This window comes from Sphingomonas sp. LR60, from assembly GCF_036855935.1.
Classification (GTDB): domain Bacteria; phylum Pseudomonadota; class Alphaproteobacteria; order Sphingomonadales; family Sphingomonadaceae; genus Sphingomonas.
In genome coordinates, this window is sequence record NZ_JASPFK010000001.1 from 3,709,616 (window position 1) to 3,821,210 (window position 111,595).

General features: G+C 68.0%; 113 protein-coding genes, 7 pseudogenes and 1 riboswitch (2 of these 121 cut by a window edge). Of the genes and pseudogenes, 53 read left to right on the plus strand and 67 right to left on the minus strand.

Translation table 11 applies throughout. The features are described 5' to 3' along the window. The 3 genes in view from QP166_RS17775 to QP166_RS17785 are tightly spaced (at most 35 nt apart) and all read left to right on the plus strand, a layout consistent with a single transcriptional unit that may run on beyond the window. Positions 1-72, plus strand: the end of a protein-coding gene (locus QP166_RS17775) for a sulfite exporter TauE/SafE family protein (protein ID WP_333917110.1). It extends 843 nt beyond the left edge of the window; 72 of the gene's 915 nt are visible here — the last part of the coding sequence; its start codon lies off the left edge, out of view; the stop codon is at positions 70-72. A gap of 35 nt (positions 73-107) precedes the next feature. Next, positions 108-899, plus strand: coding sequence for a TIGR02186 family protein (locus QP166_RS17780; RefSeq protein WP_333917381.1), 792 nt, complete (start codon positions 108-110; stop codon positions 897-899). After that, positions 896-2,569 carry an ATP-binding protein gene (locus QP166_RS17785; protein WP_333917111.1) on the plus strand — a complete coding sequence of 558 codons (1,674 nt, stop codon included), beginning with the start codon at positions 896-898 and terminating at the stop codon, positions 2,567-2,569. Before QP166_RS17780 ends, QP166_RS17785 begins: the two co-directional genes overlap by 4 nt. On the opposite strand, the gene QP166_RS17790 is transcribed toward QP166_RS17785, so the two are convergent. After that, complete coding sequence (locus QP166_RS17790; RefSeq protein WP_333917112.1) at positions 2,566-2,973, minus strand: DUF1810 domain-containing protein; 408 nt, start codon at positions 2,971-2,973, stop codon at positions 2,566-2,568. The two genes, QP166_RS17785 and QP166_RS17790, sit on opposite strands and share 4 nt — an antisense overlap. A 438-nt stretch (positions 2,974-3,411) precedes the next feature. Then, positions 3,412-4,113 (minus strand): GGDEF domain-containing protein, encoded by a 702-nt coding sequence (locus tag QP166_RS17795; RefSeq protein ID WP_333917113.1) that lies wholly within the window; start codon positions 4,111-4,113, stop codon positions 3,412-3,414. Here QP166_RS17795 and QP166_RS17800 point away from each other — a divergent pair. After that, on the plus strand, positions 4,066-4,506 hold the full coding sequence (locus tag QP166_RS17800; protein WP_333917114.1) for a hypothetical protein: 441 nt from the start codon (positions 4,066-4,068) through the stop codon (positions 4,504-4,506). The two genes, QP166_RS17795 and QP166_RS17800, sit on opposite strands and share 48 nt — an antisense overlap. A gap of 34 nt (positions 4,507-4,540) precedes the next feature. Here QP166_RS17800 and QP166_RS17805 read toward each other — a convergent pair whose 3' ends face one another. Next, the gene (locus QP166_RS17805; protein ID WP_333917115.1) at positions 4,541-5,074 is read right to left on the minus strand and encodes a peroxiredoxin; all 534 of its coding nucleotides are present in this window, start codon (positions 5,072-5,074) and stop codon (positions 4,541-4,543) included. Positions 5,075-5,187: 113 nt separating this feature from the next. Between QP166_RS17805 and crtY the strand changes: the two genes are divergently transcribed. From crtY to QP166_RS17825, 4 genes and pseudogenes are all read left to right on the plus strand, one after another. Then, positions 5,188-6,345, plus strand: a complete 1,158-nt coding sequence (gene crtY / locus QP166_RS17810; RefSeq protein WP_333917116.1) for a lycopene beta-cyclase CrtY — start codon at positions 5,188-5,190, stop codon at positions 6,343-6,345. Continuing rightward, positions 6,342-7,816: pseudogene (locus QP166_RS17815) on the plus strand (phytoene desaturase). The gene crtY and the pseudogene QP166_RS17815 overlap by 4 nt, the downstream one beginning before the upstream one ends. A gap of 47 nt (positions 7,817-7,863) precedes the next feature. Beyond that, positions 7,864-8,118 carry a type II toxin-antitoxin system Phd/YefM family antitoxin gene (locus QP166_RS17820; protein WP_333917117.1) on the plus strand — a complete coding sequence of 85 codons (255 nt, stop codon included), beginning with the start codon at positions 7,864-7,866 and terminating at the stop codon, positions 8,116-8,118. Further along, positions 8,115-8,381, plus strand: coding sequence for a Txe/YoeB family addiction module toxin (locus QP166_RS17825; protein ID WP_333917118.1), 267 nt, complete (start codon positions 8,115-8,117; stop codon positions 8,379-8,381). The genes QP166_RS17820 and QP166_RS17825 overlap by 4 nt, the downstream gene beginning before the upstream one ends. Before the next feature lie 65 nt (positions 8,382-8,446). Here the strand turns inward: QP166_RS17825 and thiC are convergent, their stop codons facing one another. The 6 genes and pseudogenes from thiC to QP166_RS17855 all read right to left on the minus strand — a co-directional run bounded on the left by thiC (position 8,447) and on the right by QP166_RS17855 (position 15,257). After that, positions 8,447-10,294 carry a phosphomethylpyrimidine synthase ThiC gene (thiC, locus tag QP166_RS17830; RefSeq protein WP_333917119.1) on the minus strand — a complete coding sequence of 616 codons (1,848 nt, stop codon included), beginning with the start codon at positions 10,292-10,294 and terminating at the stop codon, positions 8,447-8,449. Positions 10,295-10,334: 40 nt separating this feature from the next. Then, a riboswitch (TPP riboswitch) is annotated at positions 10,335-10,445 on the minus strand. A gap of 89 nt (positions 10,446-10,534) precedes the next feature. Continuing rightward, a complete protein-coding gene (locus QP166_RS17835; RefSeq protein ID WP_333917120.1) occupies positions 10,535-11,599 on the minus strand; it encodes a ferritin-like domain-containing protein in 1,065 nt (354 codons plus the stop codon). 65 nt (positions 11,600-11,664) lie between these two features. Further along, a complete protein-coding gene (locus tag QP166_RS17840) occupies positions 11,665-12,699 on the minus strand; it encodes a ferritin-like domain-containing protein (protein WP_333917121.1) in 1,035 nt (344 codons plus the stop codon). Positions 12,700-13,153: 454 nt separating this feature from the next. Then, positions 13,154-14,035 carry a MipA/OmpV family protein gene (locus QP166_RS17845; protein WP_333917122.1) on the minus strand — a complete coding sequence of 294 codons (882 nt, stop codon included), beginning with the start codon at positions 14,033-14,035 and terminating at the stop codon, positions 13,154-13,156. A gap of 61 nt (positions 14,036-14,096) precedes the next feature. Next, entirely contained in the window at positions 14,097-14,417 is a 321-nt protein-coding gene (locus QP166_RS17850) for a DUF2141 domain-containing protein (protein ID WP_443027229.1), read from the minus strand. Beyond that, positions 14,386-15,257 (minus strand): annotated as a pseudogene (locus tag QP166_RS17855) (sterol desaturase family protein). The gene QP166_RS17850 and the pseudogene QP166_RS17855 overlap by 32 nt, the downstream one beginning before the upstream one ends. Before the next feature lie 44 nt (positions 15,258-15,301). Here QP166_RS17855 and QP166_RS17860 point away from each other — a divergent pair. Beyond that, on the plus strand, positions 15,302-16,120 hold the full coding sequence (locus QP166_RS17860; RefSeq protein WP_333917124.1) for an inositol monophosphatase family protein: 819 nt from the start codon (positions 15,302-15,304) through the stop codon (positions 16,118-16,120). Positions 16,121-16,128: 8 nt separating this feature from the next. Here the strand turns inward: QP166_RS17860 and QP166_RS17865 are convergent, their stop codons facing one another. Further along, a complete protein-coding gene (locus tag QP166_RS17865) occupies positions 16,129-17,691 on the minus strand; it encodes a glycoside hydrolase family 43 protein (RefSeq protein ID WP_333917125.1) in 1,563 nt (520 codons plus the stop codon). 252 nt (positions 17,692-17,943) lie between these two features. On the opposite strand from QP166_RS17865, the gene QP166_RS17870 reads away from it, so the two are divergent. The 4 genes from QP166_RS17870 (at position 17,944) to QP166_RS17885 (ending at position 24,390) form a co-directional block, all read left to right on the plus strand. Next, positions 17,944-21,135, plus strand: coding sequence for a TonB-dependent receptor (locus tag QP166_RS17870; RefSeq protein ID WP_333917126.1), 3,192 nt, complete (start codon positions 17,944-17,946; stop codon positions 21,133-21,135). Between the two features lie 71 nt (positions 21,136-21,206). Then, the gene (locus QP166_RS17875) at positions 21,207-21,908 is read left to right on the plus strand and encodes a SapC family protein (RefSeq protein WP_333917127.1); all 702 of its coding nucleotides are present in this window, start codon (positions 21,207-21,209) and stop codon (positions 21,906-21,908) included. After that, positions 21,905-22,930, plus strand: coding sequence for a cupin-like domain-containing protein (locus tag QP166_RS17880; RefSeq protein WP_333917128.1), 1,026 nt, complete (start codon positions 21,905-21,907; stop codon positions 22,928-22,930). The genes QP166_RS17875 and QP166_RS17880 overlap by 4 nt, the downstream gene beginning before the upstream one ends. Continuing rightward, a complete protein-coding gene (locus QP166_RS17885; protein ID WP_333917129.1) occupies positions 22,927-24,390 on the plus strand; it encodes a tryptophan halogenase family protein in 1,464 nt (487 codons plus the stop codon). Before QP166_RS17880 ends, QP166_RS17885 begins: the two co-directional genes overlap by 4 nt. 126 nt (positions 24,391-24,516) lie before the next feature. Here the strand turns inward: QP166_RS17885 and QP166_RS17890 are convergent, their stop codons facing one another. The 8 genes from QP166_RS17890 to sucC all read right to left on the minus strand — a co-directional run bounded on the left by QP166_RS17890 (position 24,517) and on the right by sucC (position 31,808). Then, positions 24,517-25,452 (minus strand): phytoene/squalene synthase family protein, encoded by a 936-nt coding sequence (locus QP166_RS17890; protein ID WP_333917130.1) that lies wholly within the window; start codon positions 25,450-25,452, stop codon positions 24,517-24,519. Beyond that, positions 25,449-26,030, minus strand: a complete 582-nt coding sequence (locus QP166_RS17895; protein ID WP_159753592.1) for a TIGR00730 family Rossman fold protein — start codon at positions 26,028-26,030, stop codon at positions 25,449-25,451. The genes QP166_RS17890 and QP166_RS17895 overlap by 4 nt, the downstream gene beginning before the upstream one ends. 235 nt (positions 26,031-26,265) lie before the next feature. After that, positions 26,266-26,958 (minus strand): uracil-DNA glycosylase, encoded by a 693-nt coding sequence (gene ung, locus QP166_RS17900; RefSeq protein ID WP_333917131.1) that lies wholly within the window; start codon positions 26,956-26,958, stop codon positions 26,266-26,268. A gap of 5 nt (positions 26,959-26,963) precedes the next feature. After that, positions 26,964-27,611 (minus strand): peptidylprolyl isomerase, encoded by a 648-nt coding sequence (locus QP166_RS17905; RefSeq protein ID WP_333917382.1) that lies wholly within the window; start codon positions 27,609-27,611, stop codon positions 26,964-26,966. A gap of 40 nt (positions 27,612-27,651) precedes the next feature. Next, positions 27,652-28,326 (minus strand): phytanoyl-CoA dioxygenase family protein, encoded by a 675-nt coding sequence (locus QP166_RS17910; RefSeq protein WP_333917132.1) that lies wholly within the window; start codon positions 28,324-28,326, stop codon positions 27,652-27,654. A 234-nt stretch (positions 28,327-28,560) separates the two neighbouring features. Next, the gene (locus tag QP166_RS17915) at positions 28,561-29,490 is read right to left on the minus strand and encodes an electron transfer flavoprotein subunit alpha/FixB family protein (protein WP_333917133.1); all 930 of its coding nucleotides are present in this window, start codon (positions 29,488-29,490) and stop codon (positions 28,561-28,563) included. A gap of 137 nt (positions 29,491-29,627) precedes the next feature. Continuing rightward, entirely contained in the window at positions 29,628-30,377 is a 750-nt protein-coding gene (locus tag QP166_RS17920) for an electron transfer flavoprotein subunit beta/FixA family protein (RefSeq protein WP_333917134.1), read from the minus strand. A 231-nt stretch (positions 30,378-30,608) separates the two neighbouring features. Continuing rightward, positions 30,609-31,808 carry an ADP-forming succinate--CoA ligase subunit beta gene (gene sucC, locus QP166_RS17925; RefSeq protein ID WP_333917135.1) on the minus strand — a complete coding sequence of 400 codons (1,200 nt, stop codon included), beginning with the start codon at positions 31,806-31,808 and terminating at the stop codon, positions 30,609-30,611. Positions 31,809-32,152: 344 nt separating this feature from the next. Between sucC and QP166_RS17930 the strand changes: the two genes are divergently transcribed. Both QP166_RS17930 and QP166_RS17935 read left to right on the plus strand, forming a co-directional pair. Then, positions 32,153-34,810 carry an ATP-dependent DNA helicase gene (locus QP166_RS17930; protein ID WP_333917383.1) on the plus strand — a complete coding sequence of 886 codons (2,658 nt, stop codon included), beginning with the start codon at positions 32,153-32,155 and terminating at the stop codon, positions 34,808-34,810. A gap of 16 nt (positions 34,811-34,826) precedes the next feature. Beyond that, positions 34,827-35,366 carry a SixA phosphatase family protein gene (locus QP166_RS17935; RefSeq protein ID WP_333917136.1) on the plus strand — a complete coding sequence of 180 codons (540 nt, stop codon included), beginning with the start codon at positions 34,827-34,829 and terminating at the stop codon, positions 35,364-35,366. A 13-nt stretch (positions 35,367-35,379) separates the two neighbouring features. Here QP166_RS17935 and QP166_RS17940 read toward each other — a convergent pair whose 3' ends face one another. From QP166_RS17940 to QP166_RS17970, 7 genes are all read right to left on the minus strand, one after another. After that, positions 35,380-36,039, minus strand: coding sequence for a GIN domain-containing protein (locus QP166_RS17940; protein ID WP_333917137.1), 660 nt, complete (start codon positions 36,037-36,039; stop codon positions 35,380-35,382). Further along, positions 36,027-36,743 carry a head GIN domain-containing protein gene (locus QP166_RS17945; RefSeq protein WP_333917138.1) on the minus strand — a complete coding sequence of 239 codons (717 nt, stop codon included), beginning with the start codon at positions 36,741-36,743 and terminating at the stop codon, positions 36,027-36,029. Before QP166_RS17945 ends, QP166_RS17940 begins: the two co-directional genes overlap by 13 nt. 114 nt (positions 36,744-36,857) lie before the next feature. Beyond that, on the minus strand, positions 36,858-37,391 hold the full coding sequence (locus QP166_RS17950) for a CarD family transcriptional regulator (RefSeq protein WP_022684772.1): 534 nt from the start codon (positions 37,389-37,391) through the stop codon (positions 36,858-36,860). A 195-nt stretch (positions 37,392-37,586) separates the two neighbouring features. Beyond that, positions 37,587-38,564, minus strand: a complete 978-nt coding sequence (locus tag QP166_RS17955) for a proline iminopeptidase-family hydrolase (RefSeq protein WP_333917139.1) — start codon at positions 38,562-38,564, stop codon at positions 37,587-37,589. Positions 38,565-38,569: 5 nt separating this feature from the next. Next, the gene (gene fdxA, locus QP166_RS17960; protein WP_333917140.1) at positions 38,570-38,911 is read right to left on the minus strand and encodes a ferredoxin FdxA; all 342 of its coding nucleotides are present in this window, start codon (positions 38,909-38,911) and stop codon (positions 38,570-38,572) included. 14 nt (positions 38,912-38,925) lie between these two features. Next, on the minus strand, positions 38,926-39,246 hold the full coding sequence (locus tag QP166_RS17965) for an RNA-binding S4 domain-containing protein (RefSeq protein WP_333917384.1): 321 nt from the start codon (positions 39,244-39,246) through the stop codon (positions 38,926-38,928). A 14-nt stretch (positions 39,247-39,260) separates the two neighbouring features. Beyond that, entirely contained in the window at positions 39,261-41,831 is a 2,571-nt protein-coding gene (locus tag QP166_RS17970) for a helicase-related protein (protein ID WP_333917141.1), read from the minus strand. Positions 41,832-42,009: 178 nt separating this feature from the next. Between QP166_RS17970 and QP166_RS17975 the strand changes: the two genes are divergently transcribed. Together QP166_RS17975 and QP166_RS17980 are read left to right on the plus strand one after the other, a co-directional pair. Beyond that, the gene (locus QP166_RS17975) at positions 42,010-43,497 is read left to right on the plus strand and encodes a M23 family metallopeptidase (RefSeq protein ID WP_333917142.1); all 1,488 of its coding nucleotides are present in this window, start codon (positions 42,010-42,012) and stop codon (positions 43,495-43,497) included. 40 nt (positions 43,498-43,537) lie between these two features. Continuing rightward, positions 43,538-43,945: a DUF1489 domain-containing protein gene (locus tag QP166_RS17980; RefSeq protein ID WP_333917143.1), complete on the plus strand. Its 408-nt coding sequence runs from the start codon at positions 43,538-43,540 to the stop codon at positions 43,943-43,945. Positions 43,946-44,040: 95 nt separating this feature from the next. On the opposite strand, the gene QP166_RS17985 is transcribed toward QP166_RS17980, so the two are convergent. Genes QP166_RS17985 through QP166_RS17995 form a run of 3 tightly spaced genes read right to left on the minus strand, consistent with a single transcriptional unit; the run spans position 44,041 to position 46,704 of the window. Beyond that, positions 44,041-44,949 carry a prephenate/arogenate dehydrogenase family protein gene (locus QP166_RS17985; RefSeq protein ID WP_333917144.1) on the minus strand — a complete coding sequence of 303 codons (909 nt, stop codon included), beginning with the start codon at positions 44,947-44,949 and terminating at the stop codon, positions 44,041-44,043. Beyond that, positions 44,949-46,097, minus strand: a complete 1,149-nt coding sequence (hisC, locus tag QP166_RS17990) for a histidinol-phosphate transaminase (protein WP_333917145.1) — start codon at positions 46,095-46,097, stop codon at positions 44,949-44,951. The genes QP166_RS17985 and hisC overlap by 1 nt, the downstream gene beginning before the upstream one ends. Positions 46,098-46,146: 49 nt before the next feature. Continuing rightward, a complete protein-coding gene (locus QP166_RS17995) occupies positions 46,147-46,704 on the minus strand; it encodes a hypothetical protein (protein WP_333917146.1) in 558 nt (185 codons plus the stop codon). 407 nt (positions 46,705-47,111) lie between these two features. Here QP166_RS17995 and QP166_RS18000 point away from each other — a divergent pair, with 407 nt between their 5' ends. The 4 genes from QP166_RS18000 to QP166_RS18015 all read left to right on the plus strand — a co-directional run bounded on the left by QP166_RS18000 (position 47,112) and on the right by QP166_RS18015 (position 50,137). Beyond that, positions 47,112-47,864, plus strand: coding sequence for a PEPxxWA-CTERM sorting domain-containing protein (locus QP166_RS18000; RefSeq protein ID WP_333917147.1), 753 nt, complete (start codon positions 47,112-47,114; stop codon positions 47,862-47,864). 112 nt (positions 47,865-47,976) lie between these two features. Further along, entirely contained in the window at positions 47,977-49,107 is a 1,131-nt protein-coding gene (gene metX, locus QP166_RS18005) for a homoserine O-acetyltransferase MetX (protein ID WP_333917148.1), read from the plus strand. Beyond that, on the plus strand, positions 49,104-49,715 hold the full coding sequence (gene metW, locus QP166_RS18010; protein WP_333917149.1) for a methionine biosynthesis protein MetW: 612 nt from the start codon (positions 49,104-49,106) through the stop codon (positions 49,713-49,715). Before metX ends, metW begins: the two co-directional genes overlap by 4 nt. Before the next feature lie 23 nt (positions 49,716-49,738). Further along, on the plus strand, positions 49,739-50,137 hold the full coding sequence (locus QP166_RS18015) for a response regulator (RefSeq protein WP_333917150.1): 399 nt from the start codon (positions 49,739-49,741) through the stop codon (positions 50,135-50,137). Between the two features lie 186 nt (positions 50,138-50,323). On the opposite strand, the gene QP166_RS18020 is transcribed toward QP166_RS18015, so the two are convergent. The 7 genes from QP166_RS18020 to QP166_RS18050 all read right to left on the minus strand — a co-directional run bounded on the left by QP166_RS18020 (position 50,324) and on the right by QP166_RS18050 (position 56,834). Next, the gene (locus tag QP166_RS18020; protein ID WP_443027230.1) at positions 50,324-51,760 is read right to left on the minus strand and encodes a PAS domain-containing protein; all 1,437 of its coding nucleotides are present in this window, start codon (positions 51,758-51,760) and stop codon (positions 50,324-50,326) included. Further along, entirely contained in the window at positions 51,761-52,339 is a 579-nt protein-coding gene (ssb, locus tag QP166_RS18025) for a single-stranded DNA-binding protein (protein ID WP_333917151.1), read from the minus strand. A gap of 9 nt (positions 52,340-52,348) precedes the next feature. Beyond that, positions 52,349-54,199: a ferrous iron transporter B gene (gene feoB, locus QP166_RS18030; RefSeq protein ID WP_333917152.1), complete on the minus strand. Its 1,851-nt coding sequence runs from the start codon at positions 54,197-54,199 to the stop codon at positions 52,349-52,351. Positions 54,200-54,221: 22 nt separating this feature from the next. Next, a complete protein-coding gene (locus QP166_RS18035) occupies positions 54,222-54,485 on the minus strand; it encodes a FeoA family protein (RefSeq protein ID WP_333917153.1) in 264 nt (87 codons plus the stop codon). Positions 54,486-54,544: 59 nt separating this feature from the next. After that, entirely contained in the window at positions 54,545-55,213 is a 669-nt protein-coding gene (locus QP166_RS18040; protein ID WP_333917154.1) for a COQ9 family protein, read from the minus strand. Further along, on the minus strand, positions 55,210-56,130 hold the full coding sequence (locus QP166_RS18045; RefSeq protein WP_333917155.1) for a DMT family transporter: 921 nt from the start codon (positions 56,128-56,130) through the stop codon (positions 55,210-55,212). Before QP166_RS18045 ends, QP166_RS18040 begins: the two co-directional genes overlap by 4 nt. Positions 56,131-56,309: 179 nt before the next feature. Then, the gene (locus QP166_RS18050; RefSeq protein ID WP_333917385.1) at positions 56,310-56,834 is read right to left on the minus strand and encodes a TlpA family protein disulfide reductase; all 525 of its coding nucleotides are present in this window, start codon (positions 56,832-56,834) and stop codon (positions 56,310-56,312) included. Between the two features lie 77 nt (positions 56,835-56,911). Between QP166_RS18050 and argH the strand changes: the two genes are divergently transcribed. The 5 genes from argH (at position 56,912) to QP166_RS18075 (ending at position 61,675) form a co-directional block, all read left to right on the plus strand. Further along, positions 56,912-58,270, plus strand: coding sequence for an argininosuccinate lyase (gene argH, locus QP166_RS18055; protein ID WP_333917386.1), 1,359 nt, complete (start codon positions 56,912-56,914; stop codon positions 58,268-58,270). Continuing rightward, positions 58,267-58,500 (plus strand): hypothetical protein, encoded by a 234-nt coding sequence (locus QP166_RS18060; RefSeq protein ID WP_333917156.1) that lies wholly within the window; start codon positions 58,267-58,269, stop codon positions 58,498-58,500. The genes argH and QP166_RS18060 overlap by 4 nt, the downstream gene beginning before the upstream one ends. Positions 58,501-58,519: 19 nt before the next feature. Further along, positions 58,520-59,776 carry a diaminopimelate decarboxylase gene (lysA, locus tag QP166_RS18065; protein ID WP_333917157.1) on the plus strand — a complete coding sequence of 419 codons (1,257 nt, stop codon included), beginning with the start codon at positions 58,520-58,522 and terminating at the stop codon, positions 59,774-59,776. A gap of 190 nt (positions 59,777-59,966) precedes the next feature. Continuing rightward, positions 59,967-60,722 (plus strand): precorrin-2 dehydrogenase/sirohydrochlorin ferrochelatase family protein, encoded by a 756-nt coding sequence (locus QP166_RS18070; RefSeq protein WP_333917387.1) that lies wholly within the window; start codon positions 59,967-59,969, stop codon positions 60,720-60,722. Continuing rightward, complete coding sequence (locus QP166_RS18075) at positions 60,719-61,675, plus strand: zinc transporter ZntB (protein WP_333917158.1); 957 nt, start codon at positions 60,719-60,721, stop codon at positions 61,673-61,675. The genes QP166_RS18070 and QP166_RS18075 overlap by 4 nt, the downstream gene beginning before the upstream one ends. Before the next feature lie 123 nt (positions 61,676-61,798). Here the strand turns inward: QP166_RS18075 and QP166_RS18080 are convergent, their stop codons facing one another. From QP166_RS18080 to QP166_RS18120, 9 genes are all read right to left on the minus strand, one after another. Continuing rightward, positions 61,799-62,197, minus strand: a complete 399-nt coding sequence (locus tag QP166_RS18080; protein WP_333917159.1) for a flagellar export chaperone FliS — start codon at positions 62,195-62,197, stop codon at positions 61,799-61,801. A gap of 19 nt (positions 62,198-62,216) precedes the next feature. After that, entirely contained in the window at positions 62,217-63,803 is a 1,587-nt protein-coding gene (fliD, locus tag QP166_RS18085; protein ID WP_333917160.1) for a flagellar filament capping protein FliD, read from the minus strand. A gap of 34 nt (positions 63,804-63,837) precedes the next feature. Beyond that, the gene (locus QP166_RS18090; protein ID WP_333917161.1) at positions 63,838-64,962 is read right to left on the minus strand and encodes an EscU/YscU/HrcU family type III secretion system export apparatus switch protein; all 1,125 of its coding nucleotides are present in this window, start codon (positions 64,960-64,962) and stop codon (positions 63,838-63,840) included. Next, positions 64,962-65,735, minus strand: a complete 774-nt coding sequence (gene fliR / locus QP166_RS18095; protein WP_333917162.1) for a flagellar biosynthetic protein FliR — start codon at positions 65,733-65,735, stop codon at positions 64,962-64,964. Before fliR ends, QP166_RS18090 begins: the two co-directional genes overlap by 1 nt. Positions 65,736-65,845: 110 nt before the next feature. After that, positions 65,846-66,127 carry a flagellar biosynthesis protein FliQ gene (fliQ, locus tag QP166_RS18100; RefSeq protein WP_028967499.1) on the minus strand — a complete coding sequence of 94 codons (282 nt, stop codon included), beginning with the start codon at positions 66,125-66,127 and terminating at the stop codon, positions 65,846-65,848. A gap of 124 nt (positions 66,128-66,251) precedes the next feature. After that, a complete protein-coding gene (gene fliP / locus QP166_RS18105; RefSeq protein WP_443027231.1) occupies positions 66,252-67,148 on the minus strand; it encodes a flagellar type III secretion system pore protein FliP in 897 nt (298 codons plus the stop codon). Continuing rightward, positions 67,145-67,423 (minus strand): flagellar biosynthetic protein FliO, encoded by a 279-nt coding sequence (locus QP166_RS18110; RefSeq protein WP_333917163.1) that lies wholly within the window; start codon positions 67,421-67,423, stop codon positions 67,145-67,147. Before QP166_RS18110 ends, fliP begins: the two co-directional genes overlap by 4 nt. 14 nt (positions 67,424-67,437) lie before the next feature. Next, on the minus strand, positions 67,438-67,728 hold the full coding sequence (gene fliN / locus QP166_RS18115; RefSeq protein WP_028967502.1) for a flagellar motor switch protein FliN: 291 nt from the start codon (positions 67,726-67,728) through the stop codon (positions 67,438-67,440). Next, positions 67,725-68,537, minus strand: a complete 813-nt coding sequence (locus QP166_RS18120; protein WP_333917164.1) for a flagellar motor switch protein FliM — start codon at positions 68,535-68,537, stop codon at positions 67,725-67,727. The genes fliN and QP166_RS18120 overlap by 4 nt, the downstream gene beginning before the upstream one ends. A 3-nt stretch (positions 68,538-68,540) precedes the next feature. Here QP166_RS18120 and QP166_RS18125 point away from each other — a divergent pair, with 3 nt between their 5' ends. After that, the gene (locus tag QP166_RS18125; RefSeq protein ID WP_333917400.1) at positions 68,541-68,675 is read left to right on the plus strand and encodes a hypothetical protein; all 135 of its coding nucleotides are present in this window, start codon (positions 68,541-68,543) and stop codon (positions 68,673-68,675) included. On the opposite strand, the gene QP166_RS18130 is transcribed toward QP166_RS18125, so the two are convergent. The 10 genes and pseudogenes from QP166_RS18130 to QP166_RS18180 form a co-directional block, all read right to left on the minus strand. Then, a complete protein-coding gene (locus tag QP166_RS18130) occupies positions 68,669-68,797 on the minus strand; it encodes a flagellar basal body-associated FliL family protein (protein ID WP_333917165.1) in 129 nt (42 codons plus the stop codon). The two genes, QP166_RS18125 and QP166_RS18130, sit on opposite strands and share 7 nt — an antisense overlap. Continuing rightward, positions 68,742-69,290 carry a flagellar basal body protein FliL gene (locus QP166_RS18135; RefSeq protein WP_333917166.1) on the minus strand — a complete coding sequence of 183 codons (549 nt, stop codon included), beginning with the start codon at positions 69,288-69,290 and terminating at the stop codon, positions 68,742-68,744. The genes QP166_RS18130 and QP166_RS18135 overlap by 56 nt, the downstream gene beginning before the upstream one ends. A gap of 64 nt (positions 69,291-69,354) precedes the next feature. Then, complete coding sequence (locus QP166_RS18140) at positions 69,355-71,748, minus strand: flagellar hook-length control protein FliK (protein WP_333917167.1); 2,394 nt, start codon at positions 71,746-71,748, stop codon at positions 69,355-69,357. 58 nt (positions 71,749-71,806) lie between these two features. After that, positions 71,807-72,214, minus strand: coding sequence for a hypothetical protein (locus QP166_RS18145; protein WP_333917168.1), 408 nt, complete (start codon positions 72,212-72,214; stop codon positions 71,807-71,809). Next, positions 72,207-73,538 carry a FliI/YscN family ATPase gene (locus QP166_RS18150; RefSeq protein WP_333917169.1) on the minus strand — a complete coding sequence of 444 codons (1,332 nt, stop codon included), beginning with the start codon at positions 73,536-73,538 and terminating at the stop codon, positions 72,207-72,209. The genes QP166_RS18145 and QP166_RS18150 overlap by 8 nt, the downstream gene beginning before the upstream one ends. Beyond that, entirely contained in the window at positions 73,532-74,302 is a 771-nt protein-coding gene (locus QP166_RS18155; protein WP_333917170.1) for a FliH/SctL family protein, read from the minus strand. Before QP166_RS18155 ends, QP166_RS18150 begins: the two co-directional genes overlap by 7 nt. Then, positions 74,295-75,332, minus strand: a complete 1,038-nt coding sequence (gene fliG, locus QP166_RS18160; protein WP_333917171.1) for a flagellar motor switch protein FliG — start codon at positions 75,330-75,332, stop codon at positions 74,295-74,297. The genes QP166_RS18155 and fliG overlap by 8 nt, the downstream gene beginning before the upstream one ends. Further along, positions 75,329-77,066: pseudogene (fliF, locus tag QP166_RS19070) on the minus strand (flagellar basal-body MS-ring/collar protein FliF). Before fliF ends, fliG begins: the two are co-directional and overlap by 4 nt. 1 nt (position 77,067) lies before the next feature. Continuing rightward, positions 77,068-77,430, minus strand: a complete 363-nt coding sequence (gene fliE / locus QP166_RS18175) for a flagellar hook-basal body complex protein FliE (RefSeq protein WP_333917172.1) — start codon at positions 77,428-77,430, stop codon at positions 77,068-77,070. Beyond that, the gene (locus tag QP166_RS18180; RefSeq protein WP_333917173.1) at positions 77,427-78,698 is read right to left on the minus strand and encodes a sigma-54 interaction domain-containing protein; all 1,272 of its coding nucleotides are present in this window, start codon (positions 78,696-78,698) and stop codon (positions 77,427-77,429) included. The genes fliE and QP166_RS18180 overlap by 4 nt, the downstream gene beginning before the upstream one ends. Positions 78,699-78,977: 279 nt before the next feature. Here QP166_RS18180 and QP166_RS19075 point away from each other — a divergent pair. After that, positions 78,978-79,388, plus strand: a pseudogene (locus QP166_RS19075) (flagellin N-terminal helical domain-containing protein); the annotation flags it as partial. Positions 79,389-80,093: 705 nt separating this feature from the next. Further along, positions 80,094-80,354, plus strand: a pseudogene (locus tag QP166_RS19080) (flagellin); the annotation flags it as partial. 603 nt (positions 80,355-80,957) lie between these two features. Here the strand turns inward: QP166_RS19080 and QP166_RS18190 are convergent. The 9 genes from QP166_RS18190 to QP166_RS18230 form a co-directional block, all read right to left on the minus strand. Then, positions 80,958-81,101, minus strand: coding sequence for a hypothetical protein (locus QP166_RS18190; protein WP_333917175.1), 144 nt, complete (start codon positions 81,099-81,101; stop codon positions 80,958-80,960). Positions 81,102-81,157: 56 nt separating this feature from the next. Further along, on the minus strand, positions 81,158-81,931 hold the full coding sequence (locus QP166_RS18195; RefSeq protein WP_333917176.1) for a sigma-70 family RNA polymerase sigma factor: 774 nt from the start codon (positions 81,929-81,931) through the stop codon (positions 81,158-81,160). Beyond that, positions 81,928-83,991 carry a flagellar biosynthesis protein FlhA gene (gene flhA / locus QP166_RS18200; protein WP_333917177.1) on the minus strand — a complete coding sequence of 688 codons (2,064 nt, stop codon included), beginning with the start codon at positions 83,989-83,991 and terminating at the stop codon, positions 81,928-81,930. Before flhA ends, QP166_RS18195 begins: the two co-directional genes overlap by 4 nt. Before the next feature lie 3 nt (positions 83,992-83,994). After that, positions 83,995-84,834 (minus strand): transglycosylase SLT domain-containing protein, encoded by an 840-nt coding sequence (locus tag QP166_RS18205; RefSeq protein WP_333917178.1) that lies wholly within the window; start codon positions 84,832-84,834, stop codon positions 83,995-83,997. 259 nt (positions 84,835-85,093) lie between these two features. After that, on the minus strand, positions 85,094-85,405 hold the full coding sequence (locus tag QP166_RS18210) for a flagellar protein FlgN (protein WP_333917179.1): 312 nt from the start codon (positions 85,403-85,405) through the stop codon (positions 85,094-85,096). Continuing rightward, on the minus strand, positions 85,392-85,727 hold the full coding sequence (gene flgM, locus QP166_RS18215) for a flagellar biosynthesis anti-sigma factor FlgM (RefSeq protein ID WP_333917180.1): 336 nt from the start codon (positions 85,725-85,727) through the stop codon (positions 85,392-85,394). Before flgM ends, QP166_RS18210 begins: the two co-directional genes overlap by 14 nt. 40 nt (positions 85,728-85,767) lie before the next feature. Continuing rightward, positions 85,768-86,277 (minus strand): flagella basal body P-ring formation protein FlgA, encoded by a 510-nt coding sequence (locus QP166_RS18220; protein ID WP_333917181.1) that lies wholly within the window; start codon positions 86,275-86,277, stop codon positions 85,768-85,770. After that, positions 86,274-86,807, minus strand: a complete 534-nt coding sequence (locus QP166_RS18225; protein WP_333917182.1) for an OmpA family protein — start codon at positions 86,805-86,807, stop codon at positions 86,274-86,276. The genes QP166_RS18220 and QP166_RS18225 overlap by 4 nt, the downstream gene beginning before the upstream one ends. Further along, complete coding sequence (locus QP166_RS18230) at positions 86,804-87,493, minus strand: motility protein A (protein WP_333917183.1); 690 nt, start codon at positions 87,491-87,493, stop codon at positions 86,804-86,806. Before QP166_RS18230 ends, QP166_RS18225 begins: the two co-directional genes overlap by 4 nt. A 222-nt stretch (positions 87,494-87,715) precedes the next feature. Between QP166_RS18230 and QP166_RS18235 the strand changes: the two genes are divergently transcribed. The 13 genes and pseudogenes from QP166_RS18235 to QP166_RS18295 all read left to right on the plus strand — a co-directional run bounded on the left by QP166_RS18235 (position 87,716) and on the right by QP166_RS18295 (position 98,901). Next, positions 87,716-88,066 carry a flagellar basal body rod protein FlgB gene (locus QP166_RS18235; protein ID WP_333917390.1) on the plus strand — a complete coding sequence of 117 codons (351 nt, stop codon included), beginning with the start codon at positions 87,716-87,718 and terminating at the stop codon, positions 88,064-88,066. Between the two features lie 3 nt (positions 88,067-88,069). Then, on the plus strand, positions 88,070-88,480 hold the full coding sequence (gene flgC / locus QP166_RS18240; RefSeq protein WP_333917184.1) for a flagellar basal body rod protein FlgC: 411 nt from the start codon (positions 88,070-88,072) through the stop codon (positions 88,478-88,480). Between the two features lie 2 nt (positions 88,481-88,482). Then, positions 88,483-89,193: a flagellar hook assembly protein FlgD gene (locus QP166_RS18245; protein ID WP_333917185.1), complete on the plus strand. Its 711-nt coding sequence runs from the start codon at positions 88,483-88,485 to the stop codon at positions 89,191-89,193. Between the two features lie 38 nt (positions 89,194-89,231). Beyond that, positions 89,232-90,530 (plus strand): flagellar hook protein FlgE, encoded by a 1,299-nt coding sequence (locus QP166_RS18250; protein ID WP_333917186.1) that lies wholly within the window; start codon positions 89,232-89,234, stop codon positions 90,528-90,530. A 32-nt stretch (positions 90,531-90,562) separates the two neighbouring features. After that, complete coding sequence (locus tag QP166_RS18255; protein ID WP_333917187.1) at positions 90,563-91,315, plus strand: flagellar basal body rod protein FlgF; 753 nt, start codon at positions 90,563-90,565, stop codon at positions 91,313-91,315. A 15-nt stretch (positions 91,316-91,330) separates the two neighbouring features. Next, a complete protein-coding gene (gene flgG, locus QP166_RS18260; protein ID WP_333917188.1) occupies positions 91,331-92,122 on the plus strand; it encodes a flagellar basal-body rod protein FlgG in 792 nt (263 codons plus the stop codon). Beyond that, complete coding sequence (locus QP166_RS18265) at positions 92,119-92,862, plus strand: flagellar basal body L-ring protein FlgH (protein ID WP_333917189.1); 744 nt, start codon at positions 92,119-92,121, stop codon at positions 92,860-92,862. The genes flgG and QP166_RS18265 overlap by 4 nt, the downstream gene beginning before the upstream one ends. Further along, positions 92,862-93,957 (plus strand): annotated as a pseudogene (locus QP166_RS18270) (flagellar basal body P-ring protein FlgI). The gene QP166_RS18265 and the pseudogene QP166_RS18270 overlap by 1 nt, the downstream one beginning before the upstream one ends. Then, positions 93,957-94,307, plus strand: a complete 351-nt coding sequence (locus QP166_RS18275; protein ID WP_333917190.1) for a rod-binding protein — start codon at positions 93,957-93,959, stop codon at positions 94,305-94,307. Before QP166_RS18270 ends, QP166_RS18275 begins: the two are co-directional and overlap by 1 nt. Positions 94,308-94,446: 139 nt before the next feature. Further along, positions 94,447-95,790, plus strand: a complete 1,344-nt coding sequence (flgK, locus tag QP166_RS18280) for a flagellar hook-associated protein FlgK (protein ID WP_333917191.1) — start codon at positions 94,447-94,449, stop codon at positions 95,788-95,790. 62 nt (positions 95,791-95,852) lie between these two features. Further along, the gene (locus QP166_RS18285) at positions 95,853-96,692 is read left to right on the plus strand and encodes a flagellin N-terminal helical domain-containing protein (RefSeq protein ID WP_333917192.1); all 840 of its coding nucleotides are present in this window, start codon (positions 95,853-95,855) and stop codon (positions 96,690-96,692) included. Positions 96,693-97,129: 437 nt separating this feature from the next. After that, positions 97,130-97,993, plus strand: a complete 864-nt coding sequence (gene motA / locus QP166_RS18290; RefSeq protein ID WP_333917193.1) for a flagellar motor stator protein MotA — start codon at positions 97,130-97,132, stop codon at positions 97,991-97,993. A gap of 5 nt (positions 97,994-97,998) precedes the next feature. Beyond that, positions 97,999-98,901: a flagellar motor protein MotB gene (locus QP166_RS18295; RefSeq protein ID WP_333917194.1), complete on the plus strand. Its 903-nt coding sequence runs from the start codon at positions 97,999-98,001 to the stop codon at positions 98,899-98,901. Positions 98,902-99,015: 114 nt separating this feature from the next. Here the strand turns inward: QP166_RS18295 and QP166_RS18300 are convergent, their stop codons facing one another. Next, on the minus strand, positions 99,016-100,182 hold the full coding sequence (locus QP166_RS18300; RefSeq protein WP_333917195.1) for an acyltransferase family protein: 1,167 nt from the start codon (positions 100,180-100,182) through the stop codon (positions 99,016-99,018). Between the two features lie 72 nt (positions 100,183-100,254). On the opposite strand from QP166_RS18300, the gene ispG reads away from it, so the two are divergent. The 8 genes and pseudogenes from ispG (at position 100,255) to QP166_RS18335 (ending at position 104,288) form a co-directional block, all read left to right on the plus strand. Continuing rightward, positions 100,255-101,379 carry a flavodoxin-dependent (E)-4-hydroxy-3-methylbut-2-enyl-diphosphate synthase gene (gene ispG / locus QP166_RS18305; RefSeq protein WP_333917196.1) on the plus strand — a complete coding sequence of 375 codons (1,125 nt, stop codon included), beginning with the start codon at positions 100,255-100,257 and terminating at the stop codon, positions 101,377-101,379. Between the two features lie 5 nt (positions 101,380-101,384). Continuing rightward, positions 101,385-101,921, plus strand: a complete 537-nt coding sequence (locus QP166_RS18310) for a hypothetical protein (RefSeq protein WP_333917197.1) — start codon at positions 101,385-101,387, stop codon at positions 101,919-101,921. Further along, positions 101,906-102,067, plus strand: coding sequence for a hypothetical protein (locus QP166_RS18315; RefSeq protein WP_333917198.1), 162 nt, complete (start codon positions 101,906-101,908; stop codon positions 102,065-102,067). Before QP166_RS18310 ends, QP166_RS18315 begins: the two co-directional genes overlap by 16 nt. Before the next feature lie 94 nt (positions 102,068-102,161). Continuing rightward, a pseudogene (locus tag QP166_RS19085) lies at positions 102,162-102,209 on the plus strand (hypothetical protein); the annotation flags it as partial. Positions 102,210-102,673: 464 nt separating this feature from the next. Then, positions 102,674-102,976 (plus strand): EamA family transporter, encoded by a 303-nt coding sequence (locus tag QP166_RS19090; protein ID WP_443027232.1) that lies wholly within the window; start codon positions 102,674-102,676, stop codon positions 102,974-102,976. Between the two features lie 148 nt (positions 102,977-103,124). Then, positions 103,125-103,607 (plus strand): GNAT family N-acetyltransferase, encoded by a 483-nt coding sequence (locus tag QP166_RS18325; RefSeq protein WP_333917200.1) that lies wholly within the window; start codon positions 103,125-103,127, stop codon positions 103,605-103,607. After that, positions 103,607-103,927 (plus strand): DMT family transporter, encoded by a 321-nt coding sequence (locus QP166_RS18330; protein ID WP_333917201.1) that lies wholly within the window; start codon positions 103,607-103,609, stop codon positions 103,925-103,927. The genes QP166_RS18325 and QP166_RS18330 overlap by 1 nt, the downstream gene beginning before the upstream one ends. Positions 103,928-103,931: 4 nt before the next feature. Further along, entirely contained in the window at positions 103,932-104,288 is a 357-nt protein-coding gene (locus tag QP166_RS18335; RefSeq protein ID WP_333917202.1) for a TfoX/Sxy family protein, read from the plus strand. 194 nt (positions 104,289-104,482) lie between these two features. Here QP166_RS18335 and ppa read toward each other — a convergent pair whose 3' ends face one another. The 3 genes from ppa to QP166_RS18350 form a co-directional block, all read right to left on the minus strand. Continuing rightward, entirely contained in the window at positions 104,483-105,061 is a 579-nt protein-coding gene (gene ppa, locus QP166_RS18340) for an inorganic diphosphatase (protein WP_333917203.1), read from the minus strand. Positions 105,062-105,094: 33 nt separating this feature from the next. Next, positions 105,095-107,017, minus strand: coding sequence for a M61 family metallopeptidase (locus QP166_RS18345; protein WP_333917204.1), 1,923 nt, complete (start codon positions 107,015-107,017; stop codon positions 105,095-105,097). An 84-nt stretch (positions 107,018-107,101) separates the two neighbouring features. Then, positions 107,102-107,752, minus strand: a complete 651-nt coding sequence (locus tag QP166_RS18350; protein WP_333917205.1) for a DUF1345 domain-containing protein — start codon at positions 107,750-107,752, stop codon at positions 107,102-107,104. A 52-nt stretch (positions 107,753-107,804) separates the two neighbouring features. Between QP166_RS18350 and hisS the strand changes: the two genes are divergently transcribed. The 3 genes from hisS to prmC all read left to right on the plus strand — a co-directional run. Further along, positions 107,805-109,028 carry a histidine--tRNA ligase gene (gene hisS, locus QP166_RS18355; RefSeq protein WP_333917206.1) on the plus strand — a complete coding sequence of 408 codons (1,224 nt, stop codon included), beginning with the start codon at positions 107,805-107,807 and terminating at the stop codon, positions 109,026-109,028. Positions 109,029-109,152: 124 nt separating this feature from the next. Continuing rightward, positions 109,153-110,229 (plus strand): peptide chain release factor 1, encoded by a 1,077-nt coding sequence (gene prfA, locus QP166_RS18360; protein WP_333917207.1) that lies wholly within the window; start codon positions 109,153-109,155, stop codon positions 110,227-110,229. Between the two features lie 559 nt (positions 110,230-110,788). Continuing rightward, positions 110,789-111,595 carry the 5' portion of a peptide chain release factor N(5)-glutamine methyltransferase gene (prmC, locus tag QP166_RS18365; protein WP_333917208.1) on the plus strand. Its footprint extends 15 nt past the window's final position, so 807 of the gene's 822 nt are visible here — the first part of the coding sequence; the start codon lies at positions 110,789-110,791; its stop codon lies off the right edge, out of view.

Consider the following 111,595-nt stretch of genomic DNA (forward strand, 5'->3'; position numbering starts at 1 on the left):
CTGGTCGCGGGACGGATCGCGCTGGGGCTGGGGTGGCGGCCCGACGAGATCTACACGGTCGAGCTGTCGTGAGGGCCGCGCTGCTGCTCGCCGCCGCGCCGCTGCTGATGGCGCAGGCCAAGCCGCTGCTGGTACCCGACGTCTCGCAGCGCGAGATCGACATCGCCTACAGCTTCGCAGGCGCCGAGCTGCTGCTGTTCGGCGCGATCATCTATCCCGGCGGACGGCCGCCGACCGACACCAAGGGCGCCGACGTCGTGGTGGTGGTGAAGGGCCCGACGCAGTCGATCGTGATCCGCGAGAAGGAGAAGGTCGCCGGCATCTGGGTCAATGCCGGGCGGTTGCGCTATCGCTCGGCGCCGTCTTTCTATGCGGTCGCCTCGTCGCGACCGCTGAGCGAGCTGGTCGATGCGCGGACACGTGCGATCTACGAGCTGGGGCTCGACAGCCTGCAATTGTCGCCCGCCTCCGCCGCCCCGTCCGACGTGCAGGATCGCTTCACGCGCGGGCTGGTCGAGCAACGTCAGCGCACCGGCTTGTTCTACGAGGCGCCGCGCGCGGTCGAGATCAGCGACGGGGTGCTGTACCGCGCGCGCGTGTCGATCCCGGCGCGGGTGCCGGTCGGGCGCTTCACCGCCGAAACCTTCCTCGTTCGAGACGGGCGGGTGCTGGCGGTGGCGGTGCGCGACATCGATATCCGCAAGAAAGGCTTCGAGCGGTTCGTCGCGCAAGCAGCCGATCGCCATGAATGGCTGTACGGCGGCGCGGCGGTGTTGCTGTCGGTCGCGCTCGGCTGGGGGCCGGACGGCTGGCGCGGCGCTGAGCGCGTCCACCCGATCTTTACGAACCGCAGCTTAAGGCGGGCCCTTCGGAAGCCTCGGAATAGCGCTTGCTTATGAACGACATCCCTGGCTCGCACGCCTTCGATAGCGCGATCGCTGCCGCCTTTTCCGGTTCGGGACCGGCGCCGGACTGCGCCAGCGCGATCGGTCATGTGTGCCAGATCGCGGGGGGACGCGGCGAGCTGCTGCTCGATCGCGCCGCGCTCGACGGGTTGCGCGCGCACCGCGACCCGGTGTTGGCGATGGCGGGGCAGGTCGGCGGACAGGTGAAGGTGCGCGTCGGGACGACCTGGCTGATCGCGACGACACGCGCGCTGCGGCTGGCGGACGAGCGCGGCGAGGCGGTAATGGCCGAGGTCGATTTCCTCGGCGAGGGCGACGAGGAGCGGCTGACCGGACGGATGCTCCGGTTCCGGCGCGGCGTAACAAGCTATCCGGTGCCCGGCGCGCAGGTGTTCGCGGTCGACGGACACGAATTGCGCGAGATCTACGCGGCGAGCGGACGCGCGGCGATCGAGATCGGCACGGTGCATCCCAGCCGCGACGTGCGCGCGTCGCTGTATGTCGACGCGATGCTCGGCAAGCATTTCGCGCTGCTCGGCTCGACCGGTACCGGCAAATCGACCGCCACCGCGTTGATCCTCCACCGCATCTGCACGCTCGCGCCGCAGGGGCATATCGTGATGATCGACCCGCATGGCGAATATGGCGCGGCGTTCGGAGAGGCGGGTGCGCTGTTCGACGTGTCGAACCTCCAGATGCCGTATTGGCTGATGAACTTCGAGGAGCATTGCGAGGTGTTCGTCACCTCGACCGGTGCGGCGCGGCAGGTGGATGCCGACATCCTCGCCAAGTGCCTGCTCGCCGCCAAGGCCAAGAGCCGGGCGGGGCAGGAGATTGCCAAGCTGACCGTCGACGCGCCGATCCCCTATCTGCTGAGCGACCTGATGCAGATCCTGCAGCAGGAGATGGGAAAAATGGACCGCGCCGGCGACACGTCGCCCTATCTGCGGCTGAAGAACAAGATCGACGAGGTGCGCGCCGACCCGCGCTATGGCTTCATGTTCTCCGGTATGCTGGTCGGCGACACGATGGCGGCGTTCGTGCAGCGCATCTTTCGGCTGCCGGGCGATGGGCGGCCGATCTCGATCATCGATGTGTCGGGCGTTCCCAATGAGATCACGTCGGTCGTGGTGTCGGTGCTGGCGCGGATGGTGTTCGATTTCGCGATCTGGTCGCGCGGTGAGCCGCAGCGGCCGATCCTGCTCGTCTGCGAGGAAGCACACCGCTACGTTCCCGCCGATCCGGCCGCGCGCGGTTCGGTGGCGCGAATCCTGGGGCGGGTCGCAAAGGAGGGGCGGAAATACGGGGTAGCGCTCGGGCTGGTGACGCAGCGGCCGTCCGATTTGTCGGAGGGGGTGCTGTCGCAGTGCGGAACGATCATCGCAATGCGGCTCAACAACGATCGCGATCAGGCATTCGTCCGCGCCGCGATGCCCGAAGGCGCGCGCGGCTTCCTCGACGCGTTGCCGGCGCTCCGCAATCGTGAGGCGATCGTGTGCGGAGAGGGCGTCGCGATCCCGATCCGCGTCGCGTTCGACACGCTGGAGGAGGCGCGCCGCCCGGCGTCCGACGATCCGGTCTTCTCCGCGCTGTGGCGCGAGGGCGGCGGCGAGGAAGCAATGGTCGCGCGCACCGTTCAGCGCTGGCGCGCGCAGGGGCGTTAATCACCGATCAGGCGCAGCGTCGCTTCGTCGGGTCCGGGAAAGAAGGCGTCCAGCGTTTCCCGCACCGCGGGCGGCGCACCCGCGCGATCGAACAGCGTCAGCGAGGAGCGCAACTTCACTGCGTCGATCCCGCCCATGATCGCGTTCGCCGATCGGCCGCGGTGGCTCTGAAGAGCGGTGACACAAGTCATGTAACGCGGCCCGAGCAAGGGATGCGCCAGATAGGCACGGGCCTCGGCGAGGTCGCGGATCGCATAATGGCGCGCGGTGGCGCTGTGGCCGAGGCCGGCGATCTGCGGGAAGACGAACCACATCCAGTGGCTCTGCTTGGCGCCGCGCGTCAGTTCGGCGAGCGCTGTTTCGTAACGGGTCGCCTGCGCAGCGACAAAGCGGTCGAGGTCCATGCCGCCTCAACGCCCCGACGGGCGGGGCGGTCCCCCGCCGCGGTCAGGCGACCACGGCGGTGACGGCGTCGACGTAAAGCAGCAGGGCGGTACTCGCGAAGCTGGCGGCGCTGAGCAGCAGCGAGCGGGTGAGCGTGGGATAGCTGTTCATTGCGGTGTGCTCCGCTCAGGCGATCGGCGTGACGGGAACGGCGGCGCTGATCATCACGGCGGCGACGGCGAAGGCAGCGGCAACCGACAGCAGCGACTGGCGGAGAGCGGTGAAACGGATCGTCATGGTAGGTACTCCCTGGTCAACGGCCGGACGATCCGGCCATGCCAAGGTCTTTGCAGGTCCCGTGCCAAATCCGTTTGCCGAGGACAGCGGCGGCATTCGCCAGCCTGGTTGGCGCGATCCGCCAGTTCAGTGCGGCAAGATCCGCCAGATTGCAGCCTGATTTACGAATTGGTGTCCGACGTGATCGTGCGGGCGCGGCCCTGATCCTTTGCGCGGTACAGCGCAGCGTCGGCGCGCGCCATCAACGCCGCCCGACCTTCGCCGACCCGTCCTTCGGCGACACCGGCCGAGAAGGAGATGGTGCCGATCGACTCACCGGTTTCGCGCACGCGCGGACGGCGTTCGGAAATGGTGTGGCGGACGCGCTCGATCGCGCGCGCGGCATCGTCGATCGCGACGTTTTCGAACAGCATCGCGAATTCCTCACCGCCATAGCGCGCGACCATCGCGCCCTTTTCGGTCGCGAGCGTCTGCGCGACCATGCGGATCACGCGGTCGCCAACCGCATGGCCGAAATTGTCGTTGACGCGCTTGAAGTGATCGATGTCGCAGATCGCGACCGTCACCGGCGTATCGCGGTGAAGCGCGGCGAACGTCTCGTCGAACGCGCGACGATTCGGCAGATCGGTGAGCGGATCGGTGCGCGCCGAGCCGCGCGCCTCGTCGAGCGCGGTGCGGAGTTCCTCGGTCTCCCGCAAGGCCGAGTCGAGTTTCGTCTCGGCCTGCTGCACGCGCCCGATCATGTCCGCGGTGAGCTGCGTGATCGCCTCGATCCCGGCCTCTGCGCCCATGTCGCGCATCGTGTCGGCGGAACGTTGCAGATCGCGACCGAAGTCGTTCGCTTCGGCGTGCACGACCCGCATCGCGTCGCCGAACCCGTCGAGCTGGAACATCATGCGTTCGAGCAGCGCCTGTTGCGCGTCGACGTCCCCGCTGAGCGCCGAATCATCCGTAACACCATTGCCGATCGGCGCTCCGGCGCTGGTGGAGCCGCCCAGACTTTCGATATCCTGGCTGGTCAGGCGTACCCCGCCATCGGTGAGCGCGGCGACGCGCTGCGCGACCAGGCCGCTCGCATTGGCGACGACCTCGTAAGCGAAGGCGTAATGCGCCGGATCGGGGCTGAGCCGGTGCGCGGCGAGGAACGCGCCGATCCGGGCGAACAGGCGATCCCCCCGTTCGCTTGCCCGATATCGACCGCCCTGCTCGCCATCATCTGCCCCATATCGCCCCCAATCCTGGGGTCGGAGATGTAGGCGGCAACTACTAAGATATGATAACCGCAGGCTTTTAGTGGCCCGTGAGCTTGTGCACCGCGTCCAGCGAGCGCGTGACGTGCTCGGCGGGGTTCATGTCAGACCAAACCGATGCGATCCGCCCGTCGCGCGCGATGACATAGCTGGTGCGGCTGGTGACCTGCCGCCCCTTGATCTCGCGACCGAGCGCGACGTCATAGCCCGCAACGACCTTCGGCCCGGCACTGGCGACCGCGAACTTGCCCGCGCACTCGCTCGACGAGAAGCGCTGCAGGTCGGGGACGTTGTCCGCAGACATGCCGATCACCGTCGCACCCGCCGCGCGGAACGCATCGACCTTCTCGGCGAAGGCGCGCGCCTCGGCATTGCAGCCACCGGTGAAGGCGGCGGGGAAGAAGTACAGCACGACCGGCCCGCGCTTGAGCTGCTCGGACAAGCGCACCGGCACCACCTTGCCGGCGATCGCGCCGCGGGTGGAGAAGTCGGGCGCCTTCGCCCCGGGCGCGAGCGTCGCGGCGGCGGGGGCGGCGAGGGTCAGGGCACTGACGGCAGCGATAAGACGGCGCATCGGGACGACTCCGAAAAGGAGGAAGGTGACCGACAAGCCATATCACCGCCCGCAAGTTCCGCCACCATGCACCGGGCTTCCGCAACGCATGGCAATAGGATAGCGCAAGCGTCATGCCCGCCACCCACAAATGCGACCTCGCGATCATCGGCGGCGGCCTGTCCGGCGCGCTGATCGCGCTGGCGGTGCAGGCGCGACACCCTTCGATGGACGTGCGGCTGGTCGAAGCCGGCGATGCGATCGGCGGGAATCATTTCTGGTCGTTCTTCGGCGCGGATCTGCACGGGGCCGAGCAGGCATTGGTCGCCCCGGTGATCGCGCATGGCTGGCCTGATTACGACGTGCGCTTTCCCGGCCATGCCCGCACGCTGGCGCAGCCTTATTATACCGTCCGCTCCGCTGCGCTCGACGCGCATGTTCGCCGCGTCCTGCCGCGGCGTGCGATCATGACGGGGCGTTCGGTGCTGGCGTGCAGCGCGACCGCGGTGGTGCTGGCGGATGGCGACCGGTTGAGTGCGACCGGGGTCATCGATGCACGCGGCGTCGGCGACGTGTCGCTGCTGAGCGGCGGGTGGCAGAAGTTCGTCGGGCATGAGCTGCGCGTCGCGGGTGGCCATGGTGTGACGCGCCCGGTGGTGATGGACGCGACGGTGCCGCAACTCGACGGCTATCGGTTCGTCTATCTGCTGCCATTCACCGCCGACACGTTGCTGGTCGAGGATACCTATTACAGCGACTCGCCGATGCTGGACGAGGCGACGATTGCGGCGCGGGTCGGCGATTATGCGCGCGAGCGGGGCTGGCAGGGCGAGGTGATCCACCGTGAGCGCGGCGTGTTGCCGGTGGTGAGCGGCGGCGACTTCGACGCCTATTGGTGTTCGAGCGGCGCGAAGGTCGCCAAGGCCGGGGTGCGTGCCGGGCTGTTCCATCCGACCACCGGCTATTCGCTGCCCGACGCCGCTCGTATCGCGGTGTTGATCGCCAACCAGCGCGATCTTTCGGGTAATGCGCTCCACGACCTGACTTTTCGCTACGCCGCGCGTTCGTGGCAGCAACGAGGTTTCTACCGGATGCTCGACCTGATGCTGTTCAAGGCCGCCGACCCCGACCAGCGCTATCGTGTGCTGGAGCGTTTCTATCGCTTGTCCCCCGATCTGGTCGCGCGCTTCTATGCCGCGCGGTCGACCGGGCTCGACAAATTGCGCGTGCTGAGCGGCAAGCCGCCGGTGCCGATCGGCCGCGCGATCGCCGCGCTGGGAGGTCGCGCATGACCCGCCGTGCAGTGGTGGTGGGTGCAGGATTCGGTGGGCTGGCGCTCGCGATCCGGCTGCAATCGGCAGGCGTGGCGACGACGATCGTCGAGTCGCGCGACAAGCCCGGCGGCCGTGCCTATTATTGGGAGCAGGAGGGGTTCACCTTCGACGCCGGGCCAACCGTCATTACCGATCCGGCGTGTCTGGAGGAATTGTGGGCGCTGTCGGGGCAGAAGCTGGCCGACGACGTCACGCTCGATCCGGTGCAGCCCTTCTATCGGCTTAACTGGCCCGACGGGACCAACTTCGACTACACCAACGACGATGTCGTGCTGCGCGCCGAGATCGCCAAGCTGAACCCTGCCGATGTCGCGGGATATGGCCAGTTCCTCGAATATGCCGCAGGCGTGTACCACGAGGGTTATGAGAAGCTGGGCACCGTCGCCTTCCTCGACTTCGCGTCGATGGTGAAGGCGGCGCCGGCGCTGGCCAAATATCAGGCGTGGCGCTCGGTCTATTCGATCGTGTCGAAATACGTGCAGGACGAGCGACTGCGGCAGGCGCTGTCGTTCCACACCTTGCTGGTCGGCGGCAATCCAATGACCACCAGCGCGATCTATGCGCTGATCCATAAGTTAGAGCGTGACGGCGGGGTGTGGTTCGCACGCGGCGGCACCAACCGGCTGGTCGCGGGGATGGTCGCGCTGTTCGAGCGACTGGGCGGGACGCTGCGGCTGTCCGATCCGGTGACGCGTATCGAAACGCTCGGCGACCGCGTCACCGCGGTGGAGACCGCCAGCGGCTGGCGCGAGCAGGTCGACATGGTCGCGGCCAATGCCGACATCATGCACGTCTATCGCGACCTGCTGCCCGAATCGGGCGCGGCGCGACGGACCGCGGCGCGGCTGGAGCGCAAGCGTTACTCGCCGTCGCTGTTCGTGGTGCACTTCGGGTTGAAGGGGACGTGGCCGGGCATCCCGCACCACATGATCCTGTTCGGGCCGCGCTATAAGGGGTTGCTCGACGACATCTACGAGCATGGGATGCTGAGCGAGGATTTCTCGCTGTACCTGCACCATCCGACCGTCACCGATCCATCGATGGCGCCCGAAGGCAATTCGACCTTCTACGCGCTGGCGCCGGTGCCGCATCTCGGCAAGTTCACCGGCGATTGGGAGACGGTGCGGCCGATCCTGGAGAAGCGCATCCTCGACGAGGTCGGGCGGCGGCTGATCCCCGACATCCACGACCGGATCGTGACGAAGTTCAGCTATGCGCCGACCGACTTCGCGCACGATTTGAACGCGCACATGGGCAGCGCGTTTTCGCTGGAGCCGATCCTGACGCAGAGCGCCTACTTCCGGGTGCATAATCGCGACGATGCGATCCCGAATTTGTATTTCGTGGGGGCGGGGACGCATCCGGGCGCGGGGATTCCGGGGTGGTCGGGAGTGCCAAGGCGACGGCGGCGTTGATGCTTGGGGGATGAGCTAGGGCCGCGTTGACATTGGACAGGTGGCTGCTCACTTTCGTGGCATGAATGCCGTTAGCTATTCCGAAGCCCGCGCAAACCTGAATGCGATGATCGACAAGGTCGTCGCCGATCGTGCGCCGCTGGCGATTACGCGGCAGCGTGGTGAGGGTGCGGTGCTGGTGTCGGCGAGTGAATGGGCGTCGATCGAAGAGACGCTGTACCTGCTGCGGTCGCCGGCCAACGCCAAGCGGCTGCTGGAGAGCATTGCCGAGCTGGAGGCCGGTGGCGGCGAGGAGCATGAGCTGGTTCGCCCGTGAACGTGCAGTTCTCGTCCCGCTCGTGGGCCGAATATGTCGATCTGCACGCTCACGACGCCAAGCTGCTCGCCAAGGTCAGTGCATTGATCGAGGAATGTCGGCGACACCCGTTTAAGGGGACGGGCAAGCCGGAACCACTCGGAGGCAACCTGTCGGGCTGGTGGTCGCGCCGGATCAGCCATGAGCATCGGCTGGCGTACCGGGTTGCGGGTAGTGGCGCCGAGCAGGTGTTGCAGGTGGCGCAGTGCCGGTATCATTACTGAAGCCGGCGCTCTGACCGCTGGCTTTTGTTGAATGCCTGATCTCGGGCACTTGGATAGAAGAAAACTTACTCCGCCGCGGGCAGGTAAACCTCGCCACCCTTCTCCTTGAACCGTTCGCTCATCGCCGCCATCCCCGCTTCGGCGTCTTCCGCAGCGACGAACGTCTCGACCGGGGCGTTCTGCTTTGCGGCGAAGTCGCGCACTTCCTGCGTGATCTTCATCGAGCAGAACTTTGGCCCGCACATCGAACAGAAATGCGCGGTCTTCGCGCCCTCGGCGGGCAGCGTCTGGTCGTGGTAGGATTCCGCCGTGTCGGGGTCGAGCGACAGGTTGAACTGGTCGCGCCAGCGGAACTCGAAGCGGGCGCGGCTCAGCGCGTCGTCGCGCAGCTTGGCGGCGGGGTGGCCCTTCGCCAGATCGGCGGCGTGGGCAGCCAGCTTGTAGGTGACCACGCCGACCTTCACGTCGTCGCGGTCGGGCAGGCCCAGATGCTCCTTGGGCGTGACGTAGCAGAGCATCGCGGTGCCGTACCAACCGATCATCGCCGCGCCGATGCCGCTGGTGATATGGTCGTAGCCCGGCGCGATATCGGTGGTGAGCGGCCCGAGCGTGTAGAAGGGCGCCTCGCCGCACGCCTCGAGCTGCTTTTCCATATTCTGCTTGATCTTGTGCATCGGCACATGGCCGGGGCCCTCGATCATCACCTGCACGTCCTGTTCCCAGGCGCGCTTGGTCAGCTCGCCCAAAGTGTAGAGCTCGGCGAACTGCGCCTCGTCATTAGCGTCGGCGATGCTGCCGGGGCGCAGGCCGTCGCCGAGCGAATAGGCGATGTCGTACGCCTTCATGATCTCGGTGATTTCGTCGAACCGTTCGTAGAGGAACGATTCCTTGTGATGGCTGAGGCACCATTTCGCCATGATCGAGCCGCCGCGGCTGACGATGCCGGTCACGCGCTTGGCGGTCAGCGGCACGTAGGGCAGCCGGACCCCGGCGTGGATCGTGAAGTAATCGACGCCCTGTTCGGCCTGTTCGATCAGCGTGTCGCGGAAGATCTCCCACGTCAGTTCCTCGGCGATGCCGCCGACCTTCTCCAGCGCCTGATAGATCGGCACCGTGCCGATCGGCACCGGCGAGTTGCGGATGATCCATTCGCGGGTGTCATGGATGTTGCGGCCCGTGGATAGGTCCATGACCGTGTCCGCGCCCCAGCGGATCGACCAGACCAGCTTGTCGACCTCCGCCGCGACGTTGCTGGCGACCGCGCTGTTGCCGATGTTGGCGTTGATCTTGACCAGGAAGTTGCGGCCGATCGCCATCGGCTCGGATTCGGGATGGTTGATGTTGTTGGGGATGATCGCGCGGCCGCGGGCGACCTCGTCGCGGACGAACTCGGGCGTCACGTAATCGGGGATGCTCGCGCCGAAATCCTCGCCGTCGCGGACGTATTCGCGCAACATCTCGCGGCCGAGATTCTCGCGGGTCGCGACATATTCCATCTCGGGCGTGATGATCCCGCGGCGGGCGTAATGCATCTGGCTGACGTTCGCGCCGGCCTTGGCGCGCAGCGGGCGGCGGTTGACGTTCGGGAAGGGCTGAACGCCGCCCGAGCGGTCCGGGCCGAGCTGGCCATTGTCCTCGGGACGCAGCTCGCGCGCGTCATAGGCCTCGACATCGCCGCGCGCCATGATCCACCCGCGCCGGAGCGGGGCGAGCCCGGCCATGATGTCGATCCGCGCGGTGGGGTCGGTGTACGGGCCGGAAGTGTCGTAGACGTTGAGCGGCGGCTCGCCCGACGAGGGATCGAGGTCGATCGCGCGCATCGCGACGTTCAGCGGGCCGACGTGCACCTTGCGGCTGCCACGGATCGGGCCGGTGGTGACACCGATTTCGGTACGGGCGGGAACGTCGGCCATAACTCTTCTCTCCAACTCGATGGGAGGAAGACGGTGGCCGGAGGACGCCGCATCCACTCCCTACGCCGGTGTCAGCCGGATCAGGTTCAGCGGGTCGAGGACTGCGGTCCTCCTCTCAACCGCAGCATCGGCGGTCCCCCGGGGAGCGATCGGTATAAGCGCGTCGGCGGCGCGACACCAACGAAAAAGACCGCACCCCGCCGGATGCGGAGTGCGGCCCTGTCCGCGATGCGCGTGGCTTCAGGCGAAATTGCCGCTGCTGCGCAAGGCGTCGATCGAGTTGTTGGTGCCCGCCGGGAAGAAGCCGCCCGCCGTCGCCGCCGCCTTGGTCAGATAGACGATGTTATGAACCTGGAACGTGGTGCGGCTGTAGGCGATCGCGTTGCTGTCAGCGGGGACGATATTGGCGACCTGCGCACCGTTGACGGTCTTGGTGATCCCCTCGTCAAGCTCGTTCAGATTGGGGAGCAGGGTGGTGCCGACGCCGTCGAGGCTGTCGCGATAATCGGAGATCGCATTCGCCTTGGTGATCGCGTCCGATGCGCCGGACACCAATGTGCCCATCCGATAGAGTTCGGCGCGGATCAGCCCGGCGTGATACGCCTCGGCGGCGAGGATACCGGCCGCGGCCTCCAGGTAGATCGCGCTGCTGATCAGCGGTGAAGCGCCCTTGTAGGCGGTGACGCCGACATCCTCGAACAGATAGGCGGCGAGCAGGAAGCTCTTGTCGTCGGCATAGGGATCGAACGTGTCATTGGCACCGATGATGCCGGCGTTCCGCGCCGCAAGCGTGAAGGCACCGCTCGTTCCGCCGTCGATGTTGATCGCCGGCTGGTTGATCACCTGCGCGGCGTTGACCGAGGTGATGACGGCGCGCAGCGCGTTGACGTGCGCCAGTTCGTCGGCTGCGATCTCGCGCGCATAGCTGGCGATGATCGGGTCGGAGAAGCCGACCTTGCGCCCGCCGGTCACGCCGCCGCGCTGGCCGACCGTGCCGGTCAGGCTCGCTTCCGGCAGCGAACGGCCGAAGGCGGCGAAGGAATAGAATTGCGCCTCCAGATATTCGAGGTTGAGCGCGAGCTGCAGGATCGCGACATCGGTCGTCACGCTGCCGGTCGCGGTGGGTGATGGCGTCGGGGTCGGGCTCGGGCTGGTGCTGTTGTTGTTGTCGCTGCCGCACGCGGACAGCAGCGCGAGGCCGCCGGCCGCGGCAGTGCCGGCGCCGGCCAGCTTGAGGAAGCGGCGGCGCTCGGCCCGGCGGACCTCTGCAAGCTCGAGCGCGGCGAAAACGGAATCCTTGATCATGGCGTCATTCCCTTATGCGGGGCGTATGGGGCAAAGGCGGGTGAGGCGGTGAACACCGTCTCGCGTCAGGCCGATGCCGCGCTCGTCTTGATGTTGCCGTTGACCCCGGCCGGGAAGAAGCCGCCGCTCGCCACCGCCGCCTGGTTGAGATAGACGATGTTGAGCACCTGCAACGGCGTGCGGCTGAATGCGATGCCGTTGCTGTTGAGCGGCGCGATGTTCGAGACATCGCCGTCGCTGGTGGTGGTGATCGCCAGGCCGCTGTCGTCGACCGGGCCGATGCCGCGCACCAGATCCTCGGTCGGATTGCCGTCCAGCGTGTCGCGTGCCTTGGAAATGGCGGTGGTCGCCTCGATCAGCTGGAGCGAGGGCGTCTGCAACCCCTTGCGATACAGGACCGAGCGGATGATCGCGGCGTGATACGCCTCGACCGCGAGGATACCGGCTGCGGCCTCCAGATAGATCTTGCTGTTGATCAGCGCGGGCGCCGCGCCCTTGTAGGCGGTGACGCCGACGTCCTCGAACAGATAGGCGCCGAGCAGGAAATTCTCGTCCGAGGCATAAGGGTCGAACGCGACACCGTTGCCGACCAGCCCGGCGGCGCGCGCCGCCGTGCTGAACGCGCCGGTCGCGCTGGTGCCGAGATCGATCGCGGGCTGCGCGACGAGCGACGACGTGGTGAATTGCGCGCGCAGGAAGCGGACGTGCGCCAGCTCGTCCTGATAGATTTCCTGCGCATATTGCTGAACGATCGGGTCCTTGAACGTCACCGCGCGCCCGCCGGTGGCGGCACCGGCAGTGCCGATCGCCCCGCTGATATCCGCGGCGGCCAGCCCGCTGCCGGTGACGGCGAAGGCGTAGTAGTTCGCCTCGAGATATTCGAGGTTCAGCGCGAAGTTGAGGACGTCGACTTCGGTGAAGGTCGGCGTCGGGGTAGGTGACGGCGACGGGGTGGGAGTCACGGTCTGCGCCTGCGCGGCACCCGACAGCGTCGCGGCAGCAGCGGCGGCACCCAGTGCGCCGGTGAAGAAGGCACGCCGCGAATCGCGGCGACGCACGCGCGCGTCGAGCGTCTCGATCAGCTGCTCGCTATCGGTCATGGCAGGCTCGTCCCTTCTATTACTCGCGCCGGTACGCGGCGTTGCCCGCGTGATAGGCCAGCATCGCGCGAGGGCAAAGACGGGTTTCGCTTTTTTGGGGAGGGCGGCGTCGTCCCGGACTTGATTCGGGACCCCGCTTCGTCCTGGCGGTCGTGAAAGGCGCCGTCCGCGTCGGCTTTGGGGGCGGCGTTAGAGTTTGAGCCAGCTGGCTTGAACCATTCTCATCGTACCCCGGCGAAGGCCGGGGCACAGTCGGGAAGGTCAGCGAGATGAAGCGCGACGTGAACCGGCGGCGTCCCCCAACTAGGTCCCGGCCTTCGCCGGGGGGCACTTCAACTTGATGGATCGTACCATAGAATCCCGCCGCGGCGAAGCCGCGTCGTCGGTCGGGGCGGGGCCCCGCCGGCCGGTCTTGGACGAGTCCTTGCCCGACGCGAGCAAGGCCGTCCTGCGACTAGAACGTATACCCCACGCCCAGCGCCGCCAGCCACTGGCTGCGCGACCCCGCGATCGAGACCACCGGCGTGTCGCCGAAGTCGTTGAGCATCTTCTTGTAGGTGACGCCGCCGATCGCCTTCCATCCCTTCAGCAGGTTGCCGGTGAGCGAATAGGTGCCGGCCAGACCAACCGTCCAATGCTTCCACCCGCCGCGCGTGCTGTACTGAGGAAGGCCGCTGGCCACCGACTGGGCCGCGTCGACGTCGAAATAGGTGCGCGCGAAGCCACGCTCGACGCGCTCGGCCGAGGCGAACAGCCCGACGCCCGCCTTCAGGCTGAGCGGAGTAAAGTAGTTGACCGAGGGCGACCAGATGCCGCTGTCGTGCACGCCGCTGACGTCGTGGCGATAGCTGAGCGAGGCCGACAGCTTGTCATAGGGGCTGGTGAGCACGCCGGTCTTGCCGAGCCCGACATAACCGCCCAGCTCGATCGCGGTCCCGCGTTCGCCCAGCGCGCGGATGCGGCGATCGTCGATCGCATTGTTGTTGGTACGGTTGAAGTTGATGACGCCGATCGGCCCGGCCTGCACGTCCCAGCGCGGACCGCCGGGATTGGGGATCAGGTCGATCGAGGCGCGATTGCCGACCACCTGGAACGCGAAATTGTGGAACGAACCGATCGCGGCCGGGCCGGGGACGACGCGGTAATGGTCGGAGCCCTCGTAATCGGGAAGATACGCCGCCGCGACCGCAACCGTCACCGTATCGCCGACCAGTGCCGGATCGGGCGCCGGGTTGGGCTCGGCCGGGATCGACGCGCTTTGTGCGAGCGCCGGCATCGCGAAACAGGCAAGCCCGGCGGCGAGCAGCGCGCGGGCGACGGAGCGATTGACGTACACGTAAATTCCCTTTGATCTGCGCGCCCAACCATTCGCGGGGAATTTCGCTCCATGTTGCCGGTCAGAGCATGTAGCGCATTCGGATCTGTTGCTCTTCGGCATCAGTAACGAGCGAGAAGCGCGCCGCCGAGAAGCGCGGCGGGCCAAAGCGGATCGCGGGGTTGCGGGAGAAGCCGAAGCCTTCCTTGGGGATGCCGGCGAACGTATCCAGCTTCTTGTTGCCGTTTTCGTCGTGGATCACCGCCACCGCATAGTCTCCGCGCGGCAGCGCGGGGAAGCGGATGCTGGTCTGCCCGGCGGGCACCGACCGCGTCACCGCATCGCGATCGTCGACGCAATTGGGGAAATTGTCAGGATCGGCCGTCAGACACAGCCGCAGCATCCCCTTGGCCGAGCGCAGATGGTCGATGTCCACCTGCAGCGACCCCACCGGTGCCGCGCCGATCAGCGGCACCGCCAGCACCGCCAGCCCCATTGCGGCGAGCCGCTTGCGCATGGATACGCGCGAAGTCGCCGAGCCCGTCGTCGGTGCCGCAGAGCCGGTCCCAGAAGCGGAAGTATAGGCCATAATTGCATCCGTACCGTTCGTGGTGCCGTTGGTGGTGGCTGGCGGTAATCAGCCAGCGGCCCACCCGTCCCCCCACATGAACCGCGGAAAAATCTCCCAGCCCATATGGTTAGTGACACCCATAATCGTCATGACCGTCAGCACCACCCCCAGTGCGCTGACATGGATCGGAATCACGAAGACCAGTAGCGGAATGGCAACAGCACCGCTGATCGCCTCGATCGGATGGAAGGCCATCGCCGCCCATGCCGTCGGCGGGCGGCTGGCGTGATGCACCGCATGCGCCAGCTTGAAGACGCGCGGCCGATGCATCCAGCGGTGCGTCCAGTAGAACCACGTATCGTGCGCGATCAGGTACAGCAGCACCGACACCGGCAGATACCATAAGGGATAGGCATGGACGTCGGCATAGATCCGCGTCCAGCCATGGTTCTGCCAGCCCCAGGCGATGATGCCGGCGGGCACGCCATAGATGGCGGCCGAGGCGAGGCTCCACAGGATCTCGCGCCGGATCTGCGGATCGAGCCCGGCGTAGAGCCGTGGGTGCTTCAGCCGCGTGGCGAACGCGAAGCCCGCGCTCGCGGCCAGATAGCGCACGCCGACGATGACGCTCATCGCCAGCGCCGACAGCAGGATAGCGATCGTGGCGGACATAATCGGCTTCTAGCGCATCGCCGACGGGCGCGATAGGCAGGGTCATGCCTGTACGTCCCGCCGATATCGCGCTCGCCCATCGCCTCGCCGACGCCGCCGGGGCGGTGATCCGGCCCTATTTCCGACAGCCGGCCGGGCTGGAACTGAAGGAAGACCGCTCGCCGGTGACGCGCGCCGACCGCGAGGCGGAGGAGGCGATGCGGCGGCTGCTCGACGCCGAATGCCCCGGGGACGGGGTGGTCGGCGAGGAACATGGCGTGAAGGACGGCGTGACCGGGCGGCAGTGGGTGCTCGATCCGATCGACGGGACGCGCAGCTTCACCGCCGGGCGCGCGATCTTCGGGACGCTGATCGCCTTGGTCGAGGACGGCTGGCCGGTGCTGGGGATCATCGACCAGCCGGTGCAACGCGAACGCTGGACGGGCGTGACCGGGCGGCCGACGTTGCTCAACGACGTGCCGGTGCGGACTCGCGCGTGTCCGGCACTGGAAGGAGCGATCGTCGCCACCACCAGCCCGCACCTGTTCGAGGATTCCGACGTGCCGCACTTCATGGCGCTGGTGACGGCGGCGAGCGGCGGCGCGCCGCGGCAAGGGCCGGTCTACGGCGGCGATTGCTATAACTATGGGCTGCTGGCGAGCGGATTCCTCGACATCGTCTGCGAATCCGGGCTCAAGCTGTACGACTTTGCGGCACTCGCCCCGATCGTGGAGGGCGCGGGCGGGCGGATGTGCGACTGGAACGGCGATCCGCTGACCGCCGACAGCGCCGGGCATGTGCTCGCGATCGGCGATCCGGCGCGCGCCGACGAGGTGCTGGAGGCGCTGCGCAATGTCGCGGGGCACGACCACCACGACCATTGAGGATTCTGCTAGAACCTCGACAGGGTGAACCGGTCGACGTCCAGCCACCCGCCCTTGCCGGCGGGGTTGTAGCAGGACAGCGCGAACTGGACTCCCTGGAACGTGCCGGTCTGCCAGTCGAACACCAGCGGCACGGTGCCGCCGATTGGGGTGAAGCGGCGGCCGTCCTCGCTGTAGGATAAAGTCGCGAGCTTCGCCGGGAAGTCCATGTCGGTGCGAAGCCACAAACGGCTGCCCTCGAAGCGGCGTCCGGCTTCGCGGATGTCGACGTGGGGACCGTCCTTGCGGTCCTCGGTGACGCGCATCGTCAGCGTGTTCGTCCCGCCGAGCACCGAGAGTTGCGCGCTGAACTTGCCGAGCGTGCCGAATCCGCAGACGTCGCCGCGCTTCAGCGCGCGTGTGTCGACCAGCATCTCGCCACGGGCGCGTGGGGCCTGTCCCTTCTGTACGAGCGTGTTGCGCGCCCACCAGAACTGGCTGCCGGACGCGGCGTCGAGGCGAAGCCAGCCGGGGCGCTCGGTCAGCGACCACAGATGGTCGAGCGGGCTGTGGTTCCACTGCCATTGGCGGCCGAGCGTGGATGCTGCGAAGTCGTCGCTCGACGGCGGTTCGGTAACGGGTTGGCCCGCGATCGGCTTCGGGGCGACGTCGGGGACGCGGCCGGGGGCGGCGGGGGTGCCCCAGATCGGCCAATCGTCTTGCCAGAAGATCGGGCTGATGTTGGTGACGCGGCCGATCGCGCCGGAGTCGCGCATCACGAAGCCGTACCAGCCGCCATTGGGAAGATCGACGATCGCGCCCTGGTGGCCGCCGGCGGTGTCGTCGATCTGCGGTCGCGTCTCCCAGGGGCCGTCGAGGTGCCGCGCACGCGAGACGGTGAGCGCGAGTTTGCCGGGGATGGCGTTGAACAGGTAATAGAAGCCGTTGCGCTTGATGAGTTTCGAGCCCTCGGCGCCCTTGTTGTAGTAGATCACGCGTGACGACACGATCCGGGTGACATCGCGGTCGAGCGTGTGGAGGGTAATCGTGCCGTCGCTACCGATCGAGGTGGCGAGATAGACTGCGCCATCGTCGTCGAAGAACAATGCGGGGTCGAACGCGGCGCGATCTAGCGTGACATGCGTCCACGGACCCTTGGGGTCGGTGGCGCGATAGATGCGCGTATTCTGGCCGACCGGCGTCACCGCGACATAGAAGACGCCGTCGCGGTAGCGCAGGCTGGGGGCATAGATGCCGTGCCGGTACGAGCCCCCGTTCGCCAGATCGAACTTGGGTGAGCCATCGAGCCGCGGAATGAGGTGCGAAATGATGTCCCAGTTCACCAGATCGCGCGAGTGGAGAAGCGTCAGACCGGGCGCGTTCGCGAAGGTAGTGCTCGCGAAGTAAAAGTCGGGGCCCACCCGGATGATGTCGGGATCGGGGTAATCGGCGTTGAGCGGCGGGTTGGCATAGGTGCCGTCGCCACGGTCGCTGCGCCATACCTGCGCCGCCACGCCCGGCGAGATCGCGGACAGTGCAGCGGCTGCGCTGCATGTGGTGCATTGCAGCAACAGCGATAGCTTCGTCAGCATCCTAGCCTCACCTAATAGTATGATGATAAACCGTATTCGAAAGGGTTGAGGTGCTTGTGAAATGGCTTCGTACACATGAAAGCCGTTGTGACTATTAGAACACACCCCACCGGTACATTGATCTAATTTCGTCCGGCCTCGCCACTTACGACCATCCTCAGATTGACACCTTTGGACACGCTGATAGCGATATCAGCAATCATGTCGCAAACATGAACAAGACGGCGCGTCGTCGTCACGGAGGAGGGGTTGATGAAGGGAAGCCATGTCATGGGCGCGCTTGCGCGTTCGTCGTCGGTGTGGGCACTGGCAGTGGCGGCAGCCGTGCCGGGCATCGCAGTCGCGCAGACCAGCGGGCAAAGCACCACCGAGAGCCCGACCAACGCGCAGCCGGCCGACGGCACGCCGGTCGGTCAGGATCCGGCACCGGGTGCCGATGACATCGTCGTTACCGGCGTCCGCGCCAGCCTCGATCGCGCGATCGCGATCAAGCGCGACTCGCCGGGCGTCGTCGACGCGATCAGCGCCGAGGATATCGGCAAGTTCCCCGACACCAACCTCGCCGAATCGCTGCAGCGTATCACCGGCGTGTCGATCAACCGCGTGAACGGCGAAGGCTCGCAGGTCTCGGTTCGCGGCTTCTCGGGCGGGTTCAACCTCGTCACGATCAACGGCCGTCAGCTGCCCGCCACCAACATCGACACCAGCGGCGGCAATCTGTTCGCGCGCGGCGCGGGCCGTTCGTTCGACTTCCAGAACATCGCGTCGGAAGGTGTCAGCGGCCTGGAGGTCTACAAGACCGGCCGCGCCTCGGTGCCGACCGGCGGCATCGGCGCGACGATCAACATCGACACGCGCAAGCCGCTCGACTCGCGTGAAACCGGCGTAACCGGATCGATCGGTGCGAAGGCGTTGTACGACACCTCGGTCGAGAAGGCCGAAGGCAGCAAGCATCGCGTCACGCCGGAAGTCTCCGGCCTGCTCAACTACCGCAACGAAGAAGGTACGTTCGGCGCGGCGGTGTTCGGCAGCTACCAGCTCCGCTACTCGGCGTCGGCGCAGTCGAACCCGAACTATTGGAACGTCGTACCGACCGCGGACTTCTTCAATCCGGGCACGTTCATCAACTCGACGACCGTCATCGACGGCACGCGTCCGACCGCGCCGTACGTGCTGGTGCCCAACGACAGCCGCTATCAGTTCTCGGAAAACCGCCGCGAGCGCATCAACTTCCAGGGCGTGTTGCAATTCCGCCCGACCGATCGGCTGGAATTCACGGTCGACAGCCTGTTCGCGCAGAACCGCCTGCGTGAGCAGCGCAGCGAGCAGACCAACTGGTTCAACCGTCCGTTCAGCGAAGTTCGCTTCGACGACAACCCGAACATGGCGACCGCGATCTTCCTGCGCGATTACCTGCCGAACGGGCCGAAGGACGAAGGCTTCGAGCAGCAGCAGGCGGCCACCAAGGCACGGCTGGGTTCGGTGGGCCTGAACGCAAAGTGGGAGTTCGCCGAAAACCTGACGCTGACCGTCGATGGCCACCACTCGGTTTCGACGTCGTCGCCGGACAACCCCAACGGCACCACCGCGACGACCGTCGCGCTCGGCGCGCCGGTGATCCAGGGGCACTCGCTCGACTTCAGCACCGGCTTCCCGCAGCAGGCGCAGATCATCAACGATTGCTATCGTGCGAGCCCGACCGCCACGCCGACCGGCAATTGCAACGGCGTGCTCGACATCGGCGATCTGGGCTCGGCCCCGGCGCGGACGATCATCTCGCGCCAGACGCAGCGTATCGACCAGTTGCAGGCGCGGCTCGGCTGGGATCTGGGCGGCGGCAGCCGCTTCGATGCCGGTGGTTCGTACACCGACTCGAAGATGCACTCGACGCAGACCCAGACGCAGCAGACGCTGGGCGATTGGGGCCTGCAGAACCCGGGTATCATCCAGCAGCTCGCACCCGAGCTGGTCAGCCAATATTGCCTGACCTGCAAGTTCGACCACTTCAACCCGGCGTCTGAAGGCTCGTCGCTGATCGCGTTCCGCGGCAACGCCATCGACCTCTACAACGTGTTGAGCCCGTATTACTCGCAGCGTGGTGCGCCGCCGGCGCCGTCGGCCCCGGCTGACGACACGGTACGCGAGAAGATCTGGGCGGTGTTCGGTCAGTTCACGTGGAATGGCGAAGTCGCGGGCAAGCCGGCGAACCTCGTCATCGGTGCGCGGTACGAGCAGACGCGGGTCCAGTCGGACGCGGTGCAGACGTACAACAACATCGTCTGGACGGCCGACAACGACTTCCGTGGCGACTCGAGCGGGGTGTTCACGGCCCGTCGTCAGCGCGGCAATTATGAAAACCTGTTGCCGGCGGTCGACTTCAGCATCGAACCGATCACCAACGTGAAGGCGCGCGTGTCGTTCAGCCGCACGCTCGCCCGCCCGGATTACGGCAATCTGTTCGCGACGGAATCGGCGGGTGCGCCGGGTCGTCCGACCGCGCTGGGCGGGATCCCGACCGGCAGCAAGGGCAATGCGAACCTGCTGCCGCTGCTGTCGGATAACTTCGACGTGTCGTTGGAATGGTATTACAAGCCGTCCAGCTTCGTTTCGATCGGCTTCTTCGACAAGCGCGTCGCGAACTTCCTCGGCACTGGCGTCATCAACCAGAACCTCTTCGGATTGCGCGATCCCAGCTCGGGAGCGGCGGGTTCGCGGTCGGGCACCGCGGCGGCGTATCTGCGGAGCGCCGGGCGTGACCTCAGCGACGTCAATTTGTTCAGCTACACCGCGCTGCTGGTCCAGAACAACGGCAACCAGGCTGCGGCCACCTCGCAGTTCGAGGCAAATTACGTCACCAATCCGAATGGCGGCGGCGCGCTGAACCAGGCGTTCGTCAACTCCCTGCTGGCCGCGGTGGACATTCCCGCCGATGCCAACGATCCGCTGTTCAACTTCTCGGTGTCGCAGCCGATCAACAACCGCGAAGGCAAGATCAACGGCTTCGAGCTGGCGTGGACGAACTTCTTCGGCAACACCGGCTTCGGTTTCGCGGGATCGTTCACGAAGGTGAATGGCGATGTGAACGTCGATCCGTACGCCGATCCGACCGTGAACATCTTCGCGCTGACCGGGCTTGGTAACAGCGCGAACGCCACCGCGATCTACGACAAGAACGGCATCTCGGCGCGTGTCGCGTACAACTGGCGCGACAAGTACCTTGCTGCGACCAACCAGGGCGGCAACCGCAACCCGTTGTTCGTGGCACCGTTCGGGACGCTGGACGTCAACATCAGCTATGACGTCAACGACAAGATCGCGGTCACGCTGGAAGGGATCAACCTGACCAGCGAGAGCGTGAAGACCTACGGCCGTACCAAGCGCAATCTGGTGCTTGCCCAGGAGCTGAAGCCGCGCTTCCTACTCGGCGCGCGCTACCGCTTCTGATCGGTCGCGACGATCACTGAAGTGGAGGGCCATCGCTTGCGGTGGCCCTTTGCGTTTGGGACAAGGGTGGCATGACCTTCACGACTCTCGACAATGTCGACGATGCCGAGCTGCGCGTCGCGGTGCGTGCCGGGGCGATGTTCGGCGACCATGCCAACCTGCTGCCGATCTTCCCGATCGAGTTCGAGGAAGCGCAGCGCGAATTGCCGATCGTCTTCCGGCGCGGCGAGGGCGGTGGCATCCGCGCCTATGTCCTGCTGGGGCTCGATCGCGGCGAGAATCTGTTCCTTGACGGGGATCGGTGGGCCACCCGCTTCGTCCCGGCGATCCAGCGGCGTGGGCCGTTCGCGCTGGCGCGCGGCGAGGGTGATGAGGCAGTGATGCAGATCGACCGCGACGATCCTCGCGTCGGCGCGACGGACGGCGTGGCGCTGTTCCGCGACCATGGCGGCGACGCACCGTATCTGGAGCATGTCCGCGCGACGCTGCACCTGTTGGCTGAAGGGGCGCAAAGCGAACGCGCGATTCATGCCGACCTGGAGGCGGCGGGATTGCTGCGCGGCGTGACGCTGCGGATCGATCTGGGCGATGCCGGCGGTTACGAGCTGACCGACCTGCTGACGATCGATCAGGCGGCGCTGGCCGGGCTGTCGGGCGCGACGCTGGAGCGGTTGCACGCCAACGGATTGCTGCGCGCGGCAACGATGGCGGCGGCGTCGCTCGGCAACATGGAACGGTTGATCGAGCTGAAGACGCTCAAGGAGGCGGTGTGACCGCGGCGATCACCGACCGGCGCGTTCGGGAGATCGCGGCCGACGATCCCGCGGCGCGCGATCTGGCGGCATTGGTCGCGGCGGGTGCGCCCGTGGTGGTGCGCGGCTTGGCGGCCGATTGGCCATTGGTCGCGGCGGGACGCGAGGGGCCGGTGGTGGCGGTCGACTATCTGCGGCGCTTCTACAACGGCCAGCCGGGCGTCGGATACACCGCCGATGCCGCGCAGGGCGGGCGCTATTTCTACGACGAGACGCTGACGCGGCTCGACTTCGCGGCCGAGCGCGTGGCGCTCGACGATTATATGGCGCGGATGCTGGCGGTGCTGGACGAGGATGCTGCGCCAAGCTTCTATATCGGCTCGACCGATCTTGAGCGCTTCTTCCCTGGGTTGGCTGTGGAGAACGCGCTTTCGCGTGCCGATTTCGCACGCGTGCTGCGCAGCATCTGGATCGGGACGCGCACCATCGCGCAGGCGCATTACGACATGTCGAACAACATCGCGGTATGCGCCGTCGGGCGGCGGCGCTTCACGCTGTTCCCGCCGGAGCAGGTCGCGAACCTCTATCCGGGGCCGCTCGAGCCGACGCCGGGCGGACAAGTGGTGTCACTGGTCGATTTTCGAGCACCCGACCTCGATCGTTTTCCCGGCTTCGCCACAGCGCGCGACGCGGCGCAGGTCGCCGAGCTGGAGCCGGGCGATGCGGTCGTCTACCCGGCGCTGTGGTGGCACCATGTCGAGGCGCTGGCGCCGTTCAACGTGCTGGTGAATTATTGGTGGAATGACGCGGCGGCCTTCATGGACACGCCGATGAACACGCTGCTCCACGCGCTGCTCAGCCTGCGCGATCGCCCGGCGACGGAGAAGCAGGCGTGGCGCGCGCTGTTCGACTATTACGTGTTCGGCGAGGCGACGCGCGCGGCCGCGCATCTGCCCGATGCGGCACAGGGCGCGCTCGCGCCGCTGGACGATGCGCGCGCGCGGCGGTTGCGCGGCGACTTGCTGAGGAAGCTGAATCGATGACGGGCGTGCGGCGGGTAGTGATCGCGGGCGGCGGCACCGCCGGGTGGCTGGCGGCGGCGATGCTGACCAAGCAGCTCGGCGCGATGGTCGCGGTGACGCTGGTCGAATCGGAAGAGATCGGGACGGTCGGCGTCGGCGAGTCGACGATCCCGACGGTGCGTGCCTTTCACCAGTTGATCGGGGTCGACGAGCGCGACTTCGTCCGCGCGACCGGCGCGAGCTTCAAGCTGGGGATTTCGTTCGAGGGCTGGTCGCGGCCGGACGAGCGCTATCTCCATTCGTTCGGGTCGATCGGGCAATCGACATGGATGGCCGACTTCCACCATTTCTGGCTGGAGGCGCGCGCGCAGGGGAGCGCTGAGGAGATCGGCCGCTATTGCGTCGAGCATGAGGCGGCACGCGCGGAGCGGTTTGCGGGCGGCGCGGAGGCGGGGCTCAACTACGCCTATCATTTCGACGCCGCGCGTTACGCCCGCTATCTGCGCGAGCGCTGCGAGGCGGACGGGCTGACCCGCGTCGAGGGCAAGATCGCGCGGGTCGAGCGTGACGGCGAAAGCGGCGACATCGCCGCGCTGGTCATGGAGGACGGCACGCGCGTGGCGGGCGACCTATTCCTCGACTGCACCGGCTTTCGCGCGCTGCTGCTCGGCGAGACGTTGGGGGTCGATTACGAGCATTGGGCCGCGTGGCTGCCCACCAACCGCGCGATCGCGGTGCAGACCGAGGCGACCGGCCCGGCAGTCCCCTACACGCGCGCCATCGCGCATGATGCGGGATGGCAATGGCGCATCCCGCTGCAGCACCGGTTGGGCAACGGCATCGTCTATGCCAGCGACTATCTGAGCGACGACGAGGCGCAGGCGCGCTTGCTGGGGAGCGTGACCGGCAAGACGCTGATCGACCCGCGCGTGATCCGCTTTCGCACCGGGCGGCGGGTGAAGGCGTGGGAGCGCAATTGCGTGGGACTGAGCCTGGCAGGCGGGTTCGTCGAGCCGCTTGAATCGACGAGCATCCACCTCATCATGATCGCGCTGACGCGATTGTTGCAACTCTTTCCGTTCGACGGCGTGAGCGAAGCGGCGGCGGGGCGCTTCAACGATATGGCGCGGCGCGAGATCGAGGGCGTGCGCGACTTCATCATCCTGCATTATACGCTCAACCAGCGCGACGAGCCGTTCTGGCAGCGGATGCGCGACATGCCGCTGCCCGACTCGCTCGCGACGCGGATCGCATTGTTCCGCGAGGGCGCGCAGGCGTTTCAGGCGAGCGACGAGCTGTTCACGATCACGTCGTGGGTGCAGGTGATGCTGGGGCAGAAGCTGACGCCGCAAGCGCATAACCGCGTGGCGCGGATGATGCCCGAGGGGCGGTTGCAACAGACCCTGGGGCAGTTGGCTGCGAATGTCGCGGGCGCGGTGCGCGGGTTGCCGGCGCATCAGGCGTATCTGGATCGGGTGTGAGGCAAACCGCTCGCCTGCCTTGATCGTCATCCCCGCGAAGGCGGGGATCCAGAACCTCTGACGTTGCGTCTCTACCGACGGACCTGCGCGTCTGGATTCCCGCCTTCGCGGTAATGACGGGAGGGGTCAGCGGGGCCGCGTCCACAGTCGCGGGTCGCGCGGGGTGTCGGGCAGCGCCTGTCGCCGCGCGGCCTTGAGCCCCGCGCGCGCGATCCATGCCAGCTTCGCGCCCTTCGAAGTCGTGACCCGGTGATCCCATGCCCGCGCCCCGCGCGCCGCGACTTCGCGCGCGATGTCGCCGTAGATCCCCGCCGCCGCCAGCACCGCCCACGCCGAACGGAACGACAGCGCCTTGGTCCCGATCGCAGCGCTGTCCTCGTGCAGCTGCGCGCGCGTTGCCAGCCGCTTCGCCAGCACCGCCAGCCGCTCGCGATACGGCGGCTTCATATGCTCGCCAGGCGGCATGTCCATTTCGACGAGCCAGTCGTCGGGCAGATAGCAGCGGTCGACGCGTGCATCCTCTTCGATATCGCGTGCGATATTGGCGAGCTGAAACGCCAGCCCCAGATCGCACGCGCGATCGAGCGTCGCGTCATCGTCGGGGGACACCCCCATCACCACCGCCATCAGCAAGCCGACCGCCCCCGCGACATGGTAGCAATAGCGGTAGAGATCGTCCTCGCTGCGTGGGTGCCAATCCTCGGCGTCGAGCTGGAACCCGTCGATCACGTCATGGACGAAGCGGCGCGGCAGCCCGGTTTCGCGCGCGACGACGCCCAGCGCGTCGAACGCCGGCTCGCCGGTCGTCTTCCCGTCGAGCGCGGCGTCGCTGAGGGCGCGGACCCGCGCGACCCGATCGCGCGCGTCGGCGACGATCGTGCGATCATGGCCATGATCCTGCCCGTCGACCAGATCGTCGCAGGCGCGGCACCAGGCGTAGAGCAGCCACGCACGCTCGCGCACGACCGGTGCGAACAATTTCGACGCGGCGGCGAAGCTCTTCGAGCCACGCGCGATCGACAGTCGCGCGGTGTCGACCAGCGCCGCGCGCGTGTCGCTCACAGGTCCGAGGCGGCCATGCGCACGATCGGCTGCGTCGGGACGTGCGCCGCCATCCGGTCGAGCAGCCCGCCGAGCGTCTCGTCGACGATCAACAGGTCGCGGTGCTGCGCGCGCAGGAAGCCGACCTCGCCCATCTTCTCCCAGAAGGCGACGATCGCGTCATAATAGCCGCCGGCGTTGAGCAGCCCGACCGGATCGGCGTGATAGCCGAGCTGCGCCCAGCTGAGCGCTTCCCACAGTTCGTCCATCGTGCCGGTGCCGCCGGGCAGCGTCACGAAGCCATCGGCGAGATCGGTGAACATCTGCTTGCGCTGGTGCATCCCGGTCACGACGTGGAGCTCGGTGAGACCGCGATGCGCGACCTCGGCATCGACCAGCGCCTGCGGGATCACGCCGATCACCTCGCCGCCCGCCGCGAGCGCGGCATCGGCGATCGCGCCCATCAACCCGAGCCGCCCGCCGCCATAGACGACGCCGATCCCGCGCGTCGCGAGCGTGTGGCCGACCTCACGCGCGAGATCGAGGTAGAAGGGGTCCGAGGGGGTGGCGGAGCCGCAGTAGATGGCAAGGCGCTTCATGATCCTCGCGCTACGGGATCGGCGCGGGTGGGGCAACCATTGTGCTGTGGCGTAATCCAGCGACCTGAGGGGCCACCACGGCGAACGCCGGGCCCAGGTTGGGGACGCTGATGCTACGCATGACGCTTCATCTCGTTGGCCTTCCTAACTAGGCCTCGGCTTTCGCCGGGGTGGCGACAAAGATGGTTCAAGCCCTTCCGCTCCAATTCGGGTTGCGCCAAGCCCGTCGGCACGTTCACCCCAGCGGTGGGACGCTCCAGTCGATCGCGCCGCGGCCGTGCGCAGCCAGAAAGACGTTGGCCTTGCTGAAATGGCCCGAACCGAACCAGCCCTTATAGGCCGACAACGGCGAGGGATGCGGGGCGGTGAGGATCAGGTGGCGGTCGCCGCCGGCGGCGGTGACGAGCGGCGCCTTGGCCTGCGCGTGGCTACCCCAGAGCATGAACACGGTCGGCGCATCTTGTTCGGCAACGGCGCGAATGATCGCGTCGGTCAGTTGCTCCCAGCCGCGTCCGCGATGCGCGGCGGCGCGACCCTCCGCGACGGTCAGCACCGTGTTAAGCAGCAAGACGCCCTGCTGCGCCCATTGTTCGAGAAAGCCGTGGGTCGGCGGCGCGATGCCGCAGTCAGTTGCCAGCTCGCGATAGATGTTGGCGAGGCTGGGCGGCGGCTTCACGCCCGGACGGACCGAGAAGCACAGGCCATGCGCCTGCCCTGCGCCGTGATAGGGGTCCTGCCCGAGGATTACCACGCGCACGTCGGGCAACGCGGTGAGTTCGAGCGCGCGGAAGCGCTCGGCAGCGGGCGGGAAGATCGTCGTCCCGGCCTGTTCCTCGGCGGCGAGGAAGCGGGTCAGCGCGGCCATCGCGTCACTGGCGAGCGGCGCGGCGAGTGCGTTGTGCCAGCTGGGATCGAACGTCGGCTGCACGTGCCTCAGCCGTCGCGGCGATGTTCGAGCAGCCATGGACGCGGGCGACCCGTCGGCTTTGGCGTGCCGTCGAGTCGGACGGAGCGTGTCACCACCACCGGGCGCAGCATCAGCGTGCCGTTCATCTGTTGGCCGGTCGGCTCAGCGAGGATGCGCTTGACGGTCTTCTGCCCCGCCACGACGCGACCGAACGCGGCATAGCCGGGGTCGCGTGGGCTCCAGTCCATGTAAGCTGCCGGGCCGACCGTGATGAAGAAATTGCCGTTCGCCGAGCCGGGCGGCCCCTTGCGCGCCATCGAGATCGTCATGTCGAGGTGGCGGATACCGGTCTTCCTGGTCGATTCATGCGGGATCATGTCGAGGAAGCGGCGCGCGTCGGTGCGGATGCCCGACTGGATAAAGCCGGTGCCGGGCAGCTTCTTGCTGCGCGCGGTGCGATAGAAGCTGACCCCGTCGAAGCGGCCATCGTCGACGTAGCGCAGGAAATTGGCGGTGGTGAGCGGCGCGTGGCGCTGATCGAGCGCGAGGATGATCGGGCCGTCGGCGGTTTCCAGCCGGACGCGCACCCAGCCCGGCGTGGCGCGGTCGGCGCGCTGGGCCGTGGCAGGCGCGGCAACGGCGAGGAGGGCGAGCAGCAGGTGAAGGCGACGCATCGCGCGGATGTACGGACGCGCGCGCACGATCGCAACGCCGTCAGATGCCGAGCCAGACGAGCGGTTCGGGGAGCGCGGTCGCGGCATAATCGACCTGAAGGACGCGGCGGCGGCGATTGCCCTGCGCGGCGGCCGAGGCGTGGAGGATCGGGGTGGCGTAGCACCAGACATCGCCTGCATCGGCGAGGCACGCGACGGTGCGGTGACGTGCGACGGTGTCGGCGATCGCGTCCTCGGGGATGCGGCCAAGACGGTGCGAGCCGGGGGCGATCAGCAAGGGTGCGTTGTCGGCGGGGGTGTCGTCGAGGTGGATGCGTAGCGTCACCATCGCTTCGGTGATCGCGAACGGGGGCTCGACGTGCTGAATGCCCTGTTTGGTTGACCACGGACCGTAGCCGGGAACGTGGGCGCGGGTCTGGACGGCGATCGTGCGATCCTGATGCCAGCCGAGCGACCAATTGGTGGCGGGGGTTTTGTCGAACAGAACCGCGCGCACCGGTTGCGTGGCGGCACCGAGGTGGAGCGTGGCGATGGCGTGGATGGGGCCGGCGGCGAGGAGAGCGGGTAGCGCGGGGTGGCCGTGGAGGCGGAGGCCGGCGCGGTCCTGCGGAAGGTCGTCGGCGAGCCTGTGAAGGGCGGGGAGGAGCGGGATCGCGGCGGCTGGATGGTGAGCGGCACCGTCACGGGACCAGTCGAGGGGCGGGGTGGCACTCATGAAGACAGGCGTACCGAGCCAACTTCGTCATTGCGAGTGCAGCGACGCAATCCAAGGCGTCTTGGCCCGGCTCTGGATTGCCTCTCTCTGCTCGCAATGACGACAGCGTGTGGGGCCACGACGCGGGAGTGAATCCCGCGTCGTCGGACGGCGCTGTGGCGCCGCCGGCCGTGTCGGCGGATGCAGCGTCGCTTCGCTTGCTACACCGGCGGGCAGGTTGCCCGCCTTCCGCCGTCAGAGCTTCTCCGTCAGCTCCGGCACGATCTTGAACAGATCCCCCACCAGGCCGAGGTCGGCGACCTGGAAGATCGGTGCATCCTCGTCCTTGTTGATCGCGATGATCGTCTTGGAGTCCTTCATGCCCGCAAGATGCTGGATCGCGCCCGAGATGCCGACCGCGACATAGACTTCCGGTGCGACGATCTTGCCGGTCTGGCCAACCTGATAGTCGTTCGGCACATAGCCCGCATCGACCGCGGCGCGGCTCGCGCCGACGCCTGCGCCGAGCTTGTCGGCGAGCGGCTCGATCAGTTCGTGGAACTTCTCGCCCGAACCGAGCGCGCGACCGCCCGAAACGATGACCTTCGCGCTGGTCAGCTCCGGACGCGTCGAGGCCGCGATCTCCTGATTGACGAACGTCGACAGGCCAGCGTCGCCGGTCGCGGCGACCGGCTCAACGGTGCCCGCGCCACCCTCGGCCGCTGCCTTCTCGAACGCGGTGCCGCGGACGGTGAGGACCTTCTTGGCATCCGACGTCCTGACGGTGGCGATCGCATTGCCGGCATAGATCGGGCGCGTGAACGTGTCCTCCCCCTCGACCGACAGCACGTCGCTGATCTGCATGACGTCGAGCAGCGCGGCGACGCGCGGGGCGACGGCCTTGCCGGTGGTGGTGGACGGCGCGACGAACGCGTCGTGATGCCCCATCAGTTCGACGACCAGGGGCGCGACATTCTCGGCGAGCTGATGCGCATAGGCCGCGTCATCGGCGACATGCACCTTGCCGACGCCCGCGATCTTCGCCGCCGCCTCAGCAACCGCGCCGACGCCCTGCCCGGCGACGAGCAGATGCACCTCGCCCAGCTTCGCCGCGGCGGTGACCGCGGAGAGCGTGGCGTCCTTGACGGTCGATCCGTCGTGTTCGACCCAAACCAGAGTCTTCATGATCTACCTCTCCGGAGACTTGCCCCGTTTGATCCGTCCGCCCTGAGCCTGTCGAAGGGCGTGTCCCGGAACCCGTGCTTCGACAGGCTCAGCACGAACGGCGGGAGGAATGGTGCGCCATGCCTCCCACCCCCAAACTATTTTGCGATGCCCATCGACTTGAGCCGGTTCACCAGCTCGTCGACATCGGCGACCTTGACGCCCGCCATGCGCTTGGCCGGCTCGGCGACGCTGACGACGGTCAGCCGCGGCGTCACATCGACGCCGAGGTCGGCCACGGTCTTGGTCGCGAGCGGCTTCGACTTGGCCTTCATGATGTTGGGCAGCGAGGCGTAGCGCGGCTCGTTGAGGCGCAGGTCGGTGGTGACGATCGCGGGCAGCTTGAACGTGTCCGTCTCCAGCCCGCCGTCGACCTCGCGGGTGACGGTGACGCTATCAGCGGCCAGCTCGACCTTCGACGCGAACGTACCCTGGCCCCAACCGAGCAGCCCGGCGAGCATCTGGCCGGTCTGGTTGTTGTCGTCGTCGATCGCCTGCTTGCCGAGGATCACTAATTGCGGCTGTTCCTCCTCGACGATCTTGGCGAGCAGCTTGGCGACGCCCAGCGGTTCGACCTTGGTCTCCGAGGTGACGAGGATCGCGCGGTCGGCGCCCATCGCCAGCGCGGTGCGCAGCGTGTCCTGCGCCTTCGGCTCGCCGATCGAGACGACGACGATCTCGGTGACGATGCCCTTTTCCTTGAGACGGATCGCTTCTTCGACCGCAATCTCATCGAACGGGTTCATGCTCATCTTGACGTTCGCGAGATCGACGCCCGAGCCGTCCGCCTTCACGCGGGGCTTTACATTATAGTCAAGCACGCGCTTGACCGGCACCAGCACCTTCATTGCGCTACCCTCCTCAATATATCCGGGCTGCTACCTGACGTTTACGTAAACATCAAGTGAGCGGCCGATGCGGCCGGGTTGCGGGCGGCCGGCATCCTCTGTCGTAAAGCGATAAAGCGTCAGGCCGCCGAGATGTCCATGGCGCTGCGCCAAATACGCGAAGGGCGAGGCCGGCGTGCCGACCCCGCCCCCGCGAGTCTTCGATACGGTCCGCGATGGTCGCGGTGCGTGTCAGGCGACCTTCTTGACCTCGGCGACGATCTTCTGTGCGGCATCGCCCAGATCGTTGGCGGGGACGATCGCGAGGCCCGAATTCGACAGGATTTCCTTGCCCTTGTCGACGTTCGTGCCCTCGAGGCGCACGACCAGCGGCACCGACAGGTTCACTTCCTTCGCCGCGGCGACGATGCCCTCGGCGATGATGTCGCACTTCATGATCCCGCCGAAGATGTTGACGAGGATCCCCTTCACCGCCGGATCGGCAAGGATGATCTTGAACGCGGCCGTCACCTTCTCCTTGCTCGCGCCACCACCGACGTCGAGGAAGTTGGCCGGGAACATGCCGTTCAGCTTGATGATGTCCATCGTCGCCATCGCGAGCCCGGCACCGTTGACCATGCAGCCGATGTCGCCGTCCAGCTTGATATAGGCAAGGTCGTACTTCGACGCTTCCAGCTCGGCGGCGTCTTCCTCGGTCTCGTCGCGCAGCTCGGCGAGATCCTTGTGGCGGAACATCGCATTGCCGTCGAAGGCGACCTTGGCGTCGAGCACCATCAGCTTGCCGTCTTCCGTGACGGCGAGCGGGTTGATCTCGATCTGCTCGGCATCGGTACCCAGGAACGCGTCGTACAGCTTCGCCGCGACGTTCGACGCCTGCTTGGCCAGATCGCCGGTGAGCTCGAGCGCGCCCGCGACCGCGCGGCCGTGATGCGGCTGGAAGCCGGTCGCCGGATCGACGTCGATCGAGTGGATCTTCTCGGGCGTGTCATGCGCGACCGTCTCGATGTCCATGCCACCCTCGGTCGAGGCGACGAACGAGATGCGACCCGTGGCGCGATTGACGAGCAATGCGAGGTAGAATTCCTTCGCGATGTCGACGCCATCGGTCACGTACAGGCGGTTGACCTGCTTGCCGGCTTCGCCGGTCTGGATCGTCACCAACGTGTTGCCGAGCATCTCGGTCGCGGCGTGGCGGACCTCGTCCTCGGTCTTGGCGAGGCGGACGCCGCCCTTGCTGCCCTCGGGAAGCTCCTTGAACTTGCCCTTGCCGCGTCCGCCGGCGTGGATCTGCGCCTTGACGACATAGAGCGGTCCGGGAAGCTTCTTCGACACTTCGACCGCCTCATCCACGCTCATCGCGGCGAAGCCGGCGGGCACGGGCACGCCGAATTTCGCGAGCAGTTCCTTGGCCTGATATTCGTGGATGTTCACGGGGCTCTCCCAAGTGCAGCGATAAAATCCCGGCAGCCTAAAGCACAAGGGCGGCGGCAAATCCACCCTTTATCGCCTCGCATTTGCGATGCAATTGCAATAAGGGATTTTTGCGGCTTCCTATATCGCTTGCTTACCCGTTCGTGCTGAGCTTGTCGAAGCACGTGTCAAGGCCAGAGTACTTGGGGCAAACACGCCGACAAGCGCCGTGCGAACAATCGGGCTTGCAGCGCCTCGTCTTGCCACCACTCGCCGGGTTGCTCTTTCGTTCCGGCAGCGCCATGTCATGAAGCGTGATCCGTCTACCGCATCCCGCGCTGCACGCGAGCCATTCGGGCATCTGGATGGCGGATGGAGAGACGACGCGGGCCTTGTCGCGCGGCGAGGCGATCCGGCTGGCGGCGGATACGCCGGTGATCCTGCTGAACGCGCCGCTGATTGGACAGCGGCTGGGCTATGCGGACCTGTCCGGGCTGGACCTGCTGGAGTTGTTCGCATTCCTGCACCCAGCGCGCTTCATGGTGCCGACCCCCAAGGGCGTGGCCGACGTATGCGGGATGGCTGCGCCGACGCGCGACGATGACGTGGCGGCGTTCCTGCGCGACGCAACGGTGCGGATGCTGGCAGTGACCGAGGGTGACTGGCCCGAGCGCGAGGGCGCGTGGACCGCGGCGCAATCGCTGACCCGCGCGCGCTGGGCATGGGCGCCGGTCGTCGGGCCACGGATCGCCAAGCCGCAGCAGAACGAGCGCTGGCTGTTCGCGCGGCTGCCCGAATGGGAAGAGGTCGCGCCACGGCCCGCCCCGCGCAGCATCACGCTGGGCGAGCGCGCGGTGCTCGACCGCCTCGACCGGCTGACCGGCGAGGGAGCCGAGCCGCGCGCCGGGCAGCGTGCCTATGCCGTGGCCGCCGGCGCCGCCTTCGCGCCGCGCGCCACACGCGAAGCGCCCAACCTGATGCTCGCGGAGGCGGGGACGGGGATCGGCAAGACGCTCGGCTATCTCGCCCCCGCCAGCCTGTGGGCGGAACAGGCCGGAGGCGCGGTGTGGGTATCGACCTATACCAAGGCGCTGCAACGTCAGCTCGGGCATGAGACGCGACGCCTCTATCCCGATCGCGCGCTGCGCAAGGCGAAGGTGGTGACTCGCAAGGGGCGGGAGAATTATCTGTGCCTGCTCAACCTCGAGGATGCCTTGCAGGGCGGCTTCGCGGGGCGGGCGGCGATCCTTGCGCATCTGGTGGCGCGCTGGGCGGCCTACACCGACGATGGCGACATGATCGGTGGCGACTTGCCCGGCTGGCTGGTCGCGCTGTTCCGCCGCAACGGCTCGGCGGCGCTGACCGACCGACGCGGCGAGTGCGTCTATGCCGGCTGCCCGCATTACCGGAAATGCTTCATCGAGCGAGCCGCCCGCGCCTCGGCGGAGGCGGATCTGGTGATCGCTAACCATGCGCTGGTGATGGTCAATGCCGCGCGCGGGCGCGAGTTGGCGACGCGGCCGACGCGCTATGTCTTCGACGAGGGACATCATCTGTTCGACGCCGCCGATGCGATGTTCGGCACCGCGCTGACCGGCGCGGAGACGATCGAGCTGCGGCGCTGGATCGTCGGGCCGGAGGGGACGTCACGCGGCCGACGGCGCGGATTGCAGGCACGGCTCTCGGATGTCGCGAGCTATGACGAACAGGGCGGGCGCGCGGTGACCGACATCGTCGGCGCCGCGCAGGCGTTGGCGTCCGATGGCTGGCTGTCACGCGTCGCCGAGGGGCAGCCGTTCGGCGCGATCGAGGCGCTGCTGGGGGCGGTCCGCGGTCTCGCCTATGCGCGCGCTGAGGAGCGCGGCGCGGATGCGGGCTATGGCCTCGAGACCGAACTCGCCGAACCCTCGCCCGAACTGATCGAGGCCGCCGCCCCTGCCGCGCAGGCGCTCGACGCGCTGGTGCGGCCGATGGTGGCGCTCGGCAAGCGGCTGGAGGCGGTGCTCGCGGAAGGGCCGGACTGGCTCGACGGGCAGGCGCGCGCGCGGGTGGAGGGAGCGATCGCCTCGCTCGGCTGGCGTGCGGAGACGGTCGCGTCGTGGCTGGCGCTGCTGGCGCGCGTCGGTGGCCCGGCCGATCCGCGCTTCGTCGACTGGTTGGCGGTCGATCGCGTCGAGGGCCGCGAATATGACATGGGGCTGCACCGCCGCTGGCTCGACCCGACGCTGCCCTTCGCCGAGACGGTGCTGAAAGGTGCGCACGGGGCGCTGGTGACGTCGGCGACGCTGACCGCGGGCGGCGACTGGGACACCGCCGAGGCACGGGTGGGTGCACCGCATCTGCCGCGCGCGGCGGGGCGGTTCCAGGTCGAGTCGCCGTTCGATTATGCGGCGCGTGCCGAGGTGGTGATCGTCACCGACGTAAAGCGTGGCGACATTCCCGCGCTCGCCAACGCCTATGCGCGGCTGGTGGAGGCGAGCGAAGGCGGCGCTTTGGGCCTATTCACCGCGATCCGGCGACTTCGGGCGGTTCATGCGCGTGTCGCCGACCGGTTGGCGCGCGCCGGGTTGCCGCTCCACGCGCAGCATGTCGATCCGGTCGATACCGGGACACTGGTCGACATCTTCCGCGACGATCCGCACGCCAGCCTGTTCGGCACCGATGCACTGCGCGACGGGGTCGACGTGCCGGGCCACTCCCTGCGGCTGGTGGTGATGGAGGGGGTGCCATGGCCCAAGCCGACCGTACTCCACGCCGCGCGGCGGCTGACCGGGGGCGGCAGCGCGTATGACGACCGGATCGTGCGCGCGCGGCTGGCGCAGGCGTTCGGTCGGCTGATCCGGCGCGGGAGCGACGCCGGGCTTTTCGTGCTGCTGTCCGCGGCGATGCCCTCGCGGTTGCTCGATGCGTTTCCGCCGGGCGTGACGGTGACGCGGGTGCCGCTCGACGAAGCGGCCGAAAGAGTGAGGCGGCGGCTTTCCACCGTGCGTGACATGGGGCATGACGCAGCCCTCGACGCCTGACGGAGACCAATGCCCCGTGAAGACGCTGACGCTGTTGCGCCATGCCAAATCGGGCTGGGACGATCCGGTGCTCCGCGATTTCGATCGCCCGCTCAACGCGCGCGGGCGGCGCGCGGCGGTGACGATGGGCCGCCATCTCCGCGACCTGGGGCTGACGTTCGACCGGGTCGTGGCGTCACCTGCGACCCGCGTCGACGAAACGGTCGTCGAGGTGGCGCGTGGGCTGGGGCGGGCGTTGATGCCGGTATGGGATCGGCGGCTGTACCTCGCTGCGCCGACGACATTGCTCGACGTGGTGCATGAGTGCGATGCGGCGGCGGGCTCGCTGCTGCTGATCGGGCACAATCCGGGGCTCGAAGAACTGACGCTGCTGCTGATCCCCGACGATGCGGCGACGTTGCGAATGGCCGCCGAGGAGAAGTATCCGACGGCGACGCTTGCCGAGATCACGTTCGATACCGACGATTGGGCAGAGCTGAGTGCCGGCAGCGGACGATTGACCCGCTTCATCCGGCCGCGCGACGTCGATCCGGCGCTGGGGCCGGACGGAGACTAACGGCCGCCCTTTGCTAGCAGCGAACGTTGGCGGGCGTTGCCGCGCGGATGCTGCATTGCGGATGACCCATCATCGTCACTTGCGCATCGGGGCCGGCGGTGATCCGGGCCGTGCTGCGCGCGGCGGCGCGGACGATCAGGTCACCCGCCGCCTGAACAACGGTCCGCTCGGTCGACAGCGCCTCGGTGTCGATCGTGCCGGGCCCGTTGCCGGCGAGCCGCGCCTCGGTCGCGCGCCCGGCGGCGGTGATCGTGCCTTCGCCGACCAGTGTCGCGTCGAACCGCTCGGCATCGACGCGCCCGATGGTGACGCTCCCCGCCCCCGCGATCGAGACGGTCGCGCGCGCGCCGCGCAACGAGTCGATGCGCACCGTCGCGGGGGCGAACAGTGCGACGGTATCGAGCCGCGGGGTGGCGACGACGATCTCGGCAGGCGCGGTGCTGCCGCGGGGCGCGCGGATCGTCAGTGTATTACCGTCGACGCGCAGGTCGAGTGCGTCGAGCGTGGCCCGATCGGTGGCGGTGCCGCGGACGCCATTGCCGCCGCCGGTGACGACACTGACGGTCACCGGCGCCTCGATCCTCAAGCGTTCGATGCTGCCGACCGGCCAGCGTCGCTCGGCGGCCTGAACGGGCGTCGCGAGCAGCGCGATGAGCGCGATCAGCCCCCGCACCGCACCGTGCCGGATCCGGCCTTGCGGACGGTGCAGCGCGCCCCGCCGCCGAGATCGACATCGCCCGAGCCGGCCAGCGACACCGTCGCGGGGCCGCGGACGGTGGCGCGAATGTCGCCCGAGCCGGCGGACTTGATCGCAGCCTCTCGCGCGACCAGCGCCGCGGCATCGACATTGCCCGATCCGGCGAGGTTGAGCGAAAACTGCCCGGTCTGACCCGCAGTGGTAATGTTACCCGATCCGGAGAGCGACAGCCCGAGCGAGTCGGTCGCGACCTGCGCGATCCGGAGATTGCCCGATCCGGCGAGTCGGGCGTCGAAGCTGCTGCCGCGCACCTGGTCGATGGTGAGATTGCCCGAGCCGTCGAGTGATGCGGCGTTCAATCGGGGCAGCGTCACGAAGACGCGCGCCTTGCCGCGCTGCCACGTCGAGGAGCGTCGGCGCGAGATCGTGAGGCGATCACCGTCGCGGGTCACCGTGATCTTGTCGAGCACTTGCGGATCACCTTCGGCGCGCACGGCGAACCCGGCGCCGACACGCACATCGACATCGTCGCTGCCCGCCAGCTTCACGGCGGTGAAGTCGCGGACGGCATAGGTTCGCGTCGTGCCGGATCCCTGCGCCGCCACCTCCTGCCCTTCGATGTTGGCATTGTTGCCGCATGCGACCAGTGGCAGCAGCATCGCGAGAACCATCGTCCGCATCTGACATCTCCGCTTCGTGTGTTGTCTTGATAATACACACGAGAGGTGCGCACAAACGAAAAGAGGCGACCGTCGCCGGCCGCCCCTTCTGCACGCAACAGGGATGATGCCGCGTCAGGCGGGCACCTTGTCCTTGTTGTAGATCGCCGCGGCCTTGCGGAGGATGTCGAGGATCTTCTCCTGCGCGGCCGGCTCGTCGATCTGTTCCATCGCGGCGAGTTCACGCGCAAGGCGGCTGCACGCGCCTTCGAAGATCTGCCGCTCGGAATAGCTCTGCTCGGGCTGGTCGTCGGCACGGAACAGGTCGCGGACCACTTCGGCGATCGACGCGAGGTCGCCCGAATTGATCTTCGCCTCATATTCCTGCGCACGGCGCGACCACATGGTGCGCTTCACCTTGGGCTTGCCCTTGAGCGTTTCCATCGCCTCGCGCATCGTCTTGTCCGACGACAGCTTGCGCATACCGACCGATTCGGCCTTGTTGGTGGGAACGCGGAGCGTCATCCGCTCCTTTTCGAACCGCAGGACGTACAGCTCCAGCTGCATTCCGGCGATTTCCTGTTTCTGCAACTCGATGACGCGCCCGACGCCGTGCTTGGGGTAAACGACATAATCGCCGACATCGAAATGCAGAGCCTTGGCAGCCATAGGTGGCCTTTCCAATGTTGTGGCCCCAACGGACCCGACCGTGGCGCAAGCGCCGCGTTGCTGATCGGGCTGGGGCAAAAAGGTTGGACGTCTCCGGCGGACGCTAAGGAAGCGCCCGTGCCGGACGTATATAACCCACTCGCAACAAAATTTCCAGCCTGTTTAGGGCAGAGTCGCTGACGATGCGGAACTTTCTTACAATGCGCGCGTGTCGTGACGTGACAGCCAGGCGCGGACAATCGCGATTGTCTCGGCGGGTCGATCCGAAAAGGTGCCGTGTGCGGCGCCAGGAATCACGGTCACTTCCGCGCCGCCCGGGACGCGGGCCGCGAAGCCAAGTGCGGTAACCGGGCGCGCTTCATCATATTGGCCGACCATGAAAAGCGTGCGCTTGCCCTCGAGTTTCGCAAGCAGCGGCGTGCCGTCGTAATCGCGCAATGTGCCGGTCGAGACGAACTCGCTCTTGCCCCACATCGTCTCGTACAGGCGCTGGTCGAAGCCACGTCCCAGCGTCGACCGCATCGCCACGGGCGCATCTTCGCGGCGATTATAGTGGCGGTAAAAGACCTCGGTGGCCTGTTCGCACAGCGATGCCGCGGGCGGGGTGCCGCTTTCGCACGCCAGGAGCGTATCGCGGGTGACGGGCGGAAGCGCGGCGCGCAACGCATCGGCGTCGGCGAGCCAGGCGCGGGTGGTGATCAACGGGCCACCGAGGATCGTGCTGACCAATTCGGCCGGGCGGCGCGCGGCATATTCGAGCGCGATCGTTCCGCCCCAGCTGACGCCGCAGACGTGCCAGCGGGTGACGGCGAGTCCATGCCGGATCGCCTCCAGTTCGTCGACGAAGCGCGGCACGCGCCAATTGGCGGGGTCCTGCGGCCAGTCGGAACGGCCGCTGTCGAGCTGGTCGTAGAGGATCACCGCGCGCTGATCGGCGAGTTCCAGGGCGTCGAGCATCGCATTGTGGGTGCCGCCGGGACCGCCATGGATCAGCACCAGCGGCGGGCGCGGGCCGTTCAGGTCACCGTTGACGCGAACATAGATCCGCCCGCCGGGCACGGGCAGCATCGCTTCGCGATCGGGCGGCGGATAGGTAGCGTCGCGCGCGAACGCGGGGAGTGGGGCCAGCGCCGCCGCACCGCCGGCCAGCAGCGCACGGCGGGTCACCCGCATGTGCGTCAGTCGCCCTTGCCGGGCTCGGGCGAGAAGAACTTGTCGTACTTGCCCTCGACGCCCTTCAGTTCATCGGCGTCGGCCGGGGTCTGGTCCAGCTTGCGCGTGACGTTGGGCCATTGCGCCGAGAAGGTGTTGTTCAGCTCCAGCCATTGCTCCAGCCCGCTCTCGGTATCGGGAAGGATCGCCTCGGCCGGGCATTCGGGCTCGCAGACGCCGCAGTCGATACATTCCGACGGGTTGATGACGAGCATGTTCTCGCCTTCGTAGAAGCAGTCGACCGGACATACTTCCACGCAGTCCATATACTTGCAGCGGATGCAGGCGTCGGTGACGACATAGGTCATGGTCGGCTAATTCCTCACTTCTCGCGCGCCGCTTTCGCGCCGTCGGTGTCGCGCGTCAACGCTCCTGCTGATGAAACCGGTCCGGACAGGGCCAGTTCCTGATAACAAGCCTGCGCCTCCGGGGCCGGGCCGCGGCGCATCGGGAGCGCCTCGACCCGCAACACCCGCACGCGGCCCGCATGGAAGAAGGTGAGGATGTTGCCGATCCGCACGGGTGCATGTGCGCGGTCGATCACGCGACCGTCGATGCGGAAATGTCCATCGCAGGCGAGGGCCTGTGCGATGTCGCGAGTCTTCGCCAGCCGCGCGAACCACAGATAGCGGTCGAGCCGCATCGTCGGCTCGCCGGTCACCGCCCCATCAGTCCGGCAAGCGCGGCGAAGGCATTGGCCGGATCGGGTGCGGCGACCTTGGCACGCGGACGTCCGCGCCAGACGTAGTGCGGTGCCGTGTCGAGCGTGGCGACCGGACGGAAGCCCAGTTCGGCCATCAGTCGCGCGATCGTCGCGGGTTCCAGCCCGATCGACACCGCCAACGCGGGATCGGGTGCGAACGGCGTGCGGCCGTTCGCGCCGCGCGCGTCATGCGCGGCGCGCGCGACGCGTTCGACGAGGTCGATCCGCACCGCCTGCCCGCCGAGCGCGCGATGACCCATCAACGGCACCGCACCCGGCGTGCCGCGCGGCAGCGACGTCGCGCCCGCGGGCGGCACGGCGGGGATGGGCGTGCCGTACGCAGCGAGCAGCGCGCGACGCCATGCCTGCGCCGCGGGCTTGAGGAGGCGCGGATCGAACAGGTCGAGCGCGCCGATCGTGATCCGCTGCCGCCGCAGCCATTGCCGCTGTCCCGACGACAGCGCCTCGACCGCGTCGCGCAGCGGCAGGCGTTGGGCGAAGCCTGCGCCGGCCTCCATCGCTGCGGCGATGCTGCGCAGCACGGGCCCGGCTTCGGCAGCGCGCGTCGCCGTCGACAATGCCGCCAGCGCCGGGAGGGTGCGGGCGATCGTTGCCGTGGTCCAGAGCCGCAGCCGTTCGGCGACGCGGTTGCGCAAGGGTGGGTCGAGACAGTCGAGGGCTTCGTCGAGCGTTACCTGCGGGCGTGCGAGCGAGGTGCCGCGCGACAGGCGGGCGACGACCAGTGCGCTCCCTTCATTGTCTGCCTCTTCCGCACCGTTCGACAGGCTCTGCACGACCGGTTCGGCGGTACCGGACCTGGAAAGGTATCGCAGCCCGCTGACCGTAATCGTTCCGTCGTCACCGAGCGCGAAGCGCGCGTCGTCGCTGGCGATCAGCGCCTCGGCACGGCGGCGGCGCTCACCCGCGAGTCGCTTCTCGGCAGTGGCGAGCAGCAGGCGCTTGTCGTGCGCGCGCGCATCGGGGGCGACGACGAAGCGGAAACCGTCGAGTCGGCCGATCGTGTGGGTATCGATCGTCACCTCGCCCTGCGCGTCGATCTCGACCGGCAACATCCCGACGCCACCGCCGATCTTCTTCGCCAGCGCGGTGGTGCGCTTGTCGACGAAGCGCTGCGTCAGGCTGAGATGGAGTGCGTCGGAGAGCCGTTCCTCGATCTCCAGCGTGCGCGCCGCCCAGGTCTGCGGGTCGGCGAGCCAGTCGGGGCGCTGCGCGATATAGGCCCAGCTGCGGATCGCGGCGATGCGGCCGGCGATCGTCTCGACATCGCCTTCGGTACGGTCGAGCCGCGCGACCTCGTCGGCGAACCATTGGTGCGGGATATGGCCTTGCGACAGATAGCCGAACACACGTCCGACGAAGCGCGCGTGCGGATCGAGCCCGAGCTTGGCGAAATCGGGAATACCGCACGCCGCCCATAGCCGCGCGACATTGCCGCGCGCGCGGTCGCGGACGCCGGGTTCCTCGGCGAGCCGCTTGAGGATCTTGAGGTCGAGCGCCTCGGGCGCGGCGCGCAACGCGAGATCGTCGGGGCGCTGCGACAGGCTGGCGACCAAAGCGTCGATGCTCGACAGATCGGGCGTGCCGTTGCGCCAGTAGAGCCAGTCCAGTCGCGGGAAGCGGTGGCCCTCGATCGCGGCGACTTCCTCGGGTTCGAACGCGTCGGGGCCGTCCTCGGACAGCGCGCCGAACGTGCCGTCGCGCTGGTGTCGCCCGGCGCGGCCGGCGATCTGCGCCATCTCCGACACGCGCAAGCGGCGGCGTTGCTGGCCATCGAACTTGTGGAGCCCGGCAAAGGCGACATGCCCGACGTCGAGGTTGAGCCCCATGCCGATCGCGTCGGTGGCGACGAGGTAATCGACCTCGCCGGCCTGGAACATCGCGACCTGTGCGTTGCGGGTACGCGGCGACAGCGCGCCCATCACCACCGCCGCGCCGCCGCGCAGGCGCCGCAGCATCTCGGCGGTGGCGTAGACTTCTTCGGCGGAGAAGGCGACGATCGCCGAACGGCGCGGCAGCCGCGACAGCTTCTTCGCGCCGGCATAGCTGAGCGTCGAGAAGCGAGGGCGCTCGACGATCTCGATACCGGGCACCAGCGCACGCAACACCGGGCGCAGCGACTCGGAACCGAGGATCATCGTCTCCTCGCGACCGCGCGCGCGCAGGATACGATCAGTGAAGACATGCCCGCGCTCTCGGTCGCTGCCGAGCTGCGCCTCGTCGAGCGCGACGAACGCGACGTCCCGCTCCATGGGCATACTCTCGGCGGTGCACAGGAACCAGCGCGCGTCCTTCGGGACGATCCGTTCCTCGCCGGTGATCAGCGCGACGCGATCGGCGCCCTTGATCGCGACGACGCGGTCATAGACCTCGCGCGCCAGCAGGCGCAGCGGGAAACCGATCATGCCGCTGGAATGCGCGCACATCCGCTCGATCGCGAGATGGGTCTTGCCGGTGTTGGTCGGACCCAGCACGGCCGTAACGCGGGGTCGGTCGAAAGCCACCATGACCTGCCCTACATCGGATGTGTGGTGCGGGGATGCAATTGCTGCAAATCGGGCGCCTCCGGTTCGCCGTCCCAGATCAACGCTCCACCGCAGCGCGACGCTCCGAAGTGCGCGGTTAATTTGACTTTAGCGAATCACGTCCACAACGCTGCGCCTGACGCAGGTCGCCTGGGGCGGCATGCTTTTCGAGAGCGGGGCAGAAGCCGGCGTGTTCTTGCGCGAGCAACAGGGGCTGGAATGGGCAGGCGCGGGCGCGGGTACGCCCGGCCGCGTCGTCATGCCCGACGCCGATCGCGCCTGGCTGCATCGCGCGCGCGCTGCGGCGCGCGACGCCGATTGGGTGCCCGATCTCGGCCGCGATATCGGCAGCCTGACGTGGTGGCGCGGGCTGGCGACGTGCACCGCTTTGTGCGCGGGCGCGTGGTTCCTGTCGCCGGGCTTCCAGCCTTTAATCGGGGCGAGCGCGCCGGTGATGGGCGAGGCGGCGTTCGAGGAAGCGCGGACGCAGTCGTTCGCACCGCTCGCACTGGGGGCGACGACCGGGCGACGGATGGCGGCGGGGGCGCTGGTGCGTCCGCTGAGCGAAACTCCGGAGCGACCGCAGATCGAACTGACCGCGGCGCTGGGCGATGGCGATACGCTGGCGGGCACGTTGCAGCGCGCCGGGGTCGGCGGCGGCGAGGCGGCGCGCGTCGCGGGGCTGGTCGGGGCTGCGACGCTGCGGCCGGGGACGTTGCTGTCGCTGACGCTGGGGCGACGTCCGACCAAATTCCAGCCGCGTCCGCTGGAGAAGCTCGATTTCCGCGCCGCCTTCGATCTCAACATGACGGTGCTGCGCGCGGGCGAGGGGCTGACGGTGCTGCGCCGTCCGATTGCGATCGACCGCACCCCGCTGCATGTGCGTGGGATCGTCGGCGCGAGCCTGTACCGTTCGGCACGTGCGGCGGGGGTGCCAGCGCGCGTGGTCGAGAATTATCTCAAGGCGCTTGGCGCACATATGCCGATCGAGCGGATCGACTCGAGCGACACGTTCGACATCGTCGCCGACCAGCAGCGCGCCGCGACCGGCGAGGTCGAGGTCGGGCAGCTCCAATATGCCGGGCTCGATCAGGGGCGGCAGAAGGTGACGTTGGTGCGCTGGGGCGACCGCGACGGCACCGACGGTACGCTGATGGACCCCGGCGGGCAGGTCGAGCGGCGCGGGACGATGGGGATGCCGGTCGCGGGGCGGGTCACCTCGACGTTCGGGATGCGGATGCACCCGCTGCTCGGCTTCATGCGGATGCACAAGGGCACCGATATTGGCGCGCCGTACGGCAGCCCGATCTATGCCGCGATGGACGGCGTGGTGCAGTCGGCCGGGCGCGCGGGCGGTTACGGCAATTTCGTCAAGCTCGCGCACTCCGGCGGGCTGACGAGCGGTTACGGCCATATGAGCCGCTTCGCGGTGCGGGCGGGGATGCGCGTCGCACGCGGGCAGGTGATCGGCTATGTCGGGTCGACCGGCATCTCGACCGGGCCGCACCTGCATTGGGAAGTGTGGCGGAACGGGCAGCCGGTGAATCCGCGCAGCATCTCGATGAGCAGCCTGCAGGCGCTGCCCGCCGCGACGATCCGCGCGATGAAGGCGAAGATGGCGCGACTGCTCGACACGCCGCTGCGCTGATCTTGCGGGCGGCGAAGTGCCGACCCACATCGCTGTTTCCATGCCGCTTCATCTCACCAAGGTCGCGTTCGGCGCGGCGAGCGTCGACCTGCTTGCCGAGCGCTTGCGGGCGCGCGCCGCCGCCGGGCCCGTGTTCCTGACCACGCGCTATCTGCCCAAGCGCCACGAGGAAGTGGCGGGGCAGGGGTCGCTGTTCTGGATCATCAAGCACCAGCTGGTTGCGCGCTCGCCGATCCTGTCGTTCGGCGACGCCGAGGGTGGGCGCGTCGCGATCCATATCGATCCCGATCTGCGGCTGGTGCTGGCGCAGCCGCGGCGGGCGCATCAGGGCTGGCGCTATCTGGAGGCGGACGATGCGCCGGTCGATCTGGGCGGCGACGTCGCCGACGGACTTGCGGCGATGCCGCCGGTGCTGGTGGGGAAGCTGAACGAACTGGGGTTGATCTGACCCCTTTCGTCATTCCCGCGACGGCGGGAACCCAGAACCTCGGGTGTTCCGGTTCTTGCGATGGACCTGCGCGGGGATGACGGTTGGGCGGAGAGTCAGTCGTGCTTGCGACCGAAGTCGGCCGCGGCATCGTCCTGGCCCTGATCGACGATCGACCGCCGGATCGCGCGGGTTCGCGCGAAGCGGTCGTGGAGCGCGTCGCCGTCGCCCCAGCGGATCGCCCGCTGTAGCTGGCTCAGGTCCTCGCTGAAGCGTTGCAGCATCTCCAGCACCGCGTCCTTGTTCGACAGGAACACGTCGCGCCACATCACCGGGTCGGAGGCGGCGATGCGCGTGAAGTCGCGGAAGCCGCCTGCGGAGAATTTGATGACCTCCGACTGCGTCACCTGTTGCAGGTCATCGGCGGTCCCGACGATCGTATAGGCGATCAGGTGCGGCAGGTGGCTGGTGACGGCGAGGACCAGATCGTGGTGATCGGGGGCCATCCGCTCGACATCCGCGCCGATCCGCCGCCAGAAATCCTCGACGCGGATCGTCGCCGCCTCGTCGCTTTCCGGCAAGGGCGTGACGATGCACCAGCGCCCGCGGAACAGCGTCCCGAAGCCCGCTTCCGGCCCGCTCTGTTCGGTGCCCGCGACCGGGTGCGCGGGGACGACGCGCGCCGGGGGCAGCACCGCCGATAGCGCCTGCGCAACCGAGGCCTTGCAGCTCCCGACATCGCTGACGATTGCGTCGGTGGGCAAGTCGGCGGCGATCTCGGCCGCCACCGCGCCCATCGCACCGACCGGCACGCACAGGATCACCAGATCGGCGTCGGTGACCGCCGCCCCGGCACGATCGGCGACGTCGTCGAGCAGGTCGATGCGCCGCGCGACCTCACGCACGGCCGGGTCGGCGTCATGCCCGGTCAGCCGCACGGTCGGCATATATTGCCGCACCGCGCGCGCGATCGAGGAGCCGATCAGCCCGAGGCCGATGATCGAGACACGCGAAAACGGCAGCATCAGCCGCGCTCGATGCCCTTGTCGGGGGCGGTGGCATGGGCGGGGCTCGCACCACGCTCGACCAGGTCACGCAGTGCGGCGGCGACGCCGCGCGTCTCGGCCTCGGTACCGATCGTGATCCGCAGCCCCTGCGCAAGGCCCTGGCCCGGCAGCCAGCGGACGATATAGCCCGCATCCATCAGCCCCTTATAGGCGGTTTCGGCGGTCAGCGCGCCCTCGAACACCACCAGCACGAAGTTGGCCTCGCTCGGGATTGCGCGCAGCCCGGCGTTGCCCAGCTTGGTGACTTCGGCGGCGAACCACGCGCGCCACTCGGCATTGTGCGCACGGGTGTGCTCGACGAACGCGCGGTCCTCGACCGCGGCGACCGCGGCGCGCTGCCCGCCGATCGTGATGTTGAACGGAAGGCGGATGCGGTGCAGCGCCTGGACGATCTCCGCATGGGCATAACCCCAGCCGATCCGCTCGGCAGCCAAGCCGTGAATCTTCGAAAAAGTGCGCGTCACCAGGACGTTGCGCGCGGTCTTGGCCAGTTCCAGACCGCCATCGTCGTCCTGGTCGGCGAGGTATTCGGCATAGGCCTGGTCGAGCACCAGCAGCACATCGCCCGGCAGCGCCGCGTGGAGCCGCGCGATCTCGGTAGCAGGCGCGAAGGTGCCGGTCGGGTTGTTGGGATTGGCGACATAGACGACGCGTGTCCGATCGGTGACGCAGGCGAGGATCGCGTCGACATCGGTGGCATAGTCGCGGTCAGGCGCGATCACCGGGGTGGCGCCGACACGCCGCGTCGCGATCTCGTAGACCGCAAAGCCGTAACGGACGAAGATCACCTCGTCGCCCGGCCCGGCATACGCCCCTGCGGCAAGATGCAGGATCTCGTCCGAGCCGTTGCCGTAGATGATCCGCGCCGCGTCGAGCCCGAAGCGCGCCGCGATCGCCTCGCGCACGATCGCGCCGCTGGCATCGGGGTAACGCTCCAGCGTGTCCGCCGCCGAGGCGTAGGCCGCACGAGCGGCGGGCGAGGTGCCGAGCGGGTTCTCGTTCGACGACAATTTGGCGACGGTGCGTCCGTCGTCGGTGGTCGAGCGCCCCGGAATGTACGGGGCGATGTCCATGATCCAGGGCTTGGGAGCGGGCGCGTTCGTCATGGCCGATGCGGGTAGCGCGCGCGCGCCGCGGGGGAAGGGGCAGGCGCGCCTATAGCGGTGCGTCGGGCTTGTAGCCGACCTCGGCGATCGAGGTGCCATCGGGGTTCTTGCCGTCGCGGTACAGCGCGTTGACCTTCTGGCGTTGCGCCCAGGTCAAATTTTCCCAATTCTTGCGGTCGATGCTCGGATGACGTTCGCCGATCGCGGCGGCGCGCTGGCGGCCGCCTCTGGATGCGGCGCTGCGCTGCTTCGCGCGCTCCGCCAGATTTGTTTTCAGCGCGTCGTCGAGCGCGCCCGCGTTGACGATCTGCTCGAGCTTGTCGAGGAACGCCATGAATCTGGCTTCTGGTATGTGGTTCGTCGCCGATCCGCTGAGCGCAAGCGGGGTGCCGCCCAGCTTGACCGTGAAGGCGACGACGCCGTTCTGGGCCTGCCACCAGCGGCCGCCGCCGTTGATCGTACGGCGTTCCGCGAATTGCTCGCGCGTCCGCACAATGCCGTCGAGCAATGGACGGCGCGTTTTCTCGAGATCGTCGGACCGCACGGCGAACGCCTCGGCAAGACCTTCGTTATCGATGAAGCCGGCGAGTGAATCCATCATTCCCATCTGCGCCTCCCTGGCTCTCGAACTGGCGCTAGGTGGCGCGCGTTACCGATCGGTCAACGTGGGTGGCTAATCGATCAGTGCAGATTAGCTGTGTCGGACGGAAGTCATTCCACCGCGCGCGAAAGGATCAAGGAACTTGTCTGGCGCGATAAGGCGTAAAAATAACGATAAATCAAGTGGCTGCAACGCCAATCGATGCGATCTGGACTAATAGGTCGAGAGCGTAGAACCAGAAAGTATTGTGATAGCCGTTTTCACGCGATCATCATTTCCACCATTCTGGGTAAACACATTCAACGAAGTTCGTGAAACCGACGATAAGGGGGCCGGGTCATTCCTTAATTGTCATTAACCGTATCTACGAGGCAGCGATGTCGCGCGAGGTGCGCCGATCGGAGTAAGCTACGATGTCGATCACGAAGAAGGCGGCGCTTGCCGCGATGTTGCTGTGCGGGGCAACGATCACGGCCACCAGCGCCAATGCCGCCACGCCGATCAGTCTCGACGCCGGGTCGGTCAGCACCAGCGGTCCGACCGATTACGCCAGCTTGCTGGGCAATCTGGCGAAGTTCGACAGCAGCCTTGGCGCGTTGACCGCCGCCTACCTGACGGTCGGCTATTCGTTCCAGTCGACGATCACCGTTTCGGCGACCACCGACTCCACCGGCCGCGTTCGCACGGAATCGGCGGCGCAGTTCCTGTCGAGCGACGCGGGGGTCAAGTCGGTCCTCGACACGCTGGTCAACACCACCAGCGCCGGGATCGGAACCGCGGACCTGTCCCCGGCCGCCTATGACCTGCTGGGCACGAGTTCGATCTACTCGGTCGGGCCGAGCTCGACATCGTCGCAGATTTTCGCCAGTAATGCATCGACGTCACAGGTTTTCGCGATCACCGGTGCGTCGCTGGCCGCGTTCGTCGCCAACGGCGGCGGCTCGTTCGACGTCTCGGCCAAGACGCTGACCGGGCTGCTGCTGTCCGCGACCGGCGGCAACGCCGCGGCGGCGCAGCAGACCAGCGCCACCTCCACGGTGGGCATCCGCTACGAATATGTCGCCGCGCCGGTGGCTGAGCCAGCGACCTGGGCGCTGATGATCCTGGGCTTCGGCGTGGTCGGGTACAGCCTGCGCCGTCGTTCTGCCACGCTCAAGCTGGTCTGACGACCGACACCGTCCGATTCCCGCGCCGACATGGCGTCGGGGATCGGGTGACCGGGTGGCGGTGCCGCCATCTCGACACCGGCACCTACGGGCGGGTAAAGGCGGCGGCTCGATGCTCACCACGCCTTCCTCGCTCGATCAGCGGTTCGGCCTGTCGCGGCGTGTCGTGCTGCCGGGGTCGCTCAGGCTCGACGGCGGCGCGCTGCTCGCGCCGGTCGAGATCGCCTATGAAACCTATGGCACGCTGGCGGCGGACGGCGGCAATGCGATGCTGGTCTGCCACGCGCTGACCGGCGATCAGCACCTTGCCAGCGCGCATCCGCGCACCGGCAAGCCGGGGTGGTGGCAGCGGATGGTCGGGCCGGGCAAGCCGATCGACACCGATCGTTATTTCGTCATCTGTACCAACGTGTTGGGTTCCTGCATGGGCTCGACCGGACCGGCAAGCGTCGATCCGTCGACCGGGCGACCGTATGCGATGGCGTTTCCGGTCATCACGATCCGCGACATGGTGCGCGCACAGGCGCTGCTGCTCGATCATCTGGGGGTGGCGCGGCTTGCGGCGGTCGTCGGCGGATCGATGGGCGGGATGCAGGCGCTGAGCTGGGCGGCGACCTTCCCCGAACGCGTCGAGCGATGCGTCGTCCTCGCTTCGACCGCGCGGCATTCGGCGCAGAATATCGCCTTCCACGAGGTCGGGCGGCAGGCGGTGATGGCCGATCCGAACTGGCGCGGCGGCGACTATTACGACAGCGACCCGCCCGCCGCCGGGCTGGCGGTGGCGCGGATGGCGGCGCACATCACCTATCTGTCCGAGGCGGGACTGACCGAGAAGTTCGGCCGGCGCCTGCAGGCGCGCGCGCAGAAATCCTTCGGATTCGACGCCGATTTCCAGGTGGAAAGCTATCTGCGGCATCAGGGCCTTGCGTTCACGGACCGGTTCGATGCCAACAGCTACCTCTACATCACCCGCGCGCTCGACTATTTCGATCTGGCCGAGGAGCATGGCGGGCTGCTCGCCAACGCCTTCCGCGGCACGGCGACGCGCTTCTGCCTCGTCAGCTTCGACACCGACTGGCTGTACCCGACCGCCGAGTCGCGCAGCATCGTCCACGCCCTGATGGCGGCGGGCGCGCCGGCGAGCTTCGTCGAGCTGTCGAGCCCGTTCGGGCATGACGCCTTCCTGCTCGACTCACCTGAGCTGGACCGTGTGATCCACGGTTTCCTGAGTGCCGGTCGATGAGTTTGCGTCCGGACCTCGCGATCATCGCCGCGCATCTCCCCGCGGGCGCACGCGCGCTCGATATCGGATGCGGCGACGGCGAGTTGATGGCGGCGCTGCGCGACGAACGCGGCGCGGACGTGCGCGGACTGGAACTCGATCCGGGCAATGTCGCGGCGGCGGTCGGGCGTGGGCTGTCGGTGATCCAGGGCGATGCGGATGTCGATCTGGCGGGCTATCCCGACCAGAGCTTCGATTATGCTATCCTCAGCCAGACGCTGCAGACCGCGCGCGCGCCCGACCGGGTCCTCGACGAATTGCTGCGGATCGGACGGTTCGCGTTCGTCAGCTTTCCCAATTTCGCGCATTGGCGCGTGCGGCTGTCGCTCTTGTGGGGCGGACGGATGCCAGTCACCCGGCTGCTGCCCGAACGCTGGTATGACACGCCCAACATCCACCACCTGACGATCGACGATTTCCGCGCGCATCTCGCCGAGCGCGGGGTGATCGTGGAGGGAGCGTGGTTCTTGTCCGGGGACAAGCAGACCGGCGGCGCGGCGGCGAACTTTCTCGCCGAACATGCGATCTTCCTGCTGCGTCGGGAACAAAGACCACTTGATCGCGGTTAAGCGGCCGTGACTGGAACCCCGACATGACCGCGACCGCGCTGATCGTCGAGGATGAGATCTTCGTCGCGTTGGATCTCGAACGCATTCTGGAAGATGCCGGCTATCAGGTAGCGGCGATCGCCGCCGACTCATCGTCGGCGTTGAAGGCGGCGCCGGGGTGCGGTTTCGCGTTCGTCGACGTCAACCTTCGCGACGGGCCCACCGGTCCCGAGATCGCGGAGCGGATCGCGCGCGACCACGGGGTGAAGGTGGTGTTCGTCACCGCCAATCCCGGCCAGATCACCAATCGCGACGCGGCACTTGGTTACGTCCGCAAGCCGTTCAACGAGGAATCGATCCTCGCGGCGGCGCGCATTGCCGCGCAGGCGGACGCTTCCGGGGTCGAATGCGTCGACTTCGTGCGCTGGACGCCGTCCGCCTGACGGGCTCACGCTAAGCGTTCGATCGTCATACCGGGCCGGAGACGCTATCCGGTTCTCTTTGCTGTCGACGCTGCCGATTTCAGCGGCTGAACGCCACCCGCGGTAGCCGCGCCGTCACTTCCAGTCCGCTCTCGGGCCAATTGCGCACGATGGCGCCGCCCAACTGGCGCGCGGCGCTCATCTCGATCAATTGCGAACCGAACCCCTCGTGCTCCGGCGATCCGGATAGCAGTGGGCCCCGCGTTCGCACCAGTGCAGCACCATGTCGCTGCCTTCCGCCGCGATCGTCAGCGCGACCCGGCCGTCGGCGACCGACAGAGCGCCATATTTGCTCGCGTTGGTCGCAAGCTCGTGGAAGATCAGCGCCAGCGGGGTCGCGGCGCGATCGTCGACCGCGACATCCTCGCCGGTGATCGCGATGCGCTCTCCGGCGTGCGTCTGATACGGCGAAAACAGCTCCGTCAGCAGCCCGTGCAGGCTGTCCTGACGCAGCGCCGGCCGCGACTGGTCGCTGTGCGGGCGGACGAAATCGTGCGCGCGGCCGAGCGCGGTAATCCGCTGGCGCAGCTCGGCGAGCAGCCCCGCCAGTTCCGGATGCGTGCGCCCGGTGAGATGCACCAGCCCGGCGACGACCGAGAAGATGTTCTTGATCCGGTGGCTCAGCTCCTGGCTGACGATCTCGCGCTGTTCGAGCGCGATCCGCTGCTCGTGGATATCGGTGCAGGTGCCGAACCAGCGCGTGATCGCCCCCGCGGCATCACGGATCGGCAACGCGCGGCCGAGCACCCAGCGATAGGTGCCGTCGTGATGACGGAGGCGATACTCGATCTCATACGGATCGCCGGTCGCCAGCGAGTGGCGCCACGCGGCCCAGGCGCGCTGTTGATCGTCGGCGTGGAACATGCCGTTCCACGCCTCGCCATCGGTCGACCCCTCGGGCATTCCGGTAAAGGCGTACCAGCGCGCGTTGTAGTAATCGTGGAAACCGTCGGGAAGCGTCGACCACACCATCTGCGGCATGGTGTCGGCGAGGACGCGGAAGCGCGTCTCGCTCTCGGCCGCCTGGCTGCGCGCGCGGCGGAGCGAAGCGCGCCGTGCCGCGCCGTCGCGCGCATCGCGCAGCCGGGCGAGGACGTTGGCGGCGAGCACCGTCAGCCCCTCGCGTTGCAGCGCGGTCAGCCCCTCGGGATGCGGCACCGTGTCGAGCACGCACAGCGAGCCCATCGGGAAGCCGTCGTCGGAGATCAGCGGCGCACCGGCGTAGAAGCGCAAGTTCATCTCGCCGGTGACCAGCGGGTTGGTGGCGAAGCGCGGGTCGGCGGTGGCGTCGGGCACGACCATCAACCCGCTGTCCCACATCGCATGGCCGCAGAACGACTGTTCGCGCGGCGGCTCCGGCCCGTCGGGCAGGCCGGTGCGCGCCAGGAAGGTCTGGTGATCGGTGTCGAGGATGCTGACGATGCCGACCGGCACGCCGCACAGATGTGCGGCGAAATCGGTGATCTGCTTCAGCGCCGCGGCACCGCGCAGCGAATCGACATTGTATTCGGCAAGCGCCCGCGACCGCCTCGCCTCGTCAAGCGCCTCGGGGCAGATCTGCGGACGGGCGAGGACTTCGGCCATTTAGAACGGCACGTCGTCGTCGAGATCGTCCGCGAAGCCGCCGCCATAATTGCCGCCCCGCGCGCCGCCGCCGGTCCCGCCGGCACCGCCGGTGCTGGCGCCACCACGCGCACCGCCACCGCTGCTGCCGCCCCGTGCACCGCCGCCGTAGCCGCCACCGCCGCCGAAATCGTCGCCGCCACCGAAGTCGTCACGGCCGCCGCCGCCACCGCCACCCGAATTGCCGCCAGGGCCGTCGAGCATCGTCAGGACCGAGTTGAACCCCTGCAGCACGACCTCGGTGCTATACTTGTCATTGCCCTGCTGGTCCTGCCACTTCCGCGTCTGGAGCTGGCCCTCGATATAGACCTTGCTGCCCTTGCGCAGGAAGCGCTCGGCGACGTTTGCCAGCCCTTCGTTGAAGATCGCGACCGAATGCCATTCGGTCTTTTCCTTCTTCTCGCCGGTGTTGCGATCCTTCCACGATTCCGACGTCGCGATGCGCAGGTTCACCACCTTGCCGCCGTTCTGGAACGAGCGCGACTCGGGATCGCGCCCGAGATTGCCGACGAGAATGACCTTGTTGACGCTGCCTGCCATGGGATCCTCTTAGAGACCGGCGAACGTCGCCAGCCAGAATGTGATCCCCGCCATGACATAGGCGGTCGCGAAAAGGTAGCCGAGCATGAAGATCGGCCACTTCCAGCCGTTCGTTTCTCGCCGCGTCACGGCGATCGTGCTGATGCATTGCGGGGCGAAGACGAACCACATCAGGAAGGCAAGCGCAGTGGGGAGCGACCAGCGCCCGCGCAGATGATCGACGAGGCTCTTCGCACCGGAGGCGTCTTCGGTATCGTCGATCGCATAGGCGGTGCCGATCGCCGCGACCGCGACCTCGCGCGCCGCCATCGCCGGGATCAGCGCCAGCGCGATGTCGTGGTTGAAGCCGATCGGTCGGACGATGACCTCCAGCCCGCTCGCGATCCGCCCGGCCACCGAATAGTCGACCTGTTTCTGCCCGGCGGGCGCCTGCGGGAAGCTGAGCAGCGCCCACAGCACGATCGTGGTGAGCGCGATCGTGGTGCCCGCGCGCTTCAGGAAGATCGCTGCGCGGCTCCATAGCCCGATCGCGATGTCGTGGAGCCGCGGCATCTGATATTTGGGCATTTCCATCATGAAGCCCGAGCTTTCGCCCTTGGTCACGGTGCGGCGGAGCAGCAGCGCGGCGACGAACGCGCCGCCAATCCCCATCAGATAGAGGCCGAGTAGCACCAGCCCCTGCAGCCCGACGAACGGCACCACCTGGCGCGCCGGGATGAATGCGCCGATGATGATCGTATAGACCGGCAGCCGTGCCGAGCAGGTCATCAGCGGCGCGATCAGGATCGTGGTCAGCCGGTCCTTCTCGTCGTCGATCGTGCGCGTCGCCATGATCCCGGGCACCGCACAGGCGAAGCTGGAGAGCAGCGGGATGAACGCGCGCCCCGACAGCCCGACTCCGGCCATCAACCGGTCCATCAGGAACGCGGCACGGACCATATAGCCCGACGCCTCGAGCACGAGGATGAAGAGGAACAGGATCAGGATCTGCGGCAGGAAGACGACCACCGCGCCGACCCCGGCGATGACGCCATCGGTAAGCAGGGAACGAAGGAAACCGTCGGGCATCATGCCCTTGATCGCGGCTTCGAGCGCGGCGAACCCATCCTCGATCATCGAGATCGGCGCTTCCGACCAGCTGAACACCGCCTGGAACATCACGAACAGCAAGGCGACCAGCAGGATCGGGCCGAACACCGGATGGAGCGCGACGCTGTCGAGCGCATGATGCCAGCGGCGCGTCGGCGTCTCGCTGATCGTCGCCGCCTGCGACAAGGCGCGCGCGCGGCGTTGCAGCGTGCGGATATCCTCGGCCGGTGCGGTCGGCGCGACCGGCGCGGCGGCGGTGCCGACCAGCCCGGTCAGCGTGGCGCGCAGCACGTCGATCCCGCGTCGGCGCACCGCCACGGTCGGGACGACCGGGACGCCCAGCTCGCGCTCCAGCACCGCCGGGTCGAGTACCAGCCCGTCGCGCTCGGCGAGGTCGATCATGTTGAGGGCGATCACCACCGGCAGCCCAAGCGCGATCAACTGCATCGCGAAGCGCAGATGGTTGTCGAGATTGGCGGCGTCGAGGACGACGACCAATGCGTCGGGGCGCCGCTCACCATTCTGCGCGCCGAGCAGCACGTCGCGCGTCACGCGCTCGTCGGGGGACGAGGGCTCGAGGCTATACGCGCCGGGCAGGTCGACGAGTTCGACCGGCCGCCCGTCATCGAGCGCCAGGCGGCCCGAATGACGCTCGACGGTGACGCCGGGGTAATTGCCGACCTTTTGACGCGCGCCTGTCAGCGCGTTGAACAGCGCACTCTTGCCGGCATTGGGGTTGCCGACCATCGCGACCAGCGGGGGCATTTCCATCACGCGCAGCGCCAGTGGCGCGTCACTCGGCGGCCAGCGGCTCGACCGACACGCGGATCGCACCGGCGACCGGACGGCGCAACGCCACCGTCATCCGCCCGATCCGACACGCGACCGGTCCGGCACCGAGCCGCGCGCGGTGCAGCACCTGCACCGGCACACCGGAATCGAACCCCAGTTCACGAAGCCGCCGCGCCTCGGGCGTGGCGAGCCGCGACCAATCGATGTCGTCGATGATGGCGGCCTGATGCCGCGGGAGCGTTTCGAGGCTGATGGGCGTGGTCACCCGGCTTCTATAAGCGCAATGAGATTGATTATCAATTAGCGATTGACCCGGATTGCTCGTCAGACCACCGGATAGCGCAGCCGGCCTATGAAGCGGCTGAGGCTTGGGCGGTGCTGCGTCCGGCGGGTGAATTGCGCCTTGGCATTCTCGAAGCGCATGATCCCGTCGATGCGGCGCGCGAGGAAGGCGCGGGTGTCCGCCTGCTCCTCGCTGTCGTCGTCGAGGAAGACGGTGGTGGTCGCGGCATAGACCGCCAGCAGCATCGCGCGCTTCGTATAGTGATTGTAATCGGTTGCCGTGTCGCCGGCGAGCCGCCACATCGCATCGACGCTGCGCCAGCCGAGCCGCGCGGCGGCGGCGACGTTGACGGGCAATGCGAGGATCGCGCGTGCGCGGCGCAGCGCCTCGCGCTCGGGAGCGAGCACCGCCAGCCGCGCCTCGACCAGCGACGTGATCCGCTGGCGGATCTTCATCGTCGCGAGCGTCGCCGGGGGAAGCGCCGCGACCATCTCGGTGTCGACATGCGCGAACCAGGCGTCGATCATCGCGACCGCACCATCGGCGAAGGCGAGTCGCGCGACATCGGGGTCGATGCCCTGTTGCTCGGCGGCGAGGTCCCGCGCGGTGTCGCCCCAGCCATCGAACGCGGCGTTGGCGGCGATCGCGGGGGCGAGCCGCGCGCGAACCTCGTCGAGTGTCAGGTCTTCCGGCATCAGGTCCTGGGTCATCGCATCTCCTCCGGCACCGGATTGACGGGCACGGTCTCCGTAGCATTGCGGCGCGTGTCACGCACCAGCACCAATGCCGCAGCGATCATCGCGATCCCCACGAAATCGGGTGCGCCGAGCGCTTCGCCGAAATGCACCCAGCCGATCGTCGCCGCCACCGCCGGCTGGATCAGCAACGCCAGCCCGATCACCAGCGGCGAGAGGCGACCGAGCGCGTAGATCATGCAGCCCTGGCCGAGTAGCTGGCAAACCAAGGCCAGCGCGATCAGCGGGGTCCAATGCTGCGGCATGATCTGCTCGCCGAGGGTGAGCGCATAGCCGAGCAGCGGGAGCAGCGAGGCGAGCGACGACAGCGCCAGCGCCGGCCAAGGCGCGAGCGCGCGGCGCACGTCGGACATCAGGATGAAATAGAGCGCGTAGAGCACCCCCGCGACGATGCACAGCAGGTCGCCCGCCAGATGCCGCGGATCGAGCTGGTACGATCGCCCCATCAACAGCATTGCCCCCGCCGCGGCGAGCAACAGCGCGACCCCTTGCATCCGCGTCGGCCAGGCGCGCGCGACGAGGAACCCCCAGAGCGGGAAGAGGAAGGTCGCCGAATTGCCGAGCAACGTCGCATTGGCCATCGTCGTGTGGAGGATGCCGAGGTGCCACGTCCCCAGATCGGCGGCGAAGGCGACGCCGGCGAGCGCGACGAACAACCACACGCGTCGTGACGATGGCATCGTCGTGGGCTTGCGGGTGGCGAGCGCGATCGCCGCGAGCACCGGGACGGCGAGCGCCATCCGCCAGAAGGCCGCCCCGACCGGCCCGGTATCGGCGACGCGGACGAACAGCGGCCCGAACGCGAGCGCCGCATTCGCGACGATCACCGCGACGAGCGCGGGCGCGGTGCTGGTGGGGGCGGGGCGGGTCATGATCCTCGGATGCTTTCGTTCGTCGCGGCTGTTGGCAGTGACCCTGCGGCCACCTTCGTCATTCCCGCGAAGGCGGGAATCCAGAACCTCCAACGCTTGTGGCTCTTTCGATGACCTGCGCGTCTGGATTCCCGCCTTCGCGGGAATGACGGCCTTTGACTATGCAATGATCGGCTTCGTTACGCCGCCTCGGCAAGCAGCTTCTTCGCCTCCGCGCCGGTCCAGTCCAGGTCGCCGGTCACGCGCCAGATCTCCTTGCCGTCGGCGCCGTACAGGATCGTCGTCGGCAGGTTCGCGCCATAGCCGGTGCTCAGCCCCAGCTTCGGATCGAGGAACGGGCGCAGGTTCGCGAATTTGCGCTGCGCGAGGAAGGCGGTGGCCTTGGCCGTCTCCATGTCCTGGCTGATCGCGAGCACCGGCAGTTTGTCGCCCAGCGTCGCGGCGGCGGCGTCGAGCGTCGGCATTTCCTTGACGCACGGCGCGCACCACGTCGCCCACAGGTTGACCAGCACGGGCTTGCCCTTGAACGCCGCAAGGGTGGTCGCCGCGCCGCCCGCCGCCGGCGTGAAGGAGACGTCGGGCGCTGCCTCGCCCTTGTGGCTGCGGTCGATCTTGTCGACCTTCGGCGCGGCGGCGGCGGGGACTTCGTCGCTGCTCGCCGCCTCCGCTTGCCCCCGCTTGCCCGTTGCCCTGGGACGGCTTATCGCACGCGGCGATAGCCAGCGCGGTGCCGAGGAGACAGACGATCGCGACGCGGGATGCCATGAGCGGTTCCAACCAGATGTGGGGCGGGCGGTTCGCCGAAGGCCCGGCTGCGGTGATGCGCGAGATAAACGCGTCGATCCCCTTCGACAAGCGCATGTGGAAACAGGATATCGCCGGCAGTCGTGCGCACGTCACGATGCTGGGCGAGCAGGGCATCGTCGCCGCCGAGGACGCCTCGGCGATCCGCGATGGGCTGGAGCAGGTCGCCGCCGGCTATGCCGCGGACGGCGTGCCCGACGATCTGGCGATGGAAGACATCCATATGCTGACCGAGGCGCGGCTGTCCGCCGCCATCGGTCCGGCCGCCGGGCGACTCCACACCGCGCGCAGCCGCAACGATCAGGTCGCGACCGACTTCCGGCTCTGGGTGCGCGACGCCACCGATCAGGTGCTGGCGGCGCTCGACGCGCTCGATGGCGCGCTGCTTGCGCGGGCGGAGGAACATGCCGGCAGCGTGATGCCCGGCTTCACGCACCTGCAGTCGGCGCAGCCGGTGACGCTGGGCCACCACCTGATGGCCTATCACGAGATGGTGTCGCGCGACGTCAGCCGCTTCCGCGACAATCGCGCGCGCGGCAATCTGTGTCCGCTCGGCGCCGCGGCGCTGGCAGGGACCGGTTTTCCGGTCGACCGCCATGCGACCGCCGCCGCGCTCGGCTTCGACGGGCCGACGCGCAACAGCCTCGATTCGGTCAGCGACCGCGACTTCGCGCTCGATTACCTGACCGCCGCCGCGCAATGCTCGCTCCATCTCAGCCGACTGGCCGAGGAGTTCGTGTTGTGGGCGTCGCAGCCGTTCGGCTTCGTCTCGCTCAGCGACCAATGGTCGACCGGCAGCTCGATCATGCCGCAGAAGCGTAACCCCGACGCCGCCGAGCTGGTGCGCGGGCATAGCGGACGGATCACCGGCTGCCTCGTCAGCCTGATGGTGACGATGAAGGGGCTGCCGCTGGCCTATTCGAAGGACATGCAGGACGACAAGCCGCCGGTGTTCGAGTGCCACGACCTGCTGGCGATCTCGATCGCGGCGATGACCGGCATGATCGAGAGCGCGACCTTCCGCGCCGACCGGATGCGTGCGCTGGCCGAAAGCGGCTTCGCGACCGCGACCGACCTTGCCGACTGGCTGGTGCGCGAGGCCGACGTGCCGTTCCGCGAGGCGCATCACATCACTGGCCGTGCGGTGGCGCGGGCCGAGGCGCTGGGCTGCACGCTCGACAAGGTGCCGCTCGCCGACCTGCAGGCAATCGACGCGCGGATCACCGACGCGGTGTACGGCGTTCTTTCGGTCGATGCGTCGGTGGCGAGCCGCAAGAGCTTCGGCGGCACCGCACCCGACAACGTCCGCGCCGCGATCCGGGCGGCGCGGACGTGAGGGCGCTGCTGATCCCCGCCACGCTCCTGCTCGCCGCCTGCGGATCGACGCAGGCGCTGAAGCCGGCGCCGGGGCAGGCCATGCCGGTCACGCCGTATGGCGCGGCGCAACAGCCGGCGGTCGCCGACCTGCTGACCCCCTCGGTCCAGGCGCGGCCGCAGCGGACCGGGGAAGTGTTGAAAAGCTCGCAGAAACGGGAGCCCGACCCGTTCGATCTTCCCCCACGCTGACGATTATCTGCGAGTGACCATGGACCATTTTCATTACCGTGACGGCGCGCTGTGGTGCGAGGGCGTGCCGCTGACCCGCATCGCCGACGAGGTCGGCACCCCCGTCTACGTCTATTCCGCCGCCGCCTTCCGCGCGCAGGCCCGTGCGTACCGCGATGCTTTGTCGGGCGTCCCCGACGTGCATCTCGCCTATGCGATCAAGGCCAATCCGAACGTCGCGGTGCTGCGCGTCGTCGCCGCCGAGGGTTATGGCGCCGACGTCGTCTCCGGCGGCGAAATGGCGCGCGCGCTGGCGGCGGGCATCCCGGCGAGCGGCATCGTCTTCTCGGGCGTCGGCAAGACCCGCGCCGAACTGCTGCGCGGACTGGAGGCCGGGATCGGCCAGTTCAACCTCGAGCTGGAAGAGGAAGGCGTCGTCCTCGCGCAGCTCGCGCACGAACGCGGGCTGACCGCGCGCGCCGTGCTGCGCGTCAATCCTGACGTCGATGCCGGAACGCACGCCAAGATCTCGACCGGCCGCAAGGAGAACAAGTTCGGCGTGCCGATCGACCAGGCCCCCGCAATGTACGCGCGGCTCAGCGGTCTGCCGGGGCTGTCGATGCAGGGCGTCGCGATCCATATCGGCAGCCAGTTGTTCGATCTGGCGCCGCTGGAGGCGGCGTACCGGCGGGTCAAGCTGTTGGTCGATGACCTGCGCGCCGCCGGGCACGCGATCGCGCGCGTCGATCTCGGCGGTGGGCTGGGCGTCCGCTACAAGGCGGGCGACGATCCACGCACCCCGGCCGAATATGGCGCGATGGTCGAGCGCGTGACGAAGGGCTGGGACGTCCAGTTGATGTTCGAGCCGGGCCGCGTGATCGCAGGCAGTGCCGGCGTGCTGTTGACGCGCGTGATCTGGGTGAAGCCGGGGGTGGTGCATCCCTATGTGATCGTCGACGCGGCGATGAACGATCTGGCGCGTCCGGCGCTGTACGACGCATGGCACGATGTCGATGCGGTGATCCCGACCGGCGAGCGGATGACGGCGAACGTCGCCGGCCCGGTGTGCGAGACCGGCGATACGTTCGCGATGGCGCGCGACATGGACGCGGTGCAGGGCGGCGACCTCGCCGTGCTGCGTACTGCCGGGGCGTATGGGGCGACGATGGCGTCGACCTACAACAGCCGCGCCTTGGTGCCCGAGGTGCTGGTGGATGGCGACCGCTATGCGGTGGTCGCCGACCGGATCGCCGCGGAGACGATCCTCGCCGCGGAGCGCGTGCCGGAGTGGTTGTAAGAGCGGCGCTGCGCTCACCCGTCAACTGTCACCCCGGCGGAGGCCGGCGTGCAGTGGCGAGCCGCGCGCATTATGCGGCGACGTCCCCCAACTGGGCCCCGGCCTCCGCCGGGGTGACGGGAAGTGACGGGAGGGCCTCTGGTCGTCATTGCTTCGCTCCGCTCGCAATGACGGCTTGGGGATGCACGGTATGACGCTCCACAGCCTCCCGCTGTTCGTCCGCTTGAACGGCCGCCCGGTGATCCTCGTCGGCGACGGTGAGGCCGCCGCGCCGAAGCGGCGCTTGCTCGAACGCGCTGGCGCGATCGTCGTCGGTGAGGACCACCCCGACGCCCGGCTCGCGATCGTCGCCGACGACGATGAGGCGGTGACGCGGCTCAAGGCGCGCGGCGTGCTCGTGAATGCGGTCGATCGCCCCGAATTGTGCGACTTCACCTTGCCCGCGATCGTCGACCGCGCGCCGGTGCTGGTCGCGATCGGCACCGGCGGCGTGTCCGCAGGATTGGCGGCGGCGGTGCGGCAGCGGCTGGAGGCGGTGCTGCCCGCGTCGCTCGGACGGCTCGCCGAGGCGCTGCATGGCGCACGCGCGGCGTTGCGCGCGGCACTGCCGGATGGCGGCGCGCGGCGACGCGCGATCAGTGCCGCGCTTGCTCCCGGCGCCGCGCTCGATCCGCTCGCCGACTATGACGGGCGTGATGCCGCCGAAGCGGTGCTTGCCGGAGCCGCGACGACCGGTGTCGTGCGGCTGGAACTCGCCTCGCGCGACCCCGACGACCTGACGCTGCGGCAGGCACGGCTGCTCGCCGCCGCCGACCGCGTCACGCATCGCGCCGACGTGCCCGCCGCGATCCTCGATCGTGTGCGCGCCGATGCCGCGCGCGAGCAATGCGACGAAGCGCCGACGCACGGCACCGGGCTGACCGTCGATATCGGGATGCGATCATGAGCGGTGTGGCATGGTGCGTCGGCAACGACGGCACCGTCGAGAAGGTCGCGCCCAAGGCGGCGATGGCCACCGAAGCGGCGTTCCTGTGGGTGCATCTCGCCTCCAACGCCACCGAGGCGCAGGCGTGGCTTCGTGACGACGCCGGGCTCGATACGTTCACCGTTGACGCGCTGACCGCCGCCGAGACGCGGCCGCGCGCCGAGAAGATCGGCCACGGCGCGTTCGTCAACCTGCGCGGGCGCACCGACGAGCCGCTCGATACCTCGGACGTGCTCGCCTCGATCCGCATATGGGCCACCAAGGGCCGCGTCATCACCGTGTCGCGCAAGCGGTTGGTGACGCTGGCGCGGGTCGAGGAAGAGATGGAGCGTGGCGAGTTGCGCGATCCGGGCGACCTGATCGCCGCGATCGCCACCGCGATCACCGAGGATCTCGATCCGGTCGTCGCCGATCTCGGCGACGGACTCGACGATTGCGAGCAGAAGCTGAGCGCGCACCATGTCTTCGAGCTGCGCCGCGCGGTGACGCGGATGCGCTCGGAAGCGATCAACTACCGCCGCTTCCTCAGCCCGCAGCGTGCGGCGCTCGAAAGGCTGGCGACGTTGCCCGGCGACTGGCTGGCGGAGGATGATCGTGCCCATCTCGCCGCCGCCGCCGACCGCGCCGCGCGCATGGCCGAGGAAGTCGAGGCGATCCGCGAGCGCGCCGCGTTGATGCACGAGGCGTTGACCGATCTGCGCGCCGAACAACTCGATCAGCGCAGTCTGGTGATCGCGATGGTGGCGATGATCTTCCTGCCGCTGACGTTTCTGACCGGGTTGTACGGCATGAACGTCAAGGGCTTGCCCTATGCCGAGGAGCCATGGGCGTTCGACGCGATCGCGGGCGGCTGCGCGCTGATCTCGGCGGGGATCGTGATCTGGTTCGTCCAGCGGCACTGGTTCAAGGGCTAGGCGCTCGCTGTAGCGTCCGTCATCCCCGCGGAGGCGGGGATCCAGAAGCTCTGACGGCGACGACTCCACGAAGACCTGCGCGCCTGGATTCCCGCCTTCGCGGGAATGACGGTGTGGGGCAGGTTACGCCGCGCGTGCCTGCCGCCACGCACTGGCGATCTCTTCGAGTTCGGCGGCGACCGCGCGGAACGGCGCACCATCGGTGCCGATGCTCGCCTCGATCACCTGTCGGCGACAGCCGCCGTAGAAACGCGCCAGCGCGCGCGAGACGTCGCCGCCCTTCTCGAAGTCGAGATTGGCCTCCAGCGCGAACAGGATCGCGGTCGCGCGGGTGAGGCGTTCGCTGCGCGTCGCGAACTGCTTGCGATCGGCTGCCCAGGCGGCGACGCGCAGCGCCTGCGTCAGTTCCTCGTACAGCAACTGGACGAGCGCCGGGCCATCGGCCGCGGCGGTACGCCCCGCAAGGTCGATCTCGCGATAGGTGCGCGCCGGATCGCGCAGCAGGGAAGAGGCATAGGCCATGATCTGTCGTCTCTCCCGATCAGCTCGACTTGTACCAGCCGTCGATCTGCTGCTTCATGAACGACTGCGTCTGCTTGTAGGCCGACACGCGCGAGTTCATGCTGGCATATTGCTGCGTCAGCCGCGCCGAGAAGCGGGTCGCCTGATCGTCGATCTTGGCGCCTTCCTTGGTCAGCTCGTCCTGCGCCTTGCGCAGCTTCAGGTCGGTCGCGCCGAGCCCGTAGAGCGAGCTGCCCGACGTCAGCTTGAGCGACTGCATCGCGGCGTTGATGCCGGTCGCGCCGAAGCTGTTCGGGTTGAACATCGCCTGGATCGCGTCGGGCGAGTCCTTCATCGCCTTGGTCAGCGCGGCGTCGTCGATCGTCAGCTCGCCGGTGGTCTTGTCGGTGGTGATGCCGATCCCGGCCAGCGTCGAGGGCGTGCCCGGTGCAGCGTCCGGGAGCAAGGTCTTGCTCGCGAAACCCTGGAGGTTGCGCAGCAATTGCTTGGCGGCCGGATCGGCGCGCAGGCTGCCGTCGACCGCGTTGGTCTGCTGCTTCACCTCGTTGAGCAACTGGTTGAAGGTCTCCACGAAATCCTTGACGCCGTTGGTCAGCGCGGTGTCGGGGCGCGTGCCGGTCAGCGTCATCGAACCGGTGCCGGCCAGCGTCAGCTTCACGCCGGGGATCAGATCGCTGATCTCGTTGCTGGGACGCTCGACCGGCACGCCGTCGACCGAAAGCTTGGCGTTTGCCGCCTTCGTGCCGCCGGTCATCGCCGTTCCGCTGGACGCGCCGGCGCCGACGTCGAGCTTCGCCAGCGAGGCATTGTCACCGCTGACCGTGAAGGCCGAGCTGGTGCCGGTCTGCCCCTTCAGCGACAGGAAGGCGCCCCCGTCCGCATCGGTGATGACCGAGGCGGTGACGCCGCTGTTCTTCGCGTTGATCGCCGCCGCGATGTCCGACAGCTTGTTGTTGGGCGACGCGACCGAGATGGAGACGCTGACGTCGTTGCCGTCGCTGTCCTTGTTCGGGGTCAGCACACCGCCGGAATCGAGCTTGCCGATCTTGATCGTCAGCGTGCCCGGATCGAAGGTGGTCGATGCGCCCGCGACCGTCAGCGTGCTGCCGTCGCTGGCGCTGCCGGTGGTGCTGGGGAACTTGGTGCTCGTCGCCGACTGCGCGGTGGCGAGGCTGGTGACGTTGATCGTGCTGGTGGCCGTCGCGTTCATCGGCGCGCCCGAGATCGCCGTCGCGCCGGCGACCTTCGAATCGCTGACGTTCGGCTGCGTCGCGAGGGTCCCGCCGGTGACGAGCGTGTTGACCGCCTTTGCGAAGTCGCTGACGAAATTCTTGAGCGTCGCCGCGTCGGAGATTTGCGCGGTCAGCTTGTCGGTCTTGGCGGTGATCTGCGCGCGCTTGGCGGCGAATTGCGCGTCGACGAGCTGGCCGACCAACGTGTCGGTGTCGACCCCCGAGCCCGAACCGAGCGACGTCAGGATCGAGTTGGCGGCCGATTTGTTGATCGACGCCGCGCTACCGGTCTTGGTGGTCGACGTCGTCGACGACGTTTTCGTCGCCGTCGTTGTCGCCGTGCTGCTGGTGCTCGTGCTGCTGATCGTCGCCATGATGCTCTCCTAAACGGCCGCGCGCGGCGATTCTTTATGACTGGCGGACACCATTTTCGTCGAAACGTGCGGTGTCGGGCACATCGATCGGCGGCTGGGTCCCGCCGGCTTGCGCATTGAGCCCGAAGACGAACGCCAGAACGGTGGCGATGGCGAGATACAGATCGTCGCGCACTTCCTGACCCTCGCGGCTGGTGTAGTAGACCGCACGCGCCAGTGCCGGATATTCGAGGATCGGTAGCGCGCGATCCTTGGCCGCCGATCGGATCGCGAGCGCCAGCGCGCCGCGCCCCTTGGCGACCACTACCGGCACCTCGTCGCGCCCGCGATCGTAGCGCAGGGCGACCGCGAAGTGCGTCGGGTTGGTGAGCACGACATGCGCCTGGTCGAGCGCCTTGTGCATCCCGCCGGACAGCATCTCGCGCTGCTTCATGCGCATATGCCCCTTCATCTCGGGATTGCCTTCGCTCTCCTTATGCTCGTCCTTCACTTCCTGCTTGGTCATGCGCAGCTTCTTGAGCAGCTGCATGATCTGGGTCGGTACGTCGATCATGCCGATCGCGACCAGCCCCATCGCCATGACGAGCAGGACATGCGTCAGCGTCGAGCCGAGCCCGGCGAGCGCGACCGGCAGGTTGGAGGCGGCGAGCCCGAAGCTGAAATGCGCGGTCTGCCACAGCATCCACGCGCCGATCGCGCCGAGCAGCGTGACCTTGAGCAGCGACTTGCCGAGTTCGATCCAGCCCTGCATCCCGATGATGCGCATGATCCCCGAGCCGGGATTGATCCGCGACGCCTTGGGCGCGAGCAACTTGGCGTTGAAGCTCAGCGAGCCGAGCCCGGCCTGGCTGGCGATCGCGGCGCCGATCGTGATCGCGAACAGGGTGCCGAGCGGCGCCGCCAGCTTCCATCCGGCCTGCACCAGCGGGCGCCATGGCTGGAAATCCTCGACGTCGGCGCGCCCGAAGTTGAAGCTCGCCGCCATCACCTCGCGGCACGCGGCGAGCAGCGCGGGGCCGAAGAACATCATCCACGATATGCCCGCCAGCACGACCAGCGCGGTCGCGAGATCGCGGCTCTTGAGGACGTCGCCCTTCTCCTTGGCGTCGTCACGACGCTTCTGGGTTGGGGCTTCTGTCTTGTCGCCTCCCTCCGACATCAGCCGAGCACCAGGCTTTGTGCGGCGGCGAGCCCTTCACGGACGATCACCTGCATGTAATCGCCCATCGCCGGCAGCGCGATCGCGAGGCTGATGACGCCGACCGCGAGGCTGGCCGGCAGGCCGATCGAGAACAGGTTGAGCGACGGCGCCGAGCGCGACACCATCCCCATGACGAGGTTGAGGCACAGCAGCAGGAAGCCGACCGGCAGCGCGAGCAACAGCCCCGCCATGAACGCATAGCCGCCGAACAGCGCGATGTCGCGCATCTGCCCCGCCGCCAGCCAGGCCGCGCCGGGCGGCAGCGCGGTGTAGCTCTTCACCACCATGTCGACGAGCACGAGATGCCCGTCGAGCGACAGGAACAGCAGCGTTAGCAGGATCGACAGGAACTGGCCGACCGCCGGGCTGGAGCGCCCCGAATTGGGGTCGATCATATTGGCGAAGCCGATCCCCATCGATCCGCCGATGATCTCGCCCGCCACCAGCGGCGCGGCGAAGGCGATCTGGACGATGAAGCCCATCGCGAGTCCGACCAGCGCCTCGGCCGCGACCGCGACGAAGGTGGAGAGCGCGAAGATCGTCGGCGGCGGCTGGATCGCGGTGGTGCCGAGCACCAGCACCCCGACCGCGCCCGACAGCGTGATCCGCACCGGCAGCGGCACCGAGACGTTGCCGAACACCGGCGCCGCGATGAACGCCGCTCCGACGCGGATCATCACGAAGATCAGCGCCCACAGCTGCGGCTCGATGCTTAAGCCAAAGCCCAACAACTACGCCACCGTCACCCCGGCGCAGGCCGGGGTCCAGAGCCACGCAGAACCGCGCTTGCGGCTCGGGACCCCGGTCTGCGCCGAGGTGACGGGGTGCGAGTGGCGCAAGATCAGTGCACCAGGTCCGGGATGCGCGCGAAGATCTCGGTGGTGAAGTCGCTCAGCAACCCGAGGATCATCGCGCCGAACACCATGATCGACACCGCCACGACGATCAGCTTCGGCACGAAGCTCAGCGTCTGCTCGTTGATCGAGGTCGCGGCCTGCACCATCCCGAGGATCAGCCCCGACAGCAACGCCGGGATCAGGATCGGCGCGGAGACGAGCGCCAGCACCCACATGGTTTGGTTGGCGACGGTCAGGAAATAGTCGGCGTCGACGAGCGGTTGCATGAGCGGTCACTTCTGTTGCCGTCCTTCCCGCGAAGGCGGGAATCCAGACGCGCAGGTTTCGGTGTGGGTCGAGACGTCGGAGGTTCTGGATCCCCGCCTGCGCGGGATGACGATGTGACGGTGGCTAGGTCGCGAACGAATTGGCCAGACTGCCCATCGTCAGCGCCCAGCCATCGACCAGCACGAACAACAGCAATTTGAACGGCAGCGAGATGATCGTCGGGCTGAGCATCGCCATGCCGAGCGCCATCAGCACCGTCGCGACGACGAGGTCGATGACGATGAACGGCAGGAACAGCAGGAAGCCGATCTGGAACGCGGTCTTCAGCTCCGAGGTGACGAACGCGGGCAGCAGCACCGAATACGGAATGTCGGTCGGCGTGGCATAGGGACCGGACTTCGCCATCTGCGCGAACATCGTCACGTCCTTCACGCGCGTCTGCTTGACCATGAAGGTGTGGAGCGGCGCCGCGGCGGTCTGGATCAGCTGCGTGCCGTTCATCCGCCCCTGCGAGTAGGGCTGGATCGCGGTCGTGTTGATCTGGTTGATCGTCGGCGCCATGATGAAGAAGCTGAGGAACAGCGACAGGCCGATCAGTACCTGGTTGGGCGGGGTCTGTTGCAGGCCCATCGCCTGCCGCAGGATCGACAGCACGATGATGATCCGCGTGAAGCTGGTCATCATCAGCACGATGCCCGGCAGCACCGTGAGCAGGCCCATGATGATGAGCACTTGCAGCGACAGCGACAGCGAGCCGTTGTTGTTCTGCGCGCCGCCATCGCCGCGCGACAATTGGCCGAGCGCGCGATCGACGGCATCGCCGACCCCCGGCGCAGGCGCCGCGGGAGCGGCCTGCACCGCCGGCTGCGACGGTGCGGGGAAGTTCTGTGCCAGCGCCGGCATCGCGACGCACAAGGCGACGATGATCGCGAGCAGTGCGAGGATCAGGTGCGAGCGCCGTCCCGCGGCGCGTGCGCGCGGGCGGGTCAGCACGCCACTGTGCATCGGCGCGCCGCTCATGCGGCCGGCTCCACGGGCGCGCGCCCGTCGGCCTTGTCGATCAGCGTCACGCCCGCGCGGTTGACCGAGACGAGCAAACGCCGTCCCTCGAAATCGACCACCGCCAGCTTGACGCCCGGCGAGATCATCATCGTCTCGCGCACCGCGATCCCGCGCGTCGACGGCTTGCCCGGCATCCGCGCCTCGAGCCGACGCCAGAGATAGAGGCAGCCGATCATCAGCCCGCAGACGAGCGGGAGCATCACGATCAGCTTCAGGATATAGGTCCACATCATCGCGTGCGTGCCCCTCAGCCGCGCTTCTCGGGCGAGACCAGTTCGGTCATCTTGACGCCGTAGCGCTCACCGACGGTCACGATCTCGCCGCGACCGATCAGTGTGCCGTTGACCAGCACGTCGAGCAGTTCGCCCGCCTGCCGGTCCAGCTCGATCACGCTCGATTCGCCCAGCGCCAGCAGCTCGCGCAGCGACAGGGTGGTCGATCCGATCTCGACGGTCAGCTTGACGTCGACGCCCTGCAGAAGCCGCAGGTTGGCGGCGACGGCGGCGTCGATCGCAAATCCGCCGGTCATGTCGTTCATTGCAGGGGTCCTTCGAACTTGGAGATGCGAATGGCCGCACGGCCGTTGGACGTGCCCACGGTGCCCAGCCCCAGCGCCATCCCGCCGACCACGATCGGCACGTCGGCGCCGAAGCTGATCGGGATGATGTCGCCTTCCTTGAGATCCATGAGCCGCGAGAGCGGGATGGTCGGCTCGGCGAGTACCGAGCGGACCGGGAAGCGCACGCCCATCGCCGCGCGCGTCAGCTGCGTGCGCCATTCGGCGTCGACCTCGCTGGGCTTGGCGACGACCTTGCCGGTCAGTGCGACCGCATGCGGCTTCAGCGTTCCGACCGGATAGAGGATGTCGACGAACGCCGGCTTGGCGGTGCCGCGCGCGATCGCGAAGCGGGTAGCGATCACCACCTCGTCGGCCTCGATACCGGGGATCATGCTGGAACCCAGCTCGAACGGCTCGGCAGTGAAATGCGCGCGCGCCAGCGGCTCCCACGCGGTTTCCAGCGCGCGGGCCAGCGACGCGGCGACCCGCGCGACGATCACGTCGCACGCCGGGGTGAATTCGAGCGCCAGGACCGGCGACACGTCACCGGTGCCGCCGAAGAACAGGTCGATGATCTCGACGACGAACTGGCTGTCGATCACGCACAGGGCGGGGCGACCGTCCATCGACAGCGGCAGCCACGCGGTCAATTTGTCGCCGCGCGCCGCGCGATAGTCGGAGAGTCGCAGTACCTCGAGCGGCTCGGCCCAGGCGCGCGTCTCGGTGCGCCAATAGCCTTCGAACGTCTGGCGCACGCCGCGTGCGGCGCGTGCCGACAGATGCTGCAACGTATGCAGATCGCCGAACGGATGCAGTTTGGCAGGCGCAGCCGGCCCCCGCCCAATGCGGCAGCGGTGCCGATCGGCGTGCCGGAGTCGAGCCCGGCGTCGGTAGAGGAGCGCCTGTTAACCATCTACGTTCACTGAACCACGAAAGTGGTAAAGTAGACGTTACTGATCCCGCCGAATCCCTCCTTTTCGCGTAGAACCTGGTTAATCGTTGCGACGAGCCGCTTCTGGAGCTGCGCTTTGCCGGGGCCGGTGAACACCTGATCCTCGGGTGTGTCGCCCAGCGTCAGCAGGATCGCCGAGCGAGATCGCGATGTCGTTGGTCTTCAAATTCGTGATGACCTTGTCGTCATACGGCGTCGACACCGCGAGCCCGATCTGGAGGAAGTGCACCGAATCCTGAAGGTTGGAGGTGAACTCCTTGTCCATCGCGAAATAGTTGGACGCATAGGGCTCGCCGCCGCTGCCTTCCGGGGTCGGTGCGCCATGCGCCTCGCCGCCGCCTTCGCCACCACCTTCGGCCGCTGCCTCGCCGCCGCCGTGGCCACCCTCGCCGCCTTCACCACCCTCGCCGCCGTCGCCGGGGTGCTTCTGCTCGCTCTTGGGCACGAGCTTGGGCTTGTTGGGGTCTTCGTGCGCCGCCGGCTTGGCGCCGCCGCCGACCATGCCCGAACCCGCGGCATAGAGACCGGCACCGACGCCACCGCCCAGCAGGACGATGACGCCGACGGCGCCGATAATGATCATCTTCATCTTGCCCTTTTTCTTGGGCGCGGCGTCTGCGGCCGGAGCATCACTCATCGTTCGGTTCCCTCAATCAGGCGAGTCGTTGGTCGGTGTCGTCGGCATCCGCCTGGGCGGCGCGACGGGCGGACGGCGGCGCGGCCGGAACGGGCGCGGCGCGTTGTTGCGGTTGTTGCTGCTGCTGCGACGACTGGCGCTCGCCCTGCATCGTCGTGCCGCCGGGATGGCCATGGTGGAGCTTGAGCCCTCGCGCTTCCGCCATTTCGGTCAGCCGCGGCTGCGCATCGGCGAGCATCGCGCGCGTCTGCGGTTGTTCGGCGGTGAGCTGGACCTGCACCGTATCGCCTTCGCGGCGCAGTGCGACGTCGATCGCGCCAAGCGCGTCGGGGACGACGCGGATCCGCATGTCATTGGCATCGGCCATGTCGCGCAGCTTCTCGATGTGCTGGATCATCGCGTTGGGCCAATGCGGCTGGCGCATGTCGAGCGTCTGCTGTTTTGCCTGACCGGTCGCGGTGACCGCGGCCGCGGAGATCGCGGCGGTCGCCTGCGGCTGGGTAACCGGCGCGTTCGGATCGGCGGGACGCGCACGCTCGTCGGCGGTGACGGCGCGGTGGATGGCCTCGGCGAAGGTGCGCGCGGCGGTGGCGATCACCGGCGCAGGGGCCGGATCGGCGGCGAGTGACACCGTTGCGGGGGCGACGCGGGGGGACTCGCGCCCGATCTGTGGCGTTTCGTTCGCTGCGACTGGCGAGACGACGGTCTCTGCCGCCGCGTCGACGCTGGCTACTTGCGCGACCGGCGCCGCGAGCGGCGCGCCTGCGAGCGGTGGAGCAAGGGGCACGGCTGTGTCGGCGAGCGGCGGCGTCACGGGAGCGGCCGGCGTTGCAAGCGGCGCCGCCACGGGCGTGAGGATCGGTGCATCGACGCGCACCGCCGCCGCGCTCGCGATCACCGGCGCTGGGGTGGGTGTCGGAACGGGCGCGCGGTTGCTGAGCGGCGTCGCAAGCGCGGACGTGTCGATCGCGCGCGGTGCGGCTTCGATACGCGAACGCGGTGCGCTTGCAGCGGGCGCTTCCTGACGCGTCGCGGTGGTGGCCGGGTCCGGGATGGACACCGGGACGATCGTAGCGGGAGCCTCAGCCGCGAGCGGCGTCGGGGCAGGATCGACAGGTGCGGCTGGTGCCGCGCTGTTCGTGGCGGGCGGCGCGACGGTCTCGGTGGTGGCAGCCGGCATCTCAGGCGCACGGACGGTCGCAATCGCTTCAGCTGCTGGCGCGGCGGCGGTAGTCGTCGGGGTCGGCGTAGTGGCGAGGACGCGTGGCGCGCCAGGTGCGGGTGCGACTGGTCGCGCCGCGCGTGGCGCAGCGTCGGCGACGATTGCGGAGGCGGTGTCGGTGGTGACCTCGATCGCGGCTTTCGACGCCGCGCGCCGCGGTGCCTGAGCCTTGACGGGGATCGCCGGCGGCGGCGTCTCAGCGTTCGGCACATCGCGCTGCTGCGACGTTTCGGGATCGGATTGCGTCGGGGCCGGCACGTTCGGGAGCGGAGACGTCGCCTCGTTACGCGGCGCAGCGGCCGGCGCGGGTGATGGTTTCTCCCCGCGCTGAGGCGTCGGTGTGGCGACATCTCTGGGAGCGTCGTTCGTCGGAGCGGCGTCGACGGGCGTGCCTGTCGTAGTCGCGGATCGGGGCGTCTGGTTCGCGGGCGCGGGTTGCGGTTCGGTGAGAGGCGCGGGTGCGCGCTGGTCGGTGGCAGCCTCGATGGGACCGCGGACCGGGGCGCTCACCGGAGCGACCGCGGCTGGCGTTGCCGCGTCGGCGCGCGGGACATCCGCAACGACCGCCGCAGGCGCAGTCACGGGCGCGGCGGGCTCCACATCCCGCATCGGCGCAATCGTAGGGATAGCAACAGGAGCCTCGGCGGTCACCGCGGGGTCGGCGAGCGGATCATCCCCGTCGCCCGACGCGGTCGACGCCTCCGCCGCGGCATCGTCGAGCGGCTCGACATGATCGCTTCCCGGCACCTGTACCGGCACATCGGGTGTGACGACCCGCAGCCGCGGCCGAACCGCAAAAGGTGGTTCCGGGAGTTCGGAGACTTCGGTCGTCGTCGTTGTGGACTTCGTCGCGACCGGCAATGTCGGAATGGCCGTCTCGGCGGGCAGCGGGGGCGGCGGCGGGGGCACCGCCACGCCGGTCGCATCGGCCAGCCAGGCCAATGCCGCTTCGCCGCTCGGCACCACGATATCGACCAGCGGCAGGCCGGTGCCGACCCCGGCAAGATTCTGCCGTCCCGGCTCGCCCGTCGCCGGCACGACGCCCGCCGTTACCCCGTCGCCACATCCGGGCAGCACCAGCTTCAGGAAGTCGCCGGTCGCGCCCGCCACACCCGGCGGGGGCGAGGCGGCGCCCGGCAGCATCGCGCCCGGTGCCGTCGTCAGGAGAAGGCTTGCGATCGTGGTCAAGGGTTCAGGCCGCTTTCGTGGACAGGGTTCACCTGCCACTCTGCAAGGAGCGTGCCGTTTACTTCTTAGGCCGCGCGGGCACGTCCTCGAGCGCCTTCATCTCGGCCTGCAGATCGGCGGCCCGCTGCCGCTCCATCAGCTTTTCGACCGCGCTCTGGTCGCGGCGTGCGCCACGCGTCGCCTCGGCACTGCGCTCGACCTGTGTCTCGGCGGCGCGGACGCGGTTCATCGCGGCTTCCGCCGAACGGTGCAGTCGCTCGCGGAAATGTGCGCTGGCGGCGAGGTTCGACGCACCGGCGAAACTGGAAGGGGCGGGTGCGACCGCGTCGGCGAGCTGCGCGATGCGCTGTGCCAATTGCGTCTCGCTGGTCAGTTGCGCCTGTGTCCGCGCCTCGTCCGCGCGCGCCAGCCCGAGCTGAAGCGTGCGGACGCGGTGCAGGCGCTTCAGCCGTTTGCCGTCAGGCATCGCCGAAGACGCCGACCAGCTCCATCTCGGCATCGCCCAGCGACACCATCTGGTGCGTGTCCTGGCGCACGAATTCCATGATCGCAGGCTGATAGGCGATCGCGGCGTCGATCGCAGGATCGCTGCCGCTGCGATACGCGCCCATCAGCACGAGGTCGCGGTTTTCCTCATAGGTCGCCAGATGGCGGCGCAGGATCCGCGCCGCCTGCTGGTGATGCTGCGGGACGATATCGTTCATCACGCGGCTGATCGACTTGGAGATATCGATCGCGGGATAGACCGCGCGCTCGGCCATCGCGCGGCTCAGCACGATATGTCCGTCGAGGATCGAGCGCGCCGAATCGACGACCGGATCGTTGCCGTCGTCGCCGTCCGCCAGCACGGTATAGATGCCGGTGATCGACCCGCCGGTGTTCACGTCCGATCCGGCCCGCTCCAGCAGATTGGGCAGCATCGCGATCGCCGACGGCGGATAGCCGCGCGCCGAGGCCGGCTCGCCGAGCGCAAGCCCGATCTCGCGTCCGGCGTGCGCGACGCGGGTCAGCGAATCGATGATCAGCAGCACGCTCTTGCCCTCGGCGCGGAACGCCTCGGCGATCGCGGTGGCGCGCAGCGCGCCGCGGATGCGGAGCACCGGCGAGTGGTTGGCGGGCACGGCGACGACGACCGAGCGCTTGCGCGCCTCGCCCGCGACCTTGGTTTCGAGAAAGTCCGCGACCTCGCGGCTGCGCTCGCCGATCAACCCGATCACGACGACATCGGCCTGCGCCGCGCGCACCATCATGCCGAGCAGCACCGACTTGCCGACGCCCGATCCGGCCATGATCCCGACGCGCTGCCCCTGGCCGACGGTGAGCAGGCCATTGATCGCGCGCACCCCGACATCCATCGGCGCGAGCACGCGCCCGCGGTCGAGCGGCGACTGCATATGCCCGGCGAGCGGCCACCGCGACGCGCCGCGAATGGGACCGAGACCGTCGATCGGATTGCCCGCGCCATCGACGACGCGTCCCAGCATCGCCGCGCCGACCTCCGCCTCGCCGGGCGGGCCGAGCGGGCGCACCGGCGCATTGGGGAGCAAGGCCGCCGGCCCGCCAAGGTTCATCATCAGCGTGCGGCCGTTGCGAAAGCCGATCACCTCGGCCTCGACCTGTTGTCCGCCCTCCGCACCGATCTTGCAGACGGTGCCGACCGGCAACGACAGCCCGACCGCCTCCATCAACAGGCCGTCATAGGACGAGAGCCGCCCCGCGACGCGCGCCTTGGGTCGTCCCCCGGCAAGTGCGAGCGTAGTGAGGTAATCCTCGGCGTAGCGGGTCAGCACGCGGGCACCGCCGCGCGTTCGATCGCGGCGGAAAGCTCCTCCAGCCACATCGCCGGGCCGTCCTCGACGATCGTCGAGGCGGCTTCCATCGCGAAGCTGCCGCGCGCCATGCTTTCGTCGGCGACCGGGAACACGGTGTCGGGCAGATGCCCTTCGAGCAGCGGCAGGTCGTCGGGATGGACGCGCAGCATCGCCGACTCGCTGGCGTCGGCGAGCAAATCGGTCGCGACCTCGACGCGCGCGGCGAGCAGCGGCGCGGAGACGCCGATCTCGCCGACCAATTGCGTCACGAGCATCGTGACGGTGCGGCGTAGCGCGTCGGCCAGCGCGACGCGGTCGATCGCGCCGCCAGCCTTCATCGCGTCCGCGACCGCTTCCAGCAACTCGCGCTCGCGCGATACCACCGCATCCGCGGCGATCGCGGCATCGGCCAGCCCCTCGTGATAGCCGGCGATCCGCGCCGCCTCGATCTGTTCGACGCTCGCCGGGATCGGAGCATCGGCGTCCATCATGTCCCAGCCTGCGGTCGGATCGGCATCGGGGTCGGCCGGGGAGAAGTGGCGCGGCTGGTCGCCGGTGCCCTCTTCCGACCCGTCGTCGGCGCCGGTCGCGGCCGGCGGACGCGCACCGAAGGCTTGCTCGATGCGCGCGATCAGGTCGGCGGGCGTAAAGCCTGGTGCGATATCGGATCGCGCGCGCGTGCGGTTGAGCGCCGCCGCGTTTGCGCGCGACGGCATACCGCTGACGAAATCCGCCTCATACATAATCGTCGTCGCCTGCCCCGAGGTTGATCGTGCCGTCCTTGGCAAGGTTGCGCGCGATCTGGATGATCGCCTTCTGCGCCTCGAGCACTTCGCTCAGCTTCATCGGTCCACGGGCTTCCATATCGTCGCGGATGCCCGATGCGGCGCGTGCCGACATGCAGCCGAGGATACGGCTGCGCGCCGCCTCGTCCACACCCTTCAGCGCGCGGCCCAGCGTATCGCCGTCGACGTTGCGGATGAGCGTGCCCAGCCCCTTGTCGTCCAGTTCCAGCAGGTTGTCGAAGACGAACATCGCCTCCTCGATCTGCCGCGCGATATCGCGATCCATCTTGAGCAGCTTGGGCATGACACGCTGTTCGGTCGACTTGCGCGCGCCCTGCAGGATCTTCGCCGCCTCGCGCGCGCCACCCAGTTGCAGCGCGGTCGACGACCCGCTGCCGCCGCTGCCGGCATGGCCGCCGCCGGTGCGGCTGGCGATCAACGTGCGCAGCGCGTCGACCGCGTCGGGGGTGATCGGGCCGAGCCGCGCGATGCGGTGCAGGATGTCGGGCTGCGTCAGTTCGGGCAGCAGTTCGAGCACCTGGCTGCCGATCGCCGGATCGAGATTGGCGATCAGCACCGCGCAGATCTGCGGATGCTCCTTGTCGAGCATCGCCGCGATCTCCTTGGCGTCGAGCCAGTCGAGCAGGTCGATCTCGCACACCGCTTCGGGCGGGGTGATCTGCGCCAGCACGCTCTCGGCCTTGTCGCGGCCCAGCGCGCGCGTCATCACCGCCTCGACCTTCGGGCCGGGGTTGAAGGTGATGCCGGTGCGCTCGCGTGCCTTGCCGACGAAGTCGTCGAGCACCAGCTCGACCTCTTCCTCGCTGACGTCGGCGACCGCGAACATCGCGGTGCCGAGCTTGCGGACCTCTTCGGGGTCGAGCTTCTGGAGGATCGCGGCAGCCTCTTCCTCACCGACGAGCATCATCAGCACCGCGGCGCGTTCGACGCCAGTGAAGATGCGCGAAGCGGTCGCGACCTCGCTCACGGCTTGGCGTCCGCGACCAGCATGTCACGCACCGCCAGCGCCGCGCGCGCCGGATTGTCGCGCGTGAAGCCGCGCACCGCGTTGATCCGCTCCTCGTAGCTCTGGCTGGTCTCGATCTGGTCGAGGCTGACCGGCGAGTGGACCGCGATCTGCTCGCCGTCGGCGTCGAGGGCGATGTCGCCCGAGCCGCCGGCCGATCCCGCGCCGTCGCCCTTGGTGCCGTCCGCGATCGCAGCGGCGTTCTTGGGGGCGGTCGCATCCTCGCGCTTCTTCATCAGTGCCTTGGCGATCGGGCGCACGCCGAGCAGCAGCACGAGCAAGGCGATGACCAACGCGGTCAGGTTGCGCGCGAGCATCGGCACCAGCGCATTGTCATACCATTTCGGGGCAGCGCTGGCATCGGCGCTGGTGTCGGCGAACTTGCGGCTGATGACCGTCACATTGTCGTTGCGCGCCTGATCGAAGCCGACCGCGCTCTTCACCAGATCGTTGATCTGCTGAATCTCCATTGCGGTGCGCTTGGTCTTCTCCGGATCGCGCAACAGCACCGCGACCGACAGCCGCTTGATATTCCCCGGCGCGGCGCGCGTGACCGAGACTTCCTTGTTCAGGTCGTAGGCGCGCTGGAACGCGTCGGTCTGCTTGGCCGGGTCGGGCGCGGGTCCACCGGCGGTCGGCGGCGCGGCGGGGGTGCCGGGGTTGCCGGTCGCGGGCTGCGGCGTCGACAGCTGCGAGGCGGGCGGGGGTGTTGCTCAGCGCGCCCGGAATGCCGCCGGGTGCCTGGCCCGACGCCATGTTGCCGGTCCAATTGCCGGTCTCGGCGCGCAGCCGGCCTTCCTTGTCGTAGCTTTCGCGCGTCGCGCTGGTCTCGTCGAGATTGACGTCGGCCTGCACCTCGGCGGTGAAATTGCCCGCACCGACCAGCGGCGTCAGCAGCTGGATCAGCTGCTGGCGATATTTGTCCTCGACGCGACGCTGGAACTCGATGCGCTTGTCGTTGGCGCTGTCCGGACCGTCACCCGACTTGGTGAGCAGCCCGCCCATCTGGTCCACGATCGTCACGGCGTCGGGCTTCAGTCCCGGCACCGACGAGGCGACCAGATTGACGATCGACTGGACCTGCGCGTCGCTCAGCGAGCGCCCGCCCTGCAACTTGACCACCACCGAAGCGGACGGCGCGGCATTGTCGCGCACGAACACGCTCGCCTCGGGCATGGCGAGATGGACGCGCGCCTCGGCGACCGCGTCGATCTCCTGGATCGAGCGCGCCAGTTCGGTCTCGCGCGCCTGCCGAAGGCGCTCGCCCTCGACCGCGCGGCTGACGCCCATCGGCAGCTGGTCGAGGATCGCGTAGCCGCCTGGTGCGGCCTTGGGCAGGCCCTGTCCGGCAAGCAGCAGCCGCGCCTTGGAGAAATCCTCCTCGTTGACGGTCAGCGTGCCCGCCGAATCGTCGATGTGGCTGGGGATGTTCGCGGCCGACAGCGCAGTGGTGACCGCGGCCTTGTCCGAATCGGGCAGGCCGGAGAACAACGTCTTCTGCGGCGGGGTCGACAGCGCCGACCAGGCGAGACCGGCCGCGCCGATCAGGCCGACCATCAACGCCATCGGTCCGGCGCGACGCACCGCGGGCTGCGCCATCACGCCCTGGATCTGGCGCAGCGGGTTGGCGAACTTCTCGGGCACCAGCGTGACCGGCACCGGGTTCTGCGGATTGGGGGCGAGAGCGTTGCTCATATCAGACCGGCATGCTCATGATGTCCTTGTACGCGGACAGGATCTTGTTGCGGACCTGCAGGGTCGCCTCGAAGCCGACCGACGCTTCCTGACGCGCGAGCATCACCTTGGCGATGTCGACCGTCTCCCCGCGCTCGTACTGCTCGGACAGTGCCGACGCCTTCTGCTGGCCGTCGTTCACCTTGGCGATCGCCGACTGCATCGTGTCCGCGAAGCTGGTCGCGTTCGCCGCGCCGCCCGCCGCCGGGGCGGGGGCGACCGATGCCGCGCCACTGGTGCGGTTCAGTGCGGCGTTGCGCTCCAGGATCTGCGCACGCAGCGCCATCACCCGGTCGACGCCGCCGACGCCTCCGATCGCGCTCATGCCGACAGCATCCGGCCGGAGCCGGCGGCCAGGTCGTCACCCTGCTCGCGCGCCTTGGCGAGACGGTAGCGCAGCGTCCGCTCGGAAATGCCGAGCCGCTTGGCCGTCTCGATCCGGCTGCCGCCGCATGCCGCCAGCGTCTCGCGGATCGCGGCGAATTCGGAGAATTGCACGACCTGCCCCAGCGTATTGTCGTCGCCGCTTTGGCCGGACGTTGCGCGCGGTGCGGCGGAGGGACGGTCGAAGACGATGTGACCGGCCTCGATCGTGTCGCCGCCGGCGAACAGCAGCGCGCGCTGGATGACATTCTCCAGCTCGCGCACGTTGCCCGGCCAGTCGTGCGCGACCAGCCGCGCGATCGCCGCGTCGCTCGGCCACGGCACCGTCGGGCGATTGCCGGCGTGGCGCAGGATCATCGTCGCGGCCAAGGCGGGAATGTCCTGCGGCCGCTCGGCCAGTTCGCGGGTCGACAGCGGGAAAACCGACAGGCGGTAGTAAAGATCGGCGCGGAAGCGGCCGGCGGCGACCTCGGCCTGAAGGTCGCGGTTGGCGCAGGCGACGACGCGCACGTCGACCGGCTGCGGCATGGTCGCGCCGATCGGCACCACCTCGCGCTCCTGCAACACGCGCAGCAGCTTGGCCTGGAGGTTGAGCGGCATCTCGGCGATCTCGTCGAGCAGCAGCGTGCCGCCGTTCGCGGCGCGGAAGAAGCCCTCGCCGCCCGACGACGCGCCGGTGAACGCACCCTTCTGGTGGCCGAACAGCATCGCTTCCAGCATCGTCTCAGGCAGGGCGGCGCAGTTGATCGCGACGAACGGGCCGTCGCGGCGCTCCGAATTCAGGTGGATGGTGCGCGCCAGCACTTCCTTGCCGGTGCCGGTCGGGCCGTTGATGAGCACCGTGATGTCGGCCTGCGCCACCCGCTCGGCGAGCGCGAGCAGCGCCAGCGACTCGGGATCGGCGGCGGTGGGCAGCTCGGGCCCGCCGACCAGTGCGCGCGCGAAGGCGTTGCCGACCGCCGCATCCGCATGGCCGTAGGCGATTCGCGCCGGCTGGCCATCGCGGAACGGGATCACCTCGCGCCCGCTATCGCCGACGATAAGGGTCCGCGCCGGGGCGGGTACCGCCTCGCCCGCTGCGACCAGATAGGCGACATTCGGCTGCGGACGGGCGGCGGGGGCCTGCACCGCAAAGCCCTGCGCGCGCAGCGAGGAGACGAGCGTCAGGTGCGCGCGCTCCACGGTGGCTGTCGGCATGATCGAACGCATCGCGAAAAATTCCCTCGAATCAGTGCGAGTGTGATGCGGCCGCGGTGGTTAACGCGCGGTATAGTTTGCCGCCTTGCCGGCAGGTTTTTTCCGGGCGCGGGGGCGCCCGCGCGCGCGTACACGGAGGGGAAGTGGGAGGAATCCCATCCATGGCGGCCCGCCAAATTTCTGCGCGAAAAGCGCTAAAGGTCCGCCGCGGGCAGCCGTTCAATGCGGTGACGGCACGGCCACCTGCTCATTCGGGGGCGGCGGGACGGGCCGGTAGACGGAGATATTCCCATGACCGTGATCAACACCAACACCTCGGCGATGCGCGCCACCAACGCTTCGACCAGCGCCGGCAAGATGCTCGCGACCTCGATGGAGCGCCTGTCGACCGGCAAGCGCATCAACTCGGCGAAGGACGACGCCGCCGGCCTCGCGATCGCCAACCGCATGACCAGCCAGACCAAGAGCATGGCGATGGCCGTCCGCAACGCCAACGACGGCATCAGCCTGGCGCAGACCGCGGAAGGCGCGATGGGCGAAGTCACCAACATGCTGACCCGCATGAAGGAACTGTCGACCCAGTCGGCCAACGGCACGCTGCAGGACTCGGACCGCTCGGCGCTCCAGTCGGAAATGAGCCAGCTGACGCAGGAAATCTCGAACGTCGCGAAGACCACCGCGTTCAACGGCGTCAACCTGCTCGACGGCAGCTCGGCTGCGGTGAAGCTGCAGACCGGCATCAACAAGGACCAGTCGATCAACATGCAGTTGATGGACACCCGTACCTCGTCGCTGGGCCTCACCGCCTCGGTGCAGGGCGGGGTATCGACCGCCGCTGTCACCTCGGGCGACGTCGTCATCAACGGCTCGAACATCGGCACCGCCACGCAGGATGCGGCGTCGGTTGCCGCCGCCGTCAACGGCACGACGAACACCTCCGGCGTCGTCGCCACCGCGAAGAACACCGTCACCGCCGTCGTCGACCAGACGAAGCTGGTGGCGAACAACACGATCACCATTGGCAGCACGGCGGTCACGCTGACGAACGCCGAAAAGGACGTGACCTCGCTCGCCGCGCGCATCAACCAGACGCTGAACGGTGTCGCGAACAACCAGATCACCGCCAGCGCGGACAAGAGCGGAAACCTGGTCCTGACCACCAAGGACGGCAGCAACATCGGGATTACCGATACCGCCAGCAGCATCCTGACGTCGGCGAGCGACAACCAGGGCGTGGCGCTCACGCTCTCCGCGGCGGCGACGGCACGCGGTTCGGTCTCGCTGGAAGACATGTCGGGTACCGGCATCAACATCACGGGGACGTCCCCGGCCAAGGCCGGCTTCACCGCGGGCAAGACCGCGGGTACCGTCTCGATCGCGACGCAGGCCGGTGCCTCGGCGGCGATGGGTGTCATCGACGCGGCGCTCGACAAGATCTCGGCCGCTCGCGGCACGATGGGTGCGGCGCAGAACCGGCTGGAATCGACGGTCAACAACCTGACCACCACCGCGACCAACCTGTCGGACGCCAAGAGCCGTATCGAGGACGCCGACTTCTCGACCGAGACGACCGCGCTCGCCAAGGCGCAGATCCTCGGCCAGGCCTCGACCGCGATGCTGGCGCAGGCCAACCAGTCGCAGCAGGGTGTGATGAAGCTGCTCGGCTAAGTCCGGCAGCCGACCACCGGCCTCTCGCCCCCGATCAGAGCGGGGCCGGTGCCGGACAAGAGAACCCCGTCAGCGACGAGCTGGCGGGGGTTTTCGCTGTTCGAGGGGTAAGCGGCTCACCTGGCTGCCGAGGCATTAGCGCATGGCTGTCTTGTCCGGGCCGCCACGGCCGCGTTACCCTTTGTGTCAACGTCACGCGCGAAGGATCAGGGTGTGACGTGTACCCCGGCGAAAGCCGGGGCCCAGTTGGGGGACGCTGCTGATATGCGTCGCGCTCATCTCCCTGACCTTCCCACCTGGGCTCCGGCCTTCGCCGGGGTACGGATGGTTCAAGCCCGCCGGATCAAACTCGCCCATCGCCCCTGCGAAGGCAGGGGGCCATGTCTGCTCCGTCCGGGTGAGCGGCGAGACACAGTCGCGCCACTTCGTGTGTCAGTGTCGCGCGCTACGAGGCAGTCATAGGCCCTTGCCTCCGCAGGGGCGACGGTGGATCGGGCATATGCCTGTTCCTCCATCCGCCCTTTCGAGAGGCCGAGCCAAGCCGCACCGGCATCCCCAAAACAAGAACCCCGGCGACCGCATCCGGCCACCGGGGTTCTGATGTCATTCCTTGTCCGACACCGTCAAGTCGTCGGGATTGTCGTCCGGCTCGCTGGCCGGCAGGGCGTCCGGCGCGTCGGTGCCGTCGGTGCCGTCGGGATCGCGCTGGTCTTCGCTGAGCGCCGGGTGGCTGCGGGGTTCGGTCATCGCTTCCTCCTCCTGATCGCCGCACCAACGCGCGGCGACCAGCGAAGGTCGCACGCTCAACGCTGTGTCATCGCCTTCTTCAGCTTGGCGTGCGCGGCGCTCTTGATCTGGCAGACGCGTGCCGCGCCGATCCCGAGCACCTGCCCGATTTCCTCGAGGTTGAGTTCCTCGACATGATAGAGCTGGATCACCAGCTGCTCGCGCTCGGGCAGCCCCGAAATCGCCGCGATCAGTTGATCGCGGGTCTGGGTTTCGGAAAGCTGTTCAAACGCATCGGGCTCGTTGCTGGCGAACCATGGCTGGTCGTCGGCATAGACCTCGTCGATCGACTCATATTTGATCGCCTCGGCGGCGGCATATTCGCTGCGCAGCTTCTCGGGTGTCACGTCCAGCCGCGTCGCCAGCTCGCGCTCGGTCGGCGCGCGGCCATATTCGTGGCTCAGCTGGTTGACCGCGCGCGTATATTCGCGCTTCCGCCGGATCGCGCCGCGCGTCATCGCGGCGTGGCGGCGCAGCTCGTCGATCATCGCGCCGCGCAGCCGCGTCACCAGATATTGCTTCAGCGTCACCTGGCCACGATCCTCGAAGGTGGCGACCGCCTCGACCAGCGCGACCAGCCCGACCTGCACCAGATCCTCGACCTCGATCGCGGTCGAGACGCTGCCATGGACATGCCACGCCAACCGGCGGACGAGCGGCAGGTGCTCGCGGACCAGCGCGTTCTCGTCGCGCGCGCGCGGACGCGGCTTGTAGGTGAGCGGCGCACCGTCCAGCGGCAGCGTAACGGGCTGGGCGGCGGCGAACGCCTGCGGCATCGGTTCCGCGCTCATGCCGCCAGCGCCTGCTGCTGCGGCTGGTTGCCGATGATCGCGACGACCTCGACGGCCTTGTCTTCAGGGACTTCGAAGAAGCTCATGACGGGCGTATCCGGTAGAACGGTGCGGACGAGTTTGCGGATCGCGACGCGGATCGCGGGCTGGACGACCAGCGCGAACGGCTTCGCTTCCGCAATGAGCGGCTGGGCCGCGGCTTGCAGCGCGTCGACGATGCGACGGCCGAGTTCGGGTTCGATGACGTGGCGGCCGGGATCCTGCCGCGCGGCCTGACCGAGCAATTGCTCCAGCCCGCCCTCCAGCGTCATCACGCGCAGCGGCTCGCGCACGCCGGCCAGCTTGGCGATGATCAGCGAGCCCAGCTCCGGACGGATCAGCTCGATGATCTCGACCGGATCGACGCTGCGCTGCGCGGCGATCGAGATCGCGGCGGCGATGCGGCGGAATTCGCGCAACTGGATGCCTTCCGACAGCAGCCCCTTGAGCACGGTCGCCAGCGAGGTGAGCGGCAGCGGCGCGAGCGCGGCGACCAGCTGCGGCGCACGCTCCTTGAGTTCGTCGAGCAGCGACTGCACCTCGTCCGCACCCAGCAGGTCGCCGGCATTGGCGCCCAGCGCATGGTTGAGGTGCGTCGCGATCACGGTGCCCGAATCGACGACCAGATAGCCCTGACCGGTCGCGACATCGGCGTCGCCGGTCGCGATCCAGGTCGCATCGAGCCCGAAGGTCGGATCCTTGGCCTTCTTGCCGATCAGCTCGCCGAAGCCCTGGCCGGTGTCGAGCGCCAGCATCTCGTCGGGCGAGACCTGATCCTCGCCGACGCACACCCCGCCCAGCATCACGCGATAGGTGTAGGGCGGCAGGTTGATGTCGTCGCGGACGCGCACCTGCGGCACCACGAAGCCGACTTCCTTCGACAGCTGGCGGCGCACGCCGGTGATCCGGCCCATCAGCGGCGCGCCGCGACGCTCGTCGACCAGCGGGACCAGCCCGTAACCGATGTCGAGGTTGACCAGCATCGTCTCCGACACTTCGTCCCAGCCGATCTTGGAGGGATCGGGCGCCTCGATCGCCGGCGGCGTCTCGACAATCGCGGGGCGCTTGGCGATCTGGTTCAGCTTCCACGCGGCGAACCCGGCGGCGGCGGCGAGCGGCAGGATCACGAAGTGCGGCATCCCCGGCAGCACGCCGAGCAGCACGAGGATCACCGCCACCGGCGTCCAGGTGCGCGCCGAGCCGAACTGGCTGCCGATCTGGCCGGCGAGGTCCTTCTCGGACTTCACGCGGGTGACGATCGCGGCGGCGGCGATCGACAGCAGCAGCGCCGGCACCTGTGCGACCAGCGCGTCGCCGATCGCGAGCATGGTGTAGGTCTGCGCGGCCTTGGCGATCGTCAGCGAGTGGCTGACCGGCCCCAGGATCAACCCGCCGACGATGTTGGCGGCAAGGATCAACAGGCCGGCGACCGCATCGCCCTTCACGAACTTCGACGAACCGTCCATCGAGCCGTAGAATTCGGCCTCGGTGGCGACGTCGACGCGGCGCTTCTTGGCTTCGTCCGGCGTGATCAGCCCGGCGTTGAGATCGGCGTCGATCGCCATCTGCTTGCCGGGCAGCGCGTCGAGCGTGAAGCGCGCCGACACTTCGGACACGCGGCCTGCGCCCTTGGTGACGACGATCAGGTTGATGATGACGATGATCGCGAACACGAACAGTCCGACGACATAGTCGCCGCCGATCACGAACGATCCGAACGCCTCGATGACATGCCCCGCCGCGGCCGAGCCGGTGTGGCCGTGGACCAGCACGATCCGCGTCGACGCGACGTTCAGGCCGAGCCGGAACAGCGTGGCGAACAGCAGCACGGTCGGGAAGGACGAGAAGTCGAGCGGCTTCTCGGCGTTCAGCGCGACCATCAGCACCGCGAGGCTGATCGTGATGTTCATGATGAAGAAGACGTCGAGCAGGAAGGCCGGGATCGGCACGACCATGAGGACGACGAGCAGCAGGATCGCGGCGGGGAGCGCCCCCTGGCGGGCGTGGGCGAGCAACTTCATCGCTTAGCGTCCCAGTCCGGCGAGCATCATATAGGCGAGCCGCGCATTGTCGGGCGACGGGCGCAGCAGGCTGGCCTGATTGCCGCGCTGGCCGAGCGCCGACTTCGCCCAGTCGAGCGCGTCAGTCGCGCTCTGCCCGGTGCCGGTGACGACGGTAGCGTCCTCGCCCATCGACAGCGCCTGTGCGGCGAACTGCCATTGATTGTTGGCCTTGGCGGTCGCCGCGGCGTCCGATCCGTTGCCGAGCTTGTCGGCGAAGCGCTGATAGACTTCCGACAGCGAGCGGGCCGAGCCGTCGCGCTCGAAGAAGACGCTGCGGTTCGCGCGCGCGGCGCTCGGGAAGACCGCCGCCGCGCTGCGATCGGGGTTGCTCTGCATCGCCGACAGGAAGGTGCGCGCGCCGCCGATCCCCAGGAAGTGCGCCATGTACAGGTCGGTGCCGGTCGCCTCACGCCCGGTGACCGCCTCGATCGCGCCCTTGTTGTCGCTGGCGTGCTCGGCGGCCATCAGCGCGGAGACTTCCGGGTTGTTGCGCAACGCCAGGATCGCCTGACGATTGCCGCCCGAAACCGTAAAGCGCCCGCCCGACTTCTGGATGCTGTCGGCGGCCCAGCTCAGCCCGTGTTCGGCGCCATGTTGCTTGACGACCGCGAGCCAGCTCTGGTCGAGGAACTGGTACAGCCCGCTCGCCGACGAGGTGCCGGAGCGCGCATTGGCGTTCAGCCCGCTCTCCAGCCGCGCCTGACCCATCAGGTAATCGAAGTCGACGCCGGTGCGCTGCGCAGCGCGCTGGATCGCGGACGTGACCCGCTGGGTGGCAGAAGTGATCGTGGCAACGGTCATGCCTGGCATTTCTGCAAGGGCCGTGCCAAAAGGGCGAGGTCGACCAAGCCCACGTCGCCCCTGCGCAGGCAGGGGCCTATCTCTGTCTCGTCGATGACCGACGTTCAACACACGAACAACGCGCCTGTGTCGGCCCGTTACCCGATACGCGACAGAAATGGACCCCTGCCTTCGCAGGGGCAACGGGCTTCACCCTGTCGGAATCACAACGCCCCGGGGGTGGGCCGGGGCGTCGTCGTGTCAGCAGCAATAGCGTCGATCAGGCGTAGGCGGCGGCACCGCGGCTGTAGGAACTGCCGCCCTGACCGGAAAGAAGTTGCAGGCGGCGGCGAACATTTGCCGCCATCAGGTTCACATAGATGCGGCAGGTGTCGTTGAGGCGGTCCGCCTCCTCGACCAGTCCGCGCAGCTCCGGGGTTGCGGGGCCGTCGCCGAGCTGCCGCAGATCCTCGATCGCGCGCAGCTTGTTCGACGTCGCGCGCTCCAGCGCGTTCATGTCGTTGGTCTTGAGCGCGGTGATCTCGGCATGGAGCATGTCGATCACGCGCACCAGCGCATCACGCCTGTTCATTGCGGGACATCCAATCGTAGCGCAGCGCGATGAACTGGTCGGCGATCGTCGACGGCGACAACGGGAAGGTGCCGTTGACGAGCGCGGTCTTGATCTGTTGAACGCGGTCGGCATTCACCGGCGGCGACCCCGCCATCGCGCTGGCGAGCGCACCCGGCGCCTGCGCGGCGTCGGCGCCCGCCTGCTTCGTGACCGGCGCCGCCTTGGCGACCGGTGTGGCCTTTGCGGCCGGCTGGACGGTCGCGACGGAGGAAACCCCGTTCTGATCGCCGCTGATCCTATCGATTCCACCATGACCACACCCGTGGGTTTCTGCTGACACAGGCAGAAACGACCGATGAGCGAGCGGCTTTAGCACTTTTTTATTCCGGCCAGCCGGGCAGCGTCGCGCGGCCCGCGTCGATCGCCACCGCCTGCACCGGACGCGTGGAATCGTTCACGCGCACCATCACGCGCCCGCCCGGGGCGGCATCGGCCATCGCGACGCCTTCGCGGGTGATCGAGAAGCCGTCGGATCCGGCCTCGATCGTCACCGAGTCACCGCGGCGGATCACCGGCTCGGCGCGCAGGGTAGGTGCAGCCGCGCCGGTGCGCACCACCGCCGGGGTTGCGCTGGCGGCGCGCGGCGGGGCGATGACGGGCACGAAGATCCGCCACGCCGGATCGGCGCAGGCGACCACCACCGCGTCATGCACGTCGGTACGCCACGACAGCGCGACCATCCCGCACGTGGCGAGCCGCAGCCGCGCGTCGACCGGTGCGCGCGCGCCGCCCTCCGCGCCGATCGGGCGCGTCGTGAAGGCGGCGACCGCGCGGTCGATCGCGGCGGTATCCTGAAAGGTGAGCGAGGCGGCGGCGAGCAGCGCGATCATTTGGCGGTTCCTTGCGAATGGCTCTCGCCGGCAAAGGCGAGCGTAACGGCGACCGCGCGCGGACCGTGCGCGGGCGTCGTGGAAAGCAGCAGCCGCGCGTCGGGCACACCGCCCGTCGCCAGCGCGGCGGCGACCGCGCGCGCGCGGTCGGCGGCGAGCACCGTCGCGCTGCGCGACGTCGGATCGACATCGGCGGCGCTGCCGTCGGTGCTGGCGGTGACGGTCAGCCGCACGCGCGGGTCGCGCAGCTCGGCGCGTGCCCAGGCGACGAGCGCGTCGGTCGACTGCGGCAATACCGCCGATCCGGGTGCGAAGCCCGCGACGCCGTGGCTGGCGACCGGCATCGCTTCGGCGGTCGGCTCGACCCCGAAGCCTTCCGCGATGCCGCGCGCGAGATCGCGCGGGGTCAGCGTCTGATTGGCCTGGAGCAGCACGAAGAAGCCGACCAGCAGCAGCGCCAGGTCGGCGAGCGTGATCAGCCACACGGGGCGGCCGGGCTGAACGTCGAGCAGCGCGTCGTCGTCGGTCATGCCGCTTCGTCCTGCGCGACGATCGTCAGCGGCGGTTCCCCGTCGTGCGCCCGTGCCCGGACGCGCGGCGCTTCCCGCTCGGCAAGCGCGGCGAGCGGTGCGACCAGCCGCTCGCGCTCGAGCAGTTCGGCGCGCGCGGCGGTGCGCAGTCGCGCCGCGACCGGCATCGCGACTAGATTGGCCAGCAACGCGCCATATAAAGTGGCCAGCAGCGCGATCGCCATCGCCGCGCCGATCGCCTGCGGGTCGCTCATCCGCGTGAACATCGCGACCAGCCCGATCAGCGTGCCGATCATCCCCATCGCGGGGGCGGTCTCGGCCATGCTGGTCCAGCATTCGACGACGATCCGGTGCCGCTCGGCACGCTGGCGACGCGCGGTGTCGAGCGCCTCCTTCACCACCGGCGCCTGCACACCGTCGACGATCAGCACCACCGCCGCCGCGATATCGGCGTCGCGGATCACGCTGCGGTCGAGCGCATGGACGCCGTGGCGCTGCGCGATCCGCGCCAGCGCCGCGATCTGCTCGAGCCGCGCATCGGCACGGAAGCGGCGACGGGGCAGCGTGGCCAGCGCGAGCAGCGCGCGCACCAGGTCGCGCGACGGCGTGCGCAGGATGGTCGCCAGCATCGTGCCGCCCAGCACGATCGCCAGCGCCACGGGGTCGAGAAGCAGCGCGGGAGTCATGCCCGACCCTCTGCAAGCCACGGGCCAAGTGAGTCGGGCGCTCGTACGGTCGGCAGCGCGGCGCACGGGCGGCAAGCGAAATTGCCGGCAACCGGCAAGCCTTTGCCGGACGGACGCCAGGCTCCTTGGGTCATAGCGCTAGCGACCCACCGTCCACATGATTTGGCACGGCCTTTGCTTAATAGCCTCGTGCACCTGTCGTGCATGGAGGAGTTGGGGCCGATGGCCGAGGGATTGTTCGGAGTTCACGCTGCCGCGCTGGAGGTGCGTGCACAGCGCATGGGCGTGCTGGCGTCGAACATCGCCAATGCATCGACGCCCAATTTCAAGGCGCGCGACATCGACTTCACCACCGCGCTCAACGCGGTCGAGAACCAGCCGGGTGGCGTGGATGCGGATCTGGGCGGTGCGCTCAAGTATCGCGTGCCCACCAACCCGTCGATGGACGGCAACACCGTCGAGCTTTCGACCGAACAGACCGCCTTCGCCGAGAACGCCGTGCAATATCAGAGCACGCTCGCCTTCCTCAACGGGCGCATCGGGCAGATCACCCGCGCGCTGAAGGGAGAATAAGCCATGTCGGGCACTCCGATGACGGTCTTCCAGGTCGCGGGCCGCGCGATGTCGGCGCAGTTGACACGGATGAACACCACCGCGTCGAACCTCGCCAATGCCGGCGGCGTCGCGGGCACCGAAGACGCCGCCTACAAGACGATGAAGCCGGTGTTCCGCACCAGCTTCGATCAGGCGAGCGGGCTGTCGACCGTCGACGTGCAGCAGATCGTCACCGCGGGCGAGAAGCCCACCAAGCGCTACGATCCCAATCATCCGCTCGCCGACAAGGACGGCAACGTCTTCGACGCGGCGGTCGATGAATCGCGCGAGCTGGTCGACATGATGGAGACCGCGCGCAGCTACCAGAACAACGTCGAGGTGATGCAGACCGCCAAGACGCTGATCCTCGACACTCTCAAGATGGGTCGCTGACTATGACCACCACCGCCATTTCCGCCACCGACAAGGCCGCGCAGGACGCGATCTACGCCGCCGCCGGCGTCGCACAGGCCAAGCCGAAGACCAACGCCACCGCCACCACCGGGCAGGCGACGCTGGGCCAGAAGGACTTCGTGCGCCTGATGACCGCACAATTGCAGTTCCAGGATCCGATGAGCCCGCAGGACAATACGCAGATGGTCGCGCAGATGGCGACCTTCTCGCAGGTCGCCGGGATCAGCGAGATGAGCAGCACGCTCGCCGGGATCGCCAACCGGCTCGGTACGACCTCGTCGAGCGACGCGATGAGCTTCGTCGGCCGCACCGTGCTGACCGAGGGCAAGACCGCGTACGAGCGGTCGTCGGGCGGGATCATGGGCGCGGTCGAGCTGCCGAACTCGGCGACCGACGTCGATGTCACGATCACCGACAAGAACGGGCTGGCGGTCAAGAACATCCAGCTCGGCAAGCAGGACGCCGGCTCGGCGGACTATAGCTGGGACGGCAAGGACGAAGCCGGCAACAAGGTCGAGAACGGCCCGTACACCGTCACCGTCGAGGCCGCGAACGGCAGCACGATCGTCGCCGCCAAGTCGCTGGTGTGGGCGCCGGTCGAGACCGTCAGCCTGTCGGCCGGCGCCGAACCCGTCCTCAACGTCACCGGCCTCGGCAAGGTCGATCCCGCCGCGGTCCGCAAGGTCGCCTAATCTCTTCGTTTTCCCGAATTACCCGCAGGAGTACCCCCATGTCCTTCTTCACTTCGCTCTCGGGCCTCCAGGCCATGCAGACCGACATGTCGGTCATCAGCCACAACCTCGCCAACGTCTCGACCAACGGCTTCAAGAAGAGCCGGACCGCCTTCGCCGACGTCATCTCGTCGAACGTGTCGACCGATCCGCGCAAGATGGTCGGCTCGGGCGTGTCGGTGAAGGGCACCGTGCAGCAATTCTCGGACGGTTCGTCGAACCAGACCAAGAGCGCGCTCGACATGCAGATCCTCGGCGAAGGCTTCTTCGTCGTGAAGTCGACCGGCCTGTCGGACCAGGTCAACTACACCCGTACCGGCGCGTTCACGGTCGACGACAGCCGCAACGTGATCGACGCGCAGGGCAGCTATCTGATGGTCTACCCCGTCGATAACGACGGCAACGTCACCGCGACCGGCGACAAGTCGCTGACCAACCTTCAGATCCAGCCGACCAGCGGCTCGCCCAAGAAGACCGAGAACGTCGCCACCAAGGTGCAGATCCCGTCGACCGCGACGATCAAGGATCCGGCCAAGTTCAAGCGCACCGACACCTCCACCTACAACAACTCGGTCGCGACCCGCGTCTATGACGCGAACGGCAATCCGATGACGATGACCAGCTATTACGTCCGCACGGCGGAAGGCGACCCCAACGCGAAGGACGCCAACGGCGATCCGCAGCCCAACACCGGCACGTGGCAGGTCTTCACGTTCGTCGGCGACCAGCCGCTGACGCCGAAGGGCGCCGTTGCGAACAGCCCGATCACGCAGGTCTACGATACGAAGGGCGCGCTGATGGCGCCGACCACGATCAAGTTCGAGGATTTCATCCCGGCGTCGGGCGCAGCGGCACAGGGCATCACGCTCGACCTGACCGGCTCGACCCAGACCGCCGCCGCCGCCGCGGTCAGCAACCGCGTGCAGGACGGCGTCGCGGTCGGCCAGCTGGTCGGCATCACCGTCGATGACGCCGGCATCATCAAGGCGAGCTATTCCAACTCGGACATCGTGCCGCTCGGCAAGGTGGCGATCGCCAAGTTCTCGGCGCCGACCGGCCTGCGCCAGGCGGGCAGCAACTATTGGCAGGCGACGGGAATCTCGGGGAAGGCGACGCTCGGCTTCGCCGCGGCGGAAGGCTTTGGCAGCCTGAAGTCGGGCCAGCTCGAGGGCTCGAACGTCGACATCACCGAGGAGCTGGTCAACCTGATCGCGGCGCAGCGCAACTTCCAGGCGAACTCGAAGGCGCTCGATACCGCGACGCAGGTGTCGCAGTCGATCTTCAACATCCGCGCCTGAGTTTGGCTGTCGGTCCGTCGGAGAGGATGTAAGTGGACAAGCTGGTCTATACCGCGGCGACCGGTCTGCGCGCGCACATGCAGTCGCAGGCCGCGATCGCCAACAATATGGCGAACGTCTCCACCACCGGGTTCCGCGCCGATCGCGTGGTGTTCGACCGGATCATCCTGTCCGACGGCTCGACGCAATTGTCGGCGCGCCAGCCGACGTCGGAAGAGGTGCGCGACGCCGATCGCGCGCCGGGCGTCATCCAGCAGACCGGCCGCCCGCTCGACGTCGCGATGGGCGATGCCGACAAATGGCTGGCGGTGCAGGCGTCGGACGGCTCGGAAGCCTATACCCGGCGCGGCGACCTTTCGGTGTCCGCCTCGGGCACGCTCCAGACCGGCGATGGCTTCATCGTCATGGGGCAGGGCGGCCCGATCACCGTGCCGCCGTACGATTCGATCAGCATCGGATCGGACGGCTCGATCTCGATCGTGCCGCAGGGCGACAAGACCGGGCAGACCACCGTCGTCGACCGGCTGAAGGTCGTGTCGAGCAAGGGCAGCGATGCCGTGAAGGGGCTCGACAATCTGATGCGGGTCCGCGGCGGCGGCGTGATGCCCGCCGATCTCGACGCCGGGGTCACCAGCGGTGCGCTGGAAGGCTCCAACGTCAACATGACCCAGGCGCTGGTCGACATGATCGAGAACCAGCGCAGCTACGAAGTGCAGGCCAATTTGCTGAAAGAGGCCCGCTCCATGGACGAATCGAGCGCATCCGTGATGCGCCTGCCGGGCTGAGGAAGGACCTGACCGATGACCACCGCCGCCATGCACATCGCGCGTACCGGGCTGGACGCCCAGGACACGCGGATGCGCGTCATCTCGAACAACCTCGCCAACGTCGCGACGACCGGCTTCAAGCGCGATCGCGCCGCGTTCGAGACGCTCTCCTATCAGGTGGTCACCGCGCCGGGCGCGCAATCGACCGGTGAGACCAAATATGCGACCGGGCTCAACCTCGGCACCGGCGTGCGCGTGCAGGGCACGTCGCGCACCGAGACGCAGGGGTCGATGAACCAGACCGGCAACAGCCTCGACCTCGCGCTCGATGGCGGCGGCTATTTCCAAGTGCAGATGCCCGGCGGTCAGCTCGGCTATACCCGCGCCGGCAATTTCTCGCGCTCGCCCGAAGGGTTGCTCATCACCAGCCAGGGCTATCAGGTGATGCCGGGGATCACGATCCCGACCAACGCGACGCAGATCACGATCGGAACCGACGGCACCGTCACCGCGACGATTCCGGGGCAGACCGAGGGGCAGAACCTCGGCCAGCTTCAGGTCGCCAGCTTCCCGAACCCCGCGGGCCTCGAATCGAACGGCGACAACTTCCTGCTCGAGACCGCGTCGAGCGGCGCGGCCAATATGGGCGTGCCCGGCGAGGACGGCCGCGGCCGTGTGCGGCAGGGGACGCTGGAGGCGAGCAACGTCAACGTCGTCGAGGAACTGGTCGACATGATCGAGACGCAGCGCGCCTATGAGGTCAATTCGAAGATGATCTCCGCCACCGACGACATGCTGAAAACCGTTAACCAAAATCTGTCATGAGTCGCATCATGATGATGTCGTTCTCCTTTCGCCGGATTGGCGTGATCGTCGGCGGCGTGCTCGGTGCCGCCGCCGCGGTCCCGCTGGTGCCCGCCCCCGCGCACGCCAGCGTGTTCGGCAAGCTGCTCAAGAAGAAGCCCGGCGAGGACTTCAGCGCCGCGCGCGTCGAACCGGTCGCGCCGGTGCCGACCGCGCCGGTCGCCGACGGCGCGATCTTCCAGGCATCGACCGGCTATGCCGCGCTTTACGAGGGGTGGCGCGCGCGCCGGGTCGGCGATCCGCTGACGATCGTGCTGGTCGAGCGCACCGCGGCGTCGAAGTCGTCGGCGTCGAAGATCGATTCGAAGGGCTCGTTCGGCCTGACGCCCCCGACCACCGGTCCGCTGGGCGGCTTGCTCAGCTCCAGCGACATCGGCGCCAGCGGCAACCGCGGCTTCAACGGCACCGGCGCGGCGGACCAGTCGAATTCGCTGTCGGGCGAAGTGTCGGTGACGGTCGCGGAAGTCTATCCCAACGGCACGATGCTGGTGCGCGGGCAGAAGCGCGTGACGCTCAACCGCGGTGACGAATTCGTGCAGATCAAGGGCATCGTCCGCTTCGCCGACGTCGACCGCGACAATCGCGTCGACTCGACCCGCGTCGCCGATGCGCAGATCGCCTATACCGGCAAGGGCGACGTAGCCCGCGCCAGCCGCCAGGGCTGGCTGTCCCGCTTCTTCCAGGTGGTGAGCCCGTTCTGATGCTGCGCACGCTCTTCATCGCGCTGCTCGCGCTGATCGTCTCGGTCCCCGCGCATGCGGACCGGATCAAGGATCTCGGTGGCTTCCAGGGCATCCGTTCGAACCAGCTGACCGGTTACGGCGTGGTGGTCGGGCTGCCCGGCACCGGCGACGACAATCTCGAATATACCGTCCAGTCGGTGAAGGCTGTCGCGTCGCGCTTCGGTCTGCAATTGCCCGCCAGCGCCAATCCGGGGCTCAAGAACGCCGCGGTGGTGCTGATCACCGCGGAGCTGCCGCCGTTCGCCAAGCCGGGACAGCGGATCGACATCACCGTCGCCTCGATGGGCAAGGCCAAGAGCCTGCGCGGCGGGGCCTTGGTGCTCACCCCGCTGCTCGGCGCCGACGGACAGGTCTATGCGATGGCGCAAGGCAATCTCGCGGTCGGCGGGCTGGGTGCGGAGGGCGCGGACGGGTCGAAGATCGTCATCAACGTCCCCTCGACCGGACAGAATCCCCGAGGGCGCCACCGTCGAACGCTCGGTCGCGACCGGTTTCGCCGACACGCCATTCCTCACCTACAATCTCGCGCGCGCGGATTTCACGACCGCGCAGAACGTCGCCGCCGCGATCAACCGCAAGCTCGGCTTCGGCTCGGCGCAGGCGACCGACGCGGTGTCGGTCGCGGTGCGCGCGCCGGTCGGTGCCGACGTCCGCGCGACGCTGATGAGCGAGATCGAGAATCTCACCGTCGATTCGGCCGAGCCGCCCGCCAAGGTGATCGTCAACGCGCGCACCGGCACCGTGGTCATCAACTCCGCGGTCCGGCTCGCCCCCGCGGCGGTGACGCATGGCAAGCTGACCGTCCGCATCGACGAGAGCCAGCGCGTCAGCCAGCCCGCCCCGCTCAGCAACGGTCAGACCGCGCTGGAGAACCGCTCCAACGTCCAGGTCACCGAGGAGAAGAAGCCGATGTTCCTGCTCTCGCCGGGGCCGAAGCTGGCCGATGTCGTCAAGGCGGTGAACGCGATCGGCGCGTCCCCGGCCGACCTCGTCGCGATCCTCGAGGCGCTCAAGGAAGCCGGCGCGCTCAAGGCCGAACTGGTGGTGCTGTAATGAGCGACGCGATCGGCGCCATCACCGGCCAGACCGGGCTCGACACCGGGCTCTCGCGCAGCGCGACGAAGCAGAACCTCGACAAGGCCGCGCAGCAGTTCGAGTCGGTGTTCACCGGCATGATGCTGAAGTCGATGCGCCAGGCGAAGCTCGCCGACCCGCTGATCGACAGCAAGGCGATGGACACGTTCCGGGACATGAGCGACCAGAAGGTCGTCCAGAACATGGCCGAGCATCACCCGCTCGGCATCGGGCAGGCGATGAGCAAGTTCCTGGCGCAGTCGCAGCCGGAGCTGGGCGCGGGTTCAGCCGCCGCTCCTGAGGCGAAGCTGAGCTTGTCCAAGCCCTGACCATTGTCCGTCATTGCTTCGCTACGCTCGCAATGACTGAGTGGAAATGCGAGCAGGGTATGCCCTTCGTTCCACCCGCGTGCGAATGACCCCACCCCTATCAACCTGATCTTAACCCGAATCGTGCGACTCTCACCGCATGAGTGATCTGCTCTCCCTTGGCGCTTCGGGCGTGCGTACGTATCAGACGGCGCTGGCGACGACGTCGGAGAACATCGCGAACGCCGGCAATGCGTCCTACGTTCGGCGCACCCCCAGCATCCGCGAGATCACCGGAGGCAACGGCTGGAACAACTCGTCGCCGAACGGCATGGGGTCGTCGGCCTCCAGCATCCTGCGCGCCGGCGACGCCTATGCCGATCAGACGCTGCGCACCGCATCATCGGACCTGTCGCGCACGCAGGCCGGCTCGGTCTGGCTCGAGCGGATCGAAACCGCGCTGAGCAGCGGCGGCCTGTCGTCGCGGCTGACCGGCTTCTTCGCCGCCGGCACTGCGTTGCAGGCCGATCCGTCCTCCACCGCCTTGCGCGCCGGGATGCTGAGCGCCGGCTCGTCGGTCGCCGATGCGTTCGGCGTGACCGCGCGCGCGCTCGACGATGCCGCGGGCGAGCTTGACGGGCAGGCGGTGCAGGGCGCCGCCGAACTGTCGCGGCTCAACCAGGCGATGCTCAAGGTCAATCAGGGGCTGGTGCGCACCGCGCCAGGGACGTCGGCGATGGCCGGATTGATGGACCAGCGCGACGACCTGCTCCAGCAGATGAGCGCCCTGAGCGACATCGACGTCAAGCTCGACGATTACGGCCGCGCCACGGTTCGCGCGGGCGGACCGAACGGCCCGGTGCTGGTCGATCCGAAGGACGCCAGCGAGGTCGCCTATGGCCGCACCGGCAGCAACGTCGCGCTCGCGGTGCGTCCGTCGAGCGGCACGCCGACGCTGTTCGATCCCGAAGGCGGGTCGCTCGCCGGCATGGTCGAGGGTGCGCAGCGGATCTCCTCGGCACGCGATGCCCTGGGACGGGTCGCAACCGACCTGACCCAGACGGTCAACGATCTGCAAGCCGCCGGTGACGACCAGAAGGGCAATCCCGGCACCGACTTCTTCAAATCGAGCGCAACCGATCCGACCTCCTTCACGGTCAAGCTGAACTCCGGCGACCAGATCGCGGCCGCCGGGCGTGCGGGCGGCTCGCGCGATGCGTCGAACCTCGCCGCGCTGGCGGGCAAGCGCACCAGCATGGGGTTCGAGGGCAGCGTACAGGCGCTGGTCACCGACAATGCCGCCACGCTCAAGCAACGGCGGCTGGTCGCGGATGCGCAGACCACGATCCGCGACGGCGCCGTCACCACGCGCTCCGAACTGACGGGCGTGAACCTCGACAACGAAGCGATCGACCTGCTGAAGTTCCAGCAGGCATATCAGGCGTCGAGCCGCGTCATTCAGGTCGCCAAGGAAACCTTCCAGTCGATCCTCGAGATCAGGTAAGCGTCATGCAGATCGCCAGCAGCCTCATGTTCGATCGGTCCGCGGCGCGGATGGGATCGCTGATGTCCAACGCGGTCAAGCTGCAGACGCAGATCACGACCGGCAAGAAGTTCACCTCGCCGTCCGAAAACGTCACGATCGGGCAGCAGCTCGCCGAGTTCGACCGCAAGAACATCGATGCGGCCGCCTATACGTCGAACATGAACATGTCGCAGTCGATGCTCTCGCAGGCGGACACGACGCTCGAATCGATCACCACGCAGATGCAGCGCGCCACCGAACTGACGGTGCGCGCGGGCAACGGCACGCTCAGCTCGCAGGATCGCAAGGTCATCGGCGACGAGCTGAAGGCAGTCGTCGACACGCTGACGGGGCTGGGCAACGTCACCGATTCGAACGGGCGCTCGCTGTTCGGCAGCGCCGACGGCACGCCGGCGATCACCAAGAACGCCGACGGCACCTTCACCTACAATACCGCGCCGTCGCTGTCGGAAGTGCCGATCGCCGACAATATGTCGATCCAGCCGACCGAAACCGCCGCGCGCATCTTCCAGAGCCCGGCCGGCGACACGCTGTCGATCTTGTCGCAGCTCGCGTCCGCGTTGCAGGGCGGCGATTCGACGGGCCAGTCGGCGCGCGATGCGCTCGACAAGGTCAACGCGGCGACCGACCAGGTGTCGATCGTCCAGTCGTCGGTCGGCGCACGCGCCGCACGCGTCGAACTCCAGCAGACGCTGCAGGAGAATGTCTCGGCCGATCGCGAGGAGTTGCGCTCGTCGCTGGAGGATACCGACATCACCTCGGCGGCGGCGGAGTTCGCCAAGACGATGACGATCCTCAACGCGACCCAGTCCAGCTTCTCCAAATTGTCGCAGCTGTCGCTGTTCAGCTACCTGCGCTGATCTTAGCCCGGTGCGAGGGCGCTGACGCACAGCCCCCGTTCGTGCCGAGCCTGCCGAAGCACGCGCCCAAAACACCGACACCGCGGCTTGACCCACCGCCGTTCGTCAGGGACAGGCTCAGGGCGAACAGGGGAAGAGCGTGCATACGCATGCCCAGCCCAGTTCATGCAAACCGCAGCTTCCCCTTTCCGTTCGTCCTGAGCCTGTCGAAGCACGTGCCCCGAACGCGGACGCCGCGGCCCGACCCGCCGCCATTCGTCCGGAACACGCCCTTCGACAGGCTCGGGACGAACGGGGAAGAGCGCGCGTGCTCTTCCCCCGCCCACCCCGTGTAATCGGTAAATTCCTCACGACCTCCACGGTAACCACTTCTCCACCGCTGTCGGGTTAACCACGGCCTTCGAGAATCATCCCGCAAGCGAATTGGGGAAAAGCGCATGTTCCCGGCCATCGGCCTCGTTATCCTCCTCGGCATGGTGTTCGGCGGTTTCGCCATCACCGGCGGCAATCTCGGCCCGGTGTTCGAGGCGATCCCGCACGAGATGCTCATCATCGGCGGCGCCGCGGTCGGCGCGCTGGTCATCGGCAATTCCGGTAAGGAATTGAAGGCGGTCGGCAGCGGCCTGGGCAAGGTCTTCAAAGGGCCGAAGTACAAGAAGCAGGATTATCTCGACGTCATCTTCCTCGTCAGCAAGCTGATGAAGATGCTGCGGATGGAAGGGCCGATCGCGCTCGAGCCGCATGTCGAGGATCCGAAGTCCTCGGCGGTGTTCGCCGAATATCCCAAGCTCCTGAAGGACCATACCCTGGTCAACCTGATCGCCGACACGCTGCGGCTGGTCGTCGTGTCCTCGGGCACGCTCGACGTCCACGCGGTCGAGGAGGTCATGGATAACGCGATCAAGACCCACCACCACGAGGTCGAGGGTCCGGAGCACACGCTCCAGAGCCTCGCCGACGCGCTTCCCGCGCTCGGCATCGTCGCGGCGGTGCTCGGCATCGTGAAGACGATGGGCTCGATCGACAAGCCGCCGTCGGTGCTCGGCGGGATGATCGGCTCGGCGCTGGTCGGGACGTTCATGGGCGTGTTGCTGGCGTACGGGATCGTCAATCCGTTCGCGGGCCGGCTCAAGCAGGTGATCGATGCCGATGCGGCGATCTATCACGTCGTCAAGCAGATCATCATCGCCTCGCTCCACGGCCATCCGCAGCCGCTGGTGATCGAGGCGGCGCGCTCGGGGATCGACCATAAGAACCAGCCCGGCTTCGCAGAGGTCTTTGACGGCCTGCGCGGTAAGTAAGCGCGATGGCCAAGGCACCGCACGGCAAGAACGAGCCGCCCAAGATCGTCATCGTCAAGAAGATCACGGTCGTCGCCGGCGGTCACCATGGCGGTGCGTGGAAGGTCGCCTATGCCGATTTCGTGACGGCGATGATGGCGTTCTTCCTGCTGCTGTGGCTGCTGGGCGCGACCACCGAGAAGCAGCGCAAGGGCATCGCCGATTATTTCGCGCCGACGCTGATCGACAAGAAGCGCGTCGGGATCGGCGGCAACGGGATGTTCGGCGGCGAGTCGCTGACCTCGAAGGAGAAGATCGGCCCGAAGGCGGGCACGTCGGACCTCCACGCGCTGGCGCTGGTCACCACCGATCCGGTCGGCGAGGCGAAGGGCTTCGGCAAGAAGGGCTCGCTGCGCAGCGCGAGCGCGATCGCCAAGGAAGACGCCAAGAACTTCGCCAAGCTGCGCCAGCAGGTGATGCAGAAGATCGCCGCGCAGCGTGAACTGGCCAAGCTGGCCAAGCACATCCGCTTCTCGATGACACCGGAAGGGATGCGCATCGATCTGGTCGACGACGCCGATTATTCGATGTTCGCGCTCGGGACGACGGCGCTCGCCAGCGATGCGTCGGCGTTGATCGGGCTGGTCGCGCAGGGGATCAAGGAGACGCAGAACCCGATCATGATCCGCGGCTATACCGACAGCCTGCCCTATGGCGATCCGCGCGCGATGAACAACTGGATGCTGTCGTCGGGCCGCGCCGAGGCGACACGTCGGCGGCTTGCGCTGGGTGGCATCCCGGAAGTGCGCTTCAACCGGATCGAAGGCGTCGCCGATCGCGAGCCGATGATCGCCGACAATCCGCAGGATCCCCGCAACCGCCGCGTCGCGATCACCTTGCTCTACCGTGCGGGGTCGTTCGGGCAGTAATCAGGACCGGCGACCCTCCCGTCATTCCCGCGAAGCCGGGAATCCAGACGCGCAGGTCCATCGGTGGAGGCGAAACGTCAGAGACTCTGGATCGTCCGCCTTCGCGCGCCGGCCTCAAACGATCGCCGGCCGCGGATCGACATGCGTGCGCCGCGAGGCGTGACGACGCAGCCCGATCAGCGGTCGCAACGGCCCGATCGCGCGCCCGACCAGATAGAAGGCCCAGCACCCCGCCAGCGTCGCCGCGACCAGCACCGCGAACGCCACCCCGCCGGGCAGCGCGAGCGGCGCCAGCCAGAAGGCGACCAGCACGATGATCGACTGGTGGATGATGTAGAAGGGGAATACCGCCTCGGTCAGCATCCGCCGCCACGAACGGTCGCGGTTCCAATGCCCGTCGGCATAACCGATCAGCGCCGCCACCGCCGCCCAGCCCTCGACCGAACGCGCCACCGAGAAGACGATCCCCCACGGATAGGGCATCCGGCTGCCCGGCCATCGTATCTCGATCCCCGCGACCACCACATAGGCCGCCACGGCGATCGCGGCCGACGCCTTCCACCGCGCGACCAGCGCCGCCAGCGTTTGCGGCGCGCACGCCAGCGCGTAGCCGAACAGGAAGAACGGGAAGTAGCTGAAGTGCGCGACGCCGTCGTCGATCAGTCCGTGCGTCTCGCGCGCGCCGGGGAACAGCCAGAAGCCGACGAACACCATCCACGCGATCGGCACGACCAGCAGCGCCGGGCCGCGCATCGTCCACACGAACGCCTGCTGGATCGCACGCCGGATCGCCTGCGGCAGCAGCAGCGCGCCGCCTGCGAGCACCAGCGTGTAGACCCACAGATAGGCGACGAACCACAAATGATTCCACGCCGGCACGAACAGCGGACCGAGCGCGCCGAACCGGAAGTAATCGTGCCACCAAAAGTGCCAGAAGCTCTCGGCATAGCCGTATTTTTCGACCAGTTCGACCCACGGCTGCACGGGAACGATCACCGCCATGCCGAAGATCAGCGGCACCAGCAGCCGCAGCGAGCGCTGCCGCGCGAACCGCCACGGCGCCTTGTTGCGGAGCATCAGCGCGCGGCTGGCATAGCCCGATACGAGGAACAGCAACGCCAGCCGCCACGGATTCGACGCCATCATCGGCACCGCCACCCACCATGCGCCGGGCAGCTTCGCATGAAAGTCCCATGGAACGAACACCATGCCGACATGATAGACGATCAGGATCGCGAACGCCCCGATGCGGAGCCAGTCCAGGCCGTAATGACGCTGCATTTGCGGGCGCCTAGCACTGCTTGGCCGATGCTGCGACTTTGAACTGCCACGCCACACGCGTATATGGCGGCTATGTCGATACGTCCGTGGCGCGATATCGCGCGTCGTCCCAGCCGCCAGATCATGGTCGGCAATGTCCCCGTCGGCGGGGATGCCCCGGTCACCGTGCAGACGATGACCAACACGCCCACCGAGGACGCCGCCGCGACGATCGACCAGATCCGCCGCTGCGAGGAGGCCGGCGCCGACATCGTCCGCGTCAGCTGTCCCGACGTGGCGTCCACCGCCGCGCTCGGCCAGATCGTTCGTGCCGCCAAGGTGCCGATCGTCGCCGACATTCATTTCCACTATAAGCGCGCCCTCGAAGCCGCCGATGCCGGCGCGGCGTGCCTGCGCATCAACCCGGGCAACATCGGCTCGTCGGATCGCGTCGCCGAGGTGGTGCGCGCCGCCAAGGCCAATGGCTGCGCGATCCGCATCGGCGTCAACGCCGGCTCGCTCGAGAAGGACCTGCTCGAAAAGTACGGCGAGCCGTGCCCCGAGGCGCTGGTCGAATCGGCGCTCGACCATATCAAGCTGCTGCAGGATCACGACTTCCACGAATATAAGGTCGCGGTGAAGGCGTCGGACGTCTTCCTTGCGGTCGCCGCTTATCAGGGACTGGCCGAGGCGACCGACTGCCCGCTGCACCTGGGTATCACCGAGGCGGGCGGGCTGATCGGCGGGACGGTCAAGTCGTCGATCGGGCTCGGCTCGCTGCTGTGGTTCGGGATCGGCGACACGATCCGCGTGTCGTTGTCGGCCGAACCGGAAGAGGAAGTCCGCGTCGGGTTCGAGATCCTCAAGGCGCTCGGCATCCGCAACCGTGGCGTGCGCGTGGTGAGCTGCCCCAGCTGCGCGCGGCAGGGCTTCGACGTGATCCGCACCGTGCAGGCGCTGGAAGAGCGGCTCCAGCACATCCGCACGCCGATGAGCCTGTCGGTGCTCGGCTGCGTCGTCAACGGCCCGGGCGAAGCGCGCGAAACCGACATCGGCATCACCGGCGGCGGCAACGGCAAGCACATGGTCTATCTGTCGGGGGTCACCGACCACCATGTGCAGGACGCCGATATGATCGAGCATATCGTCAAGCTGGTCGAGGCGAAGGCGGCCGAGATCGAGGCGTCGGACGCAGCGGCGAAGCTGGTGGCGGCGTAGCGGCCATGGGCTTTCGCATCAGCTTGCTGGCGGCGAAGGCCGAAAAGGCAGCGGTGCTGTCGCACCTGGGGCTGAGCGACACCGGGCAGGCCGACGAGGCCAACGAGGCACCTCTGTCGGCGGCCCAATTGCCGAGCGGCTGGACGATCGTCTGGGCCAATGATTGCGACTGGGCGGATGCGAAACGTCTGGACGGCATGATGCCCCGTCCCGCGATGGCGACCCTGATGGTGCATGAAGGCGTGATGGCCGCCGATCTGCGCGTCGACGACGGCGCGGATCGCTGGTCGGTCAGCTACGGTGTCGAAGAAGAAGGTGAACTCGCCGGCGTCTGGCCCGACAGGTTCGCGCCGATCGTTGCTGAGGCGCAGGCCCGCCAGCGCGACGACGAAAGCGGCGAGGTCGATCACCTGTTCGACATCCCCGTTGCCATCATGGAGGAAATTACCGGGCATCGCTACGATGCGGTCAGCGATGCGACCTTTACGATCGCCGTCAGCGATCATCCGGTCGCAAAGAGGCCATGGTGGAAAATCTTCTGACAAGCGTCGACGCCGATGGCGCGATCACGGTTCTGCCCGATCCGCTCCGCGACGGCGGCCTTGCAGAGGGCGACGAACTGACGTTGGAGCTGGTTGATGGCAAGTCCCGATTGGTCGCCGCGACCCGTCCGATCCGCTTCATATGATTGATCGTTGACCAACGCACGTCACCTTTCCCCCGCGGTAGCGCTCGGTGTCGCGGCCGGCGGGATCGGGCTGTTCTCGATCATGGATGCGTTCATGAAGTCGCTGGTGCTGGCGATCGGCGTCTACAACGCCCTGATGTGGCGGACGCTGCTCCAGAGCGCGATCGGTGGTGCGGCGTGGCGCATCGGCGGCGGCCGGAGCATCGGGGTGCGCGCGTTGCGCCTGCATCTGGCGCGCGGCGCGCTGACCACCGCAATGGCGCTGCTGTTCTTCTGGGGATTGGCACGCGTGCCGATGGCGCAGGCGATTGCGCTGACCTACATCGCGCCGCTGCTCGCGTTGCTGCTCGGTGCCTGGTTGCTCGGCGAGCGCGTCGGCGCGCGGGTGGTGGTTGCGTCGGTCGCCGCGCTCGCGGGCGTGGCCGTGATCCTCGCCGGGCAGATGCGGATGACGTTGGGGCCGGAGGCGCTGGCCGGAGCCGGCGCGATCCTCGCCTCGGCGATCCTCTACGCCGCCAATCTGATCGTCGCGCGACTCCAGAGCCAGGCGGCGGCACCGCGCGAGATCGCCTTCGTCCAGTCGGCGGTCACCGCGACGCTGTTGCTATGCGCCGCGCCGTGGCTGGCGGTGCTTCCCCGTCCGAAGCATGGGGAAAGATCGCGATCGCCGCGCTGCTCGCGACCGGCTCGCTGTTCCTGCTCGGCTGGGCCTATGCGCATGCCGAGGCGGGATTTCTGGCGACGACCGAATATACGTCGTTCGTCTATGCCGCGGTGCTGGGGTGGCTGTGCTTCGGTGAGCGGGTCGCGCCGACGACGCTCGTGGGTGCGGGCGTGATCGTCGCGGCGTGCCTCTACGCCGCGCGGCGGCGCGCGGTGCCGCAGGGCGCGTTGGAGGGGGCGGCGTAACTACTCGCCCGTCATTCTCGCGAAGGCGGCAATCCAAAACCTCTGGCGTCGACGACGCTCGTGAAGACCTGCGAGACTGGATCCCCGCCTGCGCGGGGATGACGGCATAGGGTTGGGCAGGCGCGCCCAAGACGATACACCTGCGCGCATGACGCTTACCATCCGCCCCGCCACCGCCGCCGACGTCCCGACAATGCTCGGCTTCGTCCGCGATCTCGCCGCGTTCGAGAAGGCACCCGACGCGGTCGAGGCGAACGAACCGATGCTCCACGACGCGCTGTTCGGCGGGACTCCCGCGGCCGAAGCGTTGATCGCAGACCTCGACGGCCGCGCGGCCGGCTTCGCGATCTTCTATCCCACCTTCTCCACCTGGACCGGCAAGCGCGGCATCTGGCTCGACGATCTCTACATCGCGCCGGAAGCGCGCGGGCAAGGCGCCGGCGCAGCCTTGCTCAAGGCGCTGGCCGGGATCGCAATCGACCGCGGCTATGCGCGCTTCGAATGGTGGGTGCTGGACTGGAACACCCCCGCGATCGACTTCTACCGCGCGAAGGGTGCGGTCGCGCAGGACGAATGGACCGTGCAGCGCGTCGACGGTGCCGCATTGTCGACGCTGGCGGGGCGCGGCTGATGGCCTGGATCTGGCTAATCGTCGGCGGGCTGTTCGAGGTCGGCTTTACCACCTGCCTACGCAACGCCGACGGTTTTCGCCACATCGGCTGGACGCTCGCGTTCCTCGGTTCGGTGTCGATGTCGATGCTGCTGCTGGAGATCGCCGCGCGCAGCATCCCGATGGGGACAGCCTATGCGGTATGGACCGGGATCGGCGCACTCGGCACCGTCCTGACCGGCATCTTCTTCTATGGCGAGGCGGCGACGCTGGTGCGGTTGCTGCTGATCCTCGGCGCGGTCGGCTGTATCGCGGGCCTCAAGCTGACCGCGGGGCATTGAGACGATGGCGCTGGATCAGGGACTGATCGACTGGGTCGCCGAGGCGCTCGCCGCGGACGGCAGCGTCTCCCACCGGCGGATGATGGGCGGTGCGACGCTCTACCTCGACGGCAGCGTCTTCGCGATCGTCGATGGCGATGGCAGCCTGTGGTTCAAGGGCGATGCCGACAGCGACGCGACGTGGGACGCGGCGGGATGCGCGCGCTTCACCTATGAGCGCGGCGACGGCACGGTGGCGTCGATGAACTACCGCCGCGCACCTGCGGATTGCTACGACGATGGCGACGCGCTGCGCGAATGGGCGCTGCTCGGCGTCGCTGCGGGGCGGAGAGCGCCGGTCAAAAAGCGGAAGAAAAAGTAAGCCCTCTCCCCCTTGGGGAGTTCCGGGTCGAATGTGCCCCCAGCACATTCTCGACATCGCGGGGCGATGTCGGCGCGGAACTGGTTGGGTGAGGGGACGGAGCCTCGCAGAGAGCCCTGTCTCGGTGAGACACCCGCCCCTCACCCCGACCCTCTCCCCGGAGGGGAGAGGGAGGACGTGCGACACCCTCGTACTTAGTCGCGGCCCGGCACGTCGTGATCGTGCGGCTCTTCGCCCTGCGCCTTGGCGGCGTTGTAGCGGTCGATCGCTTCCAGCGTGATGCGGCGCGCTTCGTCGCGGTCGCCCCAGACGCCGACGCGGACCCACTTCTTCTTCTCGAGGTCCTTATAGTGCGTGAAGAAGTGCTCGATCTGCTCGAACACGATCTCCGGCACGTCGGCACGTCCGTCGACGTTCGAGTAATAGGGGAACACCGCATCGACGGGGACGCACACCAGCTTCTCGTCGCCGCCGGCCTCGTCCTCAAGGTTCAGCACCGCGATCGGGCGCGCGCGCACGACGCAGCCCGGGATGAACGGCGAGCGCGCGATCACCAGCGCGTCGAGCGGATCGCCGTCGGGCGACAGCGTGTGTGGCACGAAGCCGTAGTTCGCCGGGTAACGCATCGGCGTGTGCAAGATGCGGTCGACGAACAGCGCGCCCGACGCCTTGTCGAACTCATACTTAACGGGCTCGCCGCCGGTCGGCACCTCGATCACCACGTTCAGGTCGTCGGGCGGGCTCTTGCCCACCGGGATCAGATCGATACGCATTCTCTTCCCCTCTTGAGGTGCGAACGCCCCGGATCAGCGGGGCGCAAGTAGCCGATCGAGACCGGTTTCCCCGGTGCCGATCTTCTGAAGGCGCGGGTAACGCAAGCCATTATGATAGTCGAGTGCTGCACTGCGAAAGCGATCGCCTTGCTTCACCGTCAACGGGATGGCCGTCTTCGTGCCCTTTGCGGCGGTGATCGCGGCCTTCAGTTTGTCGGCGCTATACGCCGCGCCATCGACCGCGACGATCTGGTCGCCCACCGTGAAGCCTGCCTTGAAGGCGGGGCTGTCCCAGGTAACGCCGGTCAGCGTGCCCGAGGAGTCGACGACCATCCCGCCCGAATAGGTCAGGTTGGTCGACTTCGACGTGGTTTCGGCGGCCTTGAACGATGACGTCGGCGTCTCGCTATAGGACAATTGGTAGCCGTTGCGCGCGAATCCGTCGATCGGCGCGCCCGCGGCATGTTCGGTCAGCCGGCGCTGCAGATACCCCGCCCAATCCCAAGGCACGATCCCGTTCAGCGTCTTGGCGACATCGTCGACCGTATAGGTCACCTCGCCCCAGTCACCGTCGCGGATGCCGAAGAATGCCTTGGCGAAGTCGTCGATCGACTTTGCGCCGCCCGATTTCTCGCGCAGCAGCGAATCGACGTCCATCCAGACCAGCAGCCCTTCGTTGTAATAGTCCTCGCTGCGCTGCCAGCTGCCCCAGCCCTTCGGTCGGCGCTGCGAGATCACCGGATCGTTGGTGGTGTCGACCAGCGACCGCCATTGTCGCGCGGGCTGGCTGTCGTAGAGCGCCATGATCGCAGCATATTGATCGAGCGTGTCCTGCTTGCTGACCAGGCCCGAGCGCGCCTGGAGCACATAGCCCCAGAACTGCGTCTGCCCTTCATAGACCCACAGCAGCGACCCGCGCATCGGGGTGCGGAAGTCGGGGGTCCACAGGTCCGCGCCGCGCCGGAACTTGCCGTCCCAGCTATGCGTGAATTCGTGCGGCAACAGGTTGCGGCGGCCCGGGCCGTCGTTCCACTTGATGAAATAACCCGGCGTCACGCCATTCTCGCTCGAGCGGTGGTGCTCCAGCCCGATCCCGCCGAGCTTGTCGGTGATCGACAGCAGGAATTCGTATTTGTCGTAATGCTGCGCACCGAACGTCTTCACCGCCTGGTCGACCAGCCGCTGGTGCCCGGCGATCTGCTCGGGGGTGGCGGCCAGCTCGGCGGGATCGTCGGCGAAGACGTTCAGGTTGACGCGCGGGGACAGCGGCCAGACCTTGCCATACTTGCCCGCCAGCACCGGCGAGTCGACCAGCACCTCGTAATTGGTCGTGTCATACGTGTAGGTCGATCCCGCCTTCTTCGCCGGGATCGCGCCTGCCGCGGTCCAGCCATCGGGATATTTCACCGTCATCTGCACTGGGATCTGCCGCGTGAAATAACCGGCCGGGTAGAGGCTCAGCGAATTGGGCTGGAGCGAGATCATCGTCGGCGTCATCACGATCCGACCCTGATTGGTCTGCGTCGCCGAGATGAACTGGAACTTGGCTTCGATCGTCTTCGCGCCTGCGGGCACGTCGATGTGGAAGGCATAGACGTCGACCGGATCGCGCGTCCACTCCACCCGCTTGCCGTTCGCGGTCAGGGTCAGTCCGGCCAGCTTCTCGATTTCGCCGCGCGGGCTATGCGCGCCGGGTAGCCACTTGGGGAACAGCAACACCATAGGCCCGGCCTGCGGCACCGCGATCGTCTCGGTAACGCGGAAGATGCCCTGCGACGGATCGCTGGCATCGACGTTCAGCTTGAGCGTGCCGGGGAAGCGCACGTCGCGCGCGGCGGGGATGGTGTCGACGAACGGCACCGGCTGCGGTGCGCTGTTGCCGGCAGGCACTTGCGCGACGAGCGGCGTGAGGGCGACGGAGGCGAGAAGGGCGGCGGACGCAAAACGGGCGATCATCGGGGCTCCCAAAGGACAGGGTGACTGACCCGGTTAATCAGCCCACGCTGCCCGCGTCCAGCCCCCCGCCGTCACTTCGCGCCGTCAGTTCGCGCCGAGCACGTTGATGCTGAACGCGATCACGCCAAGGTTGAAGACGAAGCCGGCGAGGCATTGCCCGAGCACCGCGCGCCGCACCGTTCCCGATCGGATCGAGACGTCGGAGGTCTGGAAGGTCATGCCCAGCGTGTAGCTGAAATATACGAAGTCCCAGTAATCGGGCGTGTCGGTCCCCGGAAAGTCGATCCCGCCCGCATCCTTTCCGTCGTCGCCCGGCATATAGAACAAGTGCGCATAATGCAGCGCATAGACCATGTTCGAGAACAGCCACGCCAGCGCCAGCGTGACGATCACCAGCAACCGCGTCGGATCGCTCTGCCGCCCCTGCAATTCCTCGTGCACCGCGGTCAGGATCACCAGCATCACCGCCGCTGTGATCGCGAGCAGCAAGGTGCGGTTGGCGTCGTTCGCCTGTGCGACGACGCGCATCTGCGCCGGGCTGTCGTGGCGCGGCAGCCGGATCATGCTCAGCAGGAAGACGATCGCGGCGAGATCGAAGCCCGCCATCGCCGCGCGCCCGCGGCCGAGCGGCGGCCACAGCGCCGCGACCGCGACGACCAGCACCACCGTGAACAGCACGAAGCGCGGCGGTGCGATCCGCCGCCCCAACCCCCACCAGTGCGCGTGATTATCCATGCGAACAGCCGCTAGCGCGCGCGATCGTCCGCGACTAGATGCGCACCTTCTTATGGCCCGTATTCCCACTCCACAGCGCGTGCGCGGCACGCAGGACATCTTCCGCGACGAGCAGCGCCGCTTCGCGCACGTGCTCGACACCTTCGACCGCGTCCGCCGGCTTTATTGCTTCGAGCGGATCGAGGTGCCGGTGTTCGAGGACACGCAGGTCTTCGCGCGCTCGATCGGCGAAACAACCGATGTCGTCTCGAAGGAAATGTACACCTTCCCCGACAAGGGCGACGACCTGCTGACGCTGCGTCCCGAGTTCACCGCCGGGATTGCGCGCGCGTACATCACCAACGGCTGGCAGCAGTTCGCGCCGCTCAAGCTGGTCACCAGCGGCGCGGTGTTCCGCTACGAACGCCCGCAAAAGGGCCGCTATCGCCAGTTCCACCAGATCGACGCCGAGATACTCGGCGCGCCCGAGCCCGCGGCGGATGTCGAGCTGCTGACGCTCGCCGATCAGTTGCTTCAGGAACTGGGCGTCGCCGAGGGCGTGACGCTGCAACTCAACACGCTTGGCGATGCCGCGACCCGCGATACATGGCGCGATGCCCTGGTGGCGCATTTCGAAGCGCATCGTGGCGAGCTGTCTGAAGACAGCCTGATCCGGCTCGACAAGAATCCGCTGCGGATCCTCGACAGCAAGGACCCGCGTGACCGCCCGATCGCCGACGCCGCGCCGGGCATCGACGCTTATATGAGCGCCGAGGCGGGCGCATTCTTCGAGAGCGTGCAGAAGGGTTTGCAGGCGGCAGGTGTCGGGTTCCAGCGCAACGAGCGGCTGGTGCGCGGGCTCGATTATTACCGTCACACCGCATTCGAGTTCGTCACCGACCGGCTCGGCGCGCAGGGCACGGTGCTGGCCGGCGGACGCTATGACGGTCTGGTCGAGAGCCTCGGCGGCCCGGCGACCGCGGGGGTCGGCTGGGCGGCCGGCGTCGAGCGGTTGGCAATGCTGCTGGAGGAGCCCGCGGCAGCGCGGCCCGACGTGGTGCTGGTGGTCGAAAACGACGCCGCGCACATCGAAGCGGTCGCGACGCTCGCGAAGCTGCGTCGCGCCGGCGTGGCGGCCGAACTGGTGGCGACCGGCTCGCCCAAGAAGCGCTACGACAAGGCGCTCAAGCTGGACCCGGCCGAGACGCTGACCTTTGCGATGGATAGCGACGCGGTCACGACGCGCGGGCGCGTGCTGCGCGGCGACAACTCGCGCGTCGCCGAGGTTCTCGCGTGAACCTGCGACTCTTCCGTCATGCCGGACTTGTTCCGGCATCCACCCTGCCGCCAGTCCCTCGAGCGGTGAAGATGCGGAACCGTGAACCCCGAAACACGTCCGGGGTGACGACTGGGACGCGCGCATGACCACCATCTCGATCGACCGCATCCGCCAGATCGAGGCGCGCCGCGACGAACTCGCCGCGCAGATGGCGACCGGCAATCTCGACGGCGACCGCTTCGTGGCGGTGTCGAAGGAATATGCCGAACTCGAACCCGTCGCGCAGGCCGCCAGCGAGGTGCGTCGGCTGCGCCAGGAGGCCGAAAGCCTCGCCTTCATGGCGAGCGACGCCGACGCCGAATTGCGCGCGATGGCCGAGGAAGAGTTGCGCGACAACCGTGCCGCGCTCGACGCCGCCGACCGCCAGCTCGCGCTGGCCCTTCTCCCGCGCGACGCCGCCGATCAGCGCTCGGCGATGCTCGAGGTCCGCGCCGGCACCGGTGGTGACGAGGCGGCGCTGTTCGCGGGCGATCTGTTCCGCATGTACCAGCGCTATGCCGAGGGGCAGGGCTGGCGCGTAGAGCTGATCTCCGCCTCCGACAGCGATGCCGGCGGCTATAAGGAAGTCGTCGCGAGCGTCACCGGCTCGGGTGTGTTTGCAAAGCTCAAGTTCGAAAGCGGCGTCCACCGCGTCCAGCGCGTTCCGGCGACCGAAAGCGGCGGACGCATCCACACTTCGGCGGCGACCGTGGCGGTGCTGCCCGAGGCCGAGGACGTCGACGTACAGATCGATGAGGCCAAGGACCTGCGCATCGACGTCTATCGCTCGTCGGGGCCGGGCGGGCAGTCGGTCAACACCACTGACTCGGCGGTGCGGATCACTCACTTGCCGACCGGGCTGGTAGTGATCCAGCAGGACGAAAAGTCGCAGCACAAGAACAAGGCCAAGGCGCTCAAGGTGTTGCGGACGCGGCTCTACGAGGCGGAACGCGAGCGGCTGGCCGCGGAACGCTCGGGAACGCGCAAGGCGATGGTCGGCTCGGGCGATCGCTCGGAACGCATCCGCACCTACAATTTTCCGCAGGGGCGCGTAACCGACCATCGCATCAACCTGACGCTACACCGCTTGCCGGAGATACTGGCGGGGGAAATGAACGAGCTGATCGGCGCGTTGATCGCCGAGGACGAAGCGGAACGGCTGGCGACACTGGAGGCGTAGCGAGTCTTGCCGCGTGCCGCGGCAAGACTCGCGCAAGCCCGGCCGGCGGGGCAGCGCCCCGTCCGACGACGCGGCTTTGCCGCGGCGCTGTCCTACACCTGCGCGGTCACGCTATCCTCATGCCTCTAAGTCAGAACGGTCCCGCCCATGCCCCATCGTCATTGCGAGCGCAGCGAAGCAATCCAGGGTTGTCACCGGCACGCGATGGATTGCTTCGCTACGCTCGCCGGGACCGGCGTGCGGCGAATGTTGAAACACCATGCCACCGTCTCAACATTCACAACATTCGCGCGCTGCGCTCGTATTGGGGGCCAATCGGGAGCCACGCCAAACCACCGTCGCCCCGGCCTTGAGCCGGGGTCCCGCTTCTTGCCGACCGAAGTAAAGCGGGACCCCGGCTCAAGGCCGGGGTGACGAAAGTGGTTGGTATAACGGCCTTCTGTCGACAGGATCGCCCGCTTCCGACCGTTCGTCCAACCACCCGAAATCCCCAAATGCCAATGTTGAGAAACCTCGCTATCGTCTCAACATTCACAACATTCGCGCCGGCCCGCCCTGCATGACCACCCCCCGCAACGCCCTTCGCGAGGCCGCAGCGCGCTTCGCCTTCTCGCCCACCGCGCGGCTCGACGCCGAGCTGCTGCTCGCCCATGCGCTCGGCATCGAGCGCAGCCGCCTGCTGCTCTCGCTCGACGATTACGCCGTCCCGCCCGCTTTCGGCGACCTCGTAGACCGTCGCGCGCGCCACGAACCGGTCGCCTATCTCACCGGCACGCGGGCCTTCTGGACGATCGACCTTCAGGTAGGCCCCGGAGTCCTCATCCCGCGTGCCGATAGCGAGACGCTGATCGAGGCCGCGGTTGAACATTTCGCGGGGACGAACGGCCCGCGCCGCATTCTCGATCTCGGGACCGGCCCAGGCACCTTGCTGCTTGCCGCGCTCGATCAATGGCCGGCGGCGACGGGGCAGGGCGTCGACGCCTCGCCGGCCGCACTTGATTATGCCCGCCGCAACGCCGCGGCGCTCGGCGTTGCGGATCGAGCAAAATTCACTGCCGGCGATTGGGCGGAGGGATTGGAAGAGCGTTTCGACCTCATCCTCACCAACCCGCCTTATATCGAGACGGCGACGACGCTGCCCGACGAAGTCGCCCGCTATGAACCCGCCGCCGCGCTCTTTGCCGGAAGCGACGGTCTCGACGATTACCGCCGCATCGCCACGCAGCTTCCGGCGTTGCTGGCCCCCGGCGCGGTCGCGTGCGTGGAGATCGGCGCAACGCAGGGGCAGTCCGCCGCAGCCTTGTTCCGCGCGGCGGGATTGTCGGTCACAGTCCGCCGCGATCTGGGTGATCGCGATCGCTGTCTG

What these genes read in the sequence shown, in the direction of transcription:
- QP166_RS17780 (WP_333917381.1), top strand. Translation starts at nt 108, where the DNA reads ATGGCGCAGGCCAAGCCGCTGCTGGTACCCGACGTCTCGCAGCGCGAG.
- QP166_RS17785 (WP_333917111.1), top strand. Translation starts at nt 896, where the DNA reads ATGAACGACATCCCTGGCTCGCACGCCTTCGATAGCGCGATCGCTGCC.
- QP166_RS17790 (WP_333917112.1), bottom strand. Translation starts at nt 2,973, where the DNA reads ATGGACCTCGACCGCTTTGTCGCTGCGCAGGCGACCCGTTACGAAACA.
- QP166_RS17795 (WP_333917113.1), bottom strand. Translation starts at nt 4,113, where the DNA reads ATGCGGGTCGTGCACGCCGAAGCGAACGACTTCGGTCGCGATCTGCAA.
- QP166_RS17805 (WP_333917115.1), bottom strand. Translation starts at nt 5,074, where the DNA reads ATGCGCCGTCTTATCGCTGCCGTCAGTGCCCTGACCCTCGCCGCCCCC.
- crtY (WP_333917116.1), top strand. Translation starts at nt 5,188, where the DNA reads ATGCCCGCCACCCACAAATGCGACCTCGCGATCATCGGCGGCGGCCTG.
- QP166_RS17820 (WP_333917117.1), top strand. Translation starts at nt 7,864, where the DNA reads ATGAATGCCGTTAGCTATTCCGAAGCCCGCGCAAACCTGAATGCGATG.
- thiC (WP_333917119.1), bottom strand. Translation starts at nt 10,294, where the DNA reads ATGGCCGACGTTCCCGCCCGTACCGAAATCGGTGTCACCACCGGCCCG.
- QP166_RS17835 (WP_333917120.1), bottom strand. Translation starts at nt 11,599, where the DNA reads ATGATCAAGGATTCCGTTTTCGCCGCGCTCGAGCTTGCAGAGGTCCGC.
- QP166_RS17840 (WP_333917121.1), bottom strand. Translation starts at nt 12,699, where the DNA reads ATGACCGATAGCGAGCAGCTGATCGAGACGCTCGACGCGCGCGTGCGT.
- QP166_RS17850 (WP_443027229.1), bottom strand. Translation starts at nt 14,417, where the DNA reads ATGCTGCGGCTGTGTCTGACGGCCGATCCTGACAATTTCCCCAATTGC.
- QP166_RS17860 (WP_333917124.1), top strand. Translation starts at nt 15,302, where the DNA reads ATGCCTGTACGTCCCGCCGATATCGCGCTCGCCCATCGCCTCGCCGAC.
- QP166_RS17865 (WP_333917125.1), bottom strand. Translation starts at nt 17,691, where the DNA reads ATGCTGACGAAGCTATCGCTGTTGCTGCAATGCACCACATGCAGCGCA.
- QP166_RS17870 (WP_333917126.1), top strand. Translation starts at nt 17,944, where the DNA reads ATGAAGGGAAGCCATGTCATGGGCGCGCTTGCGCGTTCGTCGTCGGTG.
- QP166_RS17875 (WP_333917127.1), top strand. Translation starts at nt 21,207, where the DNA reads ATGACCTTCACGACTCTCGACAATGTCGACGATGCCGAGCTGCGCGTC.
- QP166_RS17885 (WP_333917129.1), top strand. Translation starts at nt 22,927, where the DNA reads ATGACGGGCGTGCGGCGGGTAGTGATCGCGGGCGGCGGCACCGCCGGG.
- QP166_RS17895 (WP_159753592.1), bottom strand. Translation starts at nt 26,030, where the DNA reads ATGAAGCGCCTTGCCATCTACTGCGGCTCCGCCACCCCCTCGGACCCC.
- QP166_RS17905 (WP_333917382.1), bottom strand. Translation starts at nt 27,611, where the DNA reads ATGCGTCGCCTTCACCTGCTGCTCGCCCTCCTCGCCGTTGCCGCGCCT.
- QP166_RS17910 (WP_333917132.1), bottom strand. Translation starts at nt 28,326, where the DNA reads ATGAGTGCCACCCCGCCCCTCGACTGGTCCCGTGACGGTGCCGCTCAC.
- QP166_RS17915 (WP_333917133.1), bottom strand. Translation starts at nt 29,490, where the DNA reads ATGAAGACTCTGGTTTGGGTCGAACACGACGGATCGACCGTCAAGGAC.
- QP166_RS17920 (WP_333917134.1), bottom strand. Translation starts at nt 30,377, where the DNA reads ATGAAGGTGCTGGTGCCGGTCAAGCGCGTGCTTGACTATAATGTAAAG.
- QP166_RS17930 (WP_333917383.1), top strand. Translation starts at nt 32,153, where the DNA reads ATGGCGGATGGAGAGACGACGCGGGCCTTGTCGCGCGGCGAGGCGATC.
- QP166_RS17945 (WP_333917138.1), bottom strand. Translation starts at nt 36,743, where the DNA reads ATGCGGACGATGGTTCTCGCGATGCTGCTGCCACTGGTCGCATGCGGC.
- QP166_RS17950 (WP_022684772.1), bottom strand. Translation starts at nt 37,391, where the DNA reads ATGGCTGCCAAGGCTCTGCATTTCGATGTCGGCGATTATGTCGTTTAC.
- QP166_RS17955 (WP_333917139.1), bottom strand. Translation starts at nt 38,564, where the DNA reads ATGCGGGTGACCCGCCGTGCGCTGCTGGCCGGCGGTGCGGCGGCGCTG.
- fdxA (WP_333917140.1), bottom strand. Translation starts at nt 38,911, where the DNA reads ATGACCTATGTCGTCACCGACGCCTGCATCCGCTGCAAGTATATGGAC.
- QP166_RS17965 (WP_333917384.1), bottom strand. Translation starts at nt 39,246, where the DNA reads ATGCGGCTCGACCGCTATCTGTGGTTCGCGCGGCTGGCGAAGACTCGC.
- QP166_RS17970 (WP_333917141.1), bottom strand. Translation starts at nt 41,831, where the DNA reads ATGGTGGCTTTCGACCGACCCCGCGTTACGGCCGTGCTGGGTCCGACC.
- QP166_RS17975 (WP_333917142.1), top strand. Translation starts at nt 42,010, where the DNA reads ATGCTTTTCGAGAGCGGGGCAGAAGCCGGCGTGTTCTTGCGCGAGCAA.
- QP166_RS17980 (WP_333917143.1), top strand. Translation starts at nt 43,538, where the DNA reads ATGCCGCTTCATCTCACCAAGGTCGCGTTCGGCGCGGCGAGCGTCGAC.
- QP166_RS17985 (WP_333917144.1), bottom strand. Translation starts at nt 44,949, where the DNA reads ATGCTGCCGTTTTCGCGTGTCTCGATCATCGGCCTCGGGCTGATCGGC.
- hisC (WP_333917145.1), bottom strand. Translation starts at nt 46,097, where the DNA reads ATGACGAACGCGCCCGCTCCCAAGCCCTGGATCATGGACATCGCCCCG.
- QP166_RS17995 (WP_333917146.1), bottom strand. Translation starts at nt 46,704, where the DNA reads ATGGGAATGATGGATTCACTCGCCGGCTTCATCGATAACGAAGGTCTT.
- QP166_RS18000 (WP_333917147.1), top strand. Translation starts at nt 47,112, where the DNA reads ATGTCGATCACGAAGAAGGCGGCGCTTGCCGCGATGTTGCTGTGCGGG.
- metX (WP_333917148.1), top strand. Translation starts at nt 47,977, where the DNA reads ATGCTCACCACGCCTTCCTCGCTCGATCAGCGGTTCGGCCTGTCGCGG.
- metW (WP_333917149.1), top strand. Translation starts at nt 49,104, where the DNA reads ATGAGTTTGCGTCCGGACCTCGCGATCATCGCCGCGCATCTCCCCGCG.
- QP166_RS18015 (WP_333917150.1), top strand. Translation starts at nt 49,739, where the DNA reads ATGACCGCGACCGCGCTGATCGTCGAGGATGAGATCTTCGTCGCGTTG.
- QP166_RS18020 (WP_443027230.1), bottom strand. Translation starts at nt 51,760, where the DNA reads ATGGCCGAAGTCCTCGCCCGTCCGCAGATCTGCCCCGAGGCGCTTGAC.
- ssb (WP_333917151.1), bottom strand. Translation starts at nt 52,339, where the DNA reads ATGGCAGGCAGCGTCAACAAGGTCATTCTCGTCGGCAATCTCGGGCGC.
- feoB (WP_333917152.1), bottom strand. Translation starts at nt 54,199, where the DNA reads ATGGAAATGCCCCCGCTGGTCGCGATGGTCGGCAACCCCAATGCCGGC.
- QP166_RS18040 (WP_333917154.1), bottom strand. Translation starts at nt 55,213, where the DNA reads ATGACCCAGGACCTGATGCCGGAAGACCTGACACTCGACGAGGTTCGC.
- QP166_RS18045 (WP_333917155.1), bottom strand. Translation starts at nt 56,130, where the DNA reads ATGACCCGCCCCGCCCCCACCAGCACCGCGCCCGCGCTCGTCGCGGTG.
- argH (WP_333917386.1), top strand. Translation starts at nt 56,912, where the DNA reads ATGTGGGGCGGGCGGTTCGCCGAAGGCCCGGCTGCGGTGATGCGCGAG.
- lysA (WP_333917157.1), top strand. Translation starts at nt 58,520, where the DNA reads ATGGACCATTTTCATTACCGTGACGGCGCGCTGTGGTGCGAGGGCGTG.
- QP166_RS18070 (WP_333917387.1), top strand. Translation starts at nt 59,967, where the DNA reads ATGACGCTCCACAGCCTCCCGCTGTTCGTCCGCTTGAACGGCCGCCCG.
- QP166_RS18075 (WP_333917158.1), top strand. Translation starts at nt 60,719, where the DNA reads ATGAGCGGTGTGGCATGGTGCGTCGGCAACGACGGCACCGTCGAGAAG.
- QP166_RS18080 (WP_333917159.1), bottom strand. Translation starts at nt 62,197, where the DNA reads ATGGCCTATGCCTCTTCCCTGCTGCGCGATCCGGCGCGCACCTATCGC.
- fliD (WP_333917160.1), bottom strand. Translation starts at nt 63,803, where the DNA reads ATGGCGACGATCAGCAGCACGAGCACCAGCAGCACGGCGACAACGACG.
- QP166_RS18090 (WP_333917161.1), bottom strand. Translation starts at nt 64,962, where the DNA reads ATGTCGGAGGGAGGCGACAAGACAGAAGCCCCAACCCAGAAGCGTCGT.
- fliQ (WP_028967499.1), bottom strand. Translation starts at nt 66,127, where the DNA reads ATGCAACCGCTCGTCGACGCCGACTATTTCCTGACCGTCGCCAACCAA.
- fliP (WP_443027231.1), bottom strand. Translation starts at nt 67,148, where the DNA reads ATGAGCGGCGCGCCGATGCACAGTGGCGTGCTGACCCGCCCGCGCGCA.
- QP166_RS18110 (WP_333917163.1), bottom strand. Translation starts at nt 67,423, where the DNA reads ATGATGTGGACCTATATCCTGAAGCTGATCGTGATGCTCCCGCTCGTC.
- fliN (WP_028967502.1), bottom strand. Translation starts at nt 67,728, where the DNA reads ATGAACGACATGACCGGCGGATTTGCGATCGACGCCGCCGTCGCCGCC.
- QP166_RS18125 (WP_333917400.1), top strand. Translation starts at nt 68,541, where the DNA reads ATGCAGATCGCCGAACGGATGCAGTTTGGCAGGCGCAGCCGGCCCCCG.
- QP166_RS18135 (WP_333917166.1), bottom strand. Translation starts at nt 69,290, where the DNA reads ATGAAGATGATCATTATCGGCGCCGTCGGCGTCATCGTCCTGCTGGGC.
- QP166_RS18145 (WP_333917168.1), bottom strand. Translation starts at nt 72,214, where the DNA reads ATGCCTGACGGCAAACGGCTGAAGCGCCTGCACCGCGTCCGCACGCTT.
- QP166_RS18155 (WP_333917170.1), bottom strand. Translation starts at nt 74,302, where the DNA reads ATGTATGAGGCGGATTTCGTCAGCGGTATGCCGTCGCGCGCAAACGCG.
- fliE (WP_333917172.1), bottom strand. Translation starts at nt 77,430, where the DNA reads ATGAGCGCGATCGGAGGCGTCGGCGGCGTCGACCGGGTGATGGCGCTG.
- QP166_RS18180 (WP_333917173.1), bottom strand. Translation starts at nt 78,698, where the DNA reads ATGCGTTCGATCATGCCGACAGCCACCGTGGAGCGCGCGCACCTGACG.
- QP166_RS18190 (WP_333917175.1), bottom strand. Translation starts at nt 81,101, where the DNA reads ATGACCGAACCCCGCAGCCACCCGGCGCTCAGCGAAGACCAGCGCGAT.
- QP166_RS18195 (WP_333917176.1), bottom strand. Translation starts at nt 81,931, where the DNA reads ATGAGCGCGGAACCGATGCCGCAGGCGTTCGCCGCCGCCCAGCCCGTT.
- flhA (WP_333917177.1), bottom strand. Translation starts at nt 83,991, where the DNA reads ATGAAGTTGCTCGCCCACGCCCGCCAGGGGGCGCTCCCCGCCGCGATC.
- QP166_RS18205 (WP_333917178.1), bottom strand. Translation starts at nt 84,834, where the DNA reads ATGACCGTTGCCACGATCACTTCTGCCACCCAGCGGGTCACGTCCGCG.
- QP166_RS18210 (WP_333917179.1), bottom strand. Translation starts at nt 85,405, where the DNA reads ATGAACAGGCGTGATGCGCTGGTGCGCGTGATCGACATGCTCCATGCC.
- QP166_RS18220 (WP_333917181.1), bottom strand. Translation starts at nt 86,277, where the DNA reads ATGATCGCGCTGCTCGCCGCCGCCTCGCTCACCTTTCAGGATACCGCC.
- QP166_RS18225 (WP_333917182.1), bottom strand. Translation starts at nt 86,807, where the DNA reads ATGACCGACGACGACGCGCTGCTCGACGTTCAGCCCGGCCGCCCCGTG.
- QP166_RS18230 (WP_333917183.1), bottom strand. Translation starts at nt 87,493, where the DNA reads ATGACTCCCGCGCTGCTTCTCGACCCCGTGGCGCTGGCGATCGTGCTG.
- QP166_RS18235 (WP_333917390.1), top strand. Translation starts at nt 87,716, where the DNA reads ATGGCCGAGGGATTGTTCGGAGTTCACGCTGCCGCGCTGGAGGTGCGT.
- flgC (WP_333917184.1), top strand. Translation starts at nt 88,070, where the DNA reads ATGTCGGGCACTCCGATGACGGTCTTCCAGGTCGCGGGCCGCGCGATG.
- QP166_RS18245 (WP_333917185.1), top strand. Translation starts at nt 88,483, where the DNA reads ATGACCACCACCGCCATTTCCGCCACCGACAAGGCCGCGCAGGACGCG.
- QP166_RS18250 (WP_333917186.1), top strand. Translation starts at nt 89,232, where the DNA reads ATGTCCTTCTTCACTTCGCTCTCGGGCCTCCAGGCCATGCAGACCGAC.
- flgG (WP_333917188.1), top strand. Translation starts at nt 91,331, where the DNA reads ATGACCACCGCCGCCATGCACATCGCGCGTACCGGGCTGGACGCCCAG.
- QP166_RS18265 (WP_333917189.1), top strand. Translation starts at nt 92,119, where the DNA reads ATGAGTCGCATCATGATGATGTCGTTCTCCTTTCGCCGGATTGGCGTG.
- QP166_RS18275 (WP_333917190.1), top strand. Translation starts at nt 93,957, where the DNA reads ATGAGCGACGCGATCGGCGCCATCACCGGCCAGACCGGGCTCGACACC.
- flgK (WP_333917191.1), top strand. Translation starts at nt 94,447, where the DNA reads ATGAGTGATCTGCTCTCCCTTGGCGCTTCGGGCGTGCGTACGTATCAG.
- QP166_RS18285 (WP_333917192.1), top strand. Translation starts at nt 95,853, where the DNA reads ATGTCCAACGCGGTCAAGCTGCAGACGCAGATCACGACCGGCAAGAAG.
- motA (WP_333917193.1), top strand. Translation starts at nt 97,130, where the DNA reads ATGTTCCCGGCCATCGGCCTCGTTATCCTCCTCGGCATGGTGTTCGGC.
- QP166_RS18295 (WP_333917194.1), top strand. Translation starts at nt 97,999, where the DNA reads ATGGCCAAGGCACCGCACGGCAAGAACGAGCCGCCCAAGATCGTCATC.
- QP166_RS18300 (WP_333917195.1), bottom strand. Translation starts at nt 100,182, where the DNA reads ATGCAGCGTCATTACGGCCTGGACTGGCTCCGCATCGGGGCGTTCGCG.
- ispG (WP_333917196.1), top strand. Translation starts at nt 100,255, where the DNA reads ATGTCGATACGTCCGTGGCGCGATATCGCGCGTCGTCCCAGCCGCCAG.
- QP166_RS18310 (WP_333917197.1), top strand. Translation starts at nt 101,385, where the DNA reads ATGGGCTTTCGCATCAGCTTGCTGGCGGCGAAGGCCGAAAAGGCAGCG.
- QP166_RS19090 (WP_443027232.1), top strand. Translation starts at nt 102,674, where the DNA reads ATGCGCCGCGCCGTGGCTGGCGGTGCTTCCCCGTCCGAAGCATGGGGA.
- QP166_RS18325 (WP_333917200.1), top strand. Translation starts at nt 103,125, where the DNA reads ATGACGCTTACCATCCGCCCCGCCACCGCCGCCGACGTCCCGACAATG.
- QP166_RS18330 (WP_333917201.1), top strand. Translation starts at nt 103,607, where the DNA reads ATGGCCTGGATCTGGCTAATCGTCGGCGGGCTGTTCGAGGTCGGCTTT.
- QP166_RS18335 (WP_333917202.1), top strand. Translation starts at nt 103,932, where the DNA reads ATGGCGCTGGATCAGGGACTGATCGACTGGGTCGCCGAGGCGCTCGCC.
- ppa (WP_333917203.1), bottom strand. Translation starts at nt 105,061, where the DNA reads ATGCGTATCGATCTGATCCCGGTGGGCAAGAGCCCGCCCGACGACCTG.
- QP166_RS18345 (WP_333917204.1), bottom strand. Translation starts at nt 107,017, where the DNA reads ATGATCGCCCGTTTTGCGTCCGCCGCCCTTCTCGCCTCCGTCGCCCTC.
- QP166_RS18350 (WP_333917205.1), bottom strand. Translation starts at nt 107,752, where the DNA reads ATGGATAATCACGCGCACTGGTGGGGGTTGGGGCGGCGGATCGCACCG.
- hisS (WP_333917206.1), top strand. Translation starts at nt 107,805, where the DNA reads ATGGCCCGTATTCCCACTCCACAGCGCGTGCGCGGCACGCAGGACATC.
- prfA (WP_333917207.1), top strand. Translation starts at nt 109,153, where the DNA reads ATGACCACCATCTCGATCGACCGCATCCGCCAGATCGAGGCGCGCCGC.